This is a genomic window from Dialister invisus DSM 15470 (assembly GCF_000160055.1).
Taxonomy (GTDB): domain Bacteria; phylum Bacillota; class Negativicutes; order Veillonellales; family Dialisteraceae; genus Dialister; species Dialister invisus.
In genome coordinates, this window is sequence record NZ_GG698602.1 from 1762968 (window position 1) to 1878310 (window position 115343).

Here is a 115343-nt window from a genome sequence, read left to right on the forward strand (position 1 = left end):
TTCAAAGTACTGACAATATGCTTTTAAGTTTTCTTCAATCTTAAGCGATGGGGAAAAATAAGAAAGTTCACTCAAAAATGTATAAGCCATTTCTTCTTGATACTCATTAAATATTGAGGGAATTGTTTTTTTTATTTTTATTTTACTAATTATTTTTATTGTTAGGTTACTAACGTCAAACGGAGAAAAGCATAATTCTGTAATTGGTATATTCTCCATTTCAGCCATTTGATGCAGCCGTTCAATGTTTGGGATTACTTTCCCACTTTCCCAACCTGATACGCTTCCTTTAGTAGCATTAAAAATTTTTCCGAATTCTTCCATTGAAAGCCCTAATTTATACCGTAATATCTTTATTTTAAGTCCTAAATGTTCTTTATTAATAAATTTATTTTTTATCATATATTGAACCTCCGAATATATTATAAATGAAAGTTTAATAAGGTTCAACAAAAAACTTGCGTTCAATAAAGTTTAATGATAAAATATGTTTAATAAAGTTTGAAGAGAGGAGGTGTAGAAATGAAGTTAGTTAAATTAATAGGCTATAGAAGTATGGCGCTATGTAGTCAAAATGATATCGCGCAAGTATTGGGGGTGTCGTATCCAACATATAACGCAAAGGAAAACGGAAAAAATGCATTCACAGACAAAGAGAAAAAAATTATTAGAGATTTTCTTTCGGAACGTCTAGGGCGTAAGTTTACTATTGATGAATTATTTTTCTAGAGGAATAAGAGTATGGAACACACAAGAAAAGCCCCTATGGATACGGGAATATCCACAGAGGCAAGAGGAGTTATAAACCCCACCACAGGTTTTAGCCCTCAAACACATTTTATCATAAAAAGCCGATATATTACAGCCCATGAGATAGCGGAAGATTGCGGTATAGCCAAAAGCACCGCCTATACCTTGATACGGGCGATGAACGCAGAACTTAGGGAGATGGGGAAGATCACCATCTCAGGCAAGGTTCCCCGCGCATTTTATGAATTTAAAACATACGGAGGCGGACAATGATAGTAGATATTTTAAGGAATATAGGGGCAATAGGAAACATAAATGCGGCAAAAAAGGAGACGTTGATTTCCTTATCAGGGCTTGATGATAGAACACTAAGACAAGCCATAGAGGACGAACGGAAAGCGGGGAATCTGATTTGCTCCACTACCGGGCATAACGGCGGGTATTACTTGCCCTCGTCCATTGTGGACGTGAGAGCTTACGTAAAAGAGCAGGAAAACCGTATGAAGTCGCAAGCGGTAGCTCTTGCGCCGTTCAAGGAACACATAAGAAAGGCGGGAGAAAATGAAAGTATTGTTTGATAATATACCGCCGGAAATGAAAGCGATTAATAATTGGGTATGCTGGAAGTTCCAAAAGCGGGGCGGGAAGAATACAAAAATACCCTACAATCCCAAGACGGGCGGCATGGCCAAGTCAAACAGTCCTGAAACATGGGCAAGCTTTGACACGGCGGTAAATGCCTTTTCCGGCGGTACTTATGACGGAATAGGCTTTGAACTGGGAAGTTCTCCGTTTGTGGGGATAGATATTGACTACTGCATAGAGGGCGGAGTGGTAAACAAAGAAGCGCAGAAGATTATAGACGATTTCGCGAGCTATACAGAACTTAGCCCGTCATGCAAGGGGATTCACATTATCGTAAAGGCAGATATTGCAGACGGCAGAGGCAGGCGAAAGGGGAATATAGAAATCTATCCGGCGGGGCGTTTCTTCACGGTGACTGGAAATGTAATTCCCGGCTATAAAAAAATATCCACAGAGGGAAAAGCCTTGCAAGCGCTTATCGCCATTGTGGACGCTAAAACGCCATTGCAGGAATTACCGCAGAATCCCCTTATAGACCCGCCGGAAATGCTGGATAGTGAATTGATTAATAAGATCAGGCAGAGCGGGCAGGGGGCAAAATTTGAAGCCTTGTATGACCGTGGAGATTTATCCGCATATGGTGGTGATGATTCAGCGGCAGACCAAGCGCTGATGAATATATTAGCGTGGTGGACGAACGGTGACATGCTCGCAATGGAACGTATGTTTACATCTTCAGCGTTAGGAAAACGGGAGAAGTGGGCAAACCGTCAGGATTACAGGGATAGAACTATTCAAGAGGCCATCAGAGGCATGAATGGAAACGGTTATGATCCTGTAAAGTATAAGGAACAAAAACAGCTGAACAAGATGAAAATAGATGCAGAAAACCCTTATGTTTTCAAAAGTATGGAGTGGCCGGCTACTACAATAGACAGTAATGGAAATATCCGACCGATTACCGCCTCATGGAAAAATTTGTCGTACCTGCTGGAACGTATGGGCGTCACTGTCAAATATAACCGGGTAAATAAAAAAGTTGAGATTAACGGGCTGAATATTTCAAAATGCAGTAATGAGGCCGTGGCATTGCTATTGCTGGGGATTGCTCATGAAAACGGGTTAAAAATCAGTAAGGATAATACATTTTCTTTTTTGGCCGCGATTGCCGATATGAATCAATACAGCCCCGTTTGTGATTTTCTGGAAGAAGCGCAAAAGGCCTATGATGGCAAACAAGATTACATCCGTGACATGTGGGCGAATTTTGAACTTGATCCGGAGAGCGGGCAAGACCCGGATTTCTGTTTTTTCCTGTTTAAGCTATGGCTCATTTCAGCGGTACGAATGGCCTTTAATAAGGGAGCAGAAGCCGCACAAGGAGTTTTAGTGCTTGTTGGTGCTCAGGGCATAGGAAAGACAAGATTTTTATATATGCTGCTGCCGTTTAAGGAATGGGGAGCAGAGGGCGTATCTATAGATCCACAGGTTAAAGATGATGTTATAAAGTCCACTGGATTTTGGATTGTGGAGCTGGGAGAATTTGGCGAAACGCTAAAAAAGGAAAAGCTGGACAGATTGAAACAGTTCTTCACAGCAAGTCGTGATATTTACAGGAAGCCATTCCACAGAGAGCCAGTAGACGAACCGCGCAGGACGGTTTTTATCGGAACGGTAAACGGTGATGGATTTTTAAAAGATCGTACAGGTGACCGGCGGTACTGGGTAATTGCCGTAAAAGCCATCGGAAATAATCCTGTAGATTTAACACAGTTCTGGGGGCAGGTTATGCATCTGGCCTTTGTGAAGAAAGAAAGGCACTATCTGAATACGGAAGAAATTCAAAAGCTAAATAGGCAAAATGAACCGTTTAAAAAGATAACCAGTGAAGAAGAGGCTATCCGAAACAGGCTTGACTGGGATAGCCCGCCGGAAGGCTGGAGATGGATAACACCCACAGAACTATGCGATGAAATAGGGCTCAATATAGCAAGGAATGCTTTAATGGGTAAGGCATTGCGGACTATGGCGGATCAGGATGAAAGAATAAAGCTAAACCGAACTGAAAGATCAATGGAATACTTTTTGCCGAAAGTTAGATCACGATATATTTTTTGTGAATAACCATTATGTAGGTGATGTAGGTAGTATGTAGGTGTTTTTTGAGAGCCTACATGCCTGAATTTCTTAGATTTTATCTGGCTTTATGGGTTATTAATGTAGGTGATGTAGGTGTTTTTTATACTTAGAGGAAATTATATAGGTATGTAGGTGTGTACGGTATATATCCTTACTATAGCTATGAGTTGCAAATTTTGCCTACAGCCTACATGAAACGACAGAAAAGAACGGTAAATACTGGCGATTTCAGGGATGTAGGCTAATATGTAGGTGAACTTAGCTACAGGAAATTATGAAATCAATCAAATTGTGGATATGATGAAAGGAACGGGAAAAGATATGATAAATGCTGATAAATTCAACTTACTTAGGGATATTATGGATAGAATTTCAAAAATAGAACGCGTGACAGGATGGTTTAATGCTACGGACCCCGAGGAGCGTGTTTATTTAGGCGCTGAATATATGTCAGACAGAATGGTAATTCACAAGGGACAATTACAGCAGGACATAATAAAAGCTCTTGAAGATGAAATAGAAAGGCTTGAACATCTGGCGGAACAGTTAAAGGGGGAATTATGATGCTGGAAATAAAGAATGAAATAGAACTTATTACCGCCGGAATAACAACGGATCAATATCAGAATGTCGCAAGTCTTTCGATATGGGGAGGAAAAAGGCCTACCATTGCTGAAAGTACAAGCTATATCGCGGGACTTATTCTTTCCCGCTTAGCCACCTTATCCGACGATGAAGATAACCACGAAACTACCCACAGCAAGGCCATAAATCTATACGGTGCTAAGATTGCGGAAAAGTATGCGGAACGGTTATATGATGAACTTGAACGGAGTAACGCGGATAAAAAGAGGATGATTAACGATGATTTATTTTCGGCATCTGTGGACGTTAGCGATATATCATACCGGCTGGGTTATTATCAGGCCCTTATAGATCGTACTATTTACCACATCCGTGATTGAAGTTTTGTAATAAACCTACCACGATAAATAATATAGCCCTTGCCGGTTATTCTGTGATTTCCGGCGGGGCTTTTCATTTTCTGCTTTTTCGGAGGCATTAAGCAAGAGAAAATGTTGTCAAAAGTTGACTTTTTATTTAGGTGTTGAGGAATGTTGAGGCTTAAATATTTCTTTGTTAATAAATGTTAAGATTTACTATATTAAGAAAAATTAAAGAGGACCCGCCGAATTGCGGTCCCGAGCCGTGAAATTCCGAAACATACCCGCCATAGTATTTAAGAAAAGGATATACAAAGGTTGTGCAAAGGTTATCCAAAATGAGGAAGGTAATCCGATAAGATGATTAGTATGGGCGTAAACATAAAAAAAATAAACACATCCCTTTTATCCACAGAAAGCATTGATGAAAGCTGGGATAGGTGCCGCCGGAAAATTGATATATAAAGAATATGTACCGCCGGAAATTGTTTACTTCCGATAACGATAATTTATCGGAAGTAATCGGCACCTAAATTGCATAAATGGATTTGATTTTGCATAAATATATCAGAAAACACGAATAAAATTGTATATTCCTGTTCATTTTTCATACTTTTTATATAGTCTTTTTTATGCACAGAAAATGTATAAATGATGACATTTATTGTGAGAAAGAAAATTTTAGGTGCTACTAAATACGTTAAAGGAGAGGATGGAACATATTATAATGGATATTATCTCAAGACTTGAAGATGTGAAACAGGAAAGGCGCAAAATGAAGCGATTGATGGAAAGATGGGAACAGGTGAGTAAATGCATAAGTAGCCCATCAAGCGCTATTCTGGGGGATAAAGTCCAAACTAATAGGCGGCTTTTGTATTTCCGGCGGTACTTAACTGCTTAATGGACCACCCCCGGATCAAAAATGTTTTGACCGGATGCGACAGTACCGTGTGCATTCTCTTTTGTGAAAAAAGTTCGGGAAATGGACATTACATTAAACTCATGTGTTGAAATGTCAAGTATGCTCAAATAGCAATATTAAAAAGAAAGATATACATACATGGACGGGCGTCCAGCCAAATATTATCAGAAAGGTATATAATCTTTTGATACTATTTTGATACTATAAAAATTTGCCTACATCAAAATAGAAAAAACTAATACAAGATAGAGTAATACTAATAAAATACTACATACAACTGATGGTATAAAACAAAGTTACGTATAGAATTGAAATAATCATTTTATCAGCATTGAAGATGGGACTCTGAAAAGGGTCTCATTTTTTTATGCCTTTTTAGGGGCTTATCAAGAACGGTATTCGTGAACCGCTATGACAGGTTTTTGAGGTTGTGTCAATAATTTTTCGCAGGTTTGTGAATGCGGCTCATGGCAAAATCATGGTTTCTTTGAAAGTTTTCTTTCCTATGTGGAAATTCGAAAAGAAATCATTTACAATTTATTTGATACTGATTTTCATTAATTTATTTCAGGGTATCCCTGCAAAGGAGAATATATGAAAACAATTGTGGCTGTTTCCGTTTTTGCTTCGTTGTCTCTGCCTGTGATGTCTGTTGTAGCATCGGTTTATGAAATGCCTGCAGTTTTGGTAACGGCGGAACGGACGGAAGCGGAAATTAGGAAAGAACCGCAGTCTGCGGAGATCGTTACATCGGAAGACATAAAGCGTTCCGGGGCGTATGATATGAGATCTGCCCTTTCGTCCGTTTTAAATCTGAGCGTGGAGCGGTCACGTCCGGCAAAAAATGCGGGAATGGGCGGCCATCAGGTGATGCTCCGCGGTATGAATACGAATCACACACTGGTTCTGGTGGATGGGAAACGTATGGCTGATGAGGATACAAGTGTGACACAGAATTTCTATGTTTTGGATCGGATCAGCGTAGATCGTATCGACCGGGTGGAAATTGTCCGCGGAGCATCGAGCGCCCTTTACGGTTCTGATGCCATGGGCGGTGTCATCAACATCATCACGAAGAAGCCGGAAAAACGGGAAGTGATTGTCAGTGCTGCAGCAGGGACAAATGAATTGAAAAACAGCTATCGTTTTGATTTAGGGAAAGAGGGACGGTGGAGCAATGCTTTTGATGTGTCTTTCATAAAAATACGTCCTGTTTCTTATCAAGAAGACAGCAAAATGTTTATCACATTTCCCGGTATGCCGCCGTCTCATGGGGGAGGAGTCGTTTTGACGAAAGGTGTCAATACACCGGATGCGGGAAACCGCCGGCTGTTCCACTGGACAGGACTTTATAATTTTGAAAATTCCGTGCAGGGCCAATTGCGTTTTGATGCAGGATATTTTAATGAATCTGTTCATTCATCGTATGCTGATGCCGATTTGAACATGAGGGGCAAGAAGGTGCCTGCATACAGGAGACGGCGGGAAAATATCAACCGGGATGGATTTGATTTCTCCGCGGAGTATACGGGCCGCACGGGAAGAAATGATTATATGGTTCGCGCGGGCATGAGCCGTATGAAGAAAGATTCCTATTCCTATAACGGAAGGCACCTGCAAGGACTGCCGCTGTTTCTTGCAGGACACCTGAATCGGTATTTCCCGAAAGAAAACAGCGACAATGCGAGATACAGTACCTATTTCCTTGAGGCGAAGGATACGGTGAAATCGGGACGTCATACTTTTACGTTCGGCGGGGACTATCGGAATATTGCTTATGAAGGGACGCGTCTTGCCGATAATGCGGCAGGTCTCTCCAAAAAGAGGGAATCCCACTCCGCAGATCATGTGGCGGTGTATGTTTCCGATTTGTGGCAGGCAAATGACCGGCTTTTCATTACGCCGTCTCTGCGTTTTGAGCATCATAACCGTTTCGGTTCGTCTCTGTCGCCCCGTCTTGGGCTGACTTATGAACCGGACAGCCGTACCCGGTTCAAGGTGAATTACGGGAAAGGATTTAAGGCGCCGACTATCAGTGAACTGTACATCAAGCTCCATCATTTTGTGAATGTTTACGGCAATCCTGATTTGGAGGCGGAGAAATCCCGCAGCTGGGACGCCGGCATTGAATGGGGGCGGGGCAGGAGTTTCGGCAGGGTGACTTATTTTGATAACCGGGTGAAGAATCTCATTGATGCGCAGCCGTCAGGAAGGAATAATGACTGGTTCTATCAAAATATCAGCCGCGGGGATATCCATGGGGTAGAAACGGAATGGGGCTACCATGTGAGCGACCGCCTTACCTTTAAAGTAGGCTACGTGTACCTTGACGCAAAAGGTGCTATGACAGGAAAGGCGGAAGCACGTCTCGACAACCGCGCGAGAAATACCTTCAGCACCTGTTTTCTCTATGACGATCATGAGAAATACGGCTGGAGCGGATCAGTAAAGAGTTATTTCCTTGGTGATTATCAGTTTGACGGAAAGGATTATTCTTACCACACATTGGATATCTCTGCCCGGAAGAAATGGGGCGAAAAATTTTCTGCTACACTGGCACTCTACAATATCTTTGGCAGGAAGGTAGATGATCTTTACCTTGGCGGAAGGGAATGGGCAATCGGAGCGGAAATGAAATTTTAAAGGAATGACCGCCGGCAGGAGTACCGCGGTCAGGAAAGGAAATTGATGGGAGAGGTGCAAAAAAGGGGACTGCTTTATGAATTAAAAGGTGGTTACCGCATTGATATGACAGAAGAGGAATACCGTGAAAAGCGGGAAGAACTTGGGCGGATTGCCGCCCGACTCCATGTGAATCTGGATGTCCTCGACCTGCTGGAAAAAGATTATAGAATGCGTCTGATCGTTTTGTCGCTGGCATCGTATTTCGGCTTTGAGAGAATTACGGGCAGGGAGCTGCTGGAAGCAGCCTGTTTGGAACCGAAAGAAGGCGTGAATGATATTTAAAGCGTTTTTCCACAAGGCGGGCTGGATGCCTTACTATCTGGAATATGCGTTTAATGACGGTGTGAAAACGGATTTTCATGACATTGCGGAATTCTTTTTTGATGATGTGGAACTGTACATGGACATGTCGGAGTTTCTATCCTATCTTCGTCTGCCCATGGCGGTACGGTTGATTTAAGACAGAAAAAGAGCCATAAACGGAAATATATTTCCCGATTACGGCTCTTTTATTTTGCCTGATTTATTTCTGTTCCATCTCGGACTGCTGAGCAGTTTTGCGTTCCTGTATTTCCAGATCAAAAGATTTCTGCATACGGACGTAACTCTGTCTGCGTGCCCTGGCATCTTTTTCTGTTTTTTCAAAGAGGGCTTCCGCTTCTTGCGGGAAGAGCTTCTGCAAGCTTGCATAGCGGACTTCGCCTAAAAGGAATTTACGGAAATCGCCTTTCGGTTCTCGGCTGTCCAGATGGAAAGGGTTCTTTCCCGCATCCAGAAGCCGGGGGTCATAGCGCCAGTTACACCAGTAACCGCATTCCACGGCTGCTTTCTGTTCTGCCGATGCTTCGCCCATGCCTGCCTTGATGCCGTGGTTGATACAGGGAGCGTAAGCAATGATAAGGGACGGACCGGGATAGGATTCTGCTTCGTGGATGGCTTTTACAGCCTGGTTCATGTCGGCTCCCAAAGCGATCTGTGCTACATAAATATATCCGTAAGACACGGCGATCATGCCGAGGTCTTTTTTCTTAGTCTTTTTGCCTGCTGCCGCAAATTTAGCGATAGCTGCGGCAGGGGTGGATTTCGAGGACTGGCCGCCCGTGTTGGAGTAAACTTCCGTATCCAGTACGAGGACGTTGATGTCTTCTCCGGACGCAAGGACATGGTCCAGACCACCGAAGCCGATATCGTATGCCCAGCCGTCGCCGCCGAAGATCCACTGGCTCTTTTTAATAAAATGATCTTTCAGGGCGAGGATTTCTTTATATTCCGGATGAGAAGAGACTTTTGCGTTCAGCGCGGCTTCCAGTTTTTCCGCCCTGCTCCGAGTGCCGTCCCCCACATCCTTTCCGGCAATCCATTCTTCTATAGCCGTTTTTGTGTTTTCATCAGAAGAAGGAAGTACTTCATTCAGTTTCTCCTCCACCCGTCGGCGCAGTTTGATTTCGCCCAGATGCATGCCGAGGCCGAATTCTGCATTGTCCTCAAAGAGGGAATTTGCCCATGCGGGTCCCTGGCCTTCCGCGTTGGTGCAGTAAGGCATGGAAGGAGCGCTTGCTCCGTAAATGGAGGAACAGCCTGTGGCGTTGGCAATAAGCATTCTGTCACCGAAGAGATTGGTGACCAGGTGGACGTAAGGCGTTTCACCGCAGCCTGCGCAGGCACCGGAAAACTCAAAGTATGTCGGTTCAAACTGGGAACCGCGGACAGTGAATTTATTCATCGGGTTTTCCTTACGGGGGAGCGTGATGGCGTAATCCCAGTATTTCTGCTTGTCAAGCTGCGTTTCAATCGGTTTCATGACGAGAGCCTTTTTCGGGGCGGGGCATACATTGGCGCAGATGCTGCAGCCGTAGCAGTCTTCAGGACTGACAATGATTCGATACTTCAGGCCTTTTTTCGGTCCCGGCAGATCTCTGCAGATGAAGCCTTCCGGCGCGCGTGCCTCTTCTTCCTCGGTTACGATGAAGGGGCGGATGGCGGCATGGGGGCAGACAAAAGCGCATTGGTTGCAGGAAATACAGTTTTCAGGAATCCATTCCGGTACCTGGATGGCCGCGGCAGGACGTTCGTAATGGGATGTGCCTGTAGTGAAAGTACCGTCTTCCCAGCCTTGGAACGTGGAAACGGGGAGATCATCCCCTTCCTGCCGGTTCATGACATCGCAAACGTTTCTTACGAACTCGGGACGATCCACTTTAGCAATGAAGCCGCCTTCAGTTGCATGTGCCCATTCTTCGGGAACGGGGACTTCAACGGCTCCCGCGATACCCGCATCGACTGCCGCATTGTTCATGTCGACTATGTTCTGGCCTTTCCGCCCGTAGGACTGCTCATTAGCGTCTTTCAGGTATTTCACGGCATCTGCTTCGGGAATGATATTTGTGAGATGGAAGAAAGCGGACTGCATAATCATATTGATACGTCCGCCGAGACCGATATTCTTCGCGATTTCAAAAGCATCAATGATGTAAAATTTCGCATGGAGAGAGGCCAGCTTCCTTTTCAGCGCTGCCGGAAGGGCGTGCTCCAGGTCTTCCGGTCGCCATTGGCAGTTCAGGAGAAAGATGCCGCCCGGTTTGAAGCCGCGGAGCAAGTCATACTTATACACGTAGGACGGGCGGTGGCAGGCGATATAGTCCGCTTTGCGGATGAGGTAGGGCTTGCGGATCGGCTCGGGACCGAAACGAAGATGGGAAATAGTCACGCCGCCGGATTTTTTGGAGTCGTAAGCAAAGTATCCCTGGGCGTACATATCCGTGTAGTCGCCGATGATTTTGATGGCGCTCTTATTGGCGCCGACGGTACCGTCTGAGCCGAAACCCCAGAATTTGCAGGAAACAAGTTTGTTTTCTTTTTCGGGGACAGGAATGGGGGTGAGAGACAAATTGGTTACATCATCTCTGATGGATAAAGTGAAATTATGGCGCGGTGTTTCAGATTTCAGATGTTCATAGACAGCCATGATGTCTTCCGGAATAACGTCTTTAGAACCTAATCCGTAACGGCCGCCGCAGACTTTGATATCTCTTCCTGCCGCAGTGACGGCGCTCTGTACATCAAGGAAAAGAGGTTCGCCTATAGCGCCCGGTTCGCGGGTGCGGTCGAGGACGGCAATCTTTTTTACTGTTTCAGGAAGCTGTTTAATGAAATGGTCGACGGAGAAAGGACGGTACAAGTGGACATTTACAATCCCCACTTTTTCACCGGAGGCGTTAATCGCGTCAGCCACATCTTTACAGATATCGGAAACGGAACCGATGGCGACAATGACACGATCCGCGTCAGGCGCCCCGTAGTAGTCGAAGAGGTGATATGTCCGTCCCGTAATGGCACTGATCTTATCCATATAGTCCTGTACGATATCGGGAAGCGCGTCATAGTACGGGTTGGCTGCCTCGCAGTGTTGGAAGTAGATGTCGGGATTTTCCGCCGTGCCGCGGATGACGGGCCTGTCCGGATTCAGCGCACGGGCGCGGAATGCGGCGAGAGCTTCCTTGTCGATGAGAGGTTCCAGTTCGTCGTACTCCATGACTTCCACTTTTTGTATTTCATGGCTTGTGCGGAATCCGTCGAAGAAATTGATGAAAGGCACGCGGCCTTTAATGGCCGCCAGGTGGGCAATGCCGGCAAGATCCATGATTTCCTGTACGTTCGATTCAGCAAGCATGGCACAGCCGGTGGCTCTCGCGCTCATTACGTCCTGATGGTCTCCGAAAATAGAAAGGGCGTGGTTTGCAAGGGCGCGGGCGGCGATATGGAAGACGCCGGGAAGAAGTTCGCCGGCTACTTTGTACATATTCGGCAGCATGAGAAGCATTCCCTGTGACGCGGTATAGGTAGAGGTAAGCGCGCCTCCCTGCAAAGCGCCGTGAAATGCGCCTGCCGCGCCTCCTTCAGACTGCATTTCCGCCACATGGACCGTGTCGCCGAAAATATTCTTCTTTCCATGGGCAGACCATTCATCTACAGATTCCGCCATCGGTGACGAAGGGGTAATCGGGTAAATGGCAGCTACTTCTGTGAATGCGTATGAAATATACGCCGCGGCTGTATTGCCGTCCATTGTCTTTACATTTCTCACAGTTCAACACTTCCTTTTTTAAATATCCGCCGGGCAACTCCCATGCGGGACGGATACGGGTTCGGTTCATAAATATTCCTTGCAAGATATAAAAAAATTATGTACAATTACATTATGAGAAAATCGCATAGTTAAGTTAATTAATGCTATATAATCATAATTGTTTACACATAATTTTTCGGCAGGAAATTATGAAATCTATGTTCATTATAGAGGAAATACGATTTTTGCACAAGAATGACAAGGTGTACATTTTTTAAGAAAATATTTCAAAAGTAAGGAGCGTGTATTATGGACTATCGTCACTTGAAGTATTTCATGGAAGTAGCGGAAGAAAAAAGTTTCAGCAAAGCGGCGAGGAATCTTCATATTTCCCAGTCCGCCATCAGCCGCATGATCAAATCGCTGGAAGATGAATTGGGGATCATCCTTTTTATCCGCAATGCGAAGACAGTCGAAATTACTGCGCCGGGAAGCATCTTCCTGAACTACGCGAAGCGCTGCCTTTTCGCTTTTGAACATTTAAAGAGCGACTTTGAAAATGAATTCAATCTGAAAAAGGACACGATCCAGATCGGATTGCCGCCGATTACGGACGCGCATGTTTTCGCCAAGCTCCTGGGCGAATTTAAAAAAACCTATCCGCAGATTTCCATTGAGCTTTACGAATACGGCTCCAAGGTAATCGAGACCTCCGTGCAGGAAGGACGCATTGATGTGGGCATCATCTGCACCATTCCGAATAAAGATTTTGAATCGTTTTTCCTGTCGGATGATAAAATGTGCGTCGTCATGCCGAAAGGTTATCCGCTGGAAGAGAGAAAAGAAATACCCATGAAACTTCTTGCCGATTATCCGCTTGTCCTCTATCGCGATGATTTCAATTTACATGATGATATCCTGTCGAACTGCAAGAAGATCGGATTTACGCCGAAAATTGTTTTTGAGACGAGCCAGCGCGATCTCATGCTCCAGACCGTTTCCTCGGGACTGGGAGTGGCGATCCTGCCGAGCCGCCTTTGTCCGCCAAACAGTGCAGATGGAAATATAGCCGTCCGCCCGCTGACGGAACCGAAAATGACCCACCACCTGTATGCGATTTGGAAGAAAGGGCGTTACCTCTCCAGAGCGGCCCGGTTGTGGATTGAATTTACAAAAGATCATTTGACTCTTCTCAATAAAGAAAAACTTGATGACGAAATAAGGGGATAATTTTCGTGGACAGGTGGAAAGAAAAACTTTGTCTGGAACATACCTGGTATCTTTATCTGTGTGTTTTTCTCCTTCTCGCTTTCATTTCATGGCAGCAGTCCCTTATTGCGGATCTGCAGGAACGGATGATGAATGTGGAGGCCAGCCGGTATGATGACCAGCTGAACAATATCGAATGGGCGGCGACACTGGCACTGGAGCAAAATAAAGAACAACAGAAGGATATTTATTCTCTGCAGAAATCCAGCGCGGATTATCAGTTCCGCATCATGGAGCTGGAATGGGATGTGTATGACAAAAGATAGTATGAAGCGGCGGCTTTTCCGGCTGCCGTTTTATATTTCTACTGGAAGTTTATTTTTCCGCCTTATGAAACAGCGGGACATAACTGCAAAAACTTAAGGTTCGTGATACAATAAATGACGACTGTAATTATTTATCAATAATGTATTATTTGCTTTGGCGACGGGAGTTTTTATGCTTGGACAAATACAGGGACTGCTGATGACAATGCGCCTTTGGGATGCGCTGGATATACTTGTTGTCGCGTTTTTCTTTTACCGGATGTATATCCTTGTCCGTGATACGCGGGCGACCGCTCTTTTGAAGGGGCTCGTGTTCCTCGGACTTTTCACATTGTTTGCAGGCTGGCTCCAGCTCCATGTAGTCAGCTGGATACTCGATAAACTTATGACAGTGCTCATTGTCGCGCTCCCTGTGGTATTCCAGCCGGAACTCCGCCGTGCTCTGGAACAGCTTGGCCGCGGCAAATTTTATATTTCTTCCCGCATCATGGATGAAGCGGAATTAGATGCTGTCATTGATCATGTGGTGGAAGCGACGATGACCATGGCGAAGAATAAAGTAGGAGCGCTTATCGTTTTTGAAAGGACAGTAGGGCTTGACGACCGTATTGATACAGGGATCCGTTTGGAGGCCCTCGTGTCAAAAGAGCTTCTTGGAAATATTTTTATCGTAAATACACCGCTCCATGACGGCGCCGTCATTATCCGCGACAACCGCATCATGGCGGCAGGCTGCCTTTTGCCGCTTACCCGTGACAGGAGCCTCTCCTCTGAACTGGGGACACGCCATCGCGCGGGAATCGGCATGTCTGAACAGGCGGACTGTGTCGTGGTCATCGTCAGTGAAGAAACGGGAACGGTTTCCTATGCTTACGGCGGCCATATTTACCGCCATCTCGAAGAAGACGGCTTGCGGAATATCCTGCGGAACTTCCTTGTGCAGGATAAAGCGAAAGGCGTCGGTAATGTATTGCAGAAATGGAGCCCGCTGAAATGAAATATACAAATTTGCGGTGGTGGCTTCCTAAATTCCTCTGCCTCATGGCGGCATTTGCTTTCTGGGTATATGTCATGAATGAGCAGAATCCTCTTGTGGAAAACTCTTATACCGTTCCGGTCGAAGTGCGTAATTTGGACCGTTCTCTCGTAGCCCTTAATGTACCCCAGAGGGTGAAAGTGAAGATCCGCATGAACCGCAGCGATCTGGTCAGCATGCGGAGTGATAATATCAAAGCCTATGTCGATCTTGACGGATTTACGGACGGCGATTATCCGAACACACCCATCCATATTTCCGTACCGGGAAATGAAACGGTGATTTCCCAGGATCAGACATATTTCGATTTATTTATCGACACCTATGCAGTGAAATCGCTGCCGGCACAAGTGGAATTTATCGGAGCGCTTCCGGCAGGTTTCAAGGCGGAGCGGAAATCCACGACGCCGGAATATATTACTGTCGCGGGAGCCAGCAGCCGCACGGCTCTTGCCGACCGTGCCATTATCTCTGTCAATGTGGCGGGGAAAACAAAAGATTTCGACGAGTTTGATGCGGTGAATGTTCTTGATGCGGATGGAAATACGGTAACGGGGATTGACATCATGCCTACCCGTGTCCGTGTTTCCGTACATATGTCGGAAGACCAGAAGACGGGAAATATTCCTTTCAAACCGATAGTAAAAGGGGAACCGGCAGAAGGATACAAAGTCTCTGAAATCACGGTGACGCCGCCGGTGGCCACTGTCAAGGCACCGGAAAGCTATTTCGATAAAAATACGGTGGTGGAACTGGAAGAAATCGATATCACTGGAGCAAAGGAAAGCGTTACCAAAAAGATTGACATACCGAAACCGGAAAACGGTATGATTATTCCCGGAGCCGTTACGGTACATGTGAAAATAGAAAAAGAATAAACGGCTTGACGGGAAAATATATTCGCTGTATCATTTGAAAATTGCAGTGCAAAATAGTAAGAAATCAATCGCGGAGGATTTAGAATGGTCACATTGTTCGGAACAGACGGCGTACGCGGCGTGGTAAATTCCACACTCATGCCCGAATTAGCATTCCAGCTGGGGCGGGCGGCAGGCGCCTATTTCTGTAGGGAGGAAGGAACCCATCGCGTGCTTATCGGTATGGATACAAGGATTTCAGGAACCATGGTGGCAGCCGCTTTATCGGCGGGGCTGTGCGCGTCGGGGGTGAATGTGGACTTGGCAGGCGTGATTCCCACACCGGGTATCGCATACCTGACACGGACAGAAAACTATGATGCCGGTGTCGTTATATCTGCTTCCCATAACCCGTTCCCCGATAACGGAATCAAATTTTTCGACAGGAACGGGCATAAACTGCCGGATCAGGCGGAAGAAGAAATAGAGAATATCCTTCGACATGACGAAGAACTGGCACGGCCTACCGGCGAAAAAGTCGGATTTATCCGCCACCGCAACGAGCTTGCGTGGAAATATAAAAATTATATCCTTTCCACAGTGAAAGGGGATTTCAAAGGGATGAAAATCGTAACGGATTCCGCCAACGGCGCCGCCAGCGGATTCCTTCCCGACATCCTCCGTGAACTGGGTGCGGAAATAACCGCCCTCTACTGCGAACCGAACGGTGTGAACATCAATAAAGACTGCGGTTCCACCCACATGGAAACTTTACAGAAAATGGTTGTCGAAATGGGGGCGGACTGCGGTATTGCCAATGACGGCGATGCGGACCGCTGTCTTTTCGTCGATGAACAGGGAGATATCATGGATGGCGACCATATCATGGTGATTAACGCCCTGCGTATGAAGAAAGAAGGGCGGCTCAATGCGAATATGGTCGTAGGCACCGTCATGAGCAACCTGGGCTTCGGCAAGGCGCTGGCAGAACATGGATGCCGTACCGTGGCGACCAATGTAGGCGACCGCTATGTGCTGGAAGAAATGAAGGCGCACGGATATTCCCTTGGCGGTGAACAGTCGGGACACATTATATTCCCTGAATTTAATACCACCGGTGACGGTCTTATCACGGCCATGCAGACGCTTATGGTTCTCCGTGACCATGACGGCCCCCTTTCTGAATTAAATCATCTCATGACCACCTATCCCCAGCTGCTGAAAAATGTAAAAGTGTACAGCAAGAACGGATGGGAAGAAAATGAACAGATCCGGGCAGCTATCGCGGCGGCAAAAGACGAACTGGGAAACGACGGGCGTATCCTCGTCCGTGCGTCAGGCACGGAACCTCTCATCCGCGTCATGGGAGAAGGCAGTGATAAAGACCGTCTGGAACGGGTGATTGATGACATTGTTTCCGTAGTGGAACAGGAACTCGGGGAAGAATAGATGCAGGTTCGATGAGCGTATATTCCGTTTCTTTGTTTACTATGTCATACTAAAAATAAAAAATGGCTGATCTATGCAGACCGCTCCCGCGTGGAAGAAGTAACAAAAATAGAAAAATACCATTGCTTTTCTGAAGTACCAAGGTGCAGTTGCCTTTGCGAAATAGGAAAACAATGGTATTTCTGCATGTAAGAATAACTTTGATTTCTCTATGCTTTTTTTGATTTTCATTTTCTGGTATACTGGAAGTGATAAATGGGGAAAGCAAGCATCCGGCGTAGGGAAATGATTACCGGCTGCCGGGCGGAGAAAGGCCGGCGGTTTTTTCCGTTTATCGTTTAGACCGTTCTGTCAGCAGAGGATCAGAATCGTTTTTCAAGGTATCATGTAATTGTTTAATTAATAGTTTGAACGAAAGAGAGGATTTTATGATGAATGAAGCCATCGTTGAAAAAGTAAAGGCCTTGATTGCGGCTCCCAGCTGCTATGCGGGATTAAAGAAAATCGCGGAAGAGTATATCGCCGCTCTTGGCAGTGATCGGGAAAAGGAAGCCGGACGGAAACTGGTAGCGGAATTGGAAGCGGATGTGCTTTCTATCGATGATGTCCTTGCGTTTTTTGAATCGGATGCAGGGGAAAAAACATTTGGCGCGGAACAGGCGGCGGCTTATGCGGCACATGCCCGGGAAGTGAAGGCGAAAGGCGGCAAGTGGTGCGACTGTCCTGCCTGTGCACCGGGAAGAGAGATTCTGGACAGGAAAGAGGAGCTCTGCTGAAATATAGTAATCGTTTTATGAAAAGAGAGAATATCCGGGAAGCGGGTACTCTCTCTTTTTGTTTTACCTGATTATGGAAATGTCTTTCCTTTTTCTTTTCGGTACGTAGTATTGGCGCTCTTCATCAAGGTAGTATTTTATGGAGCCGTCTTCAGGAAGTTCCACGAGGCTGCTCTTATGGGAGGGATAGCCGAGGGCGAGAGCCAGCTTGGGATCCCATGTTTCAGGGACAGAAAGTATTTCTTTTACTTTTTCAAATTCCGCATTTCCTATGATACAGGAACCTACGCCGTAGATGTAAGCATTGAGATTCATTGTCCTTACAGCGATGCCGATATCTATGCCTGTCCACGGGGTTTCCCGTCCTTCCGTGCAGAGAATGATAAAAGCGGTGGGCTGTTCGCCTTCTTTCGGCTGTCCCAGCTCTTTGGGGAGGGCGGCGGCAAAATGGAAGCACGACTGGATTTTCCGCACCGCTTCAGGGGTTTTTACAAGGACATAGCGGAGCGGCTGCCCATTCATGGCGCTGTTTGCGATACGGGCATTTTCCAGAAGTTCATCAAGTATTTCTTCAGGAATTTGTTTCTGCTTGAAACGGCGATATGTGCGGCAGCCGATGCAAAGTGTATGGAAGTCCATGGCACAGGCCTTATTTAACGGCAATGACTTCGATTTCGCAGAGTGCGCCGGCAGGAAGATCCTTTACGGCGACGCAGCTTCTTGCCGGTTTGCCCGGGAAGTGTTTTGCATAGACTTCGTTAAAGGCGGCAAAGTCTTTCATGTCTGTGAGGAAGCAGGTCGTTTTTACCACATTGTCCATAGAAGTTTCTGCTTTTTTTAAAATGGCTTTTATATTTTTGCAGACTTGCTCCGTTTGTCCGGCAATGTCGGAGACGATGATTTTTCCTGCGGCCGGGTCGATACCGATTTGTCCGGAAAGAAATATAAATCCGCCCGTCTGCTTTGCCTGTGAATAGGGGCCGATAGCGGCGGGTGCGTGTTTGGTGTGTATGGTTTTCATAAGAGCCTCCTTTGATTTACACATGAATGATATATTTATACTATACCGCAAAAGGCATCGGTGAAACAAATATATCCTGTTATTTACCGATGATTCATGGTATAGTGGAAAAAAGGAGGCTATGATGTCTTTTGAAACGGTACAGGCTTATTTTGAACGGTTCGGTATGGCAGACCGCTGCATGGATTTGAAGGAGTCCAGCGCGACAGTGGCGCTTGCGGCGCTTGCTCTCGGTACAGAGGAGGCGCGCATTGCAAAGACGCTTTCTTTTCTTGTTGGAGAAGTGCCTGTGGTTATCGTGACGGCAGGGGATGCGCGGATTGATAATCATAAGTATAAGATGCTTTTCCATAAGAAACCGAAAATGATTCCCGGGGAGGAATGCGAAAAGTATATCGGCCATCGGCCCGGCGGGGTTTGTCCGTTTTGCCTTCCGTCCACGGTGGATGTTTATCTTGATATATCATTAAAACGGTTTGATGTGATTTATCCTGCGGCGGGGACAGACCACAGCGCGGTAAAACTCACGCCTGAAGAACTGGAAAAATACGCAGGGGCGAAAGGCTGGGTGGATGTGTGCAAAGGTTGGCAGGAAGACCCCGTTTCCTGATGATCTTAATCCTACAAATACAGGACTCTTTTTCTGCCGCCGGACGGGAAGGTGTACAAGTGGAAATATCCCGCAGGTGCGGCGCCGGCCGAAAGAATAGTGCAAAACGTTTTTTGAAAGGAAGAGCATGGACAATTTATTTCAGATGTGGTGGCCCGTAGCCTGTGTGGTGCTGGCGGATGTCATTTACCAGGTGTGCGCGAAGAAAATATCTTCCGGGGCGGATCCTCTGGCTGCACTGGGGGTGACTTATCTTGTAAGTGCCGCAGTTTGCGTCGGTCTTTACTATGGGATGGGCGGAATGAATCTGTTTGCCGATATGTCCCATGCCGGGCTGGCAGCGGCAGGAATAGGCTTTGCAGTGACAGGGCTTGAAGTGGGCTGTGTGTGTATGTATAAAGAAGGATGGGCGATGAATGTGGGGTTCATTCTTTATACAGCGATGATTGTGGTGGCTCTCCTTGCTGTGGGGGCGGTATTTTACAATGAAGCCGTTTCATTTACCGCTATGGCAGGGATTATTCTTACATCGTCAGGGATGTACATGATTGTGAGGGGCGCATGAATTTTTCTTTTTGGTGGCCTGTCGGGCTCGTGGTTCTGTCAGGTGTCGGATACCAGGTGTCGGCAAAAGAAGTGGCAGGCGGCGCGGATCCGTTGGCGGCACTTGTAGTAACATACCTTGTGGCATCGCTTACATCTTTTCTTATCTATGCGCTTACCGGAAAAAAGGGAGAGAAATGGAAAGAAATTATGAGTTTCCGCCCTGCTGCTCTTGTCTTGGGCCTTTCCATTGCGTTTATTGAAATAGGGACAATTTTCATTTATAAGGCAGGGTGGACGATGAATGCATCCTTTATCGTGACGAATGCCCTCATTACACTTTGTCTTATTTTGACGGGAGCGGTTTTGTACAGGGAAAAACTGTCCCGCCGGCAGGCACTGGGGATCGTTGTTTCTTTTATCGGCATATGTTGCATTGTGTGGTAAAAAGGAGAGTAAAAGAAGAGAGGGAAATGTCTTTTACATGCTTTTGATAATGCACTTATGGAGAATGAAAGGGTGGCTCTGCGGGATCGCGACTGTTTATCCGCAGGCAGTGTCCATTAAATGTATACATGAATTCGACATAAATAAAATGACGATCCGAAAATTTGAGGGAATCGTCATTTTATTGTTTACAGCAGTTTTATGTAATCGTAAGTGGGATGCACAAGCCAGGTGCCGTCACTCTTAAGGATGCCCCACTTTTTGTTATCCTTTTGTCCTCCGCTGAAACCATGGCGGAATTTTGTAACACCCGTAAGCGGATCTTTTGTGTCTTCGTACAGAATATTTCCTTCTTCATCAATAATGCCGTAATAGCTTTTGGATCTGAAGATCCATGTGACAGGCGTCTCATTGAAATGGGCGGCCCCGATATTGGGCGGGAGGGAAGCGATGATATCTCCCGTAGAAGCATTGAGCAGGTAACGGCGGCTGCCGTCTTTCCCCAATGCCCTGTTAAATCCGAGAAGTGTTATATCGTCGTAACGGAAATCGATAACCTGCTTTCCGTCTGACAGGTCAAAAAGGCCGCATTTTCCGGAATAGCCGCTCTTGAGCACGAGGCAGGCGTCTTCAATATCAATAGAACCCACGGTGTAACGGGAAGGGGGAATCAGTGTGCGTCCTTCGGGAGAAAGAAAGGCTGTGAGCCCGTCTTTCTTGACAATCGTTCCGTAAGGGGTCATGGGATAGACTTCATCATTCCGGCTGTCTATGACGATATGCCCTTCTTGATCAATATACCCTCTTTTGATGCCATTGTAAGCCGTATGATAATTATCAAAGTCTTCCACCTTTTGCGGGTTGATGGCATCGGCTGCCAGGATGCCGAGGAACGACTTGCCGCTGAAAGTATTCACACGCCGTCTGTATTCCGCGACACCGTACTTATAAGGGCAGATACCATCATAGGGAATTTTAAAAAGAGCCCTTCCATTCTCGTCAATGGCGATTTTTTCCCCCTGCATGGTTTTTACAAAAGCGATCCCTTCGCTGAATCCGGCAAGTACCGCTTTGTAACGGGGCGCGATAAGCACACTGCCGTCAGGCTTCTTAAATCCGTACAAACCTTTTTCAGAGTAGCTGAAAGGGTTTGAGGGAATCGTTTTTACCGCTGTGGCGGAATTTCCTTTTTTATCAATCAGCCGTAAATCTTTTTTCTTGTCGCCGGCTTTGAAAAGCCCGTCCTTTTCAGGGATCAGGAATTTATAGGTAGGTGGCAAAAGAACTGTCCCGTCTGTGCCGATGAGTCCCCATTTTTTCCCTTCCTTTATCATGGCAAGGATACCGTGGCGGTAGAAACTTTCATCCCGCTTCGCCTTGGCTTCTGTATAGGAAGCAAGTGCTTTGGGACGGTGCTGATTGATAAAAGGGGCGTCTTCTTCATCCGGAAAGACGAGGATTCCGATGGAAGGCGGTGTGATGGAAACGCCCTTTGTGGTTGTAGAAGACTTGCTTTCCGTTTTCACCGTTTCTGTGGAAATTGTCGTGCTGGACTCGTGGCGCCGGATATGTGTGGCGGTGGTGACGCCTTTTTCCGCCTGTACTGTATATATACTGTGCAGAGATGATGCAAGCAGGAATGTGAGGAAAGCGGCTTTCCATTTTATCTGTGTCATAAAGAACCTCCGAGTTTACCAAATAATATCATTTGTGCATTATAGCATGCATGGGAAAAGAATGGAAATATCGATAGAAATCTATGAAAAGCATATCGGGAAAATGAAAGGGCGGAAATAGAAAATATGAAACTTATCCGGCTGCTTTGCATAAGGGGAGGGCGTATCCGATACAGGGAAACCATAAATAAAACGGTGCATTGTGAACCTTGAATTAAGCGCTGAGTTGTTATATTATTTATATAATGTAAATTTGGATGTATAAAAAGGTGAACAATGGAGGCGATAATGTGGAAAGGGAAGAGATATCCGCAGGAAATCAGGGAAAGGTAAAAGAACTGGTATTGTTTTCTTTATTTACGGCGCTTACGGCGATTGGTGCATTTATCCGTGTGCCTGTACCGCTTTGCCCGTTCACGCTGCAACTTTTATTCACGACCCTTTCAGGGCTCATTTTAGGGAGCAGGAAAGGAGCGGCCTCCGTGGCGGTTTATGTAGCTCTCGGTCTGTCGGGGGTTCCCGTTTTTACGCAAGGCGGAGGGCCGGGATATATTTTCCAGCCTACTTTCGGTTATCTTTTGGGGTTCATCGCGGGCGCCTGGCTTACGGGGAAATTGTCGGAGCATATGGAAAAACTGTCATTTGTCCGCATTTTATTTGCGAACCTGGCAGGACTTCTTGTGGTCTACCTTTTTGGAATGGTTTATGTATACATCATAAATAATTATTACCTGAATACGCCTATCGGTATCTGGCCTGTGGTGCTTTATTGTTTCCTTCTGGCCGTGCCGGGCGATATCTGCCTCTGCGTTCTGGCGGCAGTGCTGGCGAAAAAGTTATACCGTGCGGGACATGCGTGGTAAGGAAATGGGGAAATCGGCGGTGCAGAGAGCCATTTCCATTTTTATTTGGTAAGGAAAGAAGGAATAGGATGGGCAGGGGACTTTTTATCACAGGAACAGATACGGATGTCGGCAAGACCTATGTGACGGCACTCCTGGTAAAAACTTTGAGAAGTGCAGGGTATGATGTGGGCTACTACAAGGCGGCCATCAGCGGGGCGAGGACGGTGGAGGAAAGCGATGCGGGATTTGTAAATCGTTTCGCGCAGATCTGTGAGCCTGAGGATATGCTCCTTTCGTACTTGTATCAGAATGCCGTATCGCCCCATCTGGCAGCAAGAATTGAGGGGAATCCCGTGGAGAAGGATGTCATCATGAGTGCCTGGGAACGTGTGACAGCGGCGTATCCCTATGTGACTATGGAAGGCAGCGGAGGAATCATGTGCCCTATCCGCCATGATGAAAAAGCGGTGTATTATCTGGAAGATATTATCCGATGGCTCCGCCTGCCCGTCCTTGTCATCGCCGACGCGGGACTGGGGACAATCAACCGAGTGGTGACTACCTGTGAATATATCCGCTACAGGAATATTTCTGTCAAAGGGATTATCCTGAATCATTGGAAAGGCGGTGTGATGGAAGAAGACAATGTGGAGATGATTGAAGAGATCACCGGTGTGAAAGTCCTGGCAAGGGTGAAAAAGGGAGATATGGCATTGGATATCGATCCGGAAACGATTATATCGCTGTATGAATAAGGGAGTATTTAAAATTAGGGAAGTTGGGAGCTTAAATGGAACAGAATTATTGGGAAGCGGAAGATAAAAAATATATATGGCATCCTGCCATGCAGATGAAGGACAATGAAGTATTTCCGCCGGTCGTTATAGACCATGCGAAAGGATCTTACCTGTACGGGACGGACGGGAAAGAATATCTGGATATTATTTCATCGTGGTGGTGCAATCTCCTTGGGCATTGCAATGAAGAAATCAATGAAGCCCTGAAAAAGCAGGTCGATGAACTGGAGCATGTGATTTTTACAAACTTTTCCCATAAGCCTGCTGTTAAACTGGCGCAGGAACTGGAAAAGGTACTGCCGGAAGGACTCTCCCGCTTTACCTTTCATGACAACGGTTCATCCTGCGTAGAGGCGGCGCTCAAGATGGCTTTCCAGTACCACTACCAGACCGGCCATCCTGAACGGACGCGGTTCATGTGCCTTCCTGAATCGTACCATGGGGAAACGATCGGCGCGCTGTCTGTCGGATCGATGGACTTTTATGCGAAGATATTTCACCCTATGCTTATGGACAATATTCATTTTGACGGTCTGGACTGCTACCGCTGCCCTTATGGGAAAACGCGGAATCATTGCGGCGTGGAATGCTTTGAAAGCGCGGAAAAAGCATTTAAACAGTACGGAAAAGAAACGGCGGCAGTCATTGTGGAGCCGATCCTTCAGGGGGCGGCAGGCATGCGTATCTATCCTGCCGAATATTTAAGGAAGCTCCGTAAGCTCTGCGATGCATACGGCGTGCTTATGATTGATGATGAAATTGCCGCCGGTTTTGGCAGGACGGGGAAACTTTTTGCCATAGAACATGCCGGTATTTCTCCGGATATCCTCTGCACATCAAAAGGGCTGACAGCGGGGTACATGCCCATGTCTCTTGCCATTACTACGGACAAAGTGTACGACGCTTTTTATGATGATTACGGCACGCATAAGGCTTTCGTCCACAGCCATACCTACGCAGGCAATCCTATGGGCTGCGCCATTGCGTTGACCGTACTGAAAATAATGAAACGGGATCATATTCTGGAGAAAGTCAATGAAAATGGAATCTATCTCCATGACAGGCTCATGAAAGCCCTGGGAAATCACAGGCATGTGGGAGAAATCCGCCATATCGGATTGATTAACGCCATCGAATTGGTGGAAAACAAAGAAACGAAAAAAGCTTTTGATCCGAAAAAGCGTATCGGCTGGCACATCTTCCGGAGAGCTATGGATATGGGACTGGTTCTTCGACCGATGGGAGACATTATTTATTTTAATCCGCCGCTGAATATAGAAAAAACGGATTTGGACAAAGCGGTGGAACTTTGCCGGAAAGCGGTCGTTACGGTTCTGGGTGAATAATAAGTGAAAATCACAAACCACCCGTAAAACGGGTGGTTTGTCGTAGGGCTATAAGCCCTTATCACTATGACCAGCGTCTCAAGGCGCTGGCTTTCACTTTGTTCAAGCCACTTTGTCCTTCTTACTCCGCTACCCCTTAAAGGGGTAATCCTTACGATTTAAATGGATTCTCATATTCCTTTATACTCAATTTATCTTTTATCATATCTGCTCTTTCCTGTTCTTTTATATACTTTCGTATTGTCTGTTCATTTAATCCTACTGTACTCACATAATATCCTTCTGACCAAAAGTGCCTGTTCCCAAATTTGTATTTTAAGTTTCCATGTTTTTCAAACATCATCAGGGCGGACTTTCCTTTCAGATACCCCATAAAGCTGGATATTGCTATTTTCGGTGGTATGCTCACTAAGATATGTACGTGGTCCGGCATCAAATGTCCTTCCAGTGTATCTCTACTCCTTTATACCGACATAGCTCCCTTAGTATTTTACCTAAATCTTTTCGGTATTGATTATATATAATCTTTCTTCTATACTTAGGTGTAAATACGATATGGTACTTGCACATCTATTTCGTATGTGCCAATGCATTTGCTTTGTTGGACAAAAAAATCACTCTCCTTTTTATAAATAGTGGCTCGGACTCCTCTATTATATAAACCGGATTGTGATTTTTTTATTGGTATAACCATTTATTTTCCACCCGCATAGCGGGTGGTTTTCTGTGCCATGCCCATGCCTGGCACAGTCTAAAGACACTAAGAAAAAAAGATGCCTGTCGGTGTGGAATATTCACGGCAGGCATCTTTCGTTTTGGGGCGGGGATATCGGATTTGAAAGGGGTATGCTCATATTTTCCTTTTCAATTGAGATTACATTCTTAATATATTTCGTGCTGCAGTTAATACTATTGGTGATACGGCTTACACCATTATTGTGGAGCATTTTAGAAAAAGAAACAGGATAAAGTATTGGCGTATGTAAAGTTATACGAGTTAAAAGTATGTATCTACTATTTATTTTGACGAAAATACGAATAAGAAAGCTTATTTCATATGCATGATTGCTTTGAAATCTTTGAGATAATGACGGGAAACAGGAACTTTATCCCGGGAGAAATAATCCATAGATAAGAGAAGTGTCCCATTATCTTGGGGATGTATTTCCTGTATCATGGACAGATTGACGATATAGCCTTTATGCGTACGGAAAAAACCTACTGGTTCTAAGAGAGATTCACTGTCACGAAGAGTTATTTTGGATGTGATAATGCCTTTTGTTGTGTAAAAAAGAGAACAATCTGACTTTTCAGTACAGATAAAAACAATTTCCTGTACAGGATTAATTATGACGACTCTGTCGATAGTCTGTAATGAAATCTTTTGTGAAAACGCAGTGATTTCTCCTGGTGCTCTATTTTGTTCCCGTTCAGCCAATCTGTTTTGTAATCGATCGACGATGCGCCTGATACGTTCTTCATCATAAGGTTTTAATATGTAGTCAAAAGCTTCCAGATCAAACGCCTGAATGGCAAACTGGCCGTAACCGGTGGCAAAAACAATTTTTGCGGGAATGTCCATTTCTCCTATTTTTTTAGCGGTTTCCAACCCATTCATGACAGGCATTTCGATGTCTAAAAAGATAAGATCTACATTGGGATGAGTTTTCAGAAAATCAAGGACACTTTTCCCGTTGGAACATTCTCCGACAATTTTGACATTGGGAATCGTAGAAAGTTCATATTTCAATTCACCTCTAGCTGGTAATTCATCATCTGCAATCAAAATTTTAATTTGCGGTATTGTCGGTATTGTCATGCTCTCCCTCCTTTGGAATGATGATATAGACGACAGTTCCTTTTCCTGTACGGCTTATAATATGAAGCCGACTTTTTTCACCGAAGATTGACAGAAGTCTTTGATGTACGTTGATAAGGCCGATGTTATCACGTCGTTTGTGACTGGTTAGCAGCTTTCCCAATTTATCCTGCGGGATGCCGACACCTGTATCGGCAACGAATATTTTATAAAGATGAGGATGTTCATGGAGTCCGACGATGATTTTGCCGCCTTCCGGCTTTTTCAGGATGCCATGGATGATGGCATTTTCTACTAAGGGCTGGAGAAGTAATGGTGGAATTTGTATTTTCTTCATTTTTTCCAGAGGAATACGATATTCGATCTGAAGACGATCGCTGAAACGGGCTCTCTCTAATTCCACATAACATGTGATGTCGTATATTTCTTCAGAAAGAAGAATCATTTTTGAAGGATTATTTAATGTATGTCGGAAATAATCGGATAGATATTTGAGAAGATTCCTCGCGATATCAGGATCGCTGCGTACATAAAAGTTGATTGTATTCAATGTATTGTAAAGGAAGTGGGGATTGATTTGTGCTTGAAGTGCCCGTATTTCCGCTTCTTGTAAAAGGAGTTTCTCTTTTTTTAATTCTTCATGCTCGTGTATTAATTCAATAATACGTGCTGTACCGTTCAGAAATTCTTTATCTGTCTTACTTAGCGGTGTGTCGGTCGGATTGGACGCAAAGATCCGGCAGATAGTCTTAGTCTTTCCTTCAATGCGGAGTTGCAGCAAATGGGGCATGGAAGGCAGCGTTTTCTGTAAAAGCAATATAGAGGTTTCCGCGTCTCCTTGGCTTTGGTTGCGTGGGTTTTTGTAATTGGTGGAAATAAATACATTGTCGTTTGTTATAATGGCAGACCAAATCAAATGAGGGAGAGCAGTCGTTATGATTCTTGGGGTTTTGGAAAAATCGAAACCGTGAGCTTCATCATGGATTGTTTGGATAAGCATATTAGCGGAATTAAAAGCAGTTTTTGCAGTTTCCGTTTTTTCTGAGTCTTGTTGGCGGGTGGTGGCTTCCAATACGCCGATAAAAAGAGCAACTGCCGGTGTATTTGTCACAATTATAGGCACGACTAAGGATAATAAATCTTTGGTATTTATGTATGCATATGGCCATGTCAAGAGGGCATAAAATAGCCAATAGACAATTTCTATGCCGATACTGTAAAATAAGGCCCACATCCACCGTTGGGAAGAGTGCTTTTTTATTTGGGGGGAGAGCAAGCCGGCAGCAATTCCCTGTAAAATGGAAAGGCCGCCGTTAATAGGAGCTGTGGCTGTTTGAAGGATAAAAATACGATTGATACCAACAATCAACCCTGTGATGGTGCCAACAATCGGACCACCAATGAATCCGCTGAGCATAATAGGAACTGCACGGAAAGTCATGATGCCTCCAGGGGTTCTGAAATTCCAGAAGGTACCACAAAGGCCTAAAATAGTAAAAATGACGGTAAAGATAATGTATTCGCGTTTGGTATAACGTTCCTGGCTGAGTGCATTGCGGAATATTTTGGTCCTACTTAGGAGAAGCAGGACCAAAAGAAAAATGGAAATACCCAGCCAGACATATTGGATGCCGGCAAAAGTTCTGCTTAGAGAATCGTACAAGGTCATTCCTCACTTTCTGGATGATAACTGATATTAAGTTAATCCATTTTATGGATGACTTTAGATTAGGAAAGGAAGATGAAAGTTCCGTTTATTTATTATACAATAAAAGTAGAGGTTAGCATGCGAAGTATGAAGAAAATTCTGTTACACAGAATGAATATGTGAGAAGATATTTGTTTTTGTTGAATTTATTTAATGCAACTTACACCCTTTTTTTTGCACTTTATAGAAATAAAATTGAATAATTAATTTTTTTGATTTACGATAAAAACATAAGTGGATTGAAAGAAGTCCAAAGGTGTTTTATTAGTGCTTTATGTATAAGGAGGATTGTGTTTATGTCTAAGCCGCTTGAAGGTATCGTTGTTCTTGACATGAGTCGTGTGCTGTCCGCTCCATTTACTGGGATGATTTTAGCGGATATGGGAGCTGATGTGATTAAGATTGAAGCATTAGGTCATGGGGATGATTCTCGTGCCTATCCTCCCTACATGGAAGATGAAAGTATTTACTTCATGGATCTTAATCGTGGCAAGCGTTCGATCACGCTTAATCTGAAATCCGAAGAAGGTAAAGAAATCTTGAAAGGGATGGTTAAGAAAGCCGATGTATTGTTAGAAAATTTCCGTGGTGGGACTATGGAAAAGTTGGGGCTTGACTATACGGTTCTTAAAGGAATTAATCCCGGCTTGATTTATACACAGATTACAGGGTTTGGGCGTACTGGCCCTCGTGCAAAGGCTCCGGCATATGACGTTATTGTCCAAGGCATGGGCGGTATTATGTCTCTTACTGGTGAAGAAGGCGGCGCTCCGATGAAAGTCGGTATCTCACAAGGAGATATTGTAGCAGGATTGTATGCGGCAATTGGCACAGCGATGGCATTGATTGCTAGAGGAAAAGATGGGAAAGGCCAGCTGGTTGATATTTCTATGTTGGATTGCCAGGCGCAATTTATTGAAAATGCGATTGTCCGCTATCTGAATGCCGGTGTAATTCCGAAATCTATTGGTAACCGCCACGCTTCCATTACTCCATTTGAATCAGTGAAATGTTCTGATGGCTATATCATGATTGCTGTTGGCAATGACAACCTGTTTAAGAAATTCAGCAGCCTGATTGGATTACCTGAACTGGCCGATGATCCACGCTTTGCAACAAATCCACTTCGTACGGCTAATGTAGAATCTCTTAATGAAGAATTATTTAAGGTCTTTCCTACTAAGACGTGTAAAGAATGGCTTAAGCTGATTGGTGATGCAGGTATTCCGGCAGGACCTATCAATAATGTGCCTCAAGTTCTGGAGGATCCGTGTATTCAGGCCCGTGACATGATTGTTACCTTGAAGCATAGCAAGATAGGTGATGTGAAAGCGGTTAATACCCCGATTAAACTATCGGAAACACCAGGGGGGGCAGAAAAGGCTGCTCCATGCTTAGGTGAACATACGTCAGAAATCCTCAAAGAATTCTTTGGGTATAACGACGAGAAGATTAAAGGCCTCTACGATAAAGGTGTGCTTTAATTTAGAATAGTTTAGAATAATTGTTTAAAATCAAAAGCACAAAAGCATTTAGAGAATTAACAAGGTTCTTTAAATGCTTTTTTTGCCGTATTCTTTGGCTTATTGTTTAACTTTTTGTCTGGTATCTGGAGTTATTGGCAAGATTTATTATATAAGGATATTAATATGTTAAGATAATGACTTCGAGATAAAGAGAAACTATGGAATGTAGTTAGGGTCGCATTTGTGTAGGTATTGATTCTCAACGTACTTTGCTGCTTAAAAAGGTAGCTATGCGTTTTATATGGCATCACTGGCTGTATTGGATTTATAGTGGAGGATAAAGAAGGACTGATGGGTGATTGCGTGAAATTACCCCGGTTCTTGTGGTAGAACAAAAGTCTTTATAACTTTCTTCTTTTGGAATAGGGCAAGTATGATATCGTATTGTAGCAACATGATTGGATATAAACTGGGTAATCCTAGTTTGGTACAATAAAAGATATAGTAAATTTCTATAAGGGGAAATTTGGTGCATATAGGAAAATATCTCTCCAAAAACTTGGAGAGATATGAGGAGATGGTAAGCTATTTTAGCAGATTGTTTCTATTATTGCATATCTACATAAAAAAGAATTTAATTGTGATTCTATTAGAATACTGGATCAAGCCCCGGTCTTCTGTGTTGTTATGAAGTATATACGGGCAATGATGACTGCTAAGATAATGTTGAGGAGCATAATTAGTCCACCAGGGATGCCGATTATGGGGAAGAGCATTTTGCCTGCAATAGAGGAAATCATGATAATGGCGCCTAATATAATATTTTTACTTGCTAAAGAAGCATAAACAGCGCCCAAGACACAGGGGAGAACAAATCCAAACGCTTTCAAAACAACTTTCGGCATAAGGGGCATAATGGAAGCACCGATCAGAGTGAAAAGTGTAATCATGCAAACAGATACAATGATGGAACCGCCAATACCCACGGTGGAGATGACTTGCGCTTTGGGTGTGCCCTGTTCTGCATTGGTTACGTTCTGTGCCATCGTAGCGGCGGGAATACGGATTTCACCGACATTGCCGACGATCCAGCACATGAAGCTGCCAGCCATATTTGCCATGGGAAAGAAGGAGATCGGTTGTACAAAGTAGCCGACGCCGAAGGCAGATGCAGCTGCTACCCAAAGGGTAAGAAGATCACCTATTGCAGGGAATACACCAGTGGTAATGGATGCATAAACAGCGGGGACAAAGTTGCAAAGCAAGGCAATGGTAACGAAGACGTACCCCAATGTCTTAATAGAGGAGTTAAATTTATTCAATGCTGTTTGTTCATTCATAATAGATACCTCCGGCTAAAAGAAAAATGCGGCAACAAACATTCCAACTAACATTGCAATGCCAAGGCTGAATTCTTGGAGTCGTTTATACTTGGCAAATGCTTTACCAATAATGAGCATAACAACGAAAGAAATAAGTGCGGCATACAAATTATTAAGGCTGATTGTTTTCTTGATAATGGAATTGGAAAGCAAGGTGGCGAACAAACCAAAAGAAGCGGCTGCCATCAGTAATTTAATCCAAGTGGCGTTAAAGTTTTCTTTCAGATAGATGACTGCTTTGTCCAGGAAGGGTGCACCATAACCACCGATGATAATCCAGCCTGAGTTATTTAATGCTGCTCCCCAGAGAATAAATACGAAACCAGCCAAGGAGAGCGCATTTCCTTCGATGGAAGAACCAGCCATATTGGCGGATATTTGTGCCATAGCTAATTCAGTTCGTGCAGCACCGATATCGTTCATACGCATCCATGCTGTAGGCCCGCCAATAGTTGCCATTAAAGCAATGAGGACGATGACTGGTGCAAAGGAGGGGCCGATAGCGGTAATCATAGATGAACGGAGACCTGCTATACACTCGGTTTTTTCCATGCCCATTTCTTCGGCGGCTTTAAACGCCTGGCGCATAAATACAGCCGCCATGATGAGAATATTGATGATCATAAAACTGGACATAATCCACATCATGGGAGAATTCATAAATTCTTTGACATCCATTTTAGGAAACTCCTTTCAATATAAGTACAATTTAAGTGAAAATGAAATATGTACCGGTGTCTGGTTGTCGAAGCGAGGGGCCTCCTTTCTGTAAATAACTTAATATTCTTTAATTTCTTTCTTATCATAACTAAAAATGAATGAGGATTGTAAAAAATAGGGATAAGTTGCAGAAAAGAGAGTATGACAGGTTGAAGATAATAAGATAAAAATAGATATCTTATATATTACTTTCTCTATAAACCAGATATAGAAATGCTACTGTAGATATATTTGTTTATGACTTTAAAGAACTGAAATAAGAAATTATATCCATTACTACCATTATTACAGAGTAAAAAACTTGAATGAGTAAGTTTGGTAGAGTATCAAATATATTGTATTGGTTCATGGAAAAAAGCATAGCAGTAATTTCTGCTATGCTTTTTCCATGGCTTTATGGGGTCGCCTTGAATCAAGAGGTTTTTAATTATGCAACAATAGGAACATTATTCTTTTTCATCCTGAGAAGGGGTATTTACCGTGCGGATAATCCATTTTTCGCCGCCGGTAAATCTGGAATTATGCTTTTCTGCAGCGTATTCGTATCTTTTATTCAAATCGGCGACAGCCTTTTCCAGCGATTCCAAAGTATGGATGACTGATTCGGCACGCATGTCACAGCGGCAGACCGGACAGGCGGGCGGTGTAAAATATCTGCTGTTGATTTTTGAACGGCATACGGGGCAGGAAACAAATTCCGTACGAAACTTCCGCATGGCCTGATCGTTTTTATATTCTTCAAGGCGTGCCTTTTTGTCGTCCAGCCGTTTTTTTAAAGACACCATCCGGGGAGACGGTTCGATTCCGATTTTATACTTGACCGCATACGTGGTAGGAACCGTTTTCAAATAAGCAAGAGCCTGGTTTTTGGTATTGAAGATTTTTTCCTTAAATACAAGACCCCTGAAGATGTGGTTGGCTTCTCTTTTGGTGAACCCTTCTGCCACCATGTGCTCTTTCATATCGTCACGGATCCATTGTGACGGTTTTGTAATATCATACTCCCAGAATTTTTCCGTCCATGCGGGTGTTGCTGAAACGGGACAGTCTTTCAGCTGCGGAACCGGTATTTCTTCTTTTTCGGGCGCCGTTTCAGGTTTGATTGCTTTTACAGCCGTTACCGCCGATTCTTTCCCTCTTCCGTCCTTCGGTGCGGCATCTTCCGTTTTTTCATTCTTTTGTTCTTTTTTGTCAGTTTTCTTTTCTTCTGCCGGGAAAAGATCAAAGAGAGAAGTCTCTTCAAAATCAGGATTCTGTGACATAGCAAACTCCCATCTATCAGAATATAAGTCAATCATATCATGGATAGGCGGAAGGGGGAACTGTTTTTAGCAAAACATATTTCCCAAGATAAAACCGGTTTCCATCATTCATATGGGACGGAATATCTCCTGCTGCTTAAAAGTATTTCACAAAAAAATATCCGGCAGGGGCAGTGCCGGATGTAGAAAAGGATTACTCGAAGTTTACTTGTAATTTTTTGTTTTCTTTAGCAGCGTCATGAAAAACGGCAATCATTGTTTTTCCATATTCCCCAAGGTAGCCGTCCGAAGCGATTACGCGGGGAACGGTAATCGTGGTTTTCGTAATGATTTCACAGAGACAGTCGTAGAGGGCATCTAAGTTCCTGCCGTAATAGTCCGGGAGATGAAGTATTTCCTTCAGGTAGGTGTGGGCTGTTTCTCTTGTTTTGAAGTTTTCAGGAGCAAGTCTGATCTGCATAGGACAATCTCTTAATATATTTTTTCAAAATCCTGATAGTGGGATGAGGTGTAGTAGATAAGGCCATCGTTGGAGAAACAGATACGTTTTGCGTTCCTGTTCCCCCTGACGTAGTCAATGTCGCATTCTTTCCAGCTGCGCCCCGGAGCGTCAGGGAGGATTTTTTCATAATTGCTGAAGCGGTCGCCGCCGATGCTTTTTCCCGGAGCGACTTGATCAAGTGTCCCCTTATCTTTCCATCCTAAGCTTCTGGCTTCCGCCTTGGTGATATAGTTGGGCGGCAGTTTCCTGTAGATATGGATATATGCCGCTACATGATCTTTATCGGTATAGGCCTGATCCGATTCTACACGGATTTCCGCGTTGCCCGGACTTTTTGCGCTGAATTGTTCACCGCTTTGGGAAACTGACGTGGAGCCTGTGTAACTTTGTCGACTGATTTTTTCTTTGTTCGTGCTCCCTTTGTTAGCATTTTCACTGCTCTGAACAGCATCGGAATCCGTGTAGATTTTATTCTGCCTGATGCGGCTTTTTGATTTATCTGCACTTCCTGTATCTGATCTTTCAACGCTTTGAACGGCCGGCGCGGAAGAGGCGCCATGCTGCTGTCCTCCTCCACAGGCGGTAAGGAGTCCGAGGGAAAGAAAGACAGTTAAGATGGCGGCGAAAAATTTTTTCATGGAAAGCTCCTTTATGGCAGATGGTTATATAGAACTGTTTACACCGGCATATTGTTCGGCGAAACGTTTAAAGTTTTTAATGAAATAATTTTTCAGTTCTTCTGCCGGCGGAGTGAGGGGTGTGTTTTCGTCCCATGACAGGCTGATGTACCGCTGGCAGCCTGGGGTAGCGATAGGAACAAGTGCTACATGGTCGCCGCCGACGCCGTACCAGGTGATTCTCGGTGCAAAGGAGACGCCGAGACCCGCTTTGATAAATTCCCGTACGGTGCCGGGGTTGTCGCTCTCCAGAATGACATGAGGAGTGAAACCTGCCGCCCTGCAGTAAAAGTCTGTAATATTTCTTAAAGCGACGCCTTGCTGGAGCGTGATGAAATCCGCTTTTTCAAAGTCTGCCAGATTAACCGAGGCATGGGAGGCAAGCGGATTCGTATCGGGCATGGCGAGAAGGATGTCTTCTTTCAGGAGTGTGATGGAATGATCCGTATCAATGGGGTTGATACTGCTTGACAGGTACAGATCCACACGGGAGTGATGGTTTATTTCCTGACGGTCCCGCTGCTGGATGATTTCGAAACGGATATGGGGATGTTCTTTTTTAAATTCCGTAAGGAATGCCGGAATAATCATGGATGCGGCGAAAATGGAAATCGTCACTGTCATGTCCTGTGCTTCTTTGGTGTCTTCCAGCTCTTTCTGCGCATGCTTAAGTTCGCTCATAATCCTGTTTGTATGGCTGAGAAGGATTTCTCCGTACTTGGTGAGGACGATGTTTCTTCCGGATCGGCGAAACAGGGGGACGCCCAACTCCTGCTCCAGCATTTTAATGGTGTGGGACAGAGACGGCTGGGAAATGTGAAGCGCTTCCGCCGCGTGGGTCAGATGCTGGAGCTCTGCGGTCTTTTGGAAATAGGTCAATGCAAGAAGCGTGAGTTTCATAAAAGCCTCCTCGGCATAATATATAATTTGTTACTTATATATAAATTATACGCTTTACTCTATAAATGTCCAATAGCTCATGGAATCCTTTTATCAAAGGTTATGAATATTTCATAAGTCATGAGACAATCTATTAATTGAGAAGACAATACAATTAATTGAAGAATCTGGAGTGGTAAAGAAAAGGAATAAGCAGTATCATAATGATATTATGACAAGCCGGAGGCTCCGGCAGGAAATGAAGGAGCGAGAAAATGAAAATATTTATTGATACGGCTGACGTGGAGGCCATCCGCAGAGCGAAAGCGATGGGATTCGTTTCCGGAGTGACGACAAATCCGTCACTAATCGCGGCGGAAGGAAAGGATTTCCATACGGTGATTAAAGAAATCGCATCGATTGTGGACGGTCCGGTATCAGCGGAAGTCCTTTCTGAAACAGCAGAAGAGATGATTGCTGAAGGACAGGTTCTCGCCGGACTTGATCCCCATGTGGTCGTGAAAATTCCCATGACGGGAGAAGGCATGAAAGCGGTGAGTGCCCTGTCTGACATGGGGATCCGTTCTAACGTGACTTTGATTTTCTCGGCGGGGCAGGCACTGCTGGCAGCCCGTGCAGGGGCGTCTTATGTCAGTCCCTTTGTGGGACGTATCGATGATATCGGCTGGGACGGCGTAGAACTGATTCGGACGATTGCCGATATATTTCGTCTCCACAAGATCAAAACGGAAATCATTGCTGCCTCTGTCCGCAAGCCGCAGCATGTGGCACAATGTGCCCTGGCGGGGGCAGATATTGCCACTGTTCCGTACCAGGTGCTTATGGACACTCTTAAGCATCCGCTTACCGACATCGGCATTGCCCGTTTTAAAGCGGACTGGGAAAAAGCACATAAGTAAGACAAAGCGCCTTTCATAGGGAAGGGCGTTTTCATTTGGAAAGATTCTATATTTCAGGAGAAATCGTTATAATAAAAGAAATCAAATGAATTGTCCGGTTCCCTTTTGGAGGAAATATGAAAAAGAAAATCACCGTGATGACTAAAATGGAAAGAATTGCCGCCGCTATCCGCGGGGATGATGTCGATACGGTTCCGTATTCTTTGTGGTCCCACTTGCCGCTTATTGATTTGGATCCGGTAAAAAATGCGGAGCAGACTTACGGTTTTTGTAAAACGTACGATGTGGATATTCTAAAGACGATGAACAACGGCATGTACAGCGTTGAAGATTTTGGTGCCGTGGCGGACTACTCGGAAATCGCTGGTGGCGGCGCGGCAAAAATCGTTTCTACACCTGTCCACAGACCAAAGGATTGGCTTGATTTGGAACCGGTATCGGTGAATGCGGGTGCTCTGGCAAGAGAACAGGAATATCTGCGGCTTCTTCTGGATAAGACAAGAGGCACAGTGCCGGTGATTTTTACCGTGTTCAGTCCTTTGACGACGGCATATAAACTCTGTCCCGACTTGATGAGACATGTGGCAGAGGGATTTGGAGAAGAAGTCAAGGCGGGACTTCGGGCGATTACGGAGAGCACCTGCGCTTTGGTGCAGCGGGTCATTGAAATGGGGGCGGACGGCATTTTCTTTGCGACCCAGCTTTCATCATATGCGGCCGGAGAAGAGGATTTTTACCGTGAGTACGGTATGCCTTATGATCTGGCGGTGCTTTCCGCATCATCAGGGTGGTGCAATGTGCTCCACGCTCACGGGAAAGACATCATGTTTCCCCTGCTCAGGAAGTATCCGGTGCAGATTTTCAACTGGCATGCCTGGGAATCTTTGCCTGAAATCGGCGAGGCGCAGGCGCTTACGGGGAAATGCATCATGGCAGGGCTGGAGCGGATGGATATCACCGGCGGCAGAAAGAATGAGATCGAATACCGCATTTATAAAACGCTCAGGCAGACAGGGGGACGGAAAATTATTTTATCTCCCGGCTGTGTGATCCGCTATCCGCTTAATGAAGAGATACTTGCTTTTGTGCGGAAAGCAAAAAATGAAATTGAGGAAAAGCTCCTGAAAGCCAGATAAGGGAATAAAGTGCACGATCCTGCATCCATTCTTGTGGAGCAGGATTTTTTGTAAGAAAGCAATCAAAAACACCTCCCGTGAAGAGAGGCGTTCTTTTGCACTGTTTATGCTTTCATGACTGTACCGTCAGCCAGGGTAATAGTATAACCGTTGTAGTTGATCGTCCCTAAGTTGTAGAGGCTTGTCAGCGTGGAGTTGCCTGTAAGGTTCCATGTGGAGCCTGCCGCTATGAAGACATCGGCGTTTGTTTTGTACTTTTCGCCGCCTTCCGCATTGGGGACGATGGAAATCATTCCGTTAAAGGTGGAATTATTCTTCAGCGTCATGTTGATGTTGGAAATGGAGTCGACAGAAATATTTCCGGTGAGAACCTGATTGTCTGCGACAAGTTCCACATGGCCGCCGTTGCGTCCCGGCGTACCCCAGCCGTTTGCGCCGTCATTGCCTGCGACGGTAATAAGGTTTGCCGCAGGGTCGTCCATGGTGATCGCGGTACCGTTTAAGGAGATTTTACCGTGGGTGGCGGTTACATAGAACATGCCGCCTTTGTGGGAAATAAGAGAACCGCCGCGGACATCGAAATGCTGGGTGCCCATGGTGCCGATATCTTTTTCATCAGAGAAGAGAACGATATTGTAAGGAATGGTATCCGCTGTTTCTTTTCCTTCAAGGATCGTGCCCGAAAGGGTGATTGTATTATTTCCTTTAAGAACGGCTGCTTTTGCGTTCAGTGCGTTTACGGAAGCATTGGTGACGGTAACGTCGCCTTTGGAATAAATGCCCTGCGACATAGCACCGGAAGTGGTAAAGGAGCCGCCGTCCGCGATGAGGATACCGCCCCCGTCAGCAATCATGATGGCAGGAGAACTGTCACCTGTGGTAGAAACGGTGGAGTTTTCCACTTTCATCATGGCACGGGCGGAAACAGCGGTGCCGGCGGAATTATTTCCCGTAGTAACAACGGAAGAATCCTTCAGGCTGATATAGGTGCTCTTGCTGTAACCGTAAGCGCCTGTCGATCCAATGCCGGAAGAGGAAATACGGGCGCCCGTCATCGCCGCGCGTCCGCCGTGGGTGGCAAGGAAAGCGGCATTCTGTCCGTAAAGCCTGGAACTGTCTACATCGGTAGAATCACCTGTTTTTGTAATCTGTGTGTTGGGGGCGGTAATGTATGCCATGGGGACACGGAGAGCATTTTCATCTGCTTTATCAGAAGTGTAAACTCCATTTTCATAGTTCCCGTCGCTGGAGAGCTCATTGGCTGCTTCGCCCTGGCTGATGGTGTATTTTTTTACCGGCGGGGAAACCGGTTCGGGTTCCGTTTCTGGTTCGGGCTCTTCTGCCGGTTCCGGTTCTGCGGCCGGTTGTTCGACAACCGGCTTCGGTGCCTCGGGGGAAAGATTCTTAAAGGTACCCGACTCTACGGAAGCCTGTACGTCAGCTACTGTCATGTCAAGGCCTTTCAGCAGGGCGTCTGTATAATTCACATCACCCGCAGGGGCCGCTGCAGCGGGAGCAGGAGCGCTTTGCTCTCCCTTCTTTTCCGCTTTTTCCAAGTCTTTCATTTTTTGAACGGCAGCACGGTATGGATCCAGGGGGGTACTGCCTGCCTGTGGGGCAGCAGTGGCGGAAATACAGCCGGAAAGAGCCAGCGTGCAGAGAAGGGCAGTCATTTTTGTATGTTTCATAATAACCTCACTTTTGACAAATTTTTGGATGTCCATTTTTGAGTATAATATAACATTCTTATTTTACAACATCAGGAAAAGATTGTCATTTTTGTCAAGGGAAAGGAAAGTTCTGATATAATAAAAAGAAAATAAAATGGAGGTGGCCATGTTTACCATAGGGTGCCACTTGTCGGTTACAAAAGGATTTTACCATATGGCGAGGACGGCGACGGAACTCGGAGCGAATACGTTCCAGTTTTTTCCCCGCAATCCCCGGGGCGGGGCGGCAAAACCGTTAGCAAAGGAAGATATAAGGCAGCTGGAAGAATGGATGGATACCCACGGTTTCGGAGAGATACTTTGCCATGGCGCCTATACGATGAACGGCGCGTCAACGAAAGAAGAAGTCAGAGAGTTCGCGCGGACTGCTATCAGGGAAGATCTGGCAAAGGTGTCCCTTCTGCCGCGGTGTCTTTATAATTTCCATCCCGGCGCCCATCTGAAACAGGGGACGGCTGTTGCCATTCCTCTCATTGCGGATATGGTGAATTATGCTATGGATCAGGAAGGCCTGAATACTACCGTGCTTTTTGAAACGATGGCGGGAAAGGGGACGGAAGTGGGCCGTACGTTTGAGGAGCTGGCGGAAATAATTTCCCGTGTAGAAAGAAAAGACCATGTCGGTGTCTGTCTGGATACCTGCCATGTGTATGACGGCGGCTATGACATCGTGAATGATCTGAACGGCGTTCTGAAACGGTTTGATCAAATTGTCGGACTGGAAAAGTTGAAAGCAGTCCATCTGAATGATGATAAGAATCCTTTGGGCAGCCATAAGGACAGACATGAGAAAATAGGAGAAGGGACGATCGGCACAGAGGCTTTCGCGCGGATCATCAATCATCCGGCCATGAGGGAATTGCCGTTTTTTCTGGAAACACCTAACGAACTTCCGGGATATAAAAAGGAAATTGCTTTGCTGCGTTCTCTTCGGCAGGAGGAATAAGATGAATGAAAGAATAAAAATAAAAGTGAAACAGATGCTGGACCGCGGCGCAAAAGGGCTGCTCCGTTTCCGCACGGCATTTCTTTTTTCCCTGTTTCTTTTTCTTATCGTTTTCTGCCGTGTGGCGTACATGCCCGGCGAAACGAGCTTTGATGAATTGTTTCCTGTTTCTCTGGGATATATTCTGATTTCCCTTGGATCTACAATTTTATTTTCCGTACTTTGGCGGCTTCTGCTTGAATGGAAGCATAAGGTTTCCCTGCTTTATGAGGCGGTAAATATTCCCGCACTGGCAGGATTTTATTTTCTCTGGCATATGATGCCGATGAATCATTACTTTGCCATGTATGTGGCAGGTCTTTCCTTTTCTCTGCCATGTCTGTGTCTTTTCCTCTTGCAAAGGCAGATGGCAACAGGGTTGTTTCCTCACGTTTTTGTGTCTTTTGTCCAAGCGTTCGGAATTGCTGTTTTGACGATGGGGCTGGGTGGAATCTGTCTTCTGGGCATTAACGCGCTCCTCGTTCCTATAGCTTGGAACTGGGGATATGCTTTATGTGCATTTTCTTTTGTGCTTGTCGGGATCAATGTATTTTTGTCCTGCTTTCCCTCTGAAAAGGAATGCCCGCGTTCCGCCTCTTTCCTGTACTTGCTGAAACGGGTATTTCTGCCGGCTTATGTAATTCTGCTGGCGATTCTTTACGGATATATAGGGAAAATCCTGTTTCTTTGGGAAATGCCTGTGGGGAAAATGAACTGGTATGCTTCCTTTGCTGTCGCCGTTTTCAGTTTATTTTATTTCTGCCTGTATGAAGAGACAGACAATGGCAGCAGACGGTTTCTGAAATATGGCGCATTGGCGCTTTTCCCCGTCATGGTTGTGCAGGCGCTTGGTATTTATATCCGTTTTGAGGCTTATGGATTGACGGCGGCGCGGTATGCTTCGATGATATGCAGCGGATTTGGTCTGGCGGTCATCGCGTTTGCCTTTTTCCGCAGAGCCGCCTGCCCGCTTTTTCTTTTGGCGGGGATTATTGGCGTCCTGTGCAGCATGACCCCGCTGAATCTTATTGATGTGCCTGTTTATGACCAGGGACGCCGCCTGGAAAGGGTACTGGTAAAAAATCAAATGATAAGCGATGGAAATCTAAAACTGCCGGTCTCTATTTCTGAAGAAGATGCGGAAGTACTGCGGAGCGCTTATGATTATCTAAAGTACAGTGAAGGGGCATGGCGCTTTCCTGTGGTGGAACAGCTGAGAAATGATGACCGCTTCACAGAACTGCTGGGATCTGACTATGATCAAAGACGGGTAATCCGCAGCTATGAATGGAATGAAATTCCTGTCACCGGATACCGGCGGCTTATTCATTTCAGATCGGATACAACGGAAAACCATGGGGAACTTCTTATCACCAATGGGGATGAAATGATCCGTCTGGACATCCGGCCGTATTTGCAGGAAATAAAGGAAAAAGGAGCGGGCGGACAAAAGGGAACGGCGGAAAATATGATGTACCGTGTAAATGAAAACCGGATTCTCCGTTTTGTCTGGATCAATTATCATTGGGGGAAAGAGCCACACTTTATGAGTGAAGGGTACTTATTGGAAAAATAAGGATGGGAATATTATGAAGTTTATCCATACTGCCGACTGGCATCTGGGGAAATTATTTTACGGGGAATATCTTACGGAAGAACAGGAATGGATTCTGAAAAATCAATTTCTGCCTTTGATAGATGAAGAGAAGCCGGATGTCATCCTGCTGGCAGGAGATGTGTATGACCGTTCCGTTCCGCCGGCGGAAGCGGTGGAGCTTTTTGATGAAATGGTTTCTGAAATCACAGGAAAGCGGAAAATCCCTTTTATCGTAATCAGCGGCAACCATGACAGCGCTGAAAGACTGTCTTTTGCCAGCCGCATTCTACGCGGCACCGGATTATTCCTTTGCGGTGACTTGTACCACACTTTAGAGCCTGTCGTATTGAAGGATGATGATGGTGAAGTGGCATTTGCCCCTCTTCCCTATGCGGAACCGGGGAAGGTGCGGGAAGCGCTTTCCGCCGATGTCCATACTCATGAGGAAGCGGAACGGGTGCTCTCGGATTTCCTTTTACGGCAGATAGGACATGCGGCAAGGAAAGTCGCCATTGCCCATGAATTTGTGGCGGGCGGCTCTGCGAGTGACTCGGAGCGGCCTCTTTCAATCGGGGGGACGGATCTTATCAGCGCGGATATATTTGCGCCGTACAATTATACGGCACTGGGACATCTTCATGGCCCTCAGCAGGCGGGGGGGAAGGAAAATGTCCGCTATAGCGGAAGTCTTTTGAAATATTCTTTCAGCGAAGCCACCCAGAAAAAAGGAGTCATTGTAGGAGAAATAGACGGAGCAGGGCAGGTAAAGACCACATTCATTTCTCTTTCACCCCGTCATGACGTACGTATCATAAAAGGTTTTTTTGATGATCTTATCAAGGGAGAAAGTGAGGATTTCCTCATGGCGGAGCTCTTGGATGAAGGGCCTGTCATTGATGCTATGGCGCGGCTCCGTCAAAAATATCCCCGTATGATGACGATACAGTCCCATCGCAGGATGAACAGCGGAAGCGGGGAAAGAAGCTTTGACCTCATGAAAAAGGTAGATCCTTTGGATATGTTCCGCGTTTTTTATAAGGAATTCCAGGATAAAGAATTTACGGAAGAAGAGGAAAACTACATGAAGGAACTGTGGGAAGATCTGCGGAAGGAGGACGACTGATGAGACCGGAACGACTCAGGCTCAGTGCTTTCGGCCCTTATGCAGGCCAGGAGGATTTGGATTTCTCCGCTCTGGGGAATCATACGCTCTTTCTCATTTGCGGTCCTACCGGCGCAGGGAAATCCACCATCCTTGACGCCATGTGCTACGCGCTCTATGGAAAAACCAGCGGCGCCGTCCGATCGGGAGAAGATTTGCGGAGCAACTATGTGGGATATGACCGAAAAACCTATGTGGAATTCGATTTTGCCATAGGAGACAGGCATTACCGTATCTATCGAAGTCCCACGCAGCTGCTGGAGCGGCAGAAGGGGAACAGGAGCAAGCCTGTAGAGCATAAAGGGAAAGCGGACTTTTATGAAATAGATGAAGAAGGAAGAGAAAAAGCCCATATTACTTCAAAGGGGGTAGACAGTGCTGTAGAAGAGCTGCTCGGTGTCGGATTGGAACAGTTCCGGCAGATTATCCTGCTGCCCCAGGGAGATTTTCGTAAACTGTTGTTGGCAGATTCGTCGGACCGGCAGAAAATCATGGAACAACTTTTCCAAACAGGTATTTACCTTGCTTTTGAAAAGAAATTACAGGAAGAAACAAAAAAGCTGGAAAGTGATTATGAACAGGGGAAACAGACAAGAGTGACTTTACTTGAAACTTGTCATGTGGAAGAAGATGATGCATTAAAAGGAAAAATTGAGGAGAATAAAAAACTTTTGTCTGAAAAGGAGAAAGTGACGAAAGCTTTATCGATAAAACAGGAGACTTTCCAAAAGGAGTATGCAGGGGCAAGCAAACTTTTTGATGCTTTCGGACGCATGGAAAAAGCAATTGAACAATTGAAACAGTTGGAACGCGGGAAAAAGGAAAATATCGAACTTCGGGAAACTGTAAAAATGATAAAAGCATCCCAGCTGGTATCGGAAGAGTGGGCTGCTGCTGAAAGTACAAGACAGCAGTGGAAAAAGATTAATGCTGCTTTGGAATCTATTCTTAAAGGACTGCCTGAAAAAGAAAAAGCAAAAGAGGCGGCTGATAAAGAGCTTGAACTATTAAAAAAACAAGAAGTGGATCAGAAGAAAAAAATAGAAGCTAAAGGGAAATTAAACCAATATCGTGATTCGGCGGCATCTTACGGAAAAGCAGCAGGTGATGTAGAAAAGTATAAAAAAATATATGAAACCGCTGTAAAAGAAGAAAAGCAGCTTCAGGAAAAAGCGGCAGTTTCAGAAAAACAGGTGGAAGAAGTTCGTAAAAATTGGCTTTGTCGGAACCAAATGTTTTTAAATGGACAGGCTTTTGTGCTGGCTGGAAAGTTGGAGTCCGGCAAGCCTTGTCCGGTTTGCGGCGCTTTGGAACATCCTCATCCTGCGCTGTCCGGAGATGACCATGTGACGGAAAAAGATGTAAAAGATGCAGAATTTCTGATGAAAAAAGCGGAAGCGGCAAGTAAAGAGGATCAACAAAAAGTTGAAGAATACAGAATAAAAAAAGTTGTAGTTGCCAAAGGAGATCTGGATAGATCCGCTGCCGTTTTGGATGAGCTTGAAAAGACACTTCCTGATGGATATAGAGATTTAAAAATCCTGGAAAAAGAAATAGAGAAAATCCAAAAAGAAATTGATACATTCGAAAAGGCTTTAGCATCAGCAGAAAAGATACAAAAAGAAGCGGAATTATTATTTCAAAATAGCAGCAAACAAAAAGAAATTTTGGGAGAACAGGAAAAAGAGCTCCGCGAAAAGTCAGAGGAACAGGTTAAGCTGCTCCGGGAAAAAGTGGCGCGGGCAGGCTTTGAAAGTTTGAAACAATGCGATGAATACAGAAAAGAACAAAATAATCTGGCAGGCTACGAAAAATCGTTAAGCGCTTATGACCGGGCTGTCCATGCGGAAAACGAAAAAATTAAAGATGAAACGGCGGCTACTAAAGATCAGATTAAGCCGGATATGAAGATTTGGGAAGAAAAGCGGTTAGCATTGCTGAATGAAATAGAAACGGTAACCACTGAAAAAGCGGCTATGGAAACGGAATTAAAACAGCAACAGGAAACTTTGGATAAATTGGTAAAATTAGCAGAAAAGCAAAAGGAAATTGACAAGAAATATAAACTTATTTCTAATTTGTGGAATATTGCCAGAGGAAAAGATACAGGAATCAATTTGGAACGCTTTGTTTTGGGAGCGTTGCTTGATGCAGTCACGGAAAAAGCCAACTTGCGCCTTATGGAAATGAGCGGCAGCCGTTACGAATTGCTTCGGAAAAGAGGGGAAAGAGCGGATGCCAGAAAAACAGCAGGCTTGGATTTGGAAGTGTATGATGCCAATACGGGTAGGGCAAGACCGGCGGCCACCCTTTCCGGCGGGGAAACATTCCTTGCTTCCCTTTCTCTGGCTCTCGGCTTGGCGGATGTGGTGCAGGAATATGCCGGCGGTGTCCATTTGGATGCCATGTTTATTGATGAAGGTTTCGGCAGTCTGGATTCCGAATCCCTTGATCTTGCCATGAAGACACTGCAGGAATTGAAAGGGCAGAACCGCCTGATCGGACTGATCTCCCATGTGGGAGGATTGGAAGAACGTATTCCCGCCAAGTTGAGGGTGACGAAAACACAGACAGGGAGCACGGCAGCTTTTGAGGTGGGATAAGTGGATGGATACATATTAATTTATTTCGTGGCATGTGCTGTTTCTACTTTGTTGTGGGTGTTTAGAAAAATTCACATAGGTGGCAGTGTATTTGATCTTACTTGGAAAATTATTGCCATACGTCTTTGTATAGCACTTTTAGGGTCATCAATTACGATATATTTTTTGATTGGGGTGTGCATGTGGAAGTTGGCAATTGAAGGCTTCTTTACCGCGGCTATATTACTCATTATAACTTTTGGGCTTAATTTTTTGTTATTCGCGGAAACAAGAAAAGTTGTTTTACAAAACAGCACTGCTGATAATTTGCCGTATATGGAAGAAAAGTTGAAGAAAGAAAAGTTCGGGTTGCAGCTGGTGGCAGCTATGTGGGGTGTATTTATTTTTATTGCGACGCTGGGGATACTATTGCCCCAGTAACGGGAAAAGGAAGAGATGGTGTCTTTATTGACAACAAGTCTTCCTTTTTGCATACTGTGAATTTATTTTTTCTATTTGCTGTAATCTGCCGGACGGCAGCCGTTTTTATTCTTTTACTGCGATGGAAAAATAATTTTTCTTACCTTTGCGGATGATGATGAAGCGGCCGTTCGTATTCGGGTGGGCGGAGATGGATGCTTCCGTATCTTTGATCTGCATACCGTTTACGCGGACAGCGCCGTTGGTGATATCTTCTCTTGCCTGGCGTTTTGACTTTTCCACACCTGCTTCCACGAGAGCGTCTACGATATTGACAGGAGCAAAAGCCACTTCACCGCCTTTGGTGTTTCGGAAAGCGCCTTCGATTTCTTCGCCTGTCAGTTCGGCAATATCACCGGAGAAAAGGGCGGCGGTGACTTTAAGAGCCTGTGCCAGTCCTGCTTCTCCATGAACGAAACGGGTGACTTCTTCCGCCAGACGTTTCTGGGCGGTGCGGTTTTCCGGATGTGCCTGCACTTCTTTATCAAGGGTGTCGATTTCTTCTTTCGTAAGGAAAGTGAAATATTTCAGATACTTGACGACATCCCTGTCATCCTGGTTGAACCAGAACTGGTAGAATTCGTAGGGCGAGGTCTTTTTCGGGTCAAGCCACACGGCGCCGCCGGCAGTCTTGCCGAATTTTGTGCCGTCTGCTTTGAGCATGAGGGGGATGGTCAGTCCGAAGGCTTCATGGGTTTCATTTGTTTTTCTGATGAGTTCGATGCCGTTTGTGATATTGCCCCATTGGTCGGCACCGCCGATTTGCAGCTGGACGCCGCATTTTTCATAAAGCATTTTATAGTCGATGGACTGGAGTATCTGGTAGGAGAATTCCGTGAAGGAAATGCCCGTTTCCATGCGGGAGGCGACTACGTCTTTCGCCAGCATGGTATTGATATTAAAAAGTTTGCCGTAGTCTCGGAGGAAGTCGAGCAGGCTGATTTTTGAGAGCCAGTCATAGTTGTTCATCATGGTGAAGGATCCGTCTTCACCGAAGAGTTTTTTCATCTGCGCTGTAAGAGAATCCGCATTATGCTTTACCTGTTCCGCGGTCTGGAGGACACGCTCCGTGGTACGCCCGCTGGGATCGCCGATAGCGCCCGTGCCCCCGCCGATAAGGATGACGGGATGGTGGCCGGCGAGCTGGAACCGTTTCAAAATCATAAAAGGGATCAGGTGGCCGATATGCATGCTGTCTCCCGTAGGATCGATACCGCAGTACAGGGAGATGGATTTTTGGTCTACCAGTTTGTATAGTCCTTCCGCATCTGTCTGCTGGTTAATTGCGCCGCGCCATTCCAATTCATCAATGATGTTCATCAAATTCCGCCTTTCTGTGCCGGTTACATAGTAATCAGTGTTGCAATAATAATCTTATTTAATATAGCATATTTTGAAAAATGATGGTATGGAAAAGCATGATGTCCGCTGTTTAGGAGAGGGAAATTGTGATATACTTTTCATATGAATATTTTCGATATAGATAAATGGAGGATTTATGAAATTCACTTTTAATCACAACAATTTTAATGTCCTTGATCTGGACAGAAGCATTTCTTTTTATGAAAAGGCGCTGGGGCTGAAGCCTGTCCGGGAAAAGGTGGCCGATGACGGTTCTTTTAAACTCGTTTATCTGAGCGACGGCGTGACAGGGCATACCTTGGAACTCACCTGGCTGCGCGACAGAAAAGAACCGTACAATCTGGGAGAAAATGAATTTCATCTGGCTCTTGCCGTGGAGGACATGGAAGCCGCCCACGCGCTCCATAAGGAAATGGGCTGCATCTGTTATGAAAATCCCGCCATGGGCATTTATTTTATTTCCGATCCGGATCATTATTGGATTGAAATTGTTCCGGAGAAATAGGATGAATCCTGTATTTCAAAGGACGGCGCGGATGATCGGCGAAGATGGAGTGGAACTGCTGGCGCGGAAAACGGCAGCGGTCTTCGGACTCGGCGGCGTGGGGTCGTATGCGGCGGAAGCGCTCGTTCGTGCAGGTGTAGGGCATTTGATTTTTATTGATAAGGACAGTGTGGATATTTCCAATGTAAATCGGCAGCTTGTGGCGGATGTAAGCACGCTTGGCCGCTTGAAGGCGGATGTGATGGCGGAGCGGGCACTTCGGGTGAATCCCGATTGTGATGTAAAAGTACTGCCTGTGTACTATCGCCCTGATGATACGTCATTTATTGAAAATCTCCATGCCGATTTTATTATTGATGCCATTGATGACGTGCCTGCGAAGATTTCGATTATCTGTGAATGCGACAGGTTTCATATCCCTGTGATTTCTTCCATGGGGACAGGCAACCGCCTTCACCCTGAAATGCTTGAAATCACAGATATTTATAAAACATCGGTATGCCATCTGGCGAGAAAGATAAGGAAGGTACTGAAAGAAAAGAGAATCCGCCATCTGCCCGTGGTGTACTCCAAAGAAGTTCCCTGTAAAATAGTCGGCGAAGATCACGCACCGGGGTCCGTATCTTTTGTTCCTCCGGTATCCGGTATGATGATGGCAGGGTACGCTGTGCGGAAACTGCTGGAAGGGCATATGCCGAAACAGGGATAAAGAGCTGTTTTTGCAATGGTATAATAGGGGAAACTGGGATAAGGGGATTTCCCTTACGAAATGAATGATAACGCAGTTTTAGCAGGAAAGAGGAAAGTATGACAGAAATTTGTCATCCTGAGTGGATTACGGTGACAGCGGACGGAAGTGCGCATAAAGGATATGATCAGGACTGGTATCCCGAGAAACGTCAGCAGATCTCAGGCTGCGGGCCGACAGTGGGCTCCATGATGGCCGCTTATACGCAAAGGAAACTGGAGAAAAAGGAAATCACTACGAAAGACGGCGCTGTGGAGCAGATGCTTGAAATATGGCCGTATGCAACACCTCATCTTCACGGCTTGTACAAGACAAGATGGCTTATGGAAGGATTGAATCATTATTTCAGTGATAAAAACCTTTCTGCAGAAGCGGAAATGATTTCCATTCCTTCTATCCGTATGCTGGCACCGTCTTTTGTAAAAGTAAAAAAATTTATTCAAGAGGGTCTTGCAGGAGATTGGCCTGTCGGATTTTTAAATCTCCACAGCGGGGGAGAGTCGATTCCTTATCACTGGCACTGGATGATTCTTGTAAGAATGGAAGAAGCCGGAGGCAGAACGATCTGCACTCTTTGGGATGAAGGGAAAGAGTATCCTTTTGATTTGGAAAAATGGCTTCATGCGACCCGGTTTGGCGGCGGCTTTGTCCGTGTCGGCAAAAAGTAAGTATTGAGAGAGGGAAAGCGATGAAAAAAATCATTTCTTTTTTACTGGCAGGCGCTGTCCTGCTTCCGGGGGCGGCGTCCGCCGCTTTTGTGAAATCGGATAAATTATTTAATGATTATGATCGGTATGCTGTGGTATACATGGACGGCACGAAGCGTATCTATGCGGATACGGAAACGGTGGAACAGGATTATGCTCCCGCGGGAACGTTTCCTGTTATCCGCGGAAAGGTATACACTGAGGTTTATGCAGAACCTCTTGATTATCCCGCTCTGGGTAACGGCCGTATCGTAAAAGCGATTGTGGAATCGGAGCTGGCTGTGGGTGCGGATCAGTTGGGCAGTGAAATTCGATACCGCCTGCTGGATCAGAATGTGGCGTCATATGATCTGAACGGAAATCCCGTGCCCGCTGCATCCGATGTGAAAGACACACAGGAAAATGCGCAGGAATTATATTTGAATATGTACCGTCTGGTAAAGAAATCAGGCTGAGACGAATGATCCGATTTTCCTGTAAAGTGACGGAAATCGGATCAATATGATGGAGCGCAGGCGATGCGGAGAAATAGGAAAATCAGAAAAATGGAGCCCTGGTACAGGCGGTTGTTCGAGAGAATAAAAGAGAACCGGAACCGGATCAACAGGGGAACTACAGAACCAAAGATTCTGGAGAATCCCTTTATCAGCCGGGCGTATGATAAAATTATGCGAAATCACAGGAATCATGTGTTGGGCATGTGCCTGTCGGGGATCATAGGGGGCACATTTCTGTTCCTCATATGGGATGCGCTGTGCCAAGCTGTTTTGGGCGTATCGTCCCGGGAATGGCTGGGGCGCGGTATGGACCAGATTCTGACCTCTCTGTTTTTCGGGTTGTCTTTTTGTGGATATGGGTATGTGGAAAATACCGTTTTCCATTCCATGGATCATGTGCTTCTGAAGTACTGGACCTGTCCTTTCTGCCATAGGGAACTGCCGTACAAGGTGGAAATCAGTCAGAACATCGGAAACGAACGGTTCCATCTGCTTCCGGGTGCGGTGGAGGACTGCTGCCCCTACTGCGGGAAGCGGCTCCGCATCCTTCCGGAAGAAAAACATATCGGCGGGAAATGATGCTGCTGTGGGGATCAGGACTATGGTATGATGATCCAACGGGATTCAAGTGAAACAGTTTGCTTCGGGCAGGCTGTTTTTTATTTTTATGTCGGTGATATATAATTGGAGTGATATGGAAATGCGGAATTCGAGAACTCTTGATAAAAATAGAAAGGAAAGAAATGATTTTTCTGAAATGGCTTCACCGCCGGCAGGATGAAGAACTTCTGAAAACGGCAGAGCAGGTGCTGAAAGATTTCCGGAATGAGATTTCTTCCATGGCGGTTTGCGGAGAAGAAAGGGAAGTTCTGGAAAATATGATTTTCCTTTTGCTGAATACGTACATGGAAGAGGATGAAAAAAAGTTTCTCTGTGACACAGACGGGAAGGGCTGCCTTGATACACTGGCGGCGCCGCTGGTATTGGGAGAAAATGGAGGAACCTATGCCGCTTCTTATGACAGCTGCATGGAAGAGGGGCAGGGAAAGTATAAAACGTTTGCCCGGTATTTTGGAAAAGATTTCACCCCTTTCGGATTTGATGTATTTACAGGAATGGTACTTCTGTACACAAGAAAGACAGGAGATAGAGAGGAAGGGACGCAGCGCCTGCTGGACGCTGCCGACAGAGTGTTGGGGGATTGGAAGTCTTTCTATCATTCTTTTTTGTTCGGTTTCTTTATGGCAGCGTATGGACGGGAGGCTGTATCTTCCGCGGCGTGGTTAAAAGCGGCGGACAGGCAGATTTTGGACTTGCTGCATGGGTTTGAGGAGAGATGACTTTCGGCAGTGCAAGAGGAAATCATGGCGGAAGATAAAAGGAAGAAATGGAATCAATGGGCGGAAGTTTTGTGGAATATTATTCTGATCGTCGGATGCATGTATTTCTTTTGCAGACTTCTGGCAGATATGAATGAATCCGGTTTTGCACGGATGGCGGCGGAAAATAGGATCCTGCTGCCTGTGCTGGGAGTATTTCTTCTAAATATGGCTGCTTCCACTTGGAAGAATATACAAAAACCGGGGGCCTGTGATGAACAAGGCGGATCTGCGCCGGAAAAAGAAGCCGGGGAAAGGCGGCTATACCTGTTCATGGATATGTACAGGCGTGTCGTTCGGCACCGTTTCCCTGTCTGAGGAAAGGAAATCAAAGTTATGTATCCGGATCAATATCAGATTATTTTCCTGGCGTGCGTTATATCTGCCAGCGTGCTGGTGCTTTTTTTACATTGGCGCTGGAAGGTCCGGCAGAGGAACCAGCTGGCGGAGCGGCATAGGAACAGCGCGGTCATCCGGCTGCGGACAAAATCATTTCAGGGATTCAGCTGTACTTCTTCCGTACGGATCCTGAAAGTGGACGGAGAGAAAGCAGATACGTTCCTCTATAAATGGCCATGGAGACATGCGGTCTATGTGAGACCGGGGATGCACAGCATGGAGGTTCGGGCGGACTGGCCTGTGCATACATGGCACAATGAGGCCGTCTGGTTCCATTATACGGTGGAAACACTGCCGGCGGTCACCGTGGAAGCCGGGGTAATATATGCGCTGGAATATGAGGTGAAGACGGATACGTGGACTTTATTCCGGTTGGAGAAAGACAGTCGGGCTTGTGAAAAAGAGTCAGTTCAGGAAGAATTTATAAAACCGGAAGGATATATATCGGACAATCATTTGTGGCGATGGAACGCCATTATGATTATATTTTGGATCTTGGGCATATTATTTATAAAGTACTGGTAATTTCTTCGGGAGGGGAGTTTGCATGAAGGAATTCAGAATAGAGGGGCGTCATGCGGGGAAACGCCTTGACCGTTTCATGGAAGAAATAGAGCACTGGCCCCATGGGATGGTGGTGAAAGCGGTCCGCACAAAAAAGCTGAAAGTAAACGGGAAAAAGGAAGACGGAACATATCGGCTCTGTGAAGGAGACAGGGTGGTTTCCTATGTCCTTCCGAAAGAAAAAAGGCGCGATTTCACGATTGTGTATGAAGATGAGCACATATTGATTGCCGATAAAAAAGCAGGGCTCCTCTGCATGGACAGTACAGGAAAAACAACGCGGACGCTTATTGGTGAGGTGAATGAATATCTGGCGGACAAAGGAGAGCCGTCCGCGTACATGGTTCACCGTATTGACTTTAATACGAGCGGGCTCATGGTAATTGCTAAAGATGAAGAAAGCAAAGGGATCCTTGACCGTATGATCAAAGAGCGGGAATTGGAGAAAGTTTATCTCTGCATCGTATCCGGGGTTCCGAAGAAAAAGGAAGGACACCTCATTCATTATTTATTTAAGGACTCGAAACAGGGAAAAGTATTTTTGTCTGATGTTCCGCAAAAAGGGGCGAAGTCTGCTGTTACAGACTATCACATCGTGAAGACAGGTCAGAATTTGTCTCTTCTGGAATGTACGCTTCTCACCGGACGGACACACCAGATCCGCAGCCAGATGGCATATATCGGACATCCGCTTATTGGAGATGACAAGTACGGCAGCAAGGAAGTAAACCGCCGATATGGGGAGAAGGGACAGCTTCTTCATGCATGGAAAATCACATTTCATTTAAAAGGAAGCGGGCATCTTTTGTCTTATCTTGATGGGCAGACCTTTACAACGGAAAACGTTCCTTTTCTGAAATCATATTTCCCTGATGGGAACAAAAATTTCGTCATAAAATGATCGGGTTTGCTTTCCCGGAAGGAAAGGGATAAGGGGATGCAAAAAATTCATGTCACTTCGGATAGAAAAAATGGGTATTGGCAGAATGGAAGAATAGAGTTATTATAAACGGGTACATGTTTTTAATTTGTTTTCAGTGTTATCGGAGTATAGGATTATGGGAGAGAGAGACGGTTTTAAGTCCCGCATGGGATTTCTTCTGGTCAGCGCAGGTTGTGCCATCGGCATCGGGAATGTGTGGAAGTTCCCTTATATTGCCGGTCAGTACGGCGGCGCTGTTTTTGTGCTGTTTTACCTGGCATTTTTAGTGCTTATGGGGATTCCCGTCATGACGATGGAGCTGGCGGTAGGACGCGGCAGCCGCCAAAGCGCGGTGCTCGGCTATAAGAAGCTGGAACCGCAGGGGAGCCTCTGGCATATTCATGGATGGTTCTGCGTCCTTGGCTGTTATCTTCTTATGATGTATTACACCACTGTTTCCGGATGGATGCTGGCATATTTCTGGAAGTTTATCAACGGCACGTTCAGCGGCGCTTCCAAAGAAGCTGTAGGTGCCGTGTTCGGGTCCCTTCTCGGCAACCCGCTGGAAATGGGCATCTTTATGGCGATTACCGTATTTCTCGGGTTTGCTGTCTGCGGGTTCGGTGTACAGCGCGGCGTGGAGCAGGTGACGAAAGTAATGATGATGGGACTCCTTGGGCTCATCGTTCTTCTGGCAGGCAACAGCCTTATGTTGGATGGCGGTGCCCCCGGCCTTGCCTTTTATCTTCTTCCTGATTGGGGACGGGCGGTTGAGGCGGGACTCGGCAATGTGGCGGCAGCCGCTATGAATCAGGCGTTCTTTACCTTATCTCTCGGTATCGCGGCCATCGAAATTTTTGGCAGCTACATGTCTGATGAATTTACACTGACGGGAGAAGCAGTGCGGATTACCGCACTGGATACCTTTGTGGCATTTATTTCCGGTCTGATTATTTTTCCCGCGTGCTTTGCATACGGTGTCCAGCCCGATCAGGGACCGGCTCTCATTTTTATTACTCTTCCGAACATCTTTGTAAATATGCCTCTCGGCCAGTTATGGGGCGCTTTGTTTTTTGTCTTCATGACCTTTGCCAGCTTTTCTACGGTGACGGCGGTCTTTGAAAACCTTATCGCCTGTTCCATTGATAATTTCGGCTGGAACCGTAAGAAAGCGGTGCTTGTCAATTTAGTCATCATTTTCCTGTGCAGCATTCCCTGTGTCCTTGGGTACAATGTTCTTGCAGACATGCATTTCATCGGCAGCCGTGACGTGCTGGACAGCGAAGACTTCCTGGTAAGCAACCTGCTTCTTCCCTGCGGTGCGCTGGTTTACCTTTTATTCTGCGTTACCAAATGGGGCTGGGGCTTTGATCATTATCTGGCGGAAGTGAATAAAGGAAGAGGCATCAAAATGCCGGGTGCCATGAAACCGTACTTCCAGTATGTCCTGCCGGTGCTGATCCTTGTCATTTTAATCCGCGGACTGATGTAGGGTGGGAAATATAAAGCCGATTATGGAAAAGCATTTTGGAGGAAAGAAGTATGGAAGAAAGAGACAGTTTTAAATCCCGCCTCGGTTTCATCCTGGTCAGTGCGGGCTGTGCCATCGGTATCGGGAATGTGTGGAAGTTTCCATATATTACCGGAGAATATGGCGGTGCTGTTTTTGTACTGTTTTATCTGGCGTTTTTAATCCTTCTCGGGATTCCGGTGGTTACGATGGAACTGGCTGTCGGCCGTTCGAGCCGCAAAAGCGTGCTCCGCGGTTTTGAAACGTTGGAACCGAAAGGAACGTACTGGCATCTGCACGGATGGGTGTGTCTCATCGGCAGCTATATCCTTATGGTTTATTACACCACCATTTCCGGATGGATGGTTGATTATTTCTGGAAATTCCTGAGCGGTTCCTTTGTGGAAGCATCGCCCGGCAGGGTAGCGGATATTTTCGGACAGATGGTTTCCAGTCCGGTGGAACTCATGTTTTTTATGGGACTTACTGTACTTGTAGGGTTTGCGGTCTGTGCGGGCGGTGTGCAGGGCAGTCTCGAAAAAGTAACAAAGTTCATGATGCTCGGACTTTTGGGGCTGATTATCCTTTTGGCGGTGAACAGCGTCATGATTCCCGGCGGTGAAAAAGGGATTGCCTTTTACCTGCTTCCCGACTGGGGGCGGGCAGTTGAGGCCGGTCTCGGCAATGTGGCGGCAGCCGCTATGAATCAGGCATTTTTCACTTTGTCTGTCGGCCAGGGTTCCATGGAAATATTTGCGAGTTACATGGATAAGAAGAACAGTCTTGGCGGAGAAGCGGTACGAATTACGGCGCTTGATACCTTCGTGGCGCTTCTCGCCGGCCTTATTATTTTTCCGGCGTGCTTTGCGTACGGTGTGGAACCGGATCAGGGGCCGTCCCTGATTTTCGTTACGCTTCCGAATATTTTTATCAATATGCCTATGGGGCAGATCTGGGGCGGATTGTTCTTTGTTTTTATGACCTTTGCCAGTTTTTCCACGGTGACTGCTGTATTTGAAGCACTTATCGGCAACTGTATGGATAACTTCGGCTGGGGCCGCAAAAAGGCTGTTTATATCCTTTTACCGCTTGTGTTTTTCGGCAGTATCCCCTGTGTTCTCGGATTTAATATGTGGTCTGATGTACAGATTTTGGGATCGAAAGGAATTCTTGATACGGAAGATTTCATTGTAAGTAATCTTGTGCTTCCCATCGGTTCCCTGATTTTTGCCCTCTTCTGCGTTTCGAAATACGGCTGGGGATTCGACCATTATCTGAAAGAAGTGAATACCGGCGACGGCATGAAGATTCCCCGCTGGCTGAAACCGTATTTTCAAATTGTCCTGCCGCTTCTGATTACGGTCATTGCAGCGCGCAGTCTGCTCGGATGATTTGATTTCGTGACTCTCCGCAGGGGGAGTTTTTGTTTTTGCTGATAAGGTATACTTAAAGCGATGAAAATAAGTGGTTTATCCTGTTTATGAAAAAGAGGTGCTAAATGACAAAAGAAGAACGGGCTGAAAAATGGAGCCGGGGCATACCGGAAATGGAGTGCCTGACGCAGCAGGAAAAAGGAGAGATATGCCGGCGTGTTACTTTCCAATTATTGGTTTTAACAGGGCTTCTGGCAGGTGCCGCCCTTTGCTGTCTTTCTTTCCTTTCGCTGGAAGATCCGGCGTTTTTTGATGTGTTGAACCACAGCGCGGACAATGTGAATGAGATTCATAAAAACGTGCATTCCATGGCAAAGCGGAAGGGAGCGGCCGTTATGAGCCTTCCTTATGTGCTTCCCCTTGTTTTGCCGATCGTGGTTCCAGCGCTTGCCGTCGTTTATTTTCTGAAGAAGCCGCTGTTGAGGAGGGAAGCGGGGAAATTATCACAACGGTGGCGCCTGGAAACGGATGTGAATACGACTGTACAGTTTGCCTCGGAAGATATCAAAAAAACAATGGAACTTCTGCAAAAAGGTGATGTGCAGTATCTGATCCTGACGCCGCCTGCGCCCGTCATGGGCAGCCTTTTCATGCAGACCGCTCATGATGAAGGGGATCTGTTTACTTTGGAAATCAGCAAGGCGGAAGAAGGTGGAAGCGTCATTTACGGAAAAGCGAGGCAGACTGGGGAGCAGGTACTGTATGCGCTGCAAAATTACAGAAACCGGAATATCATTCCTGATACCTCCGGTTGGGAAAAGCTGTACACACTTAAAGATACACCGGATAAAGGAAATGGCGGGGAGCCAGCTCATACGCCTGCAAGCGGACAAGATGGAGCAGATACATTCCTTCATAAATTTCGTGAAGAGGGAGAACTGCTGAATTATATTTATTGGGCCTTTGATGAAAAACCATATACATCACCGGCTGCCTTTTCTGAAGATGTGAAAAATTATATAGAAGACAACCGCAAGAACTGGAAACCGGAGGAAACCGCTGTGAAAGCGGGAAAAGTCTATATTGTCTATGAAGCGTTTCTTTCCGGAAAAGAAGAACTGCTTGCCAATGAAATGGTGATCGATGAATCTGATTTGAACGAGGAGAATCGGATAGACGGCCTGTTTCAGGCGGATATAGAAGCCCTGCTGTCTGCAAATAATGGAAGCTTTTTCACGAGCGGGGAGCTTTTGATGAAAGTGCACAACCAGCTGGCAGGGAAAGATTTGGGCGATCATTATTTTTTCGAAGGACTGGAACGGGTAGAGACGGAGGATGGCATTCCCCGCTGGCGGGTTCGGCTCGGCTCATGAAACCCATGCGGGAGTGTCTGATTGACTTTCTGTCATCATAAACATTTATATTATACAAATAAGGTATAATGTGACGATTTAAGTGTAATCCTGAAAGCAAAGTGGTATATTTATCTAAGATGTTCATTTTATTTTTATCTTTGAGGTGATGAAATGGCAAACTACAATCCTTATGAAAATATGCTCCATGTTTTGGACAAGGCAGCCGAAGTTTTAGGTTACAAAAAGAATGACTATGAATTTGTGCGTTATCCGGAAAGGGAACTGACCGTGAGCATTCCGATTACCATGGATGACGGCCATGTGGAAGTGTTTTCGGGGTACCGGGTACAGCACAATACAGCCCGCGGCGCGGCAAAAGGCGGTATCCGCTTCCATCCTGCTTCTGACGAGAATGAAGTAAAAGCTCTTGCCGCATGGATGACCATAAAGAACGCGATCGGAAATATTCCTTACGGCGGCGCTAAAGGCGGTATCAAGGTAGATCCCCATAAACTGTCCCAACGCGAACTCCAGCGTCTGGCACGCGGCTATGTGCGCAAAATTTTCCCGATTATCGGACCTGACAAAGATGTGCCGGCGCCTGATGTAAATACAAACGGCCAGGTCATGGCATGGATTGCTGATGAATACGCCGCTCTTTCGGGTAAATGGGAACCGGGGGTCGTTACCGGCAAACCGCTGGCGACTGGCGGCTCTCTCGGTAGAAATGAAGCGACCGGACGAGGACTTCTCTTTACACTGGAGACCTGGTGCGAAAAGAATCATAAAAAAATGGACGGACTCACCATGGCCGTACAGGGATTCGGCAATGTAGGCTCTGTCGGGGCCCTCCTGATCCACCGGCAGGGGGTGAAAGTGGTCTGTGTCGGCGATATTAACGGTACCTGGTACAACCCGAACGGTCTTGATATCGAAGCGATGTATGTATACGCAAATTCCCACGGCAGATCCCTGAAAGGCTATACCGAAGCGGGGGCAACCATCATTCCGGATATGGCCCTTTTCTCTCAGGATGTGGATGTGCTCTTTATGGCGGCAATGGAAAACCAGCTTAATGAAAAGACAATGGAACTGGTGAAAGCAAAACTGGTACTGGAAGGCGCTAACGGCCCGACCACCGAAGAAGCGGATATCTGTTTTGAAAAGAAAGGCATCGAAGTGCTGCCTGATGTCATGTCCAATGTAGGCGGTGTGGTCGGTTCTTACTTTGAATGGGTACAGAACCGCACCGGTTACTACTGGACAGAAGACGAATACAATGAACGGCTGAAAATTAAAATGCGCCAGGGCTATGAAGATGTACTGGCACTGAAAGAAAAATATAAAGTCACTTATCGTCTTGCCGCGTATATGCTTGCGCTCCAGCGTGTGGTAGAAGCGCAGAATACGAGAGGTTTTCTCGGATAATTGAAGAACATGCAAAGAATCGGCTTCCGTAAAGGGGCCGGTTTTTTTATGATAACTGAAACAAGTACGGTTTTAGGAAAGCGGAAGACGGATTACGGACTGTGGCGTTATGGGATTCTCCATTCCCATTCGCTTCGTATACACCTGCTTTCTTTGAAAACTTTCCCGCATCTTTGACGGAGGCCGGCGCATATCATATGATATAGAAGTTATGATGGTTTTTATAGAATATAGGACAAAGGGGGCTGTCTTATGATGGCTGCATTGAGAGATTGTATGCCTATGACATCCTGGCTTGTGCTGACTATGTATTTTTGCTTTTTCTGTCTTACCTGCCGGTATGTCATCGAAGGGCCGGGCGGGAAGATCTTTTCTGTCATCTCTTTTATAATAGGCGGTACTGTCATTGCCATGGATACGGGAGCAGGCACTGCGGGAGGCATCATCTGTCTGCTGGGCGTATTGAACCTGGCCAGCCATGGACCGTATTTTGGCCGTAAAGTTGCTCCGCGGTATGTTACGTCATTTTTTTCTACAGATCTGGAATATGATTGGAGGAAGCTGTTTTTCGCCAGTATACTGCTGGCAGTTCCGGTTGTACTTTTCTGCCGCTTCCTGTTTGGAATGGAGTCATTGTGGCTGATGGCCGTGTGTGCTTTCCTTTCCGTTTTCTGCATGCGTGATATCCTTCTCCATTGGGTGGATCCGTTTTGTATCCATGGGAAAGAAAGCAAAATTGTTACGCTCCGTGATTATCAGACGCGGAGGATGAGGGGCAGACATTACCGTCATGTAAATATGCATTTTTTCTGGTTTAAGGAAAGCGGGCCCTATGTGGCAGATGCGTGGCGCCAGCGGCTGTTTGTTGATCATATCGGTTCAAAATACCAATGTGTAACGGGAAAGGGCCTTTTTGGAACGGAATATATCGTTCGTGTGCAGATGGTGGAAGACCGTGGAATCCAGTCCCCGGAGCCAATGGGGTATGGGAAAGGGTGGCGTCTTACGAGGCAGATGTATTCTAACTATTTCATGCTTCCTTTTCTACTCATGGGGATACTGCTCATCATCTTGCCGGTGATAGGACTGACCGTGCTGTCTGCGGTAGAGGTATCATTTCCTCCCGATTATCTTCTGCTTTATGCGGGGCTGCCTTTTCTTCTGGGGGTAATGAGTCTCTTTCTGGGGCTGTGGGTGCGGCGCAGGCAGTCGCGGAATCTGGTTCATCTGGGAACAGGGCGGGAAAAAACATTTCGCCAGTGGGAACAGATCATGCCGGAATTGCAGGAGCTTACAGAAGGAGAAAAAGCGCGTATTTATGATGAAGTAGTATGGAAGATCAGGATACTTGTTCTTGTTGTATTGATCCTGCTGGCGGGGATTCTGCTGCTTGCCCTTCCTGCGGCGTGGAAATGGTTTGTGGAAGTGTATTTCCCTTTGCTGCGATATATTGTGGATTCTGCGGCAGAGATGCCCGATTTGTATAGCGGTTATGGAGTCAGACTGTTTGCTTCATCCCTGTCGCTTCCGGCCATGTTCTTTATTCTGCATTTGGTAGTGAAAAAGATTTTTTTGCGGAGTTTTCTTCATACAGCATGGGAACATGTGAAAAACAAGACATAGTATAAGTTGGATATGGAAAACTTCATTTTATGCAGCAGGGGTCAGGGATTTTCTTGGATAAACAGATCAGGAAAAGAAATCAGCCCCGCAAGCGGAGGATATATTTTCTGCAAAAGAACGTAGCCGGAATGGGATACCGGTATCAGAACGGATTTGAGAAAGGAAAGGGACATCATGGATCCTTTTTTGTGGCTTGTGGGATTTGTCATCTTTGCAGAGAGTGTATTTTTTCTTGGCATTTTGTTTGTACTTGCCTTTTACGGCTGGCGTCTGCTCCGCCATATCTGGCAGGGGACAGCGTTTACCGCTTATCATATAGAAAATGAGATACTGTATATCCATAATGTGTTTGAAACTTCTTGTCCCCTGTCCGATATAGAACGGGTGGAAGCAAGGAAAGTACTACTATACCGCCGCCCGCTGAGTGGGGGCGCCAAGTACTTTATTCGTCTGTATCGAAAAAACGGCAGGAAGACAGGCATGATAATCTGGAGAGAGGGATTTAAGCGTCAAAATTATGAAAGTGCCGAGGAAAAAGTAAAAGAGTTTTTTCAATTGATGGAGTCTCGGGGGATTCCCTGCCGTATGATGGATGGATGGGATTGGTTTTTCCATGTATAAAAGAAACAGGAGATGCATTTTCGGAATGAATTTTACTGATGCGGTAAAGCGGTATCGGCATGGAAAGAAAAGGTAAAGCCGCCTGTATACTGCTCTTTATTATCTCATTTCCGTGTAGAGAGGAAATGCTTCCCGCAATAAGACATGCAAAGGTATCCGCTATCCCCGGCGGGTGCTTTTTTGTTGGACAGAGCTATCTTTTCCTTTAGGTGCAGCAGAGAAATATGTCTCTGCGGAAATAAAAGGCGCATGCGGGGAAACATGAGGACGGCGGGGAAAGCTTTGTGGTAATATAAGTGTGTATAAACAGGTTTGTTCCATTTATTTTCGTTCTGTCATTTGGAAAATATATGAAAGAGAAGGTGTGCACTTTGTCTGACATTAGACGGCTTTACGTGAGAAAGAAAGAAAACTTCCGGCAGGGAGAAGAAAGTCTGACTGCCCAGCTGAAAGAAATTCTCGGTGAAAGGATTCATGAAACGGCCATTTACCACCGTTATGATGTGGATCATCTGAGTAGTGACGATTATGAAAAGGCGGTGGCGACCGTTTTCTCCGAACCGCCGGTAGACTCCGTGCAGGCGGAATTACCGAAAGGGGATATGGTGATTGCCGTGGAATTCCTTCCCGGCCAGTATGATCAGCGGGCGGACTCGGCAGAACAGTGCCTTGCTATTGTTACAGGCCGTGACGGTGCCCGTGTACGGTGTGCTCTGGTGTATGTTTTCCATGGTGATTTTACAGACGGAGATCGGGAAAAAATTTTGAAATTTCTTGTAAATCCTGTGGAATCAAGAGAAGCATCTCTGGAAGAAGCGGAAACCCTGGATCTGCCGGTTGAAGAGCCGAAGCCTGTAGCGGTTGTAGAGGGTGTCCGTGAATTGGATGATGCCGGGATCGACAGACTGATTAAAGACATGGGACTTGCCATGAGCCATGATGATCTGGCTATGATTCGTGAATATTTCAGGACGGAAGAAAAGCGCGATCCGACAGTCACTGAGATCCGTGTACTTGATACTTACTGGTCCGATCACTGCCGTCATACCACGTTTTCCACGGAACTTACCGAAGTAGGAATTGAAGACGGCATTTTCACCAAACCGATCAAAGAGGCATGGAATGAGTACGCAGATGCCCGTCTCCAAATGTACGGTGAAAAGACCGGCCGTCCTGTGACACTCATGGATATGGCGACGGTGGCCGTGAAGGCGCTTCGCAAAGAAGGCCGCCTGGAAAATCTGGACTCTTCCGAAGAAATCAATGCGTGTACAATCAAAGTGACGATTGACACTGTCGATGGAGAAGAAGACTGGCTCCTTCTCTTTAAGAATGAAACGCATAACCATCCTACGGAAATCGAACCTTTCGGCGGTGCGGCGACCTGTCTCGGCGGCTGCATCAGAGACCCGCTGTCCGGACGTTCTTATGTATACCAGGCGATGCGTGTCACCGGCGCTGCGGATCCGCACACACCGCTTTCCGAAACACTTACGGGCAAATTACCGCAGAAGAAAATCGTTGTGGAAGCGGCGAAAGGGTATAGCTCTTACGGAAATCAGATTGGCCTTGCCACAGGGGAAGTGAAAGAATATTATCACCCCGGATTCATGGCAAAACGCATGGAAATCGGCGCTGTTATAGCAGCGGCTCCGGAAAGCCATGTCATTCGTGAACGGCCGCAGGCCGGTGATGTGGTCATCCTTGTGGGCGGCAGGACAGGCCGTGACGGTATGGGCGGCGCGACAGGCTCATCTAAAGAACTGAATACGGAATCTATCGAAACCTGCGGCGCGGAAGTGCAGAAAGGCAATCCGCTGACGGAGAGAAAAATCCAGTGCCTTTTCCGCCGCGGCGAAGTGACCCGTCTGATCAAGCGGTGCAACGACTTTGGCGCGGGCGGCGTATCCGTGGCGGCAGGGGAACTGACAGACGGTCTTTCCATCAACTTGGACAGCGTGCCGAAGAAATATGAAGGCCTTGACGGTACGGAACTGGCGATTTCCGAATCGCAGGAAAGGATGGCGGTGGTTGTCAGGAAAGAAGACGCCGATCGTTTTATTTCCTATGCGGCGGAAGAAAATCTGGAAGCGACAGTCATTGCCGATGTGAATGATACGGGGCGTCTTGTGATGACCTGGCGGGGCGATAAGATCGTCGATATTTCCCGTGCCTTCCTTAATACAAACGGGGCGTCCCAAAGAAAAGATGTATATATTACCCAACCGGATGAAGAAGGCTTTTTTGTCCGTCCTGAAATCAAAGATATCCGTGCGATGTGGTTAGAAGCTATGGGTGACCTGAATAATGCGTCCCAGCAGGGACTTGTGGAACGTTTTGATTCTACTGTCGGAGCGGGGACGGTTCTTATGCCTTTTGGAGGCAGGTACCAGAAGACGCCCGCTGACGGAATGGCGGCTAAATTTCCTGTACGACGGGGCCAGACGGACAGCGCAAGCTTCATGGCACACGGCTTTGATCCGGATCTGGCGGAATGGAGCCCTTTCCATGGCGCCGTATATGCGGTTCTTCTTTCCGTGACACGCCTCGTGGCGATGGGGGCGGATTGGCGCAGGGCATACCTCACGCTCCAGGAATATTTTGAAAAACTGACAGACAGGACAAGCTGGGGAAAACCTGCTGCTGCTCTTCTTGGTGCATTCCATATGCAGGCGGCTCTCGGTCTCGGTGCCATCGGGGGCAAAGATTCCATGAGCGGTACGTTTAATGATCTCCATGTACCGCCGACGCTTGTTTCCTTTGCTGTTGCTCCCGGAAAGGCTTCTGAAGCGGTCAGCCAGGAGTTGAAACAGGAAGGAAATACCCTCATGCTTTTCGGGATGCCCAAAGATGAGACAGGAATGCCGAACCTTGACGTATTTAAACTGCATGCCGATTTCCTGTATCAGGAAGTGAAGAAAGGAAATATTGCGGCCATGAAAGCCGTAGGACATGGCGGTGTTGCTGTGACTGCAGCAAAGATGGCTTTCGGCAATAAGCTGGGCGTGGACTTCACGACGGGGAATTTGCCTCTGCCGAAGTATTTTGGGAACTTCTATGGAGCGATCATTGTGGAAACTGCGCCGGAGTTGGCGGAAGAGTACGCAAAGCAGCCGCACACGAGAATTCTCGGCACCATCGGCGGAGAGGTGATGAAAATAGCGGATACGGAAATTTCTCTGGAAGACCTTCTTCGTGCGTATGAGAAGACGTTGGATCCTATTTTCCCAAGGCGTGCGGAAGATCTTACGGGAAATATTCCGGTCATTGATGAAATGGAACCGAAATTCCGCTTTGCCGTGAAAACCGCCATTACAAGACCGAAAGTATTTATTCCCACGATGCCGGGTACCAACTGCGAAGTGGACAGTGCGAGAGCCTTTGAACGGGCAGGCGCTGATACAGACATCTTCATCATGAGAAACAGAGATGCGGCGGAACTGAAAGAATCCGTGGAAGAAATGGCAAGACGTATTTCCAGATCACAGATCGTCATGTTTCCCGGCGGCTTTTCCGCAGGGGATGAACCGGATGGAAGCGGCAAGTTTATTGCGGCCGTATTCCGCAATGCAAAACTCATGGAGGCCATGGAAGAACTTCTCCATATAAGAGACGGATTGGTTCTCGGTATCTGCAACGGATTCCAGGCTCTGATCAAACTGGGACTCGTTCCATACGGTGAATTTAAGCCGTTGACAGAAGAGGCGCCGACGCTGACATTCAATACCATCGGACGCCATCTGTCCCATTATGTAACGACAAAAGTGGTTTCTACAAAATCTCCATGGCTGTCTTTGTGCCGTCCGGGGGATCTGCACAGTATTCCCGTAAGCCATGGGGAAGGGCGCTTCATTGCGTCTGATGAACAGATCAGAGCGCTTATTGCCAATGGACAGGTAGCAACACTTTATACAGACAGTGAAGGCCACCCGACTTATGACAGCCGGTACAACCTGAATGGGTCAAATTGGTCCATTGAGGGCATTACCAGTCCTGACGGCAGAGTTCTGGGAAAGATGGGGCATACGGAAAGAAACGGCGCGAATATCGCGAAAAATATTTACGGCAATAAATTCCAGCCTTTGCTGGAAGCAGGCGTGAAATATTTTAAGGGATAGTTCTTACTTTTGATGAAAGGGTCTCCGTGAGGAGGCTCTTTTTGTGTAGGCGTGGACATGTAAGAAAAGAGGATGATAGAATGAAATCAATGTAACAGGGGTTATCGGAAAGGCGGGATAGAGATGTCGGATGAAGAAAAATGGTTGAAAGCATATGAAAAATTAAAGAAGGAAGGAATGCTGGCACCCTCTGTCGATTATGAAGAGTTGTTTGCAAAAAGTGAGTTTCAGGGTAAGAAACTGTTTTTATTTTCCATGGGAACCGTAACTTTCCCTACAGGGAAGATCATTGTATGCGACCCTCTTGTGTATCTGGATAAAAACACTGTGCCGTACAGGGAGAAAGTTCCTGTCGGAACGTTCATGCTGGAAACACTGGCGGCAGAAATGGAAGAAGGAAATTTCCGCTACATTGCCACACGGATCCGTTTCGCTGAGGAAGAAGCAGCTTACTATGAATTGGCGCTGACCGGTACAGAAGATTTGTCTGATTGGAAAAATTTTGATTATATCGGATTCGCTGTCGATGCAGGGCTGGCGACCGTGGCAGATGTCAAAGTAAGGGACGCTTATTGCAAATTTGAAAGTGACTGGTATGAAAAGAATCCGGAAGGAAATATATATGATGATTTCTTTGCAGATATATTTGCAAAGAGCTATGAAGCAGCGCCCCGGTTCCAGAGAGAAGGGGGCGACTGGATCAATTTCACGATACCGGGGACTTCATACCGGCTTCCCATGATACAGAGCGGATTCGGAGACGGCTGCTATCCCGTGTACTTTGGTTACGACAGGGCGGGAAATCTCTGCCGGATGGTCATGGAGTATATCTGCTGTGAAGCGGAGGAGGAGTATACACCGGAAGAGGAGGCTTATTTTGATGAAAACCGGCCGTTTCTGGAACAGATTGGAGAATGGTATGTGAATGACGAGCCGCAGAAAGTCATAAAGGCCATTACCTCTCTTCCCGAAGAAGAAAAGACAGATCTCCTGATGGGTGAGCTGGCCGTGGCTTATAATAATACGGAGCAGTATGAAAAGGCGCTGGAAATTCTGGAAGAACGCATGGATCGGAATAGGGAAAACTATGAATGGCATTACCGGCTCGGGTTTGCCCTGTATTACTGCGCGGAGGAGGAAGAAGATGTAAAAAAAGCGGAGAATTTAAGCCGGCGTGCGGAAGAAGAATTCCGATGCGCCCTGGCATTGAAACCTTCTCCTGCGTTCAAGGCGGAATGTAAAGAGTTTTTGGCATGGATAAAGGAAGATTTCTCCAGTTATGAGAAAGGGATCAAACCGGCTAAAAGGGAATAGTGTGATCAGGAGATTCTTTCGGGAATCTCTTTTTTACGGACGGCTCTCTGCGTGTAATTACAGAAAACATATTTTCAAGGAGAAAGATATGGGGTTGGAAGCAAAAGTATTTGAACGGAAAAGACCGGATTTCGAGAAACTGGCGGAGTTCGGTTTTCATAAGGACAAAGAAGGGTACCATTATTCCCAATTATTTATGGATGGAGATTTCAGGGCGGACATTTCTATCAGCCTTGAAGGGAACGTTTTCGGACGCGTTTTCGATACGGCGGCGGGAGAGGAGTATCTTCCCGTCCATGTGGCGTATCAGACGGGGGCCTTTGTGAATACGGTCAGGGCCCGTTATGTGGAAATATTGGAAACGATAGGCGCCGGATGTTTTACTGACAGACTTTTTCTTTTTGACCAGTCGGAGCGGATTGCGGAGATGATTAGGATGCGGTACGGCGACCGTCCGGATTTTCCGTGGAAAAAATATCCCGGATATGGCGTATTCAGAAATCATGAAAATAAAAAATGGTACGGAATCATTGTGGCAATTCCGAAAAATAAACTGGATGGTGGAAAAGACGGGGCGGTTATAGAAGCGATCAATGTGAAAATTCTGCCGGAAGAGAGAAAAAGGCTCTGCGGAACAGCAGGTATTTATCCCGCATGGCATATGAATAAAAAGAGCTGGGTGAGTCTGATTCTGGACGATACACTGCCGGACGGGCAGATTATGGAATTTCTGGAAGAAAGTTACCGATTGACGCAGAAAAAGAAGGACGGAGCAAAACAGGACACAGTGCCCCATACATGGATCATACCTGCCAATCCGTATTACTATGACATCATTTCCGCATTCCGGAAGACGGATGTTGTGGAATGGAAGCAGGCGGGACATATCGAGAAGGGAGACACGGTGTACATGTATATGGCGGCGCCTTACTCTACCATCCTGTACCGCTGTGAAGCGGTGGAAGTCGATATTCCCTGCCGAGAAGAAGATAAGAAACGGGAACGGTACTGTATGCGTATCAGGCGAAATAAAACCTATGACCGGTCATTCTGTCCTCTTTCCGAGATGAGAAAGCGGGGCGTACCGGGTGTCAGAGGACTGCGCACAATAACAGCAGAACTAAAAAGATATTTAGATGAAGCGAAATAAAAATTTCTAAATGATAATGTATTTCAAGTATCAGAAATACGATGAATACTGATTTTTTGCTTGACAGACAGCAGGTTTGGTGATATTATTCTCAATAAGTGGGGGAGTAGCAAGCATCCTGTGCAGTAAGTCAACATGCTGACCTTATGGTCTGGCTCTACTTTAAAATGCGAGACTCACGTGTTTAGCAAAAGCTATGCGCGGGATCTCTGATCAGGAAATTTACCGGGCATAGCGTTCCGGTTTTTTATTTTCCGAAAGAGAGAAAATATGGACTTTGTATTTCTGCTGAGCAGCGTGCTCCTCGGTGCCGGTCTTGCGATGGATGCTTTTTCTGTTTCTCTGGCGAACGGTTTTCATGAACCGGGCATGGGATGGAAAAAAATCAGTTTTATGGCGGGCACTTTTGCATTTTTCCAGTGGCTTATGCCTATGGCGGGATGGATCTGTGTGCATATCATTGTGGAGGTATTCCAATTCTTTGCGTCCTATATCCCATGGATTGCCTGTTTTCTTCTTTGCTTTATCGGCGTAAGCATGGTGAAAGAAGGATTTTCCGGTGATGCGGGACATATCCGGGCCGGTGTGGGGAAAAAAGCGCTTTTGCTGCAAGGCGTGGCAACTTCCATCGATGCGCTTTCCGCAGGGTTTACCAATGAGCAAATGGACTTGGCGGCCGCATTTGTCTGTGCTCTCATTATTGCGGCAGTAACATTTGCGGCTTGTGTGGCCGGGGTAATGATCGGCAGGAAATTCGGAGTGAGGCTGGCGGATAAAGCTGCTGTCCTCGGCGGAATTATTCTCATCTCCATCGGATTGAAAATGGTGCTGCTGTAGCAGACCGGAAGAAATATTTTGTTATCGATGCAGCTTTGGGCGAAAGGCTTCAAGCTGTTTTTATTTTAGGGTAAATCTTGTTATAATGGGTGAAAACGTAAAGGGGGATTTTCGGATGGGGTATCGGCACAAAAAGGAAGGAGCGCTCTCTCTTCTGCCTTTTTTAATTTTTATCGTCATTTATCTCGGCGCGGGGATTTATTTTCAGATTCATGGCGTGGAAATGGCATTTTACCAGTTTCCATCGGTGACGGCCATGTTTATTGCGGTTCTTTCCGCTTTCTTTATGGGAGATGAAACGCTTCAGGTAAAATTCGGTATTTTTTCACGAGGCGCGGGCAACGAAAATGTCATGACCATGCTCATGATCTACATCCTTGCCGGCGCATTTTCCGCCGTGGCAGCCGCTATGGGCGGCCGTGACGCGACAGTAAATCTGGGGATCAGTTTTGTTCCTGCCCAATACCTGACGGCAGGCATTTTCATTATTTCTGCGTTTATGGGTACGGCCACGGGGACTTCTATGGGAACCATTGCGGCCATCGTGCCCATTGCAGCGGGAATTTCCGTGAAGAGCGGAATTTCTGAAGCGCTCATGGTGGCGGCCTGTGTGGGCGGCGCTATGTTCGGAGATAATTTATCCATGATTTCTGATACCACGATTGCAGCGACACGGACGCAGGGCTGTGAATTGAAAGATAAATTTAAAATGAACTTCAGAATTGCCCTTCCGGCGGCAGTTCTCACGATTTTTCTTCTCCTTGTTATCGGCCAGCCGTCAGCGGCAGCTGATTTGCAGGAGCTTGATTACAGCCTGCTTAAAGTATTTCCTTATATTGCCGTTCTTGGACTGGCGCTTCTTGGGGCAAATGTATTCCTCGTACTCACTGTAGGAATATTCCTTGCCGGATTTATCGGCATGGCATCGGCGGAGCTTACGGTTATTACTTTCGCACAGAATATCTGGAACGGCTTTATGGGGATGGGAGAAGCCTTCTTCCTTGCTCTTTTCTGCGGCGGTATTTCAGAAATGATTGCTTACTACGGCGGTATCGAATGGCTTATTTCCAAACTGCGCAAAATGATTAAAGGGAATAAATCCGCCCAGCTGGGCATCGCGGCGCTCGTGTCCCTGACGGACTGTGCCACGGCAAACAATACGGTGGCAATTATTATCAGCGGCGGTGTGGCAAAAGATATCAGCAATGAATATGGGATAGATTCCCGCAGGAGCGCGTCGCTTTTGGACATTTTTTCCTGTGTGTTCCAGGGGATTATTCCCTATGGTGCCCAGCTTCTGACCGCTTCCGCGCTGGCGTCGAAAAATGGTACTGTGATAAATGCGATGGAAATCATTCCCCATATGTGGTACTGCTGGCTTCTGGCCATTTTCGGAATCCTTTCCATCTATATCCCTTACGCCGATGGCGGCTTGAAAAAAGAGCGCGCGGAAGAATAAATACGTTTGACCCGGGGGGCGGCGGTGTGTAAGCTGCGTGATATGGGAATAAATATATTTTATGCCTGATTATTTATTAAGTATTAACAATTATATGCAGTTGTGCTATTTTATATCTAAGAATCCTGTCAGCAAAAGTAAAGGAGATAAAGAGATGAAAAGTAAAAAGTATGGAATGATGTTGGCTGTATTGGCAGCCGCGGGTGGTGTAAGCGCAAGTGCGGCGCCTTTGCCGGTGTATGAACTGAAAGGGCTCACCGTCACGGCGACCCGGCAGGCAGAAACGACAAAGGATGTTCCTGCGAATGTACAGATCGTGACAGAAAAGGAAATTAAGGACCGCAATGTGCAGAATGCGGCACAGGCCGTCGCTTTGGCGACCGGTGTGCAGGTGGATACTACGGTGGAAGGCAGCGTGAACCTCCGTGGATATAATTCCAAGAATATCCTTGTCCTCGTCGACGGACAGCAGATGAATACCGCCTGGAACAGCACAGTGGACTGGAATATGATTCCTGTGGAAAATATCCGCAAAGTGGAAGTGGTCAGCGGTGGGCAGTCGGCGCTCTATGGCGGTCGTGCGGTTGGCGGCGTCATCAATATTATGACCAAGTCGGCGAAAGAAAATGGCGTCCACGGTGCTGTAAACTTGGGCTACGGCAGCCACAACACGGTGAAGCAGAGTTACATGGCAAGCGGACGGAAGGATCGATTGAACTGGGGTGTCTTCTATGAAAATAAAATGACCGATGGCTGGCGTTCGTACCTGTCCTCTTATGCCATAAAGAATAGCAAAGGAAAAAATAATTTTACCGGCGTGGATATTTCTTCTCTGGACACGACTGCTGACGGGAAAGAATACATCATCGGCGACCGGGGGAAGAAGGAAGTCATGTCCGAAAGCTATGGCTTCAATCTGGGCTATGATTTCACGGAAGACAGAAAGCTCACTTATAAATTCACCCATTCCAACTATACATGGAAATATACGGATCCCCGTTCGTACCTGTCTGCGGGTTTCAGCAAACCGTCAGGCGTACCGGCGTCCACGTTTTTCGGCAACAGGGGCTGGCGCGTCTATGACATGCACAGTCTTACCTACAATGATCAGAAGGATAAAATCCATGCCCATTTCGGTATGACCGACTACACAAAAAGCGGATATATCACGCCTGATAAGACGGTCAAGGCAAGCCGCACTTTTGACGGTGCCGGCAGCAAGACATCCTATCCTTCAAAATCGTGGGATTTTGATCTGAATAAACGCTGGACCGCAGGCAGCCATACCATCCTTTTTGGCGGTTCTTACGGGAAGGACCGGTTTGATGAAACCATTTATAAGACCGTTTCTGACTGGAAATCATGGGACAGTGCCGTGAAAGGAAATAAAGATGATCAGTGGCTCGGCGGCAAGGCGAAGTCCTGGGCCTTATATATTCAGGACAAATGGAAACTCAGCAGCCGCTGGGCAGCGTACATCGGCGGACGGTACGACTATTATGAAAAATATGGCGGTTATAATTATTACAGAGGAAAGGCGCCGACAAGACTGGAATCTGATTCCTATCACCAGTTCTCGCCCAAGCTGTCTGCCAGTTATGCGCTGGATAATCATACCAATCTGTACCTGTCTTTCGGGAAATCGTTTGCGCCGCCCCTTCTCTACCAGCTCTACCGGTATGCGGAACCGTCCTATGGCGGCCGTTATGAGCCGAATCCTTCTTTAAAACCAGAAACTACGACGAATTGGGAGCTGGGAATCAAAAAAGACCTGGGAAAAACAAAAATTTCCGCAGACCTGTTCTATGCGAGGACAAAGGACTACATTGACCTCGTTACTATCGGAAAAACTGCTAAAGGTGCTGATATAAAGACATATAAAAATGTAGGAGAGGCAAGGACCCATGGGGCGGAACTGTCCGTCACCCATAAGTTCAGCAGTCTGTGGTCGGTTTATGCCAATTATACCTGGCAGCTTGGCAAAGTGGCCGATGCGGATAATGGCTATGCCATGGGAAGAGATTATGAAATTCCCCGCCACCTTTTCCATTCCGGTGTGACGTACACAAATCATCCTTGGACCGTGAATGTGGACAGTATGTTCGTTTCCGCAAGGAATGAGCCGGGCTGGAAAAGCGGCAAATTCAAATCCCGTGATGCCTACTTCCTTTTGAACATGGATACCGCTTATGCGGTGAACAAAAATCTTTCTGTCCAGTTCAGCATTTACAACATCCTTGACAGGGAATACTATGATCAGGAATCCGCCTCTGATAAGTATTATGCGGGTGACGGGAGGACATTTACCCTTTCTGCGCGATACTCTTTCTAAAAATAAATTTTGGCTTATAAGACCGTTTGTTCTTTGAAACAGGCGGTTTTATTTTGTTTTTGTTTTATTTATAATGAAGAAATAGAAATGCAGCAGCGTAAGGAGATCTCATGAAAAAGAAAATAGCCCTTATACAAATGCAGGCGGTTCTTGCCGATGTGGAAACGAATTACCGCCATGCGGAAGAATTGATGGAACAGGCGATGGAGGGAAATCCGGATATTCTTGTCCTTCCTGAAACGTGGAACACGGGGTTTTATATTTCCCGCAAACTGAAATCAATTGCTGATGAAGGTGGAAAGCGGACGGAAACGTTCTTGTCTTCTTTCGCAAAAAAACACCATGTGAATGTCGTAGGCGGTTCGGCAGCTGTTCTTTGTGGGGACGATGTATATAACCGTTCTTTCGTTTTTGACAGGGAGGGACGGAAAACAGCTGATTACGACAAAGTTCACGGGTTTTCCTATGCCCATGAACCGATGTATTTCAAAGGCGGAGACCATGCGGTTTCCTTTACATTGGATGATATTCCCTGCTCCATGGTCATTTGTTATGATATCCGTTTTCCCGAGCTTGTGCGCCGTTCCGTCCTGGAAGGGAAAGTGGATTTATTTTTTGTCCCTGCTGCCTGGCCGAAGGCGCGTCTTTTCCATTGGACGCTTTTAGGGCAGGCAAGAGCGGTGGAGAATCAGATCTATCTGTGCGCCGTCAACCAAGGCGGAATTTCAGGGAGAACGGAGTACGCGGGAAACTCGGTGCTTCTCGATCCCTGGGGGAATGACGTCTGCCGTCTGGGAACGGAAGAAGGGATTGCTTTCGGGGAAATAGATACGGATATACTTCAACAAATCAGGGATACTATCCATGTATTCAGGGACCGCCGGCCTGAAATCGATGTGGTGCGGTGATTGCAAAAAAAGCATATGAGAGTATAAGCAGACGGATAAATTTGCATAAAGGGAAAGATGTTTCCTGCCGGATAGAAATGAAGGAGGGATGATATGGCATCGAGTAAAGAATATTTAAATTTTATTTTGGCACAGCTGTCTGATTTGGAGGATGTAAGCTGCAGGGTCATGATGGGAGAATATATTCTGTACTACAAGGGCAAAATTGTTGGAGGGATATATGATGACAGGCTGCTTGTAAAACCTGTAAAATCAGCAGTACATTATATGCCGGATGCGGAGTATGCGCTGCCTTATGAAGGCGCGGGGAAAATGTTACTGGTGGATCATGCAGATGATCAGAAGTATTTAACGGGATTATTCAAGGCGATGTTTGATGAACTCCCTGCGCCTAAAAGCAAAAAGAAAATATAATAGGAATGAAACTGCCTCTATAAGCCGAATTTTTCGGATCTGACTTATAGGGGCAGTTTCGTTATTTGGAAATATTCTTTTTTGAAATATCATTTGATGGCAATCATCTGTCCCAAGTGGAAAGACCACAGGTATGCGCCGATGACCGGCTTGCCGAGAAGCTGCTGTGCCGCGTCTTTATAGACGAGAAGCTGGGTTCTGTAATGGCTTTGCAGTTCTTCAACGGAGTCGGTACGATCCGTTTTATAGTCAATGATGACGATGTGGCCGTCACGCTCAATGAGGCAGTCCATGATGCCCTGCATGAAAACTTTTTCTCCTTCTTCGCAGCCCGGGTAGAAACGTTTCGCCGGAAGAAGAAGGGAGAAAGGCATTTCTTTCCGGATTACCGCGGCTTTTTTCATGGCGCGGCCTAAGGCGCTTTCCGTGAACCGTCGGATATCACGGAGCGGCGCGCGGTATTTTGAATCCTGGAGCAGGGCGTTCTTTTCTTCTTCCGTAAAACCTTTTTCTTCATAAATGCGTTCCACTTCTTTCCTAAGATCTGAAATGCCGTCATACGGTTTGGTGAGATCTATGAGTTCCATGGCTTTATGCATGAGGGTGCCGTAAGATGTACCCGTAAAGGCAGGAGTTTCTGCAAGGAATGCGGGCGGGTCTTCATAGCCCGGCAAAAGGGAGGACTCTTCGCCGGAAGGAATGCTTTCCATGGCAGGAGCCAGCGTTTCCGATGAAAAGGGTTCTATGCCTTCAGCGCCGGATTCCTGCTGCTCTTTCAGGGCAACCGCGGCGGTAGCGGTGAGCTTGGCAGGCGTTTGAACGGCTCCATTGAAACTGTACTGCCAGCGCAGCTGCTTTTCCATCCAGTCCGGCACGTCTGAAGCGGGAGCCGTAAGAAAAGCTTTTATGTTGTCAATATCTTTTGCTTCTTTTTGTTTCTTTTTCTCTTCCCATTCTTCGAAGTTCATTTCTCCGTTCATTTCTTCTGTCCGCAGCTCTTCCACGGTGAGCAGTTCCTGCCACGGTGTGATGGTGAAATGAAACGCAGATGGGCTGTCGTTTATGTCAGGTGCGAGATAAGAGGGGATCTTTCCCGTCATGTCCCACAGACAGGCAGCGCTTCTGTGGCGGGCGGCAGCCGGAAGAATCCAGGAAAGGTAAGATTTCCCGCCGGCCGTTATGTGGGCTGGCAGGCGGCTTTCCGCTTCCGTCAGGGAGGAAAGCGGGGTCAGACAGGAAGAAATATAAGGAATGAAGTTTTTTCTGAAAGCGGTGATACAGAGCAAATCCCGCGCTCGTGTCATGGCGACATAGAGAAGGCGCGCTTCTTCCGCCTGGGCTTCACGGCCGGCGGCGGTACGGATCGCCATCCAGTAAAGAGACGGCCAGTGTGCCATATGTTCTTTATCAAAGTAATGGATACCGAGTCCCATTTCCCGATGAAAGATAACGGTCCGATCCAGATCTTTCACATTGAAAGACTTTGCCGCGTCCGCCAGAAAAACAACGGGGAATTCAAGCCCCTTGCTTTTGTGGATGGACATGATCTGTACGGCATTCCCTTTGGCAGACGTGGAAATTGTCTTAAAATCTTTCTGCGCCCGCCGTAAATATTCCAGGAAGGAAAAGAGGCCGTTTACCGTAGCGGAGTCTCTTGTCTTTGCCAGTTCATAGAAGGAAAGGACATGGGATTTGCCGGCGGTTCCGTTAGGCAGTCCCGCCACCCATGACAGATAGTCCGTATCCTCAATGATTCTGCGGAGAAGGGGGGCGACGCCGTCTTTTCGTGCCTCTTTCCTCCACGTTTCATAAAGTAAAAGGAAACGGGAAAGACGGAGGGCTTTTTCTTCGGGGATAATTCCTTTGGCCCGCGGGAGAATATCCCAGAGAGAATCTTCCTCCGGCGCGAGGGCAAGGCGGAGACGGGCGAAATCTTCTTCGTCAAGTCCCGCAAGAAAAGAGCGTAGCACCGCAAGAAGAGGTAAGTCCTGCCGCGGATTGTCTAAAATTTTCAGGAGCGACCAAAGGATCTGCACTTCCATGGAGCGGATAAAATCATCATCTTTATCAGCGGTGGCAGGAATATGTTCCTCGTTCAATACTTTGAGGAGCGCAGGCGCTTTTTTATCGATACTGCGGAGGAGGATGGCGATATCGCTGTAATCTGTGGAACGGAAGGTGCCGTCTTTGTTCATGACCTGCCGCTTTTCTTCCATAAGGGCGCGGATCTTTTTGGCAATGAGCCGGCCTTCAAAGGTGATGCTCGTGATATCATTGACAGACTCATCCATGGGAACAGTATTTTCATCGGTTACTTTATCAATAAATTCCACTTCGACCGCACCGCCTGCGTAGGCAGCGGGACGGGAGTCTTCATGGCGCCCCGGATAAAGCGCTTCTCGATCGCCGTAATCGAGTTCCAGCAGCTTTTCACTCATAAGCTGGCGGAAAATATAATTGATTGACGCGAGAATCGCGGCGTCACTGCGGAAGTTCCGGTTGAGATCAATGCGCCTGTCTTCCGCATTCTCATCAGAGGAAAAACTTCTGTATTTCTTTTGGAAAATGGTGGGGTCAGCCTGGCGGAAACGATAGATGGACTGCTTGACATCGCCTACCATGAAACGGTTTCTGCCATTGGAGAGAAGCGTGGCGATCAGTTCCTGCACATCATTGGTGTCCTGGTATTCATCAATCATGATCTCTTTATATTTTTTTTGCAGCTCCCGTGCCGCCGATGACGGGAATTCTCCCGCCCGCTCCGGCGTGAATCCTTCCGCGGTTTTGTCTACAAGGATGTCCAAGACGTAATGTTCCATGTCGGTGAATTCCATAAGGCCTTCCTTCTTTTTGCGGTCGGCGTAAGCACGGGAAAAAGCAATGGTTACATCCGACAGGGCACGGACGATGGGATGCATCCGGATCACGTCATGGAGCCATTGCTCTTCCGAAATCGCAAAGAAAGGGATGAGCTTTTCGGAAACTTCTTTTTTCACACTGTTTCGAATTGCCTGGACGTTGTTTTTTATTTCTTCAAAGCGGATAGGATCTTCAGAAGAGGATTTCTTCACCGCCTTCAGTTTGGCAAAAGAAATGTTCGGCGCATCTTGGTACCACTCATCCCATGTTTCTGCTTTTGAGAGGATAGTGAAGGCGTCAAATTCATCAGACAGCATTTCCGCATACGGCGCGAGGGCCGGTTCGTTTTCCAGAAAAGTGAAAATCTGGCGGTAGGAATCAGCCCAGCTCTGGGCACGGCGCCGAAAATCTTCAAGAATGTCTTTTGTCCATGGAAGATCGCTTAAGGCAGCTGCGCCGTTTTCGCCGTAAGGGCGGGAAAGGCTGCCGAGCCAGTCTTCCGGGAAGGGCATGGAACAGGAAAAGTGATAGAGGGAAAGAATGGTATCTTTAAAACCGCTGTCCTCAAACCCGCCGGAAAGCAGATCCGCGCAGTCAAGGAAAGCGGGTTCACCCCTTTCATAGTACGTTTCCAGGACTTCTGAAAGCACGTCCTGCTCCAGGGCGTATATTTCATTGCTGTCTGTCAGCATTTTCGTGTTCGGATCGAGGTCGATCAGGTAAAAATACCGGCGGATTAGGGTCTGGAAAAATGAATCAAGTGTGGAAATCTGTGCACTTGACATCAGCGCGAGCTGGCGGGACAAATGACGGGCGAGAGGCGTATTTCGCTCCTGCTCCGCTTCCGAAAGGGCCTTTGCAATGCCTGAAGAAATGCGGGTTTTCATTTCCCCTGCCGACGCGCGGGTGAATGTAAGAACCAGAAGTTCCGTAATGTCGGCAGGATCATCCATATCGGTAATCAGTTTTTTGATACGCTCCGTGAGTACCGCCGTCTTACCGCTTCCGGCGGCGGCGGAAAGGAGAAGGTTCTGTCTGCGGGCGTCAATAGCTGCCTGCTGCGCGGTTGTCCATGTCATTTGACTCATAGGTTCTCCTTTCCGTTCCTTTTCATTTCCTCGTCCAGTTTTTCCCGGATCGTTTTGTCAGAAACTTTGGAAATGTAATCAAAACTGTTTTCGGGCAGTGCAGGATCAAAGCGGCAGATACTCCGATAGGGACAGTATGAGCAGGGCGACAGCGTTCCGTTCTTGACGGGATGGATGGCAATTTCCCCGCTTTCAAGGCGGTTGTACAGCCTGATCAGTATTTTTTCCGTCAGTGCTTTCAGTGCTTCAAACTCCTCTGCCGTAAGGACGGGAGAGGTTTTCTTTACACTGCCGTCTTTTACATAAGAAACACCGATAAATCCGTCATCCGTGCCTGATTGGGAGTCAAGCGTGCGGAGCACATCCGGGTCATTTAAGAAAATACCGTTGGTGTTTTCCTTTCCTTTGGGATGGGGAATTCCGTTGGGCGGTACGCTTATGGATTTCGGCCGCCCGTGGAGATAGATATACATCATGGCGGCAGGAAGCAGATCTTTCGTATCCTTTGTTTTTGAAAGCGCCAGCAGGTAGGTAATAAGCTGGAGAGAGAGACCTTCCATGATTTCATTCAGGGAGAGCTTCGGCGAGCCTGTCTTGTAGTCGCAGACTGCGGCGTACCTGCCGTCTGTATCTACACGGTCTATCTTCCCTGTAAGGGTAAAGCTGTCAGTGGGACTTGCGGAAATACGGAGATAGAATTCTTTTTCCATATCCAGCGTATCGAAACCGCTCTGCCGGCTCCATTGACGGAATCTTTGAAGTGCCCGCCGGAAGGTCTGATCCAGAACGCGGCGGGTATACTTTGCCGACTGATCCGAGGAAAGGGCATCCGCCTTGATGCGCGGCGTGATTTTTTCCGTGATGTCTTCGGAAATCTTTTCAATTTCTTCATCCGTCGCCTGGCGCCACTGGCGGTTCTGCGATTTCAGGATTTCGCCGAATTGGTGGATCCCCGCGTGGAGATAATTGCCATAGTCCAAATAATCCGCTTCGCCTGTATTCCGCTCTTCTATGCCAATTCCGTAGCGGAGGAAGTACTGGTAGGGACAGCTTCTGTAATTTTGCAGTTTTGTGACGGAACCGTAAAAGCGTCCTCCTTTCATGAAAAGTTTGCGCGCAAGCATTTTTGGCAGACGGGCGGCGGTATTTTGATACCGGAGCCCTGCCAGTTTGCTTTCCATGAGCTCTCTGTATTCATTTCCTTCTGCCCAGTCTTTAAGCGCTGCCCAGTTGCCTGTTGGTGAGGGGCGGCCATTGCGGAGTATTTCAGGAAGAAGAGACAGGGCCTGGTTGGGGTTGGCAAAAAACGAGGGGTCGTCATGATAGGGAGAGGGCGGGAGTATTTCCATGTTTTCCGTATAATAGCCGAGGGCTTTCAACCGCTCCAGCAGGAAGGACGGTTCTGCGGCGCTTCCGTCGGCAGCAGCGGCGGGGTACGACAGATAGAGTGCGTCCGATGCCCGTGTCAGGGCGAGATACGTATAAAATTGTTCTTCCTGTACCAGCTCCATCAGGTTGTTTCCAAGATTGATGCGGGCGGATTTCAGAAGGACCTGTTTTTCCGTTTCCGTGAAAAATCCTGAGTCATCAATTTTTTTAGGGAAAGAGCCTTCTAATGCGCCGGGGATGAAGACCACTTTCGCTTCTGCCGCGTATCCTCTGTCCATGGAGGTGACCGTCACATGGTCAAGAGTGGGAGGAATCATGGAGAAGGTAAGGGCGGAAAGACCATCAGTAAGAATACCGCAAAGTTCCTCTTCGGGGAGGATGTCTTTTCCTGTGACATGGACGATTTCGTCAAGAAGAGAAAGCACTTTTTTCCAAACCTGGAGATGGGGACGCTTTTTTGTTTTTTCAAATTCCAGTTCATCCCAGACGGAAAGCGTTTCAGGGATTTGCTGCTCTGTTAACCACCGATAAAGAAAGGCGCATTTATCTTCTGCGGAGAGAGCTTCCTTCCAGCCTGCGAGAAAAGGATTCAAAAGGGAAAGGACCTTTTCTCTCCATGTATTGGCGGTATTCTGCTTTGTAATTTCTTTATCCGAAAGAGGGGCCGGTTCCTGATCAATGCTCCGGTAATCGCGGAAGGCCCAGGGCTTTTGCCACGTGGAAAAACGGATATGGTATTTCAAAACGTAATTTTCCAGCTTATCTATCATATCCGTAGGGAAAGAAGGAAATATTTCCGTTTTTAAGATGCGGAAAATATGCTCTCTTGTAAATCCCCTGTTCTTGCCCCGGCTTTCCGCTTTTATGAAATGGAGAAGCCCGTCAAGGAGCATGACAAGGGGGTGGTTATTCATGGGCTGTTTTTCGTCTGTAAAGACCGGAATCCCGTAGCGTGAAAAGCTTCTTTCCAGCGGGTCCGTATAAGTGTCGGCGGAACGAAGAAGGACGAGGATATCCCGCCAGCGGAGATTTTTATCGCGGACAAGTGACAGAATCCGGCGGGAAATGAAGTCCGCCTCCGCATGGCTGTCCGGTGCGGAAACGATATGGATGCCCTTTTCAGGAACCGGGGAAGTCTCTTTCGGAAGCGGACAGGGAGAAGGAACATTTTGGAAATAGTCTGCTGCGAGACAACGGAGACGGGGACAGCGGAACCGTTTCATTTCGGGGAGTGTGACGGAATCAAAGTGAGGCTCTTTTTCCGAAAGGAGAGCATATAAATTGGCAGGGCGGGCGAATATTTCATTGGACAATCCTTCTTTTGCGTCCGGGAGGGGAAGTGTGAATGTCACTTCTTCCGCCGTGTGGATAAGGGCGGATACGATGCGTATCTTTTGGGGTGTCATACCGTTGAAGCCGTCAATCCATATACGGGATCGGCGGAGTATTTCCGATTTCGGTATTTCCCCGGCAAGCAGGTCAAAAAGACTGCCTTCATAAGAAAAGCGGGTATGGAGGTAGTCATGGTAATTTTTATATAAGAGGGAAAGATCTGCCAGTTTGCGTCCCAGTGGTGTCCCTTCTTCGGCAAGAGAGGCATCATGGAGCGCCGTTTCAGAAATGCAGAACATATCAAGCTGATGAAAAAGGTTCATGAGATTTTCCGCAAAATGAGGCTGAGTGGAAATTTTCATGAGCATTTGCAGCTCGTTCCTGTGTTCCGCAAGGATGCGGCTGATGATAATCTGCTGGCCCAACGGAGAAAGAGCATCTTGCACAGGGGAGCGGAGCTCATTAAAAACGCGGTAGGCAAGACGCGAAAAACCGCAGACCGTGGCATCAATAAAACCGTGGCCCGGGAAAATATCCGCCAGCATACGTTCTGCGGTATATGTCTCCTGATCAGGCACGAGGAAAAAGGCGGAGCGCCCTTTTTTACCGGTGACATAGTCGCGTATTTCTTCACAGCAGCGCCGCGTTTTGCCTGTTCCCGCCGCGCCGAAAATAAAATGGAGTCCCATGAGCATCCTTCCTGTCATTTTAGTAATATCTTTCTTTTTTCTATTATAAAGGGAAAGGATAAAAAGGGAAAATATTTTACAAAGACAAAGGAGAAATATTATTTTCGTAAAATATCGGCACGAAAAAGACAATTTGGATATTGACATATTTAGATATAGTTGATACAATGAGCACATAAGCAAGTTAAAACTGTTTTAATATTTGAAGGAGGAATTTTAAATGTCTTTAAACGGGAAAAAAGTAAGCGAATTTACAGCAGATGCATATCTTAACGGAGAATTTATCAAGGTATCCGATAAGGATCTGCAGGGAAAATGGAGTGTTCTCTTCTTTTATCCGGCGGATTTCACTTTTGTCTGCCCGACTGAGCTGGAAGATCTCCAGAGACTTTATGACGATTTCAAAAAAGAAGGGTGCGAGATTTATTCCGTATCCTGCGATACCCACTTTGTGCACAAAGCCTGGCATGACTCTTCGGAAAAAATAGGCAAGGTTACCTATCCGATGATTGGCGATCCGACGGCACAGCTTGCAAAAGATCTGGATGTATATATTGAAGCTGACGGCATGACCGAGCGCGGCACTTTCGTTATCAATCCTGACGGAGAAGTTGTTCTTTATGAAATAAGCGCCGGCAATATCGGCCGTAATGCTGATGAACTGCTCCGCAAGGTAAGGGCTGCCAAGTTTGTTTATGAACATGGCGATGAAGTCTGCCCGGCCAAGTGGGAACCGGGGGCGGCGACATTGAAACCGTCCTTCGATCTTGTCGGTAAACTTTAATAAGAGAGGGCATCATGGAAAAAATGTATGATGCCATAGTGGTCGGCGGAGGTCCTGCAGGGCTTTCCGCCGCTATTTATATGGCAAGAGCGCGTTTCCGCGTATTGGTTATTGAAAAAGAAAAAGTCGGCGGCCAGATCACTATCACATCTGAAGTGGTGAACTATCCCGGCATTATTATGACAGACGGGGAACAGCTGACCGGTAAGATGCGTCAGCAGGCGGAAAATTTCGGAGCCGAGTTTTTATCGGCGGAAGTAACCAGCCTTGATTTGGACGGCGACTATAAAACAGTTCATACCGATCGGGGAGATTTCAAGGCGCCCGGCATCATTTATGCGGCAGGCGCCCATCCTCGGCTGGCCGGATTTGAGGGGGAAAGTGAATTCCGAGGACACGGTGTGGCATACTGCGCGACCTGCGACGGTGAATTTTTTTCCGGCAAGGATATTTTCGTCATTGGCGGCGGCTATGCGGCGGTAGAAGAAGGACTCTTCCTCACCCGGTATGGAAAGAAGGTCATGATGGTCGTCAGACGCGACTGCTGCTCCATTGAAAATGCGGAAGTCGATGAACTGAAAGAACATCCGAATGTAGAAATGATGTTCAACACTGAAGTGGTAAGAGTGGAAGGCGATTCCGCCATCCGTAAAGTTGTTTTGAGAAACCGGGTGACCGGGAAAGAAACGATCTATACTGCCCCAGAAAATGATTTTTGCGGCGTATTTGTCTTTGTCGGCTATGCGCCGGAAAACGAACTGGTTAAGGGAAAAGTGGAACTGGATCCCCAGGGGTATATCATCACTGACCGTGATCAGAAAACGAATATTGATGGCGTTTATGCGGCAGGCGACATCTGCGTGAAAAATCTCCGCCAGGTGGTTACCGCTGTTTCGGATGGAGCCGTGGCGGCCACATCTATGGAAAAATATCTCGGACAGCTGTACAGGAAGTTAGGCATCAAGAGAACTTATGTAAAAAGGGAAATGAAGGAAGCTGCCAAAGCGGAAAATGCCCCGAAAGCGGAGGCGGGTGCTTTTCTTGATGATGCGACCCGGCAGGCGCTGGCTCCCGTACTTGCCCGCTTTACCCGTCCGATCCGTCTCCGTCTGTATACGGATGACAGCCGGATGACGGAAGAAAACCGCCGCATGGTGATGGAGCTTGCATCTCTTTCTGATAAGGTGGAAGCGGAATTTGTCCCGTCCGCGGGAGAAGAAGACAACCATACCATTTCTATCTGTGACGCGGAAGGAAATGAAAAAGGACTTCGTTTCCACGGCGTACCCGGCGGACATGAATTTAATTCTTTTATTCTTGCCATGTACAATGCGGCAGGTCCGGGACAGGACGTGGGTGAAGCACTGCAGAAACGTATCAAAGGCATCAGCAAGCCTCTCCATGTGAAGATTGCTGTATCTCTTTCCTGCACAATGTGCCCCGACCTTGTAGCGGCGGCGCAGCGTATTGCCGCGGATAATGAAAATGTAACGGCCGACGTCTATGATCTCCAGTACTATCCAAGCCTTAAAGAGAAATATAATATCATGAGCGTTCCCTGTCTCATCATCAATGATGGCGAAGTGCATTTCGGAAAGAAAAGTGTGTCCGATCTGCTTGATATTTTTCAGGCATAAGAACCGGGAAAGATTTCTGTTATAAAAATATAAAGCCCCCATACGTTAGACCTGAAATCTGACTTATGAGGGTTTTATTTTTGTTTGAAAATGCCGGGATCAAGTAAGCTCATTGGTTAAAAGATCCGTATTCCTGACGACCCTTGCGGCGAGCAGCAGTCCCGCCAAACTGAAAAGCAGGACATACATGACGGAAACTTCACTCACCGTCCCGAACGCGGCCGCCCGCATAGCATTTAACTGATAAGTCAGCGGGTTTATCAGGGCGAGTACCTGTATAAAAGAAGGCGCATCGTGCAATACATAAAAAGAAGGGGCGCTGAAAGAAAGGGGCATAATCAGAAAGGTCAGAACCATATCACGCATTTGATATGTTTTTATGAACATTGTGATGACGGTACCCAAACTGATCCAGAAAAACAAACTGATCAGTCCGATTCCCCACATACATATAAAGGGGAATAAAGTAAAATGCAGGCGAAAAGCCAGGATAATGAGGTAGAAGACAACGGATTGCGTGACGTAGCCTAAAATAGCACCGGTACTCATCGAAAGAATATAGAAAAATGGTTTTATGCCAGCCTGCATCTTCAAGGCGAAAAAGCCGTATCTTCGGTCGACAGTCATGCGGTAAATGACTCGTGACATCTGTCCCATCATGCTCATGGTCAGGATACCGACAAGGGCGTATTCATTGTAAGGGATCAGGACACCGTTCACCGATATATTTCCGATCGTTTCGGACAACGCGGTCACGATGAAAATGAAATAGAGTACAGGGGTCAATAATTGGGAGATTAACATGGGGCGCGTCTGGAAGAAAATTTTTGCTTCCATGTACGTTATGGAGAGAATGGCAGGTATGTTTAATGCCGCGTAGTGTTTGAATAATAAAGGGTTCATGGTCATGATTACTCCTCCGTGCCGGATGTAAAGAAACTCCGCAGTCCGTTTTCTGCCAGGTTCTTTATGTTCTGGATATCATTTTTTTGCGCGATTTCCGCAAGCGCTGCTGATAATGAGCAGTCTTTTTTCAATTCGATTTCTATGCAGTTGGAGCCTTTGCCCGATTCGTGAGTTCTTATGAAATAGGAAGCGGATATGTTGTCATTCGGCCGGTACTTTTCTTTTAGATGGATGTGGTACCTCAGGACAGGCGTATTTTTATCCAAAAAATTATTCAAGTCTCCAAAGTAGTTCAGCTTTCCATTTTCCAGATAAATCAGTTTGGTGCAGTATTTTTCCAACAGATACAAATCATGAGAAGATACAATGATGGTTTTTCCCCGGCGCCGTTCCGTTTCAAGAAAGGAAAAGAGATTTTCCGCATATTGCGCGTCAAGTCCGGTGGTCGGCTCGTCTAAGATGTAAAGCTGCGGTCCGTGTACGATAGAACGCGCGATTTGGATACGCTGCTGCTGGCCTCCGGACAGGGTATCCAGCTGGCAGTCCGCCTTATCAATCAGACCGACTCGGTTTAATGCGGATTCAGTCATTATTTTGGCTTCCCTGTGTGAGATGCCAGCCAATATGCACCCCATAAATACATTGTCCCAGGCAGTCAAAAACCAGTCCGCAACAAGACGCTGCGCACTGAATCCGATGGAGGCATACGGATTTTTCCTGTTGATATATTTATCGTTAAAACATACTTCCCCTTGATAGGGGGAAAGTGTACCGTGGAGGATATTCAGCAGCGTAGATTTTCCTGCGCCGTTTACGCCCATGAGCGCGATAAAATCGCCGGGATTCACCAAAAAGGAAATGTCTTTCAGCGCCTGCAGGTTTTTATAGAAAAAACTTATATTGTTTACGGTGATGATGGAATCCATAGGTGTCCTTTCTTAAATGAGCACCATTTAAATATTAAATATGTTTCAATTATATATTAATTTTAATGCAATTCCTATATATAAAGCTGGTTCGGTTTTAACCGAAAGAAAGTGTGACTTTATACCATTGGTATAGTTATGTATTGCAAATGTCCTGAAGAAAATCACAGGTGCATTTATAAAATGTAGAGGCGGTTTAATACTGTAATTTAGGGAAATGTAAAGTTCAGGAGTAAAGTGTCAGTGAAAGTAAGTGGGAAGATAAAGATTTCTGTCTGTTTTTGCAAGCTGTAGGATAATTTTCAGTGCAATATATGGTATCAAAAATAGTAAAAATGTTTATTCGGCAGGACAAGCTGAAAAAAATATCCTGCTTTATCAAAGATTGGAAATAAAATTGGAATCAAAAAAAGTGTTGCGAACTCAGGGTAATTTGTCTATACTATATAAAATATGTTCATCTATAAATTACAATTAAATATATATAGTATACTCTTATATAAAGGGGTGGGGATGATGTGGATATTGGGATTATTAGTGTTCTTGCCTCTGTTGACGGCAGGTCTGCTGTTTTTTATACAGGGGGACAGGCTTCGGGATGCGGTGGTGAAAATGTCAGCTGCTGCTATTGCGATGTTGTCCCTTTTCGTGGCATTTACCTGTTTTGGAAATAAGGTGGTCTTCCGCTTGGGAGATTCTTTTCTGGCGCAAGGTGCAATATTAGTGGATATCCTCGTTGCTCTTGCGGTTTTTTATTATACCTGCGTCCGGTTTCACCGGTATTGGATAGCGCTTTTGGAAGCAATTCAGCTGGGAGCGGTTCTATGGTTTGAATATGTCAGCCATGGGACGCTTGATTATTATGCCGATATCGTTATTGACAACTTTACCCTGATCATGATTCTTATCGCCGGTGTCATCGGCAGCTTGATTGCCGTTTTTTCTCTGGGGTACATGGAGGCCTTTCAAAAGGAACATCGTGATGTTCGTGACAGAAGGAATTTTTTCTTTTTCGTCCTGTTTCTCTTCCTTTCTGCCATGTTCGGATTGGTTGTTTCCAATAATCTTTTATATATGTATACCTTCTGGGAAATCACCAGCGTCTGTTCTTTTCTTCTCATCGGATATACGGAATCCCGTGTGGCTGTAAATAATTCGTTCAAGGCGCTTTGGATGAATCTGCTCGGCGGCGCGGCTTTTGCGGCAGCGATTATCGTCATGGGGCTGACTTACCACAGTACGGCGCTTTCCCATCTGGTAGGGCTGGCATTGGCGGGAATGCCTGTGACAGTTATTCTTGCGCTTCTCCTGCTTTGCGGTTTTACCAAATCGGCGATGATGCCTTTTTCCGGCTGGCTTCTTGGGGCGATGGTGGCGCCCACACCCACTTCCGCGCTTCTCCATTCTTCTACGATGGTGAAAGCAGGGGTGTTTCTGATTATCAAACTTTGTCCCGCCCTTGGAAATAATCATGCGGGAACGATGGCGATGTTTGTCGGCGGCATTACCTTCTTTTTTGCGTCCTGTGCCGCTATTTCACAGTCCGATGGGAAAAAGGTTCTTGCCTATTCCACAATTTCCAATTTGGGACTGATCGTCTGCTGTGCGGGTATAGGTTCTTATGAGGCGGCATGGACAGCCATTATGATTGTTATCTTCCATGCGGTCGCCAAATCGCTCTTGTTTCTTTCTGTCGGGACGGCGGAGCAGCAGCTCGGCAGCCGCGACATTGAAAGGTTTGACGGACTTTTCAATGCGATGCCCCATCTGTGTCTCTGCATGGTGATTGGTATCAGCGGTATGTTCCTTGCGCCTTTCGGCATGCTCATTTCTAAATGGGCTGCGATGAAAGCTTTTATTGATGCGGGACACCCCATGTTGCTTCTTCTTTTAGTTTTCGGTTCGGCGACAACTATATTTTACTGGGCCAAGTGGCTCGGAAAAATCCTGTCTGTCATGAACGGGCAGGAAAGACGGGAGCAGGGGATTACTAAAGGAGAGTGGTTTACACTGAAGACACTTTCCTGGATGACGATCATTGTCTGTATCCTTTTCCCTCTGATTTCAAACTATGGTGTTCTGCCGTACCTGCGGATTACCTACGGGTTTACCCGTGATGTCATTGCCCAAAGCAACTTGATTATTATGTCGCTTATGGTGGTGCTTCTTGTTATTCTTCCTTCCCGCTACGGGAAAGGACAGCCTAAAAGGAAAGTAGGGGCTCTTCTTGCCGGGGTTAATATGGGAGATGATCGGAACTATCACGGAGCGGGAGATAATATCATTCCCGTAGAACTTCGGAACTGGTACATGGAAGAATGGTTTGGCGAAAGAAAAATGAAATTGTCCGGTTTCGCTCTCTGTATGGCGTGCATTTTCATTCAGTTTGCCATTATACTGGGAGGTGTGTATCGTGGATGAAATGGGAATGAATATTTTATACGCGCTGCTTTACCTCTTCTTAGCGCCTGTCGGAGGAGGGCTCCTTGCCGGTCTTGACCGCAAGCTGGCGGCCCGTATGCAGCGCAGGGTGGGTCCGCCTGTTCTCCAACCGTTCTATGATGTGCTGAAACTTTTTGAGAAAGAACGGATTGCCGTGAATGAAGCGCAAGGCTTTTATTTGGCAGGCTTCCTGTTTTTCATGATTTTGTCAGGAATATTCTTTTTTGCACAGGGTGATATCCTTCTTGTCATCTTCACACTCACCATGGCGGGCATTTGCCTTGTGGTGGCGGCCTTTTCGTCATCATCACCCTGCAGCCAGATGGGGGCGGAACGGGAACTTCTTCAGATTATGGCGTATGAACCCATGCTTCTCTTTGTGGCGATTGCTTTCTATCTGAAATGTAACACGTTCGATCTTTCAAAAATCATGGCTTCGCCGGAAAGCAATTTTCTTTACATGCCGGGGATTTTCATCGGGTTCCTTTTCATACTCCAGATTAAATTCAGAAAATCACCTTTTGATCTTTCTATGAGCCATGAAATTCATCAGGAGCTTGTGCAGGGGATCAAGACGGAATTTTCCGGCGGCATGCTTGCTCTTTTTGAAATTGCCGAATGGTATGAAAAGATATTTCTTCTTGGTTTCGTTTATCTGTTTTTTAAATGGCGGGATCCGTGGAGCGGTGTTACGGGCATTCTTGTGTGCGCGGCGGTTCTTTTTCTCAGCACCCTTATAGATAATTGCACTGCCCGTATGAAATGGCGGCATCTCCTTGGTTCCGCCTGGCTCGTTACTTTGGTAGCAGGTTTTATCAATATTGTCTTTTTAATGTATATCCGCTGAAAGGAGAGGAAACATGGCTTATATCAGAAAATCCGCCTGGCTCATCCACTATGACGGCTCCAGCTGTAATGGCTGCGATATTGAAGTCCTTGCCTGTCTTATGCCTCTCTATGATGTGGAACGTTTCGGCATTATCAATACGGGGGATCCGAAGCATGCTGATGTATTTCTTGTCACAGGCGGCGTGAATGTACAGAATCTGCCGGTGGTGCGCCAGATTTATGAACAGATGCCGGAACCGAAGGTCGTGGTGGCCGTAGGGACATGTGCCTGTACAGGCGGCATTTTCAAAGACTGTTACAACATGATCGGCGGCATGGATCATGCTGTTCCTGTAGATGTGTATGTTCCCGGGTGTGCCGCTCGTCCGGAAGCCATCATTGACGGCGTTGTAAAAGGATTGGGGATTCTTGAAGAAAAGCGGGCGGAATATAAAAGGCTCGTTGCTCAGCAAAAATCGGCGCAGCGAAAGGAGGCAACCTGATGAACCAGCAAATGATTGAAATCAAATCCGCGGATATTTTAAAACAGGTAAGCCGCTTTAAAAGGGAACATGCCCGTCTGGTACAAATACTTTGCACCCGCGTGGAAGAAGGGTATGAACTGACTTATACATTTGATAAGGACTATTTCATGTACCATCTCCGCTGCCTCGTTCCGGTCTACCGCTCCGTCATGAGTATCACGGGGCAGTACTGGTACGCTTTTGTATGGGAGAATGAAATACACGATTTATTCGGATTGAAGATAGACTTCATTGAACGTGATGTGGACTATGGCGGACATTTCTACCATCTGGCGGAAAAGACACCATGGCATGACCTGCCCGGTGAGAAACATGCCAATCAGGCGATTAAAGTACAGCTCCGCAGCGGACTCGGGATAGACGCTTCCACCGTGGCAGGGGCAAAACCGGAAGGAGGGAAAGAAAATGGGTAAAAGCACAGTGATTCCTTTCGGTCCGCAGCATCCCGTTCTTCCCGAACCGATCCATCTGGATCTGGAATTGCAGGATGAAAAGGTTGTCCGTGCTGTTCCCTCTATCGGCTATGTGCACCGCGGGCTGGAAAAGCTTGTGGAACTTCGTGATTTCCAGCAGTATGTCTATGTGGCGGAACGGGTCTGCGGGATTTGTTCCTTCGGCCATGGCTGGGGGTACAGCCGCGCCGTGGAAGAAATGATGGAAATAGAAGTGCCGCCCCGGGCGGAATGGCTCCGCACCATCTGGCACGAATTGTCCCGTATCCATTCCCATCTTCTCTGGCTGGGACTTGCTGCGGACGCTATGGGGTTTGAAAGTCTTTTTATGGAATCCTGGCGTCTTCGGGAAATAGATTTGGATCTTATTGAACAGACGACCGGCGGGCGTATTATTTTCTCCGTCTGTAAAGTGGGCGGCGTCCGTCGTGATATTGGCGGTGCTGTGTTAAAGGAAATGAAACGGGTCTTAAAAGATTTATCTGAAAAATTCCTTCCCATGCTGAATGTTTTTATGGATGACGATACCGTTCACAGCCGTTTGAAGGGTGTGGGAAAGCTTACTATGGAAGAGGCTCTGGAACTGGGCTGCATTGGCCCCATGGCAAGAGCATCCGGCATTCTCACCGATATTCGTGCTGCTGAAAAAGACAGTGTTTACGGACAGCTTCATTTCCAGCCCGTTATTGAAACGGACGGAGACTGTTACGCGCGGGCAAGAGTACGGCTGAGAGAAGTTCTCCGGTCTGTTGAGATTATTGAGGGCTGTATCGATAATATCCCTGACGGGCCTATTGACGTGAAAGTGCGGGGCGTGCCGCCGAAAAGAGAATGCTTTGTCCGTGTGGAACAGCCGAGAGGAGAAGCGCTTTACTATGTAAAAGGAAACGGAACCAAATTCCTGGAACGGTTCCGTCTGAGGACACCGACAAATGCCAATCTGCCTGCACTCGTAAAGATGCTTCAGGGCTGTGACCTGGCAGATGTGCCGAATATTATCCTGACCATCGATCCCTGTATCAGTTGTTGTGAAAGATAGGAGAGCGTTATGGGCTATATGACCTTTGTGAAAAGGATAGTTGCCAATCTTTTCAAACCGCCTGTGACATCTTCTTATCCTCTGCAGCCGCGGACGCCGCTCCCTATTGACCGCGGACACATTGTCAATCAATGGGAAAAGTGTATTCTCTGCGGCGCCTGTGAACGGGCATGTCCTTCGGGAGCGATACGGATTGACAGGAAGAACAGAAAGTGGATTATCAATCCCTATGCCTGTGTGCAGTGTGGTGCCTGTGTAGAACAGTGCCCTATGAAATGTCTTGCCATGGAAGGCATGTATACGGAACCTTCCACAGAAAAGTCGGAGATCGTCCACACGCCGCCCCCGCCCAAACCGAGACGGGGACCGGCGGCAAGACCTCCGGCAGAAAAAGAAATAAAAGCGGAAGAGAATATTCGGGAAGAAATTTCGATGGATGCGGCGGCTGAAAACGCGGAAGAAGTATTGCCGGCAGCGCATCCGCAACCGGAATCGGAACCCGGTAAAACGGAAGCGCCGAAAGGGAAGTCGGTTCCTGCGGAAATGCCGAAGACGGTGGTGACGGAAGAAGAGTTGAAAAAGGCGCCTGTCATCAATGATGTTTCAAAATGCGTTCTTTGCGGGATGTGTCTTCGCGGCTGTGTTGGCGGAGCATTGGATATTGACAGAAAAAGGCGCACGTGGACTATCGATCCGGCAGCTTGCGTGCAGTGCGGTGTCTGTGTGGAGCATTGTCCCAAACAGTGCCTTTCCCTGAATGAGGCATATACGTTTACGGCGGACGGTGATTCACCGGAACCGGTTACATTCCATTTGCCTGAAAGAACGCGGCCCGCTTTGAGAACTGCTGTGGCAGATAGAGCGGATGCCGAGGAAGAAAAGCGGGAGGAAGCGGTAAAAACGGAACCGCCGAAAGAAACTCTGTCTGGGAAAGAAACAGAAAGAAAGGAAACGGAAAAAATTCCTGTCATCAATGACGTTTCAGAATGCGTTCTTTGCGGGAAATATACTGATGGGTGTCCCGGAAGCGCGCTGGAGATCGACAGGAAGAATCGTACATGGACTATTGATCCGGCAGCTTGCGTGCAGTGCGACATATGCGTGGAGAATTGTCCGAAGCAATGTTTGTCCATGAATAAAGAATACGTTCTTGGGGCGGATGATGATATACCCGAACCGATTTCTTTCGCTTTGCCGGAGCGGAAAAGGTCTTCCCCGGGAAAGCCTGCGGTGAAACCTGATGCATGAATATCCCGTGACTCTGGAAATTATCAGGTTGGCGGAAAAAACGGCGGAAGAAAATCATGGCAGGGTCAGAGGGATACACCTTGTCATCGGAGAAGATTCGGGATTTATCGGAGAATCGATCCAGATGTACTTTGATGTCCTTGCTGCAGGAACCCTGTGTGAGGGTGCGCAGGTGACAATTGAAGGTGTAAAGCCGAAATTGTCCTGTGAAAAATGCGGGAAACTTTTTGAACGGAAACGGTTTTCCTTCACCTGCCCGTTCTGCGGCGGGAGTGGAAACCCGACGGAAACAGGGAAAGAATTTTATATAAAAGATGTGGAATTATTCGTGGAGGATGAAAGCGATGCACATGGTGAAAAAGGAGGTCCTGCTTGATATCAACGGCAGGAATGACCATATAGCGCAGCATGTAAAAGAACATCTGGAAGAAAGGCATATCTTTGCGGTAAATATTATGGGGGCGCCGGGAGCAGGAAAGACCACCTCCCTGGAAAACCTGATCCGCGCCCTTCCGGTGAAGTCTTATGTCATTGAAGGGGATATCGAATCGGATATAGATACGGAACGGTTAAAAAAACAGGGGATTTCTGCGACACAGATCAATACCTTCGGCGCCTGCCATCTTGATGCGCCTCTCATGCACAATGCTGTTCATAATATGGAGATGGACGAAGGAGGCATACTTTTTATTGAGAATGTAGGGAATCTTGTATGTCCTGCGGAATTTTCCATCGGTGAACATATAAAAATGCTTATCGTTTCGGTGACGGACGGAAGCGATAAGCCTTATAAATATCCGCTCGCCTTTGAAAAAGCGGATATGATTCTGCTCAATAAGGTGGATTTGCTTCCTTATCTTGATTTTGATGAAGCGTTTTTTATGGAAGGTGTCCGCCATTTGAATAAAGATGCTCCCGTATTTAAAGTGTGCGGGAAAACGGGAGAAGGATATGATGCTGCGGCGGAATGGCTTATAAAGATTTCAAAGAAATAATTTTTTGGGAGGCGTGTATGAAACATGAGGTGACGGAACGGCTCAGCGTGGCCGGCAGAGTGCAGGGTGTCGGTTTCCGTCCGTCCGTCTGCCGCATGGCAAAAGAATTGAAACTGACAGGCACGGTACAGAACCTCGGCGGCGAAGTGGAAATATATATCACTGGAACAAGGGAAAAGATAGACGCTTTCCTTTGCGGGCTTAAGCAAATGGAACGGCCTGCCCTTGTGGAGTGCGTAAAGAGAGAAGAAAGACCGCTTACGCCTTTTTCCGCTTTTACTTCCATTCCCAGCAGGGAAAGCGAAAATAAAATTCTTGCACCTGCCGATATTTCCGTCTGCTCCGCCTGCCTTAAAGAAATGAAGACGCAGGGGAACCGGCGCTGTCATTATCCTTACATTTCGTGCACCGCCTGCGGTCCCCGATATACTGTTCTGAAAAAACTTCCTTATGACAGGGAAAATACCGCTTTTGATGCATATCCTCTTTGTGATAAATGTTATGAGGAGTACAGGGATATGAATAACAGACGGTGTCATGGAGAAACCATCGCCTGTCATGACTGCGGTCCCCGGCTTTTGGCGAAAATGAGGGGAAGTCTTTCTGCCGGACCATGGAGTCAGGAAGAACTTTTACAATCAGCCAAAGATTTACTCTTTCATGGGGAAATTATCATGGTGAAATCGGTCGGCGGATATAATCTGGTCTGCCGCGGAGACAGAGATGATGCCGTTCAGCGTTTGAGAGTATTGAAACAAAGACGGGACAAGCCTTTTGCGCTTCTTGTTGCAACCGTGGGAGAGGCGGAAAAACTCTGCCATATAAGCAGGGAAGAAAAGGAACTCCTTGAGTCGCCGCAAAAACCGATCGTTCTCTTAAAAAGAAGAAAGAAAAGTATGCCGCTCATCAGCCCTGCGGTAACGGAGCTTACGGAAAGTCTCGGCGTGTTTCTGCCGCCTTTCGGATTGTATGCCCTTCTGGCGGAAATAAAAATTCCTCTCGTTGTGACCAGCTGCAATTTCACCGGAGAGCCTATCATTTACAAACAGGCTGATGCTTTTGCTTTTTATGAAAGTCATGAAAGTATTTCCGCTCTGTTTTACGATGAAAGAGAGATTCTCCGTCCTGCCGATGATTCTGTTACCCGTATCGCGGCGGGAGCTGTGCAGATTCTCCGCCGTACCCGCGGGTATATGCCGGAACCGGTTGCCGTAGAGAAGAAGGGGATGCGTGTTCTGGCACTGGGCGGCGAAGTGGAGCCGTCTTTTGCGCTTTCCGTGAATAATTTGATTTATTCTGCCCAGGTGCCTTCGGATCTCACGCTGGAAAAATCATCCGCTTTTTACCGCCGTCTTGTTGCTGATTGGGAAGAACTTCTCCATATCAGTCCCGACATCCTTGTCTGTGACCTTCATCCCTGCTACACTACGGCGGAAGAATCACGGAAGCTGGCAAAAAAATTGGATGTTCCCGTTTTGGAAGTGCAGCACCATCATGGACATGCTCTTTCCGTTATGGCCGAACATCATTTGGACGGGAAATGTCTTGCTGTAATCTTTGACGGTACGGGATTCGGTACGGACGGTACCGTATGGGGCGGAGAATTTCTTCTCTGTGAAGACCGATCTTTTATCCGTGTCGGCGCAGTGAAACCGATTTCGATGATAAGCAGTGACGAATCCGTCAGACAGGCATGGAAAAGTCTTTTATGCCACCTGGTACACAGCGGTATACCATCAGATGACAAGAGGGCGGCTGTCGTGAAAGCCGCTGTTGCAGGCGGGTTGAATACAGTAAAAAGTTCAAGCATGGGGCGTCTTTTTGATGCGGTGAGCGCTGCTTTGGGGCTTGCCGATTATAATACTTATCAGGGGCGGTGTGCCATGCTTCTTGAAAATCAGGCGGCGCTTGCGAAACGTGAAAGAAAAATACCGACAGAGCTTTCCTTTAACGAGGAAGTCGTGGAAACAGAAAACGGCAGCGTTACATTTTTTGATCCTGCCCCGCTATGGGAAAAAGTCACGGGAGAAGATAAAGCTGCTGCCGCTCTTGGCTTTCATGAGGCAGTCATACGGATTGTGGAACGGATGTCGGAAAAAACAGGTGTGGAAACAGTTATTCTCTCGGGAGGATGTTTTGCAAACCGTCTTCTTCTGGAGGGCTGCGTGGAAGCTTTGAAGGGAAAAGGCCATGCTGTGTATTGGAATCAGGCGCTTCCTCCCGGAGACGGAGGGCTTGCTTTCGGTCAGGCATGGTATGGTATGAATACAGCAAACGAAAGGAAATCATATGTGTGTAGCATATCCGGGGCGTGTGGAAACCATTGAGGGTGCACATGGGATCGTTAATTTTTCAGGAAATAAAGTACGAGTGAACCTGTCCATGGTTTCCGTGGAGACAGGTGACTATGTCCTTGTCCATGCAGGCATGGCGATACAGAAAGTGGAAAAGAAAGAAGCCCTTGACTGGATCGGGCTTTTTAAAGAAATAGAGGAACTGCGCCGTGGGGAAAAATGAAATCATCCGCTGGCTTCGCGAGTATGACGGCAGACCCGTAAAAATTATGGAAGTCTGCGGTACACATACATCCGCTCTGTACAAGACCGGACTGCGTCAGATCCTGTCACCAAAGATACAGCTTCTGTCGGGGCCGGGATGCCCTGTCTGTGTGACACCGACTGCATACATTGATAAATTGGTGGAAATTTCTTTTAGAGGCGGACACAGAGTCCTTGCTTTCGGCGATATGCTTGCTGTGCCCGGAACGGAAATGTCTCTTGCCGAGGCGCGGGACAGAGGCGCTTCTGTTGATTTCTTTTATAATCCCGAAGATGCTTTGAAAAAAGCGGAAGAGGAAAAAGAAACAATATTTGTCCTGGCAGCAGTGGGATTTGAGACGACAGCACCCGTTTGGGCGACTGTTGTGAAAGAAGCGGATGAAAGACATATTTCAAACCTCAAACTTCTCACCGCGCTGAAAACGATGCCTGAAACACTGGGAGAGCTTTGTACCGCAGGAAATATCGACGGATTTCTCTGTCCGGGACACGTGGCGGTCATTACAGGGGCGGAACGGTACAGGGCACTTTCAGAAACATATGGTAAACCCATGGTCATTGGCGGATTTACTGCCGATCTTCTCCTCAGCGCTGTGGCTCGGCTTGTCCTTGCCGTCAATAAGGGACAGGGCGGTTTTTGGAATGATTACGGAAGCGTGGTCACGGAAAAAGGAAATGTGAAAGCGTGGGAACGGGTAGGAGCCTTTTTTGAAAAAGGAGATGCCCTGTGGCGCGGTCTGGGGGTTGTGAAGAATTCGGGGGTTTACTTGAAAGAAAAATATCATTTGTATGATGCAGGAAGCAGAGGTCTGGTAGAAGACCATATTCCCGCAGGCTGCCGGTGCGGAAATATACTTTTGGGAAAGAATATGCCGAAGGACTGCCCCCATTTCGGGAGAACCTGTACGCCTTCCCATCCTGTCGGTGCGTGCATGGTTTCCTCAGAAGGGGCGTGCTGCATTACCCTGCGGGAAGAAGGGGTGGAGGAATTGTGAAAATTACGTTAAAGCATGGAAGCGGCGGAGAGGAAAGCGGAAGACTGATCAAAGATATTTTCGCTTCCGTTTTTGATGACGAGATACTTCTGAAAATGGAAGACAGCGCGGTTCTTCCTCCCCTGCATGGAAATCCGGTGCTCACATCCGACTCCTTTGTCGTGGAACCGCTCTTTTTTAAAGGCGGGGATATCGGGAAACTTTCCGTCTGTGGGACAGTGAATGATCTGTCATCTATGGGTGCGAGACCTCTTTATCTGACCGCTTCGTTCATACTGGAGACAGGACTGGATACAGATATTTTAGGAAAGATTGTGCAGTCTATGAAAGAAACGGCAGAAGAAGCAGGTGTGCGTATCGTTGCAGGAGACACGAAAGTGATAGAAGGGAAAGGCGGGCTGTACATCAATACGGCAGGTGTCGGCGAACGCCCTTCCTCGCGGGATATTTCCTGCAGGAATATGAAATCGGGGGATACCCTTATTCTCACCGGAACACTGGGAGATCATCACGCTGCTGTTTTGACAAATCGCCTGGGCATTGAAAGTGAAATCGAAAGCGACTGCGCGCCGTTGAATCACATGGTGGAAGAACTGCTTGAGGGAAATATATCTGTCCATACTGTCCGGGATATTACGCGGGGCGGACTTGCCACTGTGGCAAATGAATTGGCCGTGTCTTCATCAGTGCGGATAGAACTGGAAGAGGAACTGATCCCTGTTTCGGATATTGTACAGGGCTTTACAGGGATTCTTGGCCTTGATCCGCTTACTATGGGGAACGAAGGAAAAATGATCATTGCCGTTTCCCCAAAAGATGCGGAAAAAGCGGTGGGTATCTTAAGAAGAAATAAATATGGAAGAAATGCCGTTGCTGCGGGGCAGGTGCTGGAGGGGAAAGGCGTATACCTGCGGACAGCTCTTGGCGGACTGCGCCGTGTCCTCCCGCTTAGGGGAGAAGGACTGCCCCGCATCTGCTGATATGCTCAGGCTTGTCTATATTATTCCGTAAAGAGGTTGTTATTCTATTTGTAGGGACCGGTATGTTACAGGTACCGGTTTTTTGCGTTCCTGTTTTCCGCTTTTGGGAAAACTGATTTCTACAAATACAAAAACGATTAGCTCTGTATAGAAGATGCAGAGGATGCTTATCTGCGAATGGTTTGTATATTATGGAGAAATAAAGAACAAATTAGCTTTGGCGGTTGAAAATATAATAAATAATGAGTATATTAAAAGAAGAGCAGACAGATTATTTTTGGTGGATTTATTTAAGCGGAGGAGTTTATGATGGGGCGAACAGCACTGAAAATCACTTTGGCAGTAGCAATGGCGGCAGGTCTCTTATTGGGCGTATCGGGCTGCGGAAAATCTGCAGAGGCGGAAAAGCAGGCACCCGCTTCCAAAGCAGGAACGGAAAAAGTACTTCGTGTAGGGGGTGAAGCCACATATCCGCCCTTTTTATTCAAAGACGAACATGGACACTATGTCGGATTCGAAATGGATCTTATTAAGGCGGTAGCAAAAGAAATCGGCGCCGAGGTCGCCTATACAGATATGCCGTTTTCCCAGTTTATGACAGCAGTGGAAAATAAAAAGGTAGACGTGGTCATCTCAGCAGTGGAAGGTACGGCGGAACGTGCTGAAAAAGCGGCGTTCAGCGATGTGTATTACAAGAAAGGCGTGTACTGTATCCTTGTGCGGAAAGATGATGATCGAATCCATGCGGCAGATGATCTGAAAGGAAAGACGGTAACCGCCGTTAAAGGTTCAACCAACGAGGCCTTGGCAAAGAAACTGGGGGCGGATCAAATTGTAGAAGCCGAATATAACGCGGATATATTTAAAAATCTGGAAGCGGGAAAGGCTGATGCGGTGATCACTGATGAACCGCTTGCCTATTATTATTTAGGGCATGGCGGAGCGGAGAAGGCAAAGACGGTTGCGACAGTGCCTTCTGACGATGGTTTTGTTATTCTCATGAATAAAGAAGACGTGAAAATGCAGCAGGATATCAATGGTGCACTGAAGAAAGTGATGGAAAACGGTGTATATGACCAGCTGTTCCATAAATGGTTCAATGTATCCGTCAGCGGTAAATAATACGACTGTGTAAAAGAAGCCTAAAAATCCGCGCTGTATGGAATCGGAAACGGTTCTGTACAGCGCGGATTTTTGCTGTGATGATCCGTTTTGGCGGAGAGTTCGGAAATATTTTCAGACATTACCTTTTATCCCTATCCCGGCGGTTTATTTACATATATCGAAAAATACTGTAAAATAAAAAAAGATTTTAATTGTATATACAATTACGTGTATACATGTTTACAATATAGAGGTGATTATATGAGCGAATTACTTCGCGTGGAGAACCTTCACGTGGCAGTAGGCGGCAAGACGCTCCTTCACGGCATAAACCTTACGGTGAATACGGGTGAGGTTCATGTCATCATGGGGGTGAACGGGGCGGGAAAATCTACGCTGCTTCATGCCATCATGGGAAATCCTGCTTATGAAATTACCGAGGGGCATGTTTATTTTGAGGGGGAAGATATTACGGAACTTTCCACGGATAAGCGGGCCAGACTTGGTATTTTTTTATCTTTCCAGAATCCTGTTTCCATTGCAGGGATTACGACAGAAAATTTCATCCGTACGGCAAAGACGACCATTTCCGGAAAGCAGCAGCGCCTGTTTCCTTTTAAGCGTCTTTTGAAGTCCCGTATGGAGGGGCTTGCCATGGATCCGTCCTGTGGAGACCGTTATCTGAATGACGGTTTCTCCGGCGGCGAACGGAAGAAGAGTGAAATTCTTCAAATGCGTATCCTGGAGCCGAAACTGGCTATGCTTGACGAAACCGATTCTGGACTTGATGTAGATGCAGTGCGTATCGTTTCTAGAAATATCTCTGAATTCCATAATGAAAATAATTCGCTGCTTCTGATTACCCATCTGAACCAGATCCTGAAATTTATCCGTCCCGAGTTCGTCCATGTGCTGATTGACGGGCGGATTGTAAAGGAAGGCGGTCCTGAGCTGGTGAGTGAAATCGAAGCAAACGGCTTTGACGCGTATCGCAAAGAGGTGTAAGCCATGGCTGAAGAAAAGAAGAAAAGCCGTGTCGATGACATCAATCGGAGCGTGTACGATATCAAGGATGAAGTGGAATTTTCTTACAAAGCGGATCGGGGACTGACGGAGGACATTATTCGGAAGATTTCTGCGGAAAAGGAAGAGCCCTCATGGATGCTGGAAAAGCGTCTTCAGGCGCTCCGTATTTACGAGTCTCTCGACGTGCCGCCCTGGGCGCCCGATATTTCTGAGCTTGATATGGATCACATCGACACATATATCCGCCCGAAAACGGATAGGAAGGCGCGGTGGGAAGATCTGCCTCAAAATATTCGCGACACTTTTGACCGCCTCGGTATTCCGGAAGCGGAAAAGAAATCTCTTGCCGGCGTAGGCGCCCAGTACGATTCTGAAGTGGTGTATCACAATGTGCAGAAAGAATTGAAAGAGCAGGGTGTCATTTATGTAGATTTTGAAACGGCCGTCAAAGAATATGAAGATTTGATCAGACCGTACTTCGGTCAATTGATTACTCCGAATTACCATAAGTTTGCAGCGCTCCATTATGCGGTATGGTCGGGCGGTTCTTTTGTTTATGTGCCGAAAGGCGTTCATGTGCGTATGCCGCTGCAAAGTTATTTCCGTTTGAATGCGCCCGGCGCAGGCCAGTTTGAGCATACCCTGATTATTGTTGAAGAAGGGGCAGACTGCCATTTCATTGAAGGCTGTTCGGCGCCACGGTATAATGTGGCCAATCTTCATGCAGGAGCGGTGGAGCTTTTCGTGAAGAAAGGGGCCAGCCTCCGCTATTCGACAATTGAGAACTGGTCAAAGAATATGTACAACCTGAATACGAAGAAAGCTGTCGTGGAAGAAGACGGATCCATGGTATGGGTGAGCGGTTCGTTCGGGTCCCATACGTCCTGTCTTTATCCGGATACGATCCTCAGAGGAAATCATTCGACCTGCGAATTTACGGGAATCACTTTTGCGGGGAAAGGACAGTTTCTTGATACTGGATCGAAAGTGGAAGCCTTGGGAAAGAATACGCATGTGACCATCAATTCGAAATCTATTTCCAAAGCGGGCGGCACTGCGCTTTACAGGGGCGCTGTGGTCATCGGGCCGGAGGCTTCGGGGATGAAAGGCGCGATCAGCTGTGAATCCCTCATGCTGGATAATGAATCCCGCTCTGATACGATTCCCGCCATTATCATTGAAAATTCCGATATCGATCTCGGACATGAGGCCAAAATTGGCCGGATTTCCGAAGAAGATATTTACTATCTGATGAGCCGCGGCATGTCGGAGGAAGACGCGAGGGCGATGCTTGTCCGCGGGTTTGCCGAACCGATTTCCAAAGCGCTGCCCCTGGAGTATGCTGTAGAAATGAATCGTCTCATTGATCTTGAATTTGAAGGGGCTATCGGGTAAGGAGGCAGTCATGGAAGAAATAAGAGTAAACCGGCTGCCGGCGATTACCTGGCGGTACCTGCATGTGAACGACAGTCCGGATCAGTTTGAATTTCCCGGAAGTTCGGCATCGGCTGTTTTTTCTGATAAACGGTATGTGTCGGAAGGCGGCACGCTTCCTGCCGATTTCTGCGGGGCATCGGCGGAAACATTGGCGGCGGCGGAAAAAGGACAGGCATATACTGTCATCATTCCTGAAAATACGGAGGCTGAGCTGACGATTTCTATCACAGCGGAAGAAGACCGTCCGGATTTTGCGGGATGTTTCATCTTCAAACTGGAAAAGGACGCAAAATTGAATTTGATCTGGCGGCTGTCAGGAGATAGGAAGCATTCTGTTTTTGCCACAGCGTCCTTTTATGAACTGATGGAAAACGCGGCGCTTTCCGTTTCCTATCTTGAAACGGGACTGCCGGCCTCCTCTCTTTATGAACAGCGGTGTGCGGTTCTTGGGGATGATGCAAAGCTTGATTTTGTTTCCGCCGAATTGGGCGGGGAGAAGGTTATTGTCCACAGTTACGGAAGACTGGCGGGCAGCTGGTCTGAAATGAGGGAAACCGCCCTTTACGCAGCGGCAGGCAGGCAGTCTTTGGATCTTTTTTACCACATCGACCATATCGGCAAAGAATCCAATGCGGTGATTGATGTGAAAGGGGCTTTATCGGATACGGCGAAGAAAATTTTTCGCGGTACTTTGGATTTTAAACGGGGCTGCAGCGGGTCTGTGGGTGATGAAGGGGATTACGCTATCCAGCTTTCACCGAAGACAAAAAATATTTCACTTCCCCTGCTGCTATGCACGGAAGATGATGTATCGGGGAACCATGCATCCAGTGCGGGCCAGCTTGATATGAATACGATTTATTTCTTGATGACGAGAGGCTTTTCTTTGGAAGATGCCCGGCTTATCGTCGTAGAGGCGCTGATCCGGCCGCTGATTGACCGATTGGATGAAAGCGTCCGTGAGGAAGTGCTTGCTGAAGTCCGGAGAAAACTGGATACGAAGGAGAAATAATGAATAGTGAGTTAATCAGAAAAGATTTTCCAATTTTGGAAACGAAGGTGAACGGCCATCCGGTTGTTTATTTTGATAACGGCGCTACGACGCAGCGGCCGCTCCCTGTCATGCGGGCGGTCATGAATTATGTAACCCGGAATAACGGAAATCCCCATCGCGGCGCCCACATTTTTGCCATGTCCGCATCGGATGCATATGATACGTCTAAAACGGTGATAAAAGATTTCATCGGAGCGAAAAGTGAAAAAGAAATCATTTACACAAGAAATACGTCGGAAAGTTTGAATCTTGTAGCGCGTTCATATGGGGAAACCCATTTGAAAAAAGGCGACCGTATCCTCATTCCCGTTTCGGAACACCACTCGAATCTCGTCCCCTGGCAGCGGGCGGCAAAAAAGACGGGAGCCGTTCTTGAATATATGTATGTGGATAAGGAAACAGGACGTCTTTCGGAAGGAGAATTGAAAAAGATTGACGATCCCCGTGTAAAGATCCTTGCCTTTGCCCAGGTAAGCAACGTCCTCGGTCTTTCTATCGATGCGAGGGCTTTAATCAGTCGGGCGCATAAACACGGGGCGGTGGTTGTTCTTGACGGTGCGCAGAGTGCTCCCCATAAAAAGGTGGATGTGCAGGAACTCGGCTGTGATTTCTTCGCGTTTTCCGGGCATAAAATGTGCTCTATGGGTGGTATCGGCGTTCTTTACGGCAGAGAAGAATTGCTGAAAGACATGGAACCGTTCCTTTTGGGCGGCGATATGATTGAGAATGTATATGAGCAGGAAAGCACCTATGCGGAGCTTCCCGCCAGGTTTGAGGCGGGGACGCAGTATGTGGAAGGCGCCGTGGGCCTGGTGGCGGCTGTCCGCTATATCGAAGGCATCGGGTTTGACGAAATAAGGGCACAGGAAAAGAAACTTATCACCCGCGCGATAGAAGGCATGAAAAAACTTCCTTTCATTCATATTGTAGGAAGTACGGATCCGGAAGAGAAAGAAGGACTTGTGGCGTTTACCGTAGAAGGCGTGCATCCTCATGATGTGGCGCAGATTCTGTCCAATGACGGCATATGCATCCGTACGGGGCATCATTGCGCGCAGCCGCTCCATATATATCTGGGAATCAACGCGACCTGCAGGGCAAGCTTCTATTTCTATAATACGGAAGAGGAAGTAGATTATTTCCTTGAAAAGTTAAAAGGTGTACGCAAAGTAATGGGGTATGACGACTGATGGATCTGCAGCAGCTTTATACAGATTTGATTCTGGAATATAACAGAGACAAGACAAATAAAAGAAAAGTGGAAGCGCCCACTGTTCATGAGCATGGGCATAATCCCAGCTGCGGCGACGATATCGATGTGGAAGTGAAAGTAGAGGGCGGTATCATTAAAGATCTTGCTTATACGGGTACGGGATGCGCTATCAGCCAGGCATCCACGGCCATGATGGCGGAGCTTCTGCAGGACCGCACCGTAGATGAAGCAATCCGGCTGTGTAAACTTTTCCTTGCCATGATCCGCGGCGATGTGAAAGACGAAGCGGCATTGGAAGAACTGGAAGCGGCATACACGCTGAAAGATATTTCTCAAATGCCGGTCCGCGTGAAGTGCGCCACTCTCGGCTGGCATACCCTGGAAGTAGCTCTTGAAAAAATCACTGCTGACTTGGAAAATAAATAAGGCAATTAAAAAGCACTTGTTTCCTCTTGTAAGGGCAAGTGCTTTTTTGTTTACAAGATATCCAAATCGTCATAAGCGGGAGGGCAGATCCATTTTCCCGCGCTGTCGATCAGTCCCCATTTACCGTCTGTCTTGACACCGGCTCTTCCTTTTCTGAACGCGGTGACATCTTCCGCCTCTTTTTCAAAAGTAATTATTTTTTTGCCTGCGTAGTCAAGATACAGCCAGCCGTCTTTTGTCTTCGCAGGGACACGGTTGTCTTCCGCATTTCCGATGCTTTTATAAAGTGGTTCCGTCAGCGGTGTCCCCACCGTATCCATAAGGCCCCATCTGCCGTCTTCCTTGTAGGCAATCATGCCGTTTCCTTTATATTTGAGATCATCATATCGAAAAGGGGCCAGTTCTTTTCCATCGGTCATGGAAAGCATGCCCCACTTCTTGTTTTCATCTTTGGCAAGGAGGACTTTTGCGTCTTCAGCAGGGATGATCGTACGGTAAATCGTGTGGGCGGCGTATGTTCCCTTACGGTCAACCCAGCCGTAGCGGGAATTGTTGTAAATGAGGATGCCGTTTTCCGTAGCAGGAAATACATGGTCATTGGATGTGGCGGCAATCACTTTGCCCGTATTGTCGATATATCCCCGTTTGACCTCTACGGCAGGAATGATTTCTTCATAGCCGTAGTCCGGCCACCAAAGAGGGAATCCGATGCCCCAGCCAAAATGGGAGTGATGGTAACAGCGGGGGTAAAACCAATGTCCCCAGCCGATGCCGATGGAAATAGGGAAGCCGCGGCGGATATGCTCTTTAGAGACAGTCCCCTTTCTGACTTCGGCGATTCCTTTCTCAAAAGGATAGAGCTGATCATAGTCCGCCATGAAGGCAATCGTGCCGTCTGTTTTGGCATAGGCCTTTCCGTCGATGGTCCTGACACCGGCGAGACCTTCGGAAAATGGTGTGAGGACTGCCTTGAACTGCGGCTCTGCCGTTACATTTCCTGTATTGTCCACGAATCCCCAAAGTTTATTTTCCGCCTGTACGGCAGTCATACTTTCATGGAAAAGGGGATGGACACTTTTATATTGGAAAGGAATGACTGTCCGCCCTTCTTTGTCAATGAATCCCCATTTCTCTTTATTGTCCCGGACAGCAAGAAGTCCGTCAGAATAAGCGGGGCCCGCATTGCTGTACGTTGGGGCAATAACATAGGCACCTGTTTCATCGATAACGCCCCATTTGTTTTTTTCCTTCACGGCTGCCAGTCCGTCCGCAAAGAACCGGGCCTCCTGATACAGGGGGGCGATTTCTTTTCCCCTTTTGTCAATGTAGCCGTACTTGCCTCCTGACTTGACGATTGCCATCCCCTGTTCAAAATCAGATACCGATTCGTAAACGGGATTTGTCAGCTTTGTACCGTCTTTCTTGTAGAAACCAATTTTTTTATCGCGGCCTTCCACGGCAAGAAATCCTTCCTTCCAGAAAGAACGTGTTTCATAAGAAACGGGAATGATTCTTTTACCGCTTCTGTCGTAAAAACCGCGGAGATTTTTCTGCTTCACTTCAATCAGACTAGCGCGGTCATCTTCGCTTGCCAGATCCGCTGCCCGGATTTCCTCATCGGAAAGAGAAAGAGCGATCTTGTCATAAGTAATAGGAATGACTGTTTTTCCCTCGCCATTGACGGCGCCCCACTTGCCGTTCTGCTTTACGGCGGCAGTGAAAGGAAACTCTGCATCTTGGGAAATACCGTTTCCTGCCGGCTCATAGGAATCGGGAAAAGCGGTATCCGATGCGTAAACGGATGCGGACAGCGCCATGGCGGCAATGAGCAGGATTGTTTTTCTGTACTTCATGGATTCACCTCATTCTTGACCGTATAGGATACTCTTTTATTTTAGCATAGGATATAAAGAAATTAAATTTTGCGCAGAGGAGAAAGGGCAGCATGCTTTCTGCACTACAGCAGATTATTCTCACGGCACAGGATGACGCCTTGCCGTCCAGTGTCATTCTGAACGGGGCGAAAATACTTTGAAAGAAAAACGGGAAATGGGATAGTGACACGGAGTGAAGAATCTATTACTCTGATGATGTCTTGCCGGCTTTCCTCACCACGGGTATAGATCCTTCACATTTGTTCAGGATGACGTCTCACCGTCCCCAGTCATTCTGAACGGAGGCAAGAATGCCTTGTGGAAAAGACGGGAAATGGAGCGATGAAACGGAGTGAAGAATCTATTACTTTAATGACAGCTTACCGGCTTCCTCACTACAGTCATAGATTCTTCGCTGCGCTCAGAATGACGTCTTATGGTCTTCCTTACCATGGGCACAGACCCTTCACATTCGCTTCGGATGACGCCTTGCCTTCTGAACGGAGGCAAAAATGCCGTATAAGAAAACAGGAAAGCGGTCATGTGAAACAGAGTGAAGAATCTATCACTCTGATGACGTCTTGCCGGCTTTCCTTACCACGGGTATAGATCCTTCACATTTGTTCGGGATGACGTCTCACCGTTCCCAGTCATTTTGAACGGAGGCAAGAATGCCTTGTGGAAAAGACGGGAAATGGAACGATGAAATGGAGTGAAGAATCTATTACTTTAATGACAGCTTACCGGCTTCCTCACCACAGTCATAGATTCTTCGCTGCGCTCAGAATGACGTCTTATGGTCTTCCTTACCATGGGCACAGACCCTTCACATTCGCTTCGGATGATGCCTTGCTGTCCGGTTTCATTCTGAACGGGGCAAAAATACTTTGTGAGAAAGACAGGAAACGAAATAGTGACACAGAGTGAAGAATCTATGACGCTGATGGGGTCACGGATTCCTTACCTTTGGTGTTGCTTTTTGTTTTCTTGCATATAGTTTTTGATTGGTCTTATTCAGTATGACGCGTTCTCCTATACAATAGGGTATTCGTGATTTTTATGTGTATTTACAATTTCTCGAAAATCCGTGAAGAATAATTTTAATGATTCGTGCCTGATATATAATCTTATGAAATGGGTATAAAAATATTAAATATACATGATATTGAAAAAAATTCTGGGGGGGTATACTGAATATAGTAGTTTAATGTGTATTTATAGTGAGGAGATGCGAATCATGCATGTTACCAGAATTAATCTCAAGACGGATAAAGACATGAAAAAGAGGGAAGGGCTGATAAATTTTTGTCTTAAAGGAGAAATAAAATATGTAGCGATAGGATGGAGCCATATTTATGGAACAAGAGAAATTAAGGATTATCGGGACTATTACGACATTGTGAAAGAGAGCGAAAAAAGGAATGGGAAAAGAATCAATTCTGCGTTGAATACTTTTTTAGATACAAAAGCGGACGATTTATTTTGGACAAGAGATCTCGACGGAATGTACTGGATTTGCAGAGCCAAAGGAGAAGCGATTCCTAAATGCGACAAGGAATTGGACATCGGAGCCGTCGTACCGGTAGAAGGCTATCTGGTGGGCTTAGAAGTTCCCGGACAAATCAGCGGATCTTTTAACAGAGTCAATGGGGGAATTAAACAAAGTCTTGATAAGGAAAAAGAAATTGTTGAATATTCCAAATATATGTTTAACAGTCGTGCTGGAAGAAATGTATATGAAGTAAAGAAGATGGAAGGAGGTCTGTTAAACAACTTATCGTCTTTTGACTTGGAAGAATTGGTGATTTCTTATCTCCAGATAGCAAAGGGTTATTATGTTCTTTCCAATTCTATCGCGAAGAGATCCACTACGATAAATGTGGAGTGTGAGTTCAGGTCAAGACGGAAAGAATATCTACAGAAGGCTGTTGTACAAGTAAAGTCATCGAGGTACAGTGGTGTTCTGGATGCACTTAGTTTTAAGCAATATATAAATGATGGGTATATCGTGTATTTGTATGCCCCTAAAGTGGAAAATGCGGATAAAATGAAGAATTGTATACAAATTACGGATGAGGAGCTGATGACTTTTTATAAAAACAACAAGTCTATACTGCCGGATTCCATTACCAAGTGGGAAAATCTTATCAAAGAATAAAGATTAAAATTCTTAAATAATGCGTGTTCAAGACAGCCGGTTGGTTGAAGTAGGTTGTTGGAGACTCATTAATTATTTTCGTCCAATCCAAGGGCTATAAGGGGATGGCTGATGATTGGGCTGTACTCAGATTCGGAAATATGTAGAGCGAAAGGATGATGAAGATAATGATTCTCTTCCTTGGGTAATTGCTACAGCGAGTGGATTCACTGAAAAGACTGAGAAAAAGGTAGAGATTAATAGTGTATGGCGATCAGTCGATCAGATTTTATAGATATGCTTGATGCAGAAGTCTATAACATTAATGGAGCATTTGATAAAGATAGATGATAAGAAGCGGCTATTGGAATCGATTACAGGATAAGTAACTCTATTTCAAATGAAGAAGGGGAAAATAAGTCTTATTTTCTTGACAGAGGGAAGTGGCTATGGATACGAAATATATCAGAAATATTTTGATTGTCAATAATAAACAGTACGGTAAATCGGAATTGATAGAACGGCTGATAGAGTTCTGCAACCGAAGTATGGGTTACGGAGAAGGAATCTGTATTCCTGATATGCCAGGTTCGCATATTGTTGATAAGGGGCAGCCGGTACAGCTGCATTATAAATATCGAAATGGCGAGGTTTATGAGCTGAATTTTATTGAGATACCGGCGCAGGTGGGTTTCCATTGTGAATGGTCAGCGGATTGGACGCAAGACGTATACAGCAGTCCTTTCACTTGTGAAGGGGGGCTTTTGCTTATTGATTCCTGTTCTGTGTCTAAACGCCAGATACTGGCAGATATGAATCTGGTATTAGCTCATGGACTGGTATTAATCCCGGTTCTCATCGAAAAATCCGGTGAATCAATTAATAAGGAACGAATCATAGAAGATCTCGAATGTATCAGTGGTTATGACATGGCAAATACGGTTTTTGTTTCTGATGAATCGGGGCGGAATGTGGAAGCTGTGCTCCAAAAGATAGTGGAGCAGGTACCGCCGCCATTAGACAATTCGAAAAAGCCTTTTCGTGGTTTTATTTTTAATTCCGTCCTTGATCCTTCCAGGAAAGCACTTGCACATATCCGTGTTGTCGATGGGGAACTCAAGGCGGGGATGAAGATCCGAATGATGGCTTCCGGCAAAGTCTGCACGGTATCGGAAGTGGGGCATTTCTTACCGTTTCCTGCAGCAGCTGATATCCTGTGCTGTGGGTCAATAGGATATGCGGCAGCGAATATGGAGAATATTCAGGACTGGGAAATAGGAGATACTGTCGTAGATTCAGAAAATAACACCTTAACAGCACTTCCTGGATATGTTAAAGCAGCAAAGCCTACAATCTTTTTGGGATTATTCCCGATTATTAAACAAGGCGATCCAGTAGAAATGGGAACAAATCATGAACATGAGGAAGTTTATGATAAACTGGGAAAGCTATGTTATGATCGGGCTCATGCTGTTTATGGAGATCCTCTGCCTGAAATTGTAAAAGATCGTCTGCGTCTTGAGTTAAAATTTATTCAGGATAACGGTTATAGTACAATTTTTTATACGGCGCATAAATTAGTACAGTATTCTAATGACGGTGGTCATCCGGCGGGCGTCAGAGATTCTTTAGGGTCTTCTTTTGTCGCGTTCATGTCCGGTATTACTGAAATCAATCCGCTGCCTTCACATTATGTATGCCCCAAATGTCATTGGAATCATTTTTATACTGACGGCTCAGTGGGGAGTGGTTTTGACCTTCCTGACCACAATTGTCCGGAATGTGGAACTTTACTTTATAAGGATGGTCATAATATTCCGTATTCTGTGCTTTTTGGACTTGATGGCACCAACATTAAAGGATTTGGTCTTGTTTTTGTACAGGATGCGGGTCTGGCTGAAGTATACAAGTATATGGAAAAGTTATTGGGACGGGAACATGTATTATGCTATGGGGATAAACTGATTCCTGGTTCTGAAAAATTCCTGAAATATCCGGATGTTTATAAATGGTTGAATGCAAAGGACAGAAGATGGCCTGCTAATAGTACGGTCCGGTTTAATTATCATTCTATTATGGATGATATGCTGAGTCTTACCATGAATGGTAATGACGCCTTGACTATGGTTCATGAGCTTCAGAATTTAACCGGTATCAATCCGCAATCTATTCCTTTTAATGATGCCCGGGCACTATCTGTTTTTTGCTCTACTGATGCCCTTGGCATTACACCGTCAAAATTGGCAGATGTTATTGTAAATGGGAAAGTTACCGTAGGGACATTGGGACTGCCGGGGTATGGAACACCTTTTGCAAGAGGAGTACTGGAAGATGTACAACCAAAGAACTTCTCTGAATTGGTAAAAGTGTCCGGCTTCCGCTATGGCACCGGCGTATGGGTGAATAATGCCCGGGAGCTCATCAAGAATGATACGGTGAAAATAGAAGAAGTTATTTCCACCAGAGAGGATGTGATGAATTATCTTATTCATCATGGTGTGGAATCGCTGACATCTTTCACAGTGATGGAAAACGTACGTAAAGGGAAAGGAATTGAAAGCAAGGGATCCAATCATCTGGCTGAGTTGGAAGCGGCCCATGTACCACAATGGTTTATTGATTCTTGTTTGAAAATAAGATACCTGCCTCCTAAAGCGCCTCCAATATTTAGTGCTATGACAGCTCTCCGCATTGCCTGGTTCAAGGTGTATCATCCGTTGGCTTACTATGCCGCTTACTTTACTGTCTATGCAGGAGGAGCCTTTAATGCCACAGTGATTCTGAATGGATTGGCATCACAGAAACAGGAACTGGCCCGCATTGCTGCGCTAAAACATCTTACGGCCGTAGATAAGGACAATGCTGCGGTGATTGAAGTGGCAGCGGAAATGTATCTTCGCGGAATGGAATTTCTGCCTATCAGTTTGGAAAAATCGGAGGCGACTGCATTCAAAATAGAAGATGGAAAACTTTTGCCGTCTTTCAACTGTATCCCCGCATTGGGGAATGCAGCAGCCGGAGAAATTGTCAAGGTCAGGAATGAGCATCTGTTTACGTCTAAAGCAGATTTAAAGAAAAGGGGTAAAGTGAGCCAGTCGATTATAGATACCATGGAACACATGGGTATCCTGAAAGGGCTTCCTGAGGAAGACTAGATATCTTTTTTGTCTTTGAAGCAGAGGAAATTTCAATTGGATCCATGGAGAACCGGGAATATAGAGGGGAATAATGGATTTACGCGCAAAACGTTTTTATTATCCCGTATTTACATTCCGGCTGCCGTTTGATAGAATGTTCCTATAATCACAGCGATGAGGAAGAGGAGTACGCATGATCAAGCGAGCCGGTGAGGGTGGGAGTCCGGCACTGTGCGGAAGGCGTTTCCGAGCTGCTGCCTGAACGGAGTAGGGCAGCTATCAAACGAAGGCGGGCCTTTGGCCAATGAGGGTGGAACCGCGGATTTGTAATTCGTCCCTGCAGCTTAATTGTTGCGGGGATTTTTTATTTGCAGGAGGACATATGACTTTTCAGCAGATTATTTTGACGCTCCAGAAGTTTTGGTCGGCGCGGGGCTGCATATTGGAGCAGCCTTATGATGTAGAGAAAGGGGCGGGGACGATGAATCCGGCGACGTTTCTCAGAACCATCGGGCCGGAGCCGTGGAATGTGGCGTATGTGGAACCGTCCCGCCGTCCGGATGACGGACGTTACGGCGATAATCCAAACCGTCTGTACCAGCACCACCAGTTTCAGGTCATCATGAAACCGTCGCCCGATGATATTCAGGAAATCTATCTGGAGTCTTTGCGGGAGCTGGGGATCGTGCCGGAGGAGCATGATATCCGCTTTGTCGAGGATAACTGGGAGTCTCCCACGCTCGGCGCCTGGGGGATCGGCTGGGAAGTGTGGCTGGACGGAATGGAAATCACGCAGTTCACTTATTTCCAACAGGTTGGCGGTATCGATGAGCATCCTGTGTCCGTGGAAATCACTTACGGTCTGGAGCGTATCGCCATGTACATACAGGAAAAAGATAATGTCTATGACCTGGTATGGACGGACGGCGTGACTTACGGTGATGTATGGCATGAAAATGAGTATGAGCAGTCGGTGTACAGTTATGAACTGTCTGACCATGATATGCTTTTCAAACTGTTCGACATGTATGAAAAGGAAGCGGCCCGCGTTGTCAAAGAAGGCTATGTCCTGCCTGCTTATGATTATGTGCTGAAATGTTCTCATACGTTTAATCTGCTTGATGCGGGCGGAGCAATTTCTCTGTCGGAAAGGACGGAGTATATCGGCCGGGTAAGAAATCTGGCGCGTATGTGCGCGAAAGCGTACCTGAATAAACGTAAGGAACTGGGATTCCCCATGCTGAAAGGAAGTGACGCGAATGTCTAAAAATCTTCTTTTGGAAATCGGTACGGAAGAAATGCCGGCAAATATGATGTCCGGCATCGTTGAGCAGATGCATGCTCTTGCCGGCGCCAAGCTGAATGAAGCGCGGATTGCTTTTGAAAAAGTGGACGTTTACGCCACACCGAGAAGGCTGGCTGTCATCGTGACTGCCGCTGCGGACGCGCAGCCTGATGAGGAAGTGAAAAAACGCGGGCCTTCTATCCGCGCCGCGTATGATGAAAACGGAAATATGACAAAAGCCGCCGAGGGATTTGCCCGGGGACAGGGGATTTCCGCGGCCGATTTGATCAAAGAGGGAGAATATACCTGGGCGCAGGTGGTGAATAAAGGGAAAATGGTGGAAGAAATACTACCCGCTCTTTTCACTTCTCTTATCACAGGGCTCAATTTCACGAGAAGCATGCGCTGGGGCGATGAGGAAGCCCGCTTTATCCGCCCTGTCCGCTGGATCGTAGCACTGGCGGGAGAAGCGGTCGTCCCTATGGAATTTGCGCATGTACGGAGCGGCCGGATGAGCCGCGGCCATCGGTTCCTCTGCAAGGAAGAGGTGGAAATCAAATCACCGGAAACATATAAGGAAACGATGAGGAAGGCGTTCGTCATTGCGGATCAGGACGAAAGACGCGCCCTGATTACCGCGGGGCTGCAAAAGACAGCAAAGGAGCTGGGGGGGCAGGTCTGGCACAATGCGGATCTCCTGGAAGAAATCAATTATCTGGTGGAGTATCCGACGCCGCTCTATGGCCGTATTGATGAAGAATTTCTTGATCTTCCCGTGCCGGCGGTGGTGACTCCCATGCGTGACCATCAGCGGTACTATCCCGTCAGAAAGGAAGACGGCTCGCTTATGCCTTATTTTCTGACGGTCAGGAACGGAGGAGACCGGGCGATCCGCAATGTACAGATTGGAAATGAACGTGTTCTCCGCGCCCGTCTTGATGACGCGAAGTTCTTTTTTGACGGCGACCGCAGAAAATCACTGGAAGGCCATCGTGAAGCGCTTTCCCGCATCAATTATCAGGAAGGCATGGGGACGATGCTGGATAAGTCTGACCGCCTGGTGAAGCTGGTGGAAGCAATCGGTGAAGATTGGAATTTCACAGATACCGAAAAGGCAGATGTCCGACGTGCCGCTTATCTGTCCAAGTCCGATCTGGCGACGGGCATGGTGACGGAATTTACGGAACTCCAGGGAGAGATGGGCAAAGAATACGCTCTTCTTGACGGGGAAAAGCCAAAGGTGGCAGCCGCTATTTTTGAACAGTACATGCCCCGTTTTGCCGGCGATGTTCTTCCGAAATCTTCTATCGGAAGGGCGCTGTCTCTTTCAGATAAGCTGGACAATCTGGCGGCGACGTTTCTTCGCGGATTGATTCCTACCGGTTCTCAGGATCCCTTTGCGCTCCGCCGCCAGACGATCGGCGCCGTCCATATTCTGACAGACGGGGAGATCCACTGGGATGTCCGCAAAGGTGTGAAAATGGCTCTTGCGCTCCTGCCGGGGACACAGGAAGAAAAAGATACGGCGGCGGATAAAGTGGAGGATTTTTTCCGCCAGCGTATCAAAGCCATTCTTCTTGATGAAGGGGTGGATTATGATATCGTAGACGCTGTCCTTACCGGGGCGGTAGATGATGTATATGCGATATTCCTGAAAGCGCATTCCATGATGGACAGCCATGTGAAGGGGGAATTGGAAATGCGTCAGGCGGTTACCCGTCTTGTGAATATTACGAAAGGAAAGACTGCTGTTGAAATTCGTCCCGAACTGCTTACGGAAGAGGCGGAAAAGAATTTGTATGCCGCTCTTGAAAAAGCAGGAGAAGAAGTTACCAGCGCTTATAATGCGTACGATTACGGCAGCGCCCTTCCCGCCCTGAAAACGCTCACCGTACCAATTAATCAATTTCTTGATTCTGTCATGGTCATGGTAGAGGAGGAAGCTGTCAGAAATAACCGTATCTCTCTCTTGATAAATGTTTTGGATGTTTACAGGCGCTGGGGTGATTTCAGCAAATTAGTATAATCAAAATGATATTTCATGAATAATGGAGTGGATATGTTACTGCATAAAAAAATAACAGCTCTTTGCTGTATCGTATTTCTGCTGGCCGGGGTGGGCGGATATACGGCAGATGCCGCTATCAATACGGAAGTAGGCAGTTTATCGGGGATGCCGCTTCCGGCGCCGAAGAAAAGTGAAACAGGAAAGAAAATCACATTGAATCTGGCAAGCCGGCTTTTAACGCTGTACGAGGGGACGGAGAAAGTACGCATTTATCCTGTGGCTGTCGGGGCGCCTGAAACGCCTTCTCCGGTTGGTGAGTTTTCTATTTCAGAAAAAGAAGTGAATCCCGTGTGGACCGATCCGAAAACGAAAACTACTGTGCCTTCCGGTCCGTCAAATCCTCTTGGGTACCGTTGGTTGGGCCTTTACGGGAATTACGGTATTCACGGGACGAACGCGCCATGGTCTATCGGCCGCAGTGTATCTCACGGCTGTATCCGTATGTATGAAGAAGATGTGGAGGAACTTTTTGAAAGTGTGCCCATGGGAACACCCGTGGAAATCATCTATGACCGTGTGATTATGGAAGAAGCTCCGGATCATACCGTTTCTTACTATATTTATCCTGACGGCTACGGATGGGAACCGCTCACTGTATCGTCTGTAAAAGAATATCTTGCGCGTTACGGTGTGGAAGACTTTGCCACGCCCGATGAAGTGTATCATAAGATCATCGCCTCTGACGGCAGCGTGACTTATGTGGCAAAACATTATGATCTTGTCATCAACGGGCGGAAGCTGAAAAAGAAGGCTCTTGGTAAAGATGGAAGTATCTGGATCCCTGCAGTGGAAACGTCTGTCGCCGCCAAGGTGGGGGCTTACTGGGACGGGGAAACAAACACACTGATGACCCGTCTGGGCAAGGTGCCGGGGATTGTGAAAAGCGACGTGGTTTATATTAATGAAAAAGACTTGGAAAGTGTATTTCATATCAAGGGTCATCTGACAGAAGACCTTGTTTACGAAGCGGAGGCCCTTCCGACGGCGGAACCTGCTTCAAAAACAATTGTGCTTGGCAGGAAATACTGATAAAGGGGAGCGGATGCTCCTCTTTTTGCGTGCTTCGTGCATAAAAAAGACCTCTCTTCCGAAAGGTCTTTGCCGGATTATTTTTCCAGCCCCAGTTCTTTTTTGTAACGTGTCATGCCGTCAATACAGAGCTGCATCACGAGGTTCGGATCAAGACCGAGCATATCAAAACCCTGTTTGATGACATCACGGCTGCATCCCGCGGCAAACTTTTTGTCTTTGAATTTCTTTTTGAACCCTTTCAGTTCCATGCCGTCGATACCTTCAGGACGCATGAGTGCGTATGCCATGATGATG

99 protein-coding genes and 1 pseudogene (2 of these 100 cut by a window edge) are annotated in these 115343 nt (G+C 46.7%); 78 read left to right on the forward strand and 22 right to left on the reverse strand.

The features are described 5' to 3' along the window. On the reverse strand, nucleotides 1–402 hold the 5' portion of the coding sequence (locus GCWU000321_RS09285) for a helix-turn-helix transcriptional regulator (RefSeq protein WP_007070825.1). 387 nt of this gene lie to the left of the window's left edge; the window shows 402 of its 789 coding nt (coding positions 1–402); it begins with the start codon at nucleotides 400–402; its stop codon lies beyond the left edge, outside the window. A 120-nt stretch (nucleotides 403–522) separates the two neighbouring features. Here GCWU000321_RS09285 and GCWU000321_RS08520 point away from each other — a divergent pair, with 120 nt between their 5' ends. From GCWU000321_RS08520 to GCWU000321_RS08565, 9 genes are all read left to right on the forward strand, one after another. Continuing rightward, nucleotides 523–729 carry a hypothetical protein gene (locus GCWU000321_RS08520; protein ID WP_007070826.1) on the forward strand — a complete coding sequence of 69 codons (207 nt, stop codon included), beginning with the start codon at nucleotides 523–525 and terminating at the stop codon, nucleotides 727–729. Between the two features lie 12 nt (nucleotides 730–741). Further along, nucleotides 742–1023, forward strand: coding sequence for a hypothetical protein (locus GCWU000321_RS09755; protein WP_007070827.1), 282 nt, complete (start codon nucleotides 742–744; stop codon nucleotides 1021–1023). Further along, the gene (locus tag GCWU000321_RS08530; RefSeq protein WP_007070828.1) at nucleotides 1020–1328 is read left to right on the forward strand and encodes a hypothetical protein; all 309 of its coding nucleotides are present in this window, start codon (nucleotides 1020–1022) and stop codon (nucleotides 1326–1328) included. The genes GCWU000321_RS09755 and GCWU000321_RS08530 overlap by 4 nt, the downstream gene beginning before the upstream one ends. Then, nucleotides 1312–3459: a phage NrS-1 polymerase family protein gene (locus GCWU000321_RS09290; protein ID WP_007070829.1), complete on the forward strand. Its 2148-nt coding sequence runs from the start codon at nucleotides 1312–1314 to the stop codon at nucleotides 3457–3459. Before GCWU000321_RS08530 ends, GCWU000321_RS09290 begins: the two co-directional genes overlap by 17 nt. Before the next feature lie 267 nt (nucleotides 3460–3726). Continuing rightward, the gene (locus GCWU000321_RS08540; RefSeq protein WP_007070830.1) at nucleotides 3727–4038 is read left to right on the forward strand and encodes a hypothetical protein; all 312 of its coding nucleotides are present in this window, start codon (nucleotides 3727–3729) and stop codon (nucleotides 4036–4038) included. Next, nucleotides 4035–4439 (forward strand): hypothetical protein, encoded by a 405-nt coding sequence (locus GCWU000321_RS08545; RefSeq protein ID WP_007070831.1) that lies wholly within the window; start codon nucleotides 4035–4037, stop codon nucleotides 4437–4439. The genes GCWU000321_RS08540 and GCWU000321_RS08545 overlap by 4 nt, the downstream gene beginning before the upstream one ends. A gap of 1498 nt (nucleotides 4440–5937) precedes the next feature. After that, complete coding sequence (locus GCWU000321_RS08555) at nucleotides 5938–7986, forward strand: TonB-dependent receptor plug domain-containing protein (protein ID WP_007070835.1); 2049 nt, start codon at nucleotides 5938–5940, stop codon at nucleotides 7984–7986. Nucleotides 7987–8031: 45 nt separating this feature from the next. Further along, nucleotides 8032–8310, forward strand: coding sequence for a hypothetical protein (locus tag GCWU000321_RS08560; RefSeq protein WP_007070836.1), 279 nt, complete (start codon nucleotides 8032–8034; stop codon nucleotides 8308–8310). Then, nucleotides 8300–8488 carry a hypothetical protein gene (locus tag GCWU000321_RS08565; RefSeq protein ID WP_007070837.1) on the forward strand — a complete coding sequence of 63 codons (189 nt, stop codon included), beginning with the start codon at nucleotides 8300–8302 and terminating at the stop codon, nucleotides 8486–8488. Before GCWU000321_RS08560 ends, GCWU000321_RS08565 begins: the two co-directional genes overlap by 11 nt. Nucleotides 8489–8551: 63 nt before the next feature. On the opposite strand, the gene nifJ is transcribed toward GCWU000321_RS08565, so the two are convergent. After that, nucleotides 8552–12094 carry a pyruvate:ferredoxin (flavodoxin) oxidoreductase gene (gene nifJ / locus GCWU000321_RS08570; RefSeq protein WP_007070838.1) on the reverse strand — a complete coding sequence of 1181 codons (3543 nt, stop codon included), beginning with the start codon at nucleotides 12092–12094 and terminating at the stop codon, nucleotides 8552–8554. 309 nt (nucleotides 12095–12403) lie between these two features. Here nifJ and GCWU000321_RS08575 point away from each other — a divergent pair, with 309 nt between their 5' ends. The 6 genes from GCWU000321_RS08575 (at nucleotide 12404) to GCWU000321_RS08600 (ending at nucleotide 17747) form a co-directional block, all read left to right on the forward strand. Next, complete coding sequence (locus GCWU000321_RS08575; RefSeq protein ID WP_007070839.1) at nucleotides 12404–13324, forward strand: LysR family transcriptional regulator; 921 nt, start codon at nucleotides 12404–12406, stop codon at nucleotides 13322–13324. 5 nt (nucleotides 13325–13329) lie between these two features. Next, nucleotides 13330–13629 carry a hypothetical protein gene (locus GCWU000321_RS08580; protein ID WP_007070840.1) on the forward strand — a complete coding sequence of 100 codons (300 nt, stop codon included), beginning with the start codon at nucleotides 13330–13332 and terminating at the stop codon, nucleotides 13627–13629. Nucleotides 13630–13801: 172 nt separating this feature from the next. After that, nucleotides 13802–14626: a diadenylate cyclase CdaA gene (cdaA, locus tag GCWU000321_RS08585; protein WP_007070841.1), complete on the forward strand. Its 825-nt coding sequence runs from the start codon at nucleotides 13802–13804 to the stop codon at nucleotides 14624–14626. Beyond that, nucleotides 14623–15543 (forward strand): CdaR family protein, encoded by a 921-nt coding sequence (locus GCWU000321_RS08590; RefSeq protein ID WP_007070842.1) that lies wholly within the window; start codon nucleotides 14623–14625, stop codon nucleotides 15541–15543. The genes cdaA and GCWU000321_RS08590 overlap by 4 nt, the downstream gene beginning before the upstream one ends. Nucleotides 15544–15627: 84 nt before the next feature. Then, the gene (gene glmM, locus GCWU000321_RS08595; protein WP_007070843.1) at nucleotides 15628–16971 is read left to right on the forward strand and encodes a phosphoglucosamine mutase; all 1344 of its coding nucleotides are present in this window, start codon (nucleotides 15628–15630) and stop codon (nucleotides 16969–16971) included. Nucleotides 16972–17399: 428 nt separating this feature from the next. Next, a complete protein-coding gene (locus GCWU000321_RS08600) occupies nucleotides 17400–17747 on the forward strand; it encodes a hypothetical protein (protein ID WP_007070845.1) in 348 nt (115 codons plus the stop codon). Between the two features lie 63 nt (nucleotides 17748–17810). On the opposite strand, the gene GCWU000321_RS08605 is transcribed toward GCWU000321_RS08600, so the two are convergent. Further along, on the reverse strand, nucleotides 17811–18386 hold the full coding sequence (locus GCWU000321_RS08605; protein WP_007070846.1) for a nitroreductase family protein: 576 nt from the start codon (nucleotides 18384–18386) through the stop codon (nucleotides 17811–17813). 10 nt (nucleotides 18387–18396) lie between these two features. Then, the gene (locus GCWU000321_RS08610) at nucleotides 18397–18768 is read right to left on the reverse strand and encodes a RidA family protein (protein WP_040381591.1); all 372 of its coding nucleotides are present in this window, start codon (nucleotides 18766–18768) and stop codon (nucleotides 18397–18399) included. Nucleotides 18769–18889: 121 nt separating this feature from the next. Between GCWU000321_RS08610 and GCWU000321_RS08615 the strand changes: the two genes are divergently transcribed. The 3 genes from GCWU000321_RS08615 to GCWU000321_RS08625 all read left to right on the forward strand — a co-directional run bounded on the left by GCWU000321_RS08615 (nucleotide 18890) and on the right by GCWU000321_RS08625 (nucleotide 20368). Next, nucleotides 18890–19378 (forward strand): YbaK/EbsC family protein, encoded by a 489-nt coding sequence (locus GCWU000321_RS08615; RefSeq protein WP_007070848.1) that lies wholly within the window; start codon nucleotides 18890–18892, stop codon nucleotides 19376–19378. 127 nt (nucleotides 19379–19505) lie between these two features. Beyond that, complete coding sequence (locus GCWU000321_RS08620) at nucleotides 19506–19943, forward strand: hypothetical protein (RefSeq protein ID WP_007070849.1); 438 nt, start codon at nucleotides 19506–19508, stop codon at nucleotides 19941–19943. Beyond that, nucleotides 19940–20368 (forward strand): EamA family transporter, encoded by a 429-nt coding sequence (locus GCWU000321_RS08625; RefSeq protein WP_007070850.1) that lies wholly within the window; start codon nucleotides 19940–19942, stop codon nucleotides 20366–20368. Before GCWU000321_RS08620 ends, GCWU000321_RS08625 begins: the two co-directional genes overlap by 4 nt. Nucleotides 20369–20556: 188 nt before the next feature. Here GCWU000321_RS08625 and GCWU000321_RS08630 read toward each other — a convergent pair whose 3' ends face one another. Beyond that, on the reverse strand, nucleotides 20557–22044 hold the full coding sequence (locus GCWU000321_RS08630) for a WG repeat-containing protein (protein WP_007070851.1): 1488 nt from the start codon (nucleotides 22042–22044) through the stop codon (nucleotides 20557–20559). Nucleotides 22045–22301: 257 nt separating this feature from the next. Between GCWU000321_RS08630 and GCWU000321_RS08635 the strand changes: the two genes are divergently transcribed. The 3 genes from GCWU000321_RS08635 (at nucleotide 22302) to bioA (ending at nucleotide 25032) form a co-directional block, all read left to right on the forward strand. Continuing rightward, a complete protein-coding gene (locus GCWU000321_RS08635; protein WP_007070852.1) occupies nucleotides 22302–22907 on the forward strand; it encodes a biotin transporter BioY in 606 nt (201 codons plus the stop codon). Nucleotides 22908–22975: 68 nt separating this feature from the next. After that, a complete protein-coding gene (gene bioD, locus GCWU000321_RS08640; RefSeq protein ID WP_007070853.1) occupies nucleotides 22976–23644 on the forward strand; it encodes a dethiobiotin synthase in 669 nt (222 codons plus the stop codon). 35 nt (nucleotides 23645–23679) lie between these two features. Then, nucleotides 23680–25032 carry an adenosylmethionine--8-amino-7-oxononanoate transaminase gene (gene bioA / locus GCWU000321_RS08645; protein WP_007070854.1) on the forward strand — a complete coding sequence of 451 codons (1353 nt, stop codon included), beginning with the start codon at nucleotides 23680–23682 and terminating at the stop codon, nucleotides 25030–25032. A 151-nt stretch (nucleotides 25033–25183) separates the two neighbouring features. On the opposite strand, the pseudogene tnpA reads toward bioA, so the two are convergent. The 3 genes and pseudogenes from tnpA to GCWU000321_RS08660 all read right to left on the reverse strand — a co-directional run bounded on the left by tnpA (nucleotide 25184) and on the right by GCWU000321_RS08660 (nucleotide 28520). Next, a pseudogene (gene tnpA / locus GCWU000321_RS08650) lies at nucleotides 25184–25602 on the reverse strand (IS200/IS605 family transposase). Nucleotides 25603–26080: 478 nt separating this feature from the next. Further along, the gene (locus tag GCWU000321_RS08655) at nucleotides 26081–26851 is read right to left on the reverse strand and encodes a LytR/AlgR family response regulator transcription factor (protein WP_007070856.1); all 771 of its coding nucleotides are present in this window, start codon (nucleotides 26849–26851) and stop codon (nucleotides 26081–26083) included. Beyond that, entirely contained in the window at nucleotides 26823–28520 is a 1698-nt protein-coding gene (locus GCWU000321_RS08660; protein WP_007070857.1) for a LytS/YhcK type 5TM receptor domain-containing protein, read from the reverse strand. The genes GCWU000321_RS08655 and GCWU000321_RS08660 overlap by 29 nt, the downstream gene beginning before the upstream one ends. Nucleotides 28521–28855: 335 nt before the next feature. Here GCWU000321_RS08660 and GCWU000321_RS08665 point away from each other — a divergent pair, with 335 nt between their 5' ends. After that, nucleotides 28856–30043 carry a CaiB/BaiF CoA transferase family protein gene (locus GCWU000321_RS08665; RefSeq protein ID WP_007070858.1) on the forward strand — a complete coding sequence of 396 codons (1188 nt, stop codon included), beginning with the start codon at nucleotides 28856–28858 and terminating at the stop codon, nucleotides 30041–30043. A 644-nt stretch (nucleotides 30044–30687) separates the two neighbouring features. On the opposite strand, the gene GCWU000321_RS08670 is transcribed toward GCWU000321_RS08665, so the two are convergent. From GCWU000321_RS08670 to GCWU000321_RS08695, 6 genes are all read right to left on the reverse strand, one after another. Beyond that, complete coding sequence (locus GCWU000321_RS08670; RefSeq protein ID WP_007070859.1) at nucleotides 30688–31365, reverse strand: hypothetical protein; 678 nt, start codon at nucleotides 31363–31365, stop codon at nucleotides 30688–30690. Between the two features lie 15 nt (nucleotides 31366–31380). Further along, nucleotides 31381–32085, reverse strand: coding sequence for a DUF5058 family protein (locus GCWU000321_RS08675; RefSeq protein ID WP_007070860.1), 705 nt, complete (start codon nucleotides 32083–32085; stop codon nucleotides 31381–31383). Nucleotides 32086–32573: 488 nt separating this feature from the next. After that, complete coding sequence (locus GCWU000321_RS08680) at nucleotides 32574–33389, reverse strand: hypothetical protein (protein WP_156777764.1); 816 nt, start codon at nucleotides 33387–33389, stop codon at nucleotides 32574–32576. A gap of 193 nt (nucleotides 33390–33582) precedes the next feature. Continuing rightward, entirely contained in the window at nucleotides 33583–33849 is a 267-nt protein-coding gene (locus GCWU000321_RS08685; protein WP_007070863.1) for a barstar family protein, read from the reverse strand. An 11-nt stretch (nucleotides 33850–33860) separates the two neighbouring features. After that, nucleotides 33861–34529, reverse strand: a complete 669-nt coding sequence (locus GCWU000321_RS09525; protein WP_007070864.1) for a ribonuclease domain-containing protein — start codon at nucleotides 34527–34529, stop codon at nucleotides 33861–33863. 24 nt (nucleotides 34530–34553) lie between these two features. After that, nucleotides 34554–35468 (reverse strand): LysR family transcriptional regulator, encoded by a 915-nt coding sequence (locus GCWU000321_RS08695; protein WP_007070865.1) that lies wholly within the window; start codon nucleotides 35466–35468, stop codon nucleotides 34554–34556. A gap of 254 nt (nucleotides 35469–35722) precedes the next feature. Here GCWU000321_RS08695 and fsa point away from each other — a divergent pair, with 254 nt between their 5' ends. Then, the gene (fsa, locus tag GCWU000321_RS08700; protein ID WP_007070866.1) at nucleotides 35723–36367 is read left to right on the forward strand and encodes a fructose-6-phosphate aldolase; all 645 of its coding nucleotides are present in this window, start codon (nucleotides 35723–35725) and stop codon (nucleotides 36365–36367) included. Between the two features lie 116 nt (nucleotides 36368–36483). Further along, on the forward strand, nucleotides 36484–37503 hold the full coding sequence (locus GCWU000321_RS08705) for a uroporphyrinogen decarboxylase family protein (RefSeq protein WP_007070867.1): 1020 nt from the start codon (nucleotides 36484–36486) through the stop codon (nucleotides 37501–37503). 104 nt (nucleotides 37504–37607) lie between these two features. On the opposite strand, the gene GCWU000321_RS08710 is transcribed toward GCWU000321_RS08705, so the two are convergent. After that, nucleotides 37608–39191 carry a hypothetical protein gene (locus tag GCWU000321_RS08710; protein ID WP_156777765.1) on the reverse strand — a complete coding sequence of 528 codons (1584 nt, stop codon included), beginning with the start codon at nucleotides 39189–39191 and terminating at the stop codon, nucleotides 37608–37610. Between the two features lie 148 nt (nucleotides 39192–39339). Between GCWU000321_RS08710 and GCWU000321_RS08715 the strand changes: the two genes are divergently transcribed. Genes GCWU000321_RS08715 through GCWU000321_RS08735 form a run of 5 tightly spaced genes read left to right on the forward strand, consistent with a single transcriptional unit; the run spans nucleotide 39340 to nucleotide 46000 of the window. Continuing rightward, complete coding sequence (locus GCWU000321_RS08715) at nucleotides 39340–40179, forward strand: deoxyribonuclease IV (protein ID WP_040381596.1); 840 nt, start codon at nucleotides 39340–39342, stop codon at nucleotides 40177–40179. A 1-nt stretch (nucleotide 40180) separates the two neighbouring features. Next, on the forward strand, nucleotides 40181–41794 hold the full coding sequence (locus tag GCWU000321_RS08720) for a DUF4153 domain-containing protein (protein WP_007070870.1): 1614 nt from the start codon (nucleotides 40181–40183) through the stop codon (nucleotides 41792–41794). 13 nt (nucleotides 41795–41807) lie between these two features. Continuing rightward, complete coding sequence (locus tag GCWU000321_RS08725) at nucleotides 41808–42938, forward strand: exonuclease SbcCD subunit D (protein ID WP_040381598.1); 1131 nt, start codon at nucleotides 41808–41810, stop codon at nucleotides 42936–42938. Continuing rightward, nucleotides 42938–45580 (forward strand): AAA family ATPase, encoded by a 2643-nt coding sequence (locus GCWU000321_RS08730; protein ID WP_007070872.1) that lies wholly within the window; start codon nucleotides 42938–42940, stop codon nucleotides 45578–45580. The genes GCWU000321_RS08725 and GCWU000321_RS08730 overlap by 1 nt, the downstream gene beginning before the upstream one ends. Next, the gene (locus GCWU000321_RS08735; RefSeq protein ID WP_007070873.1) at nucleotides 45581–46000 is read left to right on the forward strand and encodes a hypothetical protein; all 420 of its coding nucleotides are present in this window, start codon (nucleotides 45581–45583) and stop codon (nucleotides 45998–46000) included. Between the two features lie 105 nt (nucleotides 46001–46105). On the opposite strand, the gene tyrS is transcribed toward GCWU000321_RS08735, so the two are convergent. After that, on the reverse strand, nucleotides 46106–47359 hold the full coding sequence (gene tyrS, locus GCWU000321_RS08740; protein ID WP_007070874.1) for a tyrosine--tRNA ligase: 1254 nt from the start codon (nucleotides 47357–47359) through the stop codon (nucleotides 46106–46108). A gap of 178 nt (nucleotides 47360–47537) precedes the next feature. Between tyrS and GCWU000321_RS08745 the strand changes: the two genes are divergently transcribed. From GCWU000321_RS08745 to GCWU000321_RS08855, 23 genes are all read left to right on the forward strand, one after another. Then, complete coding sequence (locus GCWU000321_RS08745; protein WP_007070875.1) at nucleotides 47538–47906, forward strand: VOC family protein; 369 nt, start codon at nucleotides 47538–47540, stop codon at nucleotides 47904–47906. A gap of 1 nt (nucleotide 47907) precedes the next feature. Further along, nucleotides 47908–48615, forward strand: coding sequence for a tRNA threonylcarbamoyladenosine dehydratase (locus tag GCWU000321_RS08750; protein WP_007070876.1), 708 nt, complete (start codon nucleotides 47908–47910; stop codon nucleotides 48613–48615). Between the two features lie 98 nt (nucleotides 48616–48713). Continuing rightward, a complete protein-coding gene (locus GCWU000321_RS08755; protein ID WP_007070877.1) occupies nucleotides 48714–49322 on the forward strand; it encodes a hypothetical protein in 609 nt (202 codons plus the stop codon). A gap of 20 nt (nucleotides 49323–49342) precedes the next feature. After that, on the forward strand, nucleotides 49343–49816 hold the full coding sequence (locus GCWU000321_RS08760; protein ID WP_007070878.1) for a hypothetical protein: 474 nt from the start codon (nucleotides 49343–49345) through the stop codon (nucleotides 49814–49816). Between the two features lie 63 nt (nucleotides 49817–49879). Then, the gene (locus GCWU000321_RS08765) at nucleotides 49880–50437 is read left to right on the forward strand and encodes a hypothetical protein (protein WP_040381604.1); all 558 of its coding nucleotides are present in this window, start codon (nucleotides 49880–49882) and stop codon (nucleotides 50435–50437) included. A gap of 164 nt (nucleotides 50438–50601) precedes the next feature. After that, entirely contained in the window at nucleotides 50602–51198 is a 597-nt protein-coding gene (locus tag GCWU000321_RS08770) for a hypothetical protein (protein ID WP_040381607.1), read from the forward strand. Between the two features lie 24 nt (nucleotides 51199–51222). Continuing rightward, the gene (locus GCWU000321_RS08775) at nucleotides 51223–51555 is read left to right on the forward strand and encodes a hypothetical protein (protein ID WP_040381609.1); all 333 of its coding nucleotides are present in this window, start codon (nucleotides 51223–51225) and stop codon (nucleotides 51553–51555) included. Between the two features lie 18 nt (nucleotides 51556–51573). Then, nucleotides 51574–52161, forward strand: a complete 588-nt coding sequence (locus GCWU000321_RS08780; protein ID WP_007070882.1) for a hypothetical protein — start codon at nucleotides 51574–51576, stop codon at nucleotides 52159–52161. Nucleotides 52162–52183: 22 nt separating this feature from the next. Continuing rightward, on the forward strand, nucleotides 52184–53101 hold the full coding sequence (locus tag GCWU000321_RS08785; protein ID WP_007070883.1) for an RluA family pseudouridine synthase: 918 nt from the start codon (nucleotides 52184–52186) through the stop codon (nucleotides 53099–53101). Nucleotides 53102–53258: 157 nt separating this feature from the next. Then, on the forward strand, nucleotides 53259–54614 hold the full coding sequence (locus tag GCWU000321_RS08790; RefSeq protein ID WP_007070884.1) for a sodium-dependent transporter: 1356 nt from the start codon (nucleotides 53259–53261) through the stop codon (nucleotides 54612–54614). 50 nt (nucleotides 54615–54664) lie between these two features. Beyond that, entirely contained in the window at nucleotides 54665–56023 is a 1359-nt protein-coding gene (locus GCWU000321_RS08795) for a sodium-dependent transporter (protein WP_007070885.1), read from the forward strand. A 107-nt stretch (nucleotides 56024–56130) separates the two neighbouring features. Next, nucleotides 56131–57378, forward strand: coding sequence for a hypothetical protein (locus GCWU000321_RS09295; RefSeq protein ID WP_007070886.1), 1248 nt, complete (start codon nucleotides 56131–56133; stop codon nucleotides 57376–57378). Nucleotides 57379–57531: 153 nt separating this feature from the next. After that, nucleotides 57532–58788, forward strand: a complete 1257-nt coding sequence (locus tag GCWU000321_RS08805) for a Glu/Leu/Phe/Val family dehydrogenase (RefSeq protein ID WP_007070887.1) — start codon at nucleotides 57532–57534, stop codon at nucleotides 58786–58788. A gap of 252 nt (nucleotides 58789–59040) precedes the next feature. Continuing rightward, a complete protein-coding gene (locus GCWU000321_RS09300; protein WP_050754533.1) occupies nucleotides 59041–60411 on the forward strand; it encodes a hypothetical protein in 1371 nt (456 codons plus the stop codon). A gap of 174 nt (nucleotides 60412–60585) precedes the next feature. Continuing rightward, nucleotides 60586–61032 (forward strand): hypothetical protein, encoded by a 447-nt coding sequence (locus GCWU000321_RS08815; RefSeq protein WP_007070892.1) that lies wholly within the window; start codon nucleotides 60586–60588, stop codon nucleotides 61030–61032. A gap of 350 nt (nucleotides 61033–61382) precedes the next feature. Beyond that, nucleotides 61383–65150, forward strand: a complete 3768-nt coding sequence (locus GCWU000321_RS08820) for a phosphoribosylformylglycinamidine synthase (protein WP_007070894.1) — start codon at nucleotides 61383–61385, stop codon at nucleotides 65148–65150. Nucleotides 65151–65273: 123 nt separating this feature from the next. Further along, complete coding sequence (locus GCWU000321_RS09435; protein ID WP_007070895.1) at nucleotides 65274–66464, forward strand: DUF4241 domain-containing protein; 1191 nt, start codon at nucleotides 65274–65276, stop codon at nucleotides 66462–66464. A gap of 88 nt (nucleotides 66465–66552) precedes the next feature. Then, nucleotides 66553–67614, forward strand: a complete 1062-nt coding sequence (locus GCWU000321_RS08830) for an MmcQ/YjbR family DNA-binding protein (RefSeq protein ID WP_040381611.1) — start codon at nucleotides 66553–66555, stop codon at nucleotides 67612–67614. A gap of 270 nt (nucleotides 67615–67884) precedes the next feature. Then, on the forward strand, nucleotides 67885–68451 hold the full coding sequence (locus GCWU000321_RS08835) for a manganese efflux pump MntP (protein WP_007070897.1): 567 nt from the start codon (nucleotides 67885–67887) through the stop codon (nucleotides 68449–68451). A gap of 115 nt (nucleotides 68452–68566) precedes the next feature. Next, nucleotides 68567–69910 (forward strand): Na+/H+ antiporter NhaC family protein, encoded by a 1344-nt coding sequence (locus GCWU000321_RS08840; protein ID WP_040381614.1) that lies wholly within the window; start codon nucleotides 68567–68569, stop codon nucleotides 69908–69910. A gap of 154 nt (nucleotides 69911–70064) precedes the next feature. Then, entirely contained in the window at nucleotides 70065–72242 is a 2178-nt protein-coding gene (locus tag GCWU000321_RS08845) for a TonB-dependent receptor plug domain-containing protein (protein WP_156777767.1), read from the forward strand. A gap of 110 nt (nucleotides 72243–72352) precedes the next feature. Then, on the forward strand, nucleotides 72353–73150 hold the full coding sequence (locus tag GCWU000321_RS08850; RefSeq protein ID WP_007070900.1) for a carbon-nitrogen family hydrolase: 798 nt from the start codon (nucleotides 72353–72355) through the stop codon (nucleotides 73148–73150). 93 nt (nucleotides 73151–73243) lie between these two features. Next, on the forward strand, nucleotides 73244–73564 hold the full coding sequence (locus GCWU000321_RS08855; protein ID WP_007070901.1) for a TfoX/Sxy family protein: 321 nt from the start codon (nucleotides 73244–73246) through the stop codon (nucleotides 73562–73564). Nucleotides 73565–73653: 89 nt separating this feature from the next. Here GCWU000321_RS08855 and addA read toward each other — a convergent pair whose 3' ends face one another. Then, nucleotides 73654–77511, reverse strand: coding sequence for a helicase-exonuclease AddAB subunit AddA (addA, locus tag GCWU000321_RS08860; protein WP_007070902.1), 3858 nt, complete (start codon nucleotides 77509–77511; stop codon nucleotides 73654–73656). Next, a complete protein-coding gene (locus tag GCWU000321_RS08865; protein WP_040381619.1) occupies nucleotides 77508–80921 on the reverse strand; it encodes a PD-(D/E)XK nuclease family protein in 3414 nt (1137 codons plus the stop codon). Before GCWU000321_RS08865 ends, addA begins: the two co-directional genes overlap by 4 nt. A gap of 220 nt (nucleotides 80922–81141) precedes the next feature. On the opposite strand from GCWU000321_RS08865, the gene ahpC reads away from it, so the two are divergent. After that, nucleotides 81142–81705 carry an alkyl hydroperoxide reductase subunit C gene (gene ahpC, locus GCWU000321_RS08870; protein ID WP_007070905.1) on the forward strand — a complete coding sequence of 188 codons (564 nt, stop codon included), beginning with the start codon at nucleotides 81142–81144 and terminating at the stop codon, nucleotides 81703–81705. 14 nt (nucleotides 81706–81719) lie between these two features. After that, entirely contained in the window at nucleotides 81720–83342 is a 1623-nt protein-coding gene (locus tag GCWU000321_RS08875) for an FAD-dependent oxidoreductase (RefSeq protein WP_007070906.1), read from the forward strand. Nucleotides 83343–83441: 99 nt separating this feature from the next. Here GCWU000321_RS08875 and GCWU000321_RS08880 read toward each other — a convergent pair whose 3' ends face one another. Both GCWU000321_RS08880 and GCWU000321_RS08885 read right to left on the reverse strand, forming a co-directional pair. Beyond that, the gene (locus GCWU000321_RS08880; protein ID WP_040382136.1) at nucleotides 83442–84245 is read right to left on the reverse strand and encodes an ABC transporter permease; all 804 of its coding nucleotides are present in this window, start codon (nucleotides 84243–84245) and stop codon (nucleotides 83442–83444) included. Between the two features lie 8 nt (nucleotides 84246–84253). Then, nucleotides 84254–85174: a metal ABC transporter ATP-binding protein gene (locus tag GCWU000321_RS08885; RefSeq protein ID WP_007070908.1), complete on the reverse strand. Its 921-nt coding sequence runs from the start codon at nucleotides 85172–85174 to the stop codon at nucleotides 84254–84256. Nucleotides 85175–85687: 513 nt separating this feature from the next. Here GCWU000321_RS08885 and GCWU000321_RS08890 point away from each other — a divergent pair. From GCWU000321_RS08890 to sufU, 18 genes are all read left to right on the forward strand, one after another. Next, complete coding sequence (locus tag GCWU000321_RS08890; RefSeq protein ID WP_244835110.1) at nucleotides 85688–87595, forward strand: NADH-quinone oxidoreductase subunit 5 family protein; 1908 nt, start codon at nucleotides 85688–85690, stop codon at nucleotides 87593–87595. 1 nt (nucleotide 87596) lies between these two features. Further along, on the forward strand, nucleotides 87597–88463 hold the full coding sequence (locus GCWU000321_RS08895) for a respiratory chain complex I subunit 1 family protein (RefSeq protein WP_244835164.1): 867 nt from the start codon (nucleotides 87597–87599) through the stop codon (nucleotides 88461–88463). A 13-nt stretch (nucleotides 88464–88476) separates the two neighbouring features. Then, nucleotides 88477–88947, forward strand: a complete 471-nt coding sequence (locus GCWU000321_RS08900; protein ID WP_007070911.1) for an NADH-quinone oxidoreductase subunit B family protein — start codon at nucleotides 88477–88479, stop codon at nucleotides 88945–88947. Beyond that, nucleotides 88947–89402, forward strand: coding sequence for a hydrogenase (locus GCWU000321_RS08905; protein WP_007070912.1), 456 nt, complete (start codon nucleotides 88947–88949; stop codon nucleotides 89400–89402). Before GCWU000321_RS08900 ends, GCWU000321_RS08905 begins: the two co-directional genes overlap by 1 nt. After that, nucleotides 89395–90480 (forward strand): hydrogenase large subunit, encoded by a 1086-nt coding sequence (locus GCWU000321_RS08910; protein ID WP_007070913.1) that lies wholly within the window; start codon nucleotides 89395–89397, stop codon nucleotides 90478–90480. Before GCWU000321_RS08905 ends, GCWU000321_RS08910 begins: the two co-directional genes overlap by 8 nt. A 9-nt stretch (nucleotides 90481–90489) precedes the next feature. Further along, a complete protein-coding gene (locus GCWU000321_RS09675; RefSeq protein ID WP_007070914.1) occupies nucleotides 90490–91728 on the forward strand; it encodes a 4Fe-4S dicluster domain-containing protein in 1239 nt (412 codons plus the stop codon). Then, a complete protein-coding gene (locus GCWU000321_RS08920) occupies nucleotides 91721–92104 on the forward strand; it encodes a hydrogenase maturation nickel metallochaperone HypA/HybF (RefSeq protein ID WP_007070915.1) in 384 nt (127 codons plus the stop codon). Before GCWU000321_RS09675 ends, GCWU000321_RS08920 begins: the two co-directional genes overlap by 8 nt. Beyond that, nucleotides 92079–92723 carry a hydrogenase nickel incorporation protein HypB gene (gene hypB / locus GCWU000321_RS08925; RefSeq protein ID WP_007070916.1) on the forward strand — a complete coding sequence of 215 codons (645 nt, stop codon included), beginning with the start codon at nucleotides 92079–92081 and terminating at the stop codon, nucleotides 92721–92723. Before GCWU000321_RS08920 ends, hypB begins: the two co-directional genes overlap by 26 nt. Nucleotides 92724–92740: 17 nt before the next feature. Next, nucleotides 92741–95050: a carbamoyltransferase HypF gene (gene hypF, locus GCWU000321_RS08930; RefSeq protein WP_007070917.1), complete on the forward strand. Its 2310-nt coding sequence runs from the start codon at nucleotides 92741–92743 to the stop codon at nucleotides 95048–95050. Next, the gene (locus GCWU000321_RS08935; protein WP_022026616.1) at nucleotides 95013–95240 is read left to right on the forward strand and encodes a HypC/HybG/HupF family hydrogenase formation chaperone; all 228 of its coding nucleotides are present in this window, start codon (nucleotides 95013–95015) and stop codon (nucleotides 95238–95240) included. Before hypF ends, GCWU000321_RS08935 begins: the two co-directional genes overlap by 38 nt. Next, the gene (hypD, locus tag GCWU000321_RS08940; RefSeq protein WP_007070919.1) at nucleotides 95227–96276 is read left to right on the forward strand and encodes a hydrogenase formation protein HypD; all 1050 of its coding nucleotides are present in this window, start codon (nucleotides 95227–95229) and stop codon (nucleotides 96274–96276) included. The genes GCWU000321_RS08935 and hypD overlap by 14 nt, the downstream gene beginning before the upstream one ends. Continuing rightward, nucleotides 96273–97256: a hydrogenase expression/formation protein HypE gene (gene hypE, locus GCWU000321_RS08945; protein WP_007070920.1), complete on the forward strand. Its 984-nt coding sequence runs from the start codon at nucleotides 96273–96275 to the stop codon at nucleotides 97254–97256. Before hypD ends, hypE begins: the two co-directional genes overlap by 4 nt. A gap of 306 nt (nucleotides 97257–97562) precedes the next feature. Then, the gene (locus GCWU000321_RS08950) at nucleotides 97563–98378 is read left to right on the forward strand and encodes a substrate-binding periplasmic protein (protein ID WP_007070922.1); all 816 of its coding nucleotides are present in this window, start codon (nucleotides 97563–97565) and stop codon (nucleotides 98376–98378) included. A gap of 243 nt (nucleotides 98379–98621) precedes the next feature. Next, the gene (sufC, locus tag GCWU000321_RS08955) at nucleotides 98622–99365 is read left to right on the forward strand and encodes a Fe-S cluster assembly ATPase SufC (RefSeq protein WP_007070923.1); all 744 of its coding nucleotides are present in this window, start codon (nucleotides 98622–98624) and stop codon (nucleotides 99363–99365) included. A 3-nt stretch (nucleotides 99366–99368) separates the two neighbouring features. Next, the gene (sufB, locus tag GCWU000321_RS08960) at nucleotides 99369–100781 is read left to right on the forward strand and encodes a Fe-S cluster assembly protein SufB (protein ID WP_007070924.1); all 1413 of its coding nucleotides are present in this window, start codon (nucleotides 99369–99371) and stop codon (nucleotides 100779–100781) included. Between the two features lie 10 nt (nucleotides 100782–100791). Continuing rightward, nucleotides 100792–101835: a SufD family Fe-S cluster assembly protein gene (locus GCWU000321_RS08965; protein WP_040381630.1), complete on the forward strand. Its 1044-nt coding sequence runs from the start codon at nucleotides 100792–100794 to the stop codon at nucleotides 101833–101835. Next, nucleotides 101835–103067 carry a SufS family cysteine desulfurase gene (locus tag GCWU000321_RS08970; RefSeq protein ID WP_007070926.1) on the forward strand — a complete coding sequence of 411 codons (1233 nt, stop codon included), beginning with the start codon at nucleotides 101835–101837 and terminating at the stop codon, nucleotides 103065–103067. Before GCWU000321_RS08965 ends, GCWU000321_RS08970 begins: the two co-directional genes overlap by 1 nt. Beyond that, complete coding sequence (sufU, locus tag GCWU000321_RS08975) at nucleotides 103067–103516, forward strand: Fe-S cluster assembly sulfur transfer protein SufU (RefSeq protein ID WP_007070927.1); 450 nt, start codon at nucleotides 103067–103069, stop codon at nucleotides 103514–103516. The genes GCWU000321_RS08970 and sufU overlap by 1 nt, the downstream gene beginning before the upstream one ends. 50 nt (nucleotides 103517–103566) lie before the next feature. On the opposite strand, the gene GCWU000321_RS08980 is transcribed toward sufU, so the two are convergent. Beyond that, nucleotides 103567–105369: a WG repeat-containing protein gene (locus GCWU000321_RS08980; protein WP_007070928.1), complete on the reverse strand. Its 1803-nt coding sequence runs from the start codon at nucleotides 105367–105369 to the stop codon at nucleotides 103567–103569. A 699-nt stretch (nucleotides 105370–106068) separates the two neighbouring features. Here GCWU000321_RS08980 and GCWU000321_RS08990 point away from each other — a divergent pair. The 6 genes from GCWU000321_RS08990 (at nucleotide 106069) to GCWU000321_RS09015 (ending at nucleotide 115046) form a co-directional block, all read left to right on the forward strand. Beyond that, entirely contained in the window at nucleotides 106069–106317 is a 249-nt protein-coding gene (locus tag GCWU000321_RS08990) for a hypothetical protein (protein WP_007070930.1), read from the forward strand. Between the two features lie 310 nt (nucleotides 106318–106627). Next, complete coding sequence (locus tag GCWU000321_RS08995) at nucleotides 106628–107548, forward strand: ribonuclease D (RefSeq protein WP_244835112.1); 921 nt, start codon at nucleotides 106628–106630, stop codon at nucleotides 107546–107548. Between the two features lie 428 nt (nucleotides 107549–107976). After that, nucleotides 107977–110682, forward strand: a complete 2706-nt coding sequence (locus GCWU000321_RS09305) for an EF-Tu/IF-2/RF-3 family GTPase (RefSeq protein WP_007070933.1) — start codon at nucleotides 107977–107979, stop codon at nucleotides 110680–110682. 364 nt (nucleotides 110683–111046) lie between these two features. Continuing rightward, entirely contained in the window at nucleotides 111047–111931 is an 885-nt protein-coding gene (gene glyQ, locus GCWU000321_RS09005) for a glycine--tRNA ligase subunit alpha (RefSeq protein WP_007070935.1), read from the forward strand. Further along, complete coding sequence (glyS, locus tag GCWU000321_RS09010; protein WP_007070936.1) at nucleotides 111924–113975, forward strand: glycine--tRNA ligase subunit beta; 2052 nt, start codon at nucleotides 111924–111926, stop codon at nucleotides 113973–113975. Before glyQ ends, glyS begins: the two co-directional genes overlap by 8 nt. Nucleotides 113976–114008: 33 nt before the next feature. Then, nucleotides 114009–115046: a L,D-transpeptidase gene (locus tag GCWU000321_RS09015; protein WP_169303251.1), complete on the forward strand. Its 1038-nt coding sequence runs from the start codon at nucleotides 114009–114011 to the stop codon at nucleotides 115044–115046. 77 nt (nucleotides 115047–115123) lie between these two features. Here the strand turns inward: GCWU000321_RS09015 and GCWU000321_RS09020 are convergent, their stop codons facing one another. Continuing rightward, nucleotides 115124–115343 carry the 3' end of a hypothetical protein gene (locus tag GCWU000321_RS09020; RefSeq protein WP_007070938.1) on the reverse strand. The gene runs 347 nt beyond the window's last position, so only the last 220 of its 567 coding nucleotides appear in the window; its start codon lies off the right edge, out of view; the stop codon is at nucleotides 115124–115126.

Bases quoted from the DNA above. Each gene is read 5' to 3' on its own strand.
- GCWU000321_RS08695 (WP_007070865.1), bottom strand. From the start codon at position 35,468: ATGAAACTCACGCTTCTTGCATTGACCTATTTCCAAAAGACCGCAGAG.
- GCWU000321_RS08680 (WP_156777764.1), bottom strand. From the start codon at position 33,389: ATGTCACAGAATCCTGATTTTGAAGAGACTTCTCTCTTTGATCTTTTC.
- GCWU000321_RS09755 (WP_007070827.1), top strand. From the start codon at position 742: ATGGAACACACAAGAAAAGCCCCTATGGATACGGGAATATCCACAGAG.
- GCWU000321_RS08885 (WP_007070908.1), bottom strand. From the start codon at position 85,174: ATGGATTCCATCATCACCGTAAACAATATAAGTTTTTTCTATAAAAAC.
- GCWU000321_RS08605 (WP_007070846.1), bottom strand. From the start codon at position 18,386: ATGGACTTCCATACACTTTGCATCGGCTGCCGCACATATCGCCGTTTC.
- tyrS (WP_007070874.1), bottom strand. From the start codon at position 47,359: ATGAACATCATTGATGAATTGGAATGGCGCGGCGCAATTAACCAGCAG.
- ahpC (WP_007070905.1), top strand. From the start codon at position 81,142: ATGTCTTTAAACGGGAAAAAAGTAAGCGAATTTACAGCAGATGCATAT.
- GCWU000321_RS08625 (WP_007070850.1), top strand. From the start codon at position 19,940: ATGAATTTTTCTTTTTGGTGGCCTGTCGGGCTCGTGGTTCTGTCAGGT.
- GCWU000321_RS08790 (WP_007070884.1), top strand. From the start codon at position 53,259: ATGGGAGAGAGAGACGGTTTTAAGTCCCGCATGGGATTTCTTCTGGTC.
- GCWU000321_RS08710 (WP_156777765.1), bottom strand. From the start codon at position 39,191: ATGAAACATACAAAAATGACTGCCCTTCTCTGCACGCTGGCTCTTTCC.
- GCWU000321_RS08660 (WP_007070857.1), bottom strand. From the start codon at position 28,520: ATGACCTTGTACGATTCTCTAAGCAGAACTTTTGCCGGCATCCAATAT.
- GCWU000321_RS08665 (WP_007070858.1), top strand. From the start codon at position 28,856: ATGTCTAAGCCGCTTGAAGGTATCGTTGTTCTTGACATGAGTCGTGTG.
- GCWU000321_RS09525 (WP_007070864.1), bottom strand. From the start codon at position 34,529: ATGAAAAAATTTTTCGCCGCCATCTTAACTGTCTTTCTTTCCCTCGGA.
- GCWU000321_RS08675 (WP_007070860.1), bottom strand. From the start codon at position 32,085: ATGGATGTCAAAGAATTTATGAATTCTCCCATGATGTGGATTATGTCC.
- GCWU000321_RS08575 (WP_007070839.1), top strand. From the start codon at position 12,404: ATGGACTATCGTCACTTGAAGTATTTCATGGAAGTAGCGGAAGAAAAA.
- GCWU000321_RS08795 (WP_007070885.1), top strand. From the start codon at position 54,665: ATGGAAGAAAGAGACAGTTTTAAATCCCGCCTCGGTTTCATCCTGGTC.
- glyS (WP_007070936.1), top strand. From the start codon at position 111,924: ATGTCTAAAAATCTTCTTTTGGAAATCGGTACGGAAGAAATGCCGGCA.
- GCWU000321_RS08890 (WP_244835110.1), top strand. From the start codon at position 85,688: ATGATGTGGATATTGGGATTATTAGTGTTCTTGCCTCTGTTGACGGCA.
- GCWU000321_RS09435 (WP_007070895.1), top strand. From the start codon at position 65,274: ATGTCGGATGAAGAAAAATGGTTGAAAGCATATGAAAAATTAAAGAAG.
- GCWU000321_RS08835 (WP_007070897.1), top strand. From the start codon at position 67,885: ATGGACTTTGTATTTCTGCTGAGCAGCGTGCTCCTCGGTGCCGGTCTT.
- GCWU000321_RS08655 (WP_007070856.1), bottom strand. From the start codon at position 26,851: ATGACAATACCGACAATACCGCAAATTAAAATTTTGATTGCAGATGAT.
- GCWU000321_RS08715 (WP_040381596.1), top strand. From the start codon at position 39,340: ATGTTTACCATAGGGTGCCACTTGTCGGTTACAAAAGGATTTTACCAT.
- GCWU000321_RS08560 (WP_007070836.1), top strand. From the start codon at position 8,032: ATGGGAGAGGTGCAAAAAAGGGGACTGCTTTATGAATTAAAAGGTGGT.
- glyQ (WP_007070935.1), top strand. From the start codon at position 111,047: ATGACTTTTCAGCAGATTATTTTGACGCTCCAGAAGTTTTGGTCGGCG.
- GCWU000321_RS08770 (WP_040381607.1), top strand. From the start codon at position 50,602: ATGATTTTTCTGAAATGGCTTCACCGCCGGCAGGATGAAGAACTTCTG.
- GCWU000321_RS08760 (WP_007070878.1), top strand. From the start codon at position 49,343: ATGAAAAAAATCATTTCTTTTTTACTGGCAGGCGCTGTCCTGCTTCCG.
- GCWU000321_RS08780 (WP_007070882.1), top strand. From the start codon at position 51,574: ATGTATCCGGATCAATATCAGATTATTTTCCTGGCGTGCGTTATATCT.
- GCWU000321_RS08685 (WP_007070863.1), bottom strand. From the start codon at position 33,849: ATGCAGATCAGACTTGCTCCTGAAAACTTCAAAACAAGAGAAACAGCC.
- GCWU000321_RS09305 (WP_007070933.1), top strand. From the start codon at position 107,977: ATGGATACGAAATATATCAGAAATATTTTGATTGTCAATAATAAACAG.
- GCWU000321_RS08875 (WP_007070906.1), top strand. From the start codon at position 81,720: ATGGAAAAAATGTATGATGCCATAGTGGTCGGCGGAGGTCCTGCAGGG.
- GCWU000321_RS08815 (WP_007070892.1), top strand. From the start codon at position 60,586: ATGGATCCTTTTTTGTGGCTTGTGGGATTTGTCATCTTTGCAGAGAGT.
- GCWU000321_RS08725 (WP_040381598.1), top strand. From the start codon at position 41,808: ATGAAGTTTATCCATACTGCCGACTGGCATCTGGGGAAATTATTTTAC.
- GCWU000321_RS08765 (WP_040381604.1), top strand. From the start codon at position 49,880: ATGCGGAGAAATAGGAAAATCAGAAAAATGGAGCCCTGGTACAGGCGG.
- GCWU000321_RS08775 (WP_040381609.1), top strand. From the start codon at position 51,223: ATGGCGGAAGATAAAAGGAAGAAATGGAATCAATGGGCGGAAGTTTTG.
- fsa (WP_007070866.1), top strand. From the start codon at position 35,723: ATGAAAATATTTATTGATACGGCTGACGTGGAGGCCATCCGCAGAGCG.
- GCWU000321_RS08935 (WP_022026616.1), top strand. From the start codon at position 95,013: ATGTGTGTAGCATATCCGGGGCGTGTGGAAACCATTGAGGGTGCACAT.
- GCWU000321_RS08855 (WP_007070901.1), top strand. From the start codon at position 73,244: ATGGCATCGAGTAAAGAATATTTAAATTTTATTTTGGCACAGCTGTCT.
- GCWU000321_RS09015 (WP_169303251.1), top strand. From the start codon at position 114,009: ATGTTACTGCATAAAAAAATAACAGCTCTTTGCTGTATCGTATTTCTG.
- GCWU000321_RS08980 (WP_007070928.1), bottom strand. From the start codon at position 105,369: ATGAAGTACAGAAAAACAATCCTGCTCATTGCCGCCATGGCGCTGTCC.
- GCWU000321_RS08830 (WP_040381611.1), top strand. From the start codon at position 66,553: ATGGGGTTGGAAGCAAAAGTATTTGAACGGAAAAGACCGGATTTCGAG.
- GCWU000321_RS08545 (WP_007070831.1), top strand. From the start codon at position 4,035: ATGATGCTGGAAATAAAGAATGAAATAGAACTTATTACCGCCGGAATA.
- sufB (WP_007070924.1), top strand. From the start codon at position 99,369: ATGGCTGAAGAAAAGAAGAAAAGCCGTGTCGATGACATCAATCGGAGC.
- GCWU000321_RS08995 (WP_244835112.1), top strand. From the start codon at position 106,628: ATGCATGTTACCAGAATTAATCTCAAGACGGATAAAGACATGAAAAAG.
- cdaA (WP_007070841.1), top strand. From the start codon at position 13,802: ATGCTTGGACAAATACAGGGACTGCTGATGACAATGCGCCTTTGGGAT.
- nifJ (WP_007070838.1), bottom strand. From the start codon at position 12,094: ATGGACGGCAATACAGCCGCGGCGTATATTTCATACGCATTCACAGAA.
- GCWU000321_RS08785 (WP_007070883.1), top strand. From the start codon at position 52,184: ATGAAGGAATTCAGAATAGAGGGGCGTCATGCGGGGAAACGCCTTGAC.
- GCWU000321_RS08565 (WP_007070837.1), top strand. From the start codon at position 8,300: ATGATATTTAAAGCGTTTTTCCACAAGGCGGGCTGGATGCCTTACTAT.
- GCWU000321_RS09290 (WP_007070829.1), top strand. From the start codon at position 1,312: ATGAAAGTATTGTTTGATAATATACCGCCGGAAATGAAAGCGATTAAT.
- GCWU000321_RS08670 (WP_007070859.1), bottom strand. From the start codon at position 31,365: ATGAATGAACAAACAGCATTGAATAAATTTAACTCCTCTATTAAGACA.
- GCWU000321_RS08610 (WP_040381591.1), bottom strand. From the start codon at position 18,768: ATGAAAACCATACACACCAAACACGCACCCGCCGCTATCGGCCCCTAT.
- bioA (WP_007070854.1), top strand. From the start codon at position 23,680: ATGGAACAGAATTATTGGGAAGCGGAAGATAAAAAATATATATGGCAT.
- bioD (WP_007070853.1), top strand. From the start codon at position 22,976: ATGGGCAGGGGACTTTTTATCACAGGAACAGATACGGATGTCGGCAAG.
- GCWU000321_RS08630 (WP_007070851.1), bottom strand. From the start codon at position 22,044: ATGACACAGATAAAATGGAAAGCCGCTTTCCTCACATTCCTGCTTGCA.
- GCWU000321_RS08705 (WP_007070867.1), top strand. From the start codon at position 36,484: ATGAAAAAGAAAATCACCGTGATGACTAAAATGGAAAGAATTGCCGCC.
- GCWU000321_RS08895 (WP_244835164.1), top strand. From the start codon at position 87,597: ATGGGAATGAATATTTTATACGCGCTGCTTTACCTCTTCTTAGCGCCT.
- GCWU000321_RS09675 (WP_007070914.1), top strand. From the start codon at position 90,490: ATGGGCTATATGACCTTTGTGAAAAGGATAGTTGCCAATCTTTTCAAA.
- GCWU000321_RS08755 (WP_007070877.1), top strand. From the start codon at position 48,714: ATGACAGAAATTTGTCATCCTGAGTGGATTACGGTGACAGCGGACGGA.
- GCWU000321_RS08530 (WP_007070828.1), top strand. From the start codon at position 1,020: ATGATAGTAGATATTTTAAGGAATATAGGGGCAATAGGAAACATAAAT.
- GCWU000321_RS08950 (WP_007070922.1), top strand. From the start codon at position 97,563: ATGATGGGGCGAACAGCACTGAAAATCACTTTGGCAGTAGCAATGGCG.
- hypB (WP_007070916.1), top strand. From the start codon at position 92,079: ATGGTGAAAAAGGAGGTCCTGCTTGATATCAACGGCAGGAATGACCAT.
- GCWU000321_RS08750 (WP_007070876.1), top strand. From the start codon at position 47,908: ATGAATCCTGTATTTCAAAGGACGGCGCGGATGATCGGCGAAGATGGA.
- sufU (WP_007070927.1), top strand. From the start codon at position 103,067: ATGGATCTGCAGCAGCTTTATACAGATTTGATTCTGGAATATAACAGA.
- GCWU000321_RS08615 (WP_007070848.1), top strand. From the start codon at position 18,890: ATGATGTCTTTTGAAACGGTACAGGCTTATTTTGAACGGTTCGGTATG.
- GCWU000321_RS08920 (WP_007070915.1), top strand. From the start codon at position 91,721: ATGCATGAATATCCCGTGACTCTGGAAATTATCAGGTTGGCGGAAAAA.
- GCWU000321_RS08880 (WP_040382136.1), bottom strand. From the start codon at position 84,245: ATGAACCCTTTATTATTCAAACACTACGCGGCATTAAACATACCTGCC.
- hypF (WP_007070917.1), top strand. From the start codon at position 92,741: ATGAAACATGAGGTGACGGAACGGCTCAGCGTGGCCGGCAGAGTGCAG.
- glmM (WP_007070843.1), top strand. From the start codon at position 15,628: ATGGTCACATTGTTCGGAACAGACGGCGTACGCGGCGTGGTAAATTCC.
- GCWU000321_RS08820 (WP_007070894.1), top strand. From the start codon at position 61,383: ATGAAAGAGAAGGTGTGCACTTTGTCTGACATTAGACGGCTTTACGTG.
- sufC (WP_007070923.1), top strand. From the start codon at position 98,622: ATGAGCGAATTACTTCGCGTGGAGAACCTTCACGTGGCAGTAGGCGGC.
- GCWU000321_RS08805 (WP_007070887.1), top strand. From the start codon at position 57,532: ATGGCAAACTACAATCCTTATGAAAATATGCTCCATGTTTTGGACAAG.
- GCWU000321_RS08520 (WP_007070826.1), top strand. From the start codon at position 523: ATGAAGTTAGTTAAATTAATAGGCTATAGAAGTATGGCGCTATGTAGT.
- GCWU000321_RS08730 (WP_007070872.1), top strand. From the start codon at position 42,938: ATGAGACCGGAACGACTCAGGCTCAGTGCTTTCGGCCCTTATGCAGGC.
- GCWU000321_RS08845 (WP_156777767.1), top strand. From the start codon at position 70,065: ATGAAAAGTAAAAAGTATGGAATGATGTTGGCTGTATTGGCAGCCGCG.
- GCWU000321_RS08720 (WP_007070870.1), top strand. From the start codon at position 40,181: ATGAATGAAAGAATAAAAATAAAAGTGAAACAGATGCTGGACCGCGGC.
- GCWU000321_RS08850 (WP_007070900.1), top strand. From the start codon at position 72,353: ATGAAAAAGAAAATAGCCCTTATACAAATGCAGGCGGTTCTTGCCGAT.
- GCWU000321_RS08635 (WP_007070852.1), top strand. From the start codon at position 22,302: ATGTATAAAAAGGTGAACAATGGAGGCGATAATGTGGAAAGGGAAGAG.
- GCWU000321_RS09300 (WP_050754533.1), top strand. From the start codon at position 59,041: ATGATGGCTGCATTGAGAGATTGTATGCCTATGACATCCTGGCTTGTG.
- GCWU000321_RS08910 (WP_007070913.1), top strand. From the start codon at position 89,395: ATGGGTAAAAGCACAGTGATTCCTTTCGGTCCGCAGCATCCCGTTCTT.
- GCWU000321_RS08965 (WP_040381630.1), top strand. From the start codon at position 100,792: ATGGAAGAAATAAGAGTAAACCGGCTGCCGGCGATTACCTGGCGGTAC.
- GCWU000321_RS08840 (WP_040381614.1), top strand. From the start codon at position 68,567: ATGGGGTATCGGCACAAAAAGGAAGGAGCGCTCTCTCTTCTGCCTTTT.
- GCWU000321_RS08600 (WP_007070845.1), top strand. From the start codon at position 17,400: ATGATGAATGAAGCCATCGTTGAAAAAGTAAAGGCCTTGATTGCGGCT.
- GCWU000321_RS08745 (WP_007070875.1), top strand. From the start codon at position 47,538: ATGAAATTCACTTTTAATCACAACAATTTTAATGTCCTTGATCTGGAC.
- GCWU000321_RS08865 (WP_040381619.1), bottom strand. From the start codon at position 80,921: ATGGGACTCCATTTTATTTTCGGCGCGGCGGGAACAGGCAAAACGCGG.
- GCWU000321_RS08970 (WP_007070926.1), top strand. From the start codon at position 101,835: ATGAATAGTGAGTTAATCAGAAAAGATTTTCCAATTTTGGAAACGAAG.
- GCWU000321_RS08555 (WP_007070835.1), top strand. From the start codon at position 5,938: ATGAAAACAATTGTGGCTGTTTCCGTTTTTGCTTCGTTGTCTCTGCCT.
- GCWU000321_RS08905 (WP_007070912.1), top strand. From the start codon at position 88,947: ATGAACCAGCAAATGATTGAAATCAAATCCGCGGATATTTTAAAACAG.
- GCWU000321_RS08620 (WP_007070849.1), top strand. From the start codon at position 19,506: ATGGACAATTTATTTCAGATGTGGTGGCCCGTAGCCTGTGTGGTGCTG.
- addA (WP_007070902.1), bottom strand. From the start codon at position 77,511: ATGAGTCAAATGACATGGACAACCGCGCAGCAGGCAGCTATTGACGCC.
- GCWU000321_RS08900 (WP_007070911.1), top strand. From the start codon at position 88,477: ATGGCTTATATCAGAAAATCCGCCTGGCTCATCCACTATGACGGCTCC.
- GCWU000321_RS08590 (WP_007070842.1), top strand. From the start codon at position 14,623: ATGAAATATACAAATTTGCGGTGGTGGCTTCCTAAATTCCTCTGCCTC.
- GCWU000321_RS09295 (WP_007070886.1), top strand. From the start codon at position 56,131: ATGACAAAAGAAGAACGGGCTGAAAAATGGAGCCGGGGCATACCGGAA.